The following is a 113,472-nucleotide window of genomic DNA, read 5'->3' on the forward strand; positions in this document are numbered from 1 at the left end:
TCCGCCACCAGCAGCGTCTGCGCCTTCAACAAGCGCAAACGTTTCAGATACTGCACCGGCGACAACAGCGTGCTGCGTTTGAAGTGCTCATGGAACGTCGACACGCTCATGTTCGCGCAACCGGCCAGGGTTTCGACATTCAGCGGCTCGGTGTAATGCGCATGCAGATGACTGATCGACGCCGCCACACGCGCGAACTGCCCCTGCTGTTCGACCAACGCGCGCAACACATCGGCCTGCGGTCCACGTAACGCCACGAACAACAACTCACGCACCCGCGCCGGCCCGAGAATCTGGCATTCCAGCGGATCGTGCAGACAACTGAGCAAGCGTTCGACACAACCGCGCATGTCATCGTCGAGCACCACCGAGGTCATCGACTCCGGTGTCTGCGCCGGAATATGCCGCCCCGGCGCCAGCCCCATGGCCAACACCAGTTCACCGAGCAACACCCGATCAATCGCTACAGTCACCCCGAGCAGCGGCGCATCCGGCAAGGCAAACGTCTCGCACTCGAACGGCACCGGCAGCGCCTGAATCAGGTAATGCCCGGCGCCGTACTCCATCGTCCGAGGCCCGAGAAACGCCAGTTTGCTGCCCTGGGCGATGATCATCAGGCTTGGCTCATAAATGTGCGGGCCACGGGCGACGTCGCAACTGGCGCGCAACACCTGCACACCGGGCAACCCGGTCGGGGAATAACCATCGCGCAGCGCCAGCGGTTCGATCAACGAAACCAGCCGGGCATTGGCATCAAGATGACGGGTTAATTGCATCAAAGCTCTTCACTGAAAATGGAGCGAAAAAAGGGATGCAAACATCATCGCAGATCCCTTTGCCAATGCGACCGATCAAACCCGCATGCCGGAGGATTAGGCATGAGACCCGGAGGAATCGTCATGGCCGACCGGTCAGTCAGCGCCCAGAATGCGCCGCCTCACTTGTTCCTGCTTTTGCGAGGTTTCACATGTACACCGCCATCGGCTATGCCGCCCAATCGGCCACCACTCCCCTCGCCCCGATGAAATTCGAACGTCGCAGCCCGCGTGCCGACGACGTGGCGATCGAGATCCTGTATTGCGGCGTTTGCCACTCCGACATTCATCAGGCGCGCAACGAATGGGGCATCGCCGTTTACCCGTTGATGCCCGGCCACGAGATCGTCGGAAAAGTCACCGCGATCGGTGCGAATGTCACCCAACACAAAGTAGGCGATCTGGTCGGCGTTGGCTGCATGGTCGACTCCTGCCGCACCTGCGAAGCCTGCCAGTCGAACCTTGAGCAATACTGCCTTGAAGGCCCGACCATGACGTACGCCACGCCGGATCGGGTCGATGGCAGCAACACCATGGGCGGCTATTCGGACAGCATCGTCGTCAGCGAGCACTTCGTGGTGCGCATCCCGGAGAAGCTGGCTTTGGCCAGCGCTGCGCCAATCCTTTGCGCCGGCATCACTACCTACTCGCCGCTCAAGCACTACGGCGTCAAGGCCGGCGACAAGGTCGGGATTCTCGGCATGGGCGGTTTGGGCCACATGGGCATCAAGTTTGCCAAAGCCATGGGCGCCGAAGTCACGCTGTTCACCCGCTCGGCGAGCAAGGCTGAAGAAGGTCGTCGTCAGGGTGCCGATCATGTGATCGTTTCCACCGACGCCGAGCAGATGAAAGCTGCTGCCGGTTACTTCGACTTCCTGCTCGACACCATTCCGGTGCAGCACGATCTGAACCCCTACCTCGACACCCTGCGTTTCGACGGCGTGCACATTCTGGTCGGTTTGATCGAGCCGGTTGATCCACCGGTACACGCCGGCAAACTGGTGATGAGCCGCCGTGTGCTGGCCGGTTCATTGATCGGTGGCGTTGCCGAAACCCAGGAAGTGCTGGATTTCTGCGCCGATCACAACATCACTTGCGACATCGAAATGCTCGACATCCGCCAGATCAACGAGGCTTATGCCCGGATGATTGCCGGCGACGTGAAGTACCGTTTCGTGATCGACATGGCGACGCTCAAGGTTTAAACGCGCTTAAACCTTCAAGCCAAGCTCTGCCGAGAGCCGGGCTGTGACCCCTTTGATCAGGGGAATCAGCTCGGCCATTTTTTCCAGCGGCATGTACGGCACGGTGCTGGCGATACTGATCGCCGCGACAATGCCCTTGCTCGCATCGCGAATCGGCGCCGCCACGCAGCGGATCGACGGTTCGTTGTCCTCCAGATCGAAGGCGTAGCCACCGGCGACGTATTCGGTCATGCGTTGCTCAAGCTGTTCCCACGATTGCTGGGGATGCTGCGGCCAAAACTGACTTTTCCCACCGGCCGGCAGACTGATGTCGTACAGGCGCTGCCAATCTTTCGGCGAGTCATCGAGCATCAACGCCTTACCGATACCGGTGCGTGCCAGCGGCATGCGATGGCCGACCCGCGAACGCATCTCCGGGCCATTGCGCCCCGGATTCTTCAGCAGATACAGCACCTCATCGCCTTCACGAATGCCCAAATGCACGGTGTCGCCGGTCAGCGCCGACAATTCATCCAGATACGGCGCGGCCAGGGTCACCAGCGGCAACTCTTCACGCGCCTGAAAACCCAGTTCGATCAGCTTCGGCCCGAGCAGGTAACCGACTTGCGGCACCACGCGCAGGTAACGCTCATCGACCAGGCAACTGGCCAGACGATGGGTGGTGCTGCGCGTGGTGCCGATCAACCGGGCGATCTCCTTGAGATCACGGGCGCCACTGGCCACCGCTTGCACCACACCCAGGCCGCGCAACAGCGTTTGCGTGCCGGTGGGCGCGGCGTCCTTGGTTTTTTCCGGAGCGTCTTCCTGCATATCCAGCCTTTTACCGTTGAGCGAAGGAACGGGCGGCATTATGGTCGCCCGACGCAGACCACTACAACTCGATACGCTCGACCTTGCCGACCAGCAGCACGTAGGACAATGCACCGATCAAGGCGAGAACCGCGATGTAGGTGATCGCTGGCGCGAACGAATCGCCGCTGGCGAGGAAACCGATCACGATCGGCGTGGCAATTGCCGACAGGTTGCCGATGAAGTTGAACACCCCGCCAGTCAGCCCGAGCAAACGTGCCGGCGCCAACGTCGACACCAGCGACCAGGTAATCGAAGCCAGGCCGTTACCGAAAAATGCCAGCGCCAGGAAGGCAATCACCAGCGGCGTCGACTCGACGAAGTTCGCGCCGATGATCGAGGTGGAAATCAGCAGTCCGCCAATGATCGGCAACTTGCGCGCAAACCCGACGGTGCAGCCGCGACGAATCAGGAAATCGGAAAAGAACCCCGAGCACAGCACACCAATGAACGCGGCAAGAAACGGCAGCGACGCCAACAGGCCGGACTTGATGAAGTCCATGCCGCGATATTTCACCAGATAGGTCGGGAACCACGTGAGGAAAAACCACAGCGTCGAGTTCAGGCAGAACTGGCCGAGGTAGATGCCCCACAACTTGCGTTTGGTCAGGACGATACCGAGATCGGTCCAGCTGAATTTGGCTTTGACCTTGGCCGTCTCCTGCTGAATATCGACCAGACCACCGCCCTCGCGGATCAGGTCGATTTCGGCTTCGTTGGCGCCCTTGAAGTCCCGTGGGTCGCGATACACCGCGTACCAGATCGCCGCCCAGATAATGCCCACCGCGCCGGTTGCGACGAACACCATGTGCCAGCCGAATTCGTGTTGCAGCCATGCCAGAACAGGGGTCAGAAAGGCCAGGCCAACAAACTGCCCGGAGGTGTAGAAACCGATGGCCGTGGCGCGTTCACGTTCGGGAAACCAAGTGGTGACTACGCGACTATTGATCGGATACGCCGGGGCTTCCAGCGCACCCACCGCCATGCGCAATACAAACAGCGCGATGAAACTGGCAGCGAAACCAAGCATCACCGTGGCAATCGACCACAGCAGCAACGCGACGCTGTACAGAATGCGCGGCGGCACGCGATCGACCAGCCAGCCGCCGGGGATCTGCATGGCAGCGTAAGTCCAGCCGAACGCGGAAAAGATCAGACCGACGTGAATCGGATCGATGCCCAGCTCACTGGTCAGCGCTGGCGCGGCAATCGACAGGTTGCTGCGGTCGAGGTAGTTGATGACCACGGTGATAAACAGCAACACCATGATGAAAAACCGCTTACGGCTAGGCGTGACTAAAGACGCCTGCCCGGTGAGGGTTTGCGGTTGCATGGAGAGAGCCTCTTTTTATGTTTATTGAGGTCGGCCTGAGGCCTGCACTGCACCCTGTGGGAGCGAGCTTGCTCGCGAAGACGGCGGCACATCCGGCATCAATGTGACTGACCTGCCGCATTCGCGAGCAAGCTCGCTCCCACAGGGTTTTGTGGTGTGTCAGGCAGGACTCACCACTCGGCAAAGCTGCCATCGGCATGGCGCCAGATCGGGTTACGCCAGCGGTGCCCAACTGCCGCACGCTCGATCACATATTCCTCGTTGATCTCAATGCCCAACCCCGGCCCGTTCGGGATCTTCACGAACCCTTTGTCGTAATCGAACACCCGTGGATCCTTCACGTAGTCGAGCAAGTCATTGCTCTCGTTGTAATGAATGCCCAGGCTCTGCTCTTGGATAAACGCGTTGTAACAAGCCGCGTCCAGCTGCAAACACGCCGCCAGCGCAATCGGCCCCAACGGGCAATGCAGCGCCAGCGCGACATCGTAGGCTTCAGCCATGTTGGCGATCTTGCGGGTTTCGGTGATGCCGCCGGCGTGGGAAGCATCCGGCTGGATGATGTCGACGTAGCCTTCGCTCAACACCCGTTTAAAGTCCCAGCGCGAGAACAAGCGCTCGCCGAGGGCAATCGGCGTGCTGGTCAACGGCGCCAGTTCCTTCAAGGCCTCGTAGTTTTCGCTGAGCACCGGCTCTTCGATGAACATGAGTTTGTACGGATCGAGTTCCTTCATCAGCACCTTGGCCATCGGCTTGTGCACGCGACCATGGAAGTCGACACCGATGCCGACGTTCGGCCCGACCGCATCGCGCACGGCGGCCACGTTGGCCAGCGCCAGATCGACTTTTTCGAAGGTATCGAGAAATTGCAGCTCTTCAGTGCCGTTCATTTTGACCGCAGTGAAACCACGGCTCACCGCCTCTTTCGCCGCACGCGCGGTGTCGGCCGGACGATCGCCGCCGATCCACGAATACACGCGAATCTTGTCACGTACCTGACCGCCAAGCAGATCACTCACCGATACACCGAGCGCCTTGCCCTTGATGTCCCACAGCGCCTGATCGATACCGGCCAGCGCGCTCATGTGGATCGCACCGCCACGGTAAAAGCCGCCGCGATAGAGCACGGTCCAGATATCTTCGATATTGCGTGGGTCTTTGCCGATCAGGTAGTCGGACAGTTCTTCGACGGCAGCAGCAACGGTGTGCGCGCGCCCTTCGACCACAGGCTCGCCCCAACCGGTCACGCCCTCGTCGGTTTCGACCTTGAGGAAGCACCAGCGCGGCGGCACGATGAAGGTGGTGAGTTTGGTGATTTTCATCTTTTGTCTCTCTTATAGATGTAGCGCACGCAGCGCCAAAAAGTCTTAGCGAAGGGCCTTCCACGCAGCCACGTAGGCCTTGGCATTCACCGCCACCTGCTCCGGCGTCATGCCCGGCTTGAACAGGCCAGAACCGAGACCGAAACCTTTCACGCCCGCGTCAATGAACGCCTGCATGTTGTCCGGGGTGATACCGCCGACCGGCGCCAAAACCGTTCCGGACGGCAACACTGCGAGCCAGGCTTTGACGACCGCCGGGCCCATCTGCTCGGCCGGGAACAGCTTGAGAATGTCCGCGCCCTCCGCCAGCGCCGCGAACGCTTCCGTAGGTGTGGCAACGCCGGGCGATAGATAGAGTCCCGCCGCTTTTGCCGCGCGCAACACCTTGGCATCGCTGTGTGGCATGACGATCACCTGGCCACCGGCGTCTTTCACCAAGTCGACCTGTTCCGGGGTCAACACCGTGCCCGCACCGATCAGGCAATCGGCGGGCAGCGTCTTGCGCAGGATGCGGATACTTTCGTACGGCGATGGGGAATTGAGCGGTACTTCGATGACGCGAAATCCGGCCGCATACAGGACTTCTCCGACAGCGGCGGCTTCCTGCGGATGCAGGCCACGCAGAATCGCGATCAGACCGTTTTGCGCCAATGCTTGCTTGAGCATGTCAGGCCTCCAGTCAGGGTTAACAGGATGAGGAATGAATCAGTCCGGCGGCCAGCGCCAGTTGCCACAAGCCACGCTCGGTGGCCTGCTCGGCCAGCGTCACGTTGGCGAAACCACAGGCGTCGAGGGCGCGGCTGTAGCGCGCACAGAGTTGCGCGTTGCCGATGAGGATGATCGATGGGAGATTCGGGTTGTTGCGGCGACGCCGCTGAGCCGTGGCGAGCGCCGCCAGTTCATGGCCGATCATCAGGCCGGACAGATAATCCGCCTGCGCGGTCGGGCTGAGTTCGCCGGTCAGACCCAAGGTACGGGCACTGAACAACGTCGACAGCACGCCCAGCTCGCCGTCCGCCGATTGCGCAACCTGCACGCCACGGTCAAACGCCAAAGCATCGAACGTCGCGCCTTGCTGCTGGGTGCGGCCGAGAATGCTGTGTTCACTGAGCACGGCGAACACTTCGCCGGTCATGAACGTGTCGAAATGCGTGATGCAGCCATCGACCACGTCCACCCATTTCGAGTGACTGCCCGGCAGGCCGATCAACAGATCAGCGCCCGCCTCGACCGGCAGATTCTGCAGCACGCCAAGGACCTGGGTTTCTTCGCCGCGCATCACGTTCGGCAGACGCGAACGCTGAATCACACCCGGCACGATATGCACGCGAGTGCCGCGAAGACTGACAACTGTTTGTAGGGAGTTTCCGAGATTGGCGACATCTGCCGGCGTCTCGCAATAGGCCGCTTCACGCCAGCCCTGCGCACTGCCGACCATGCCGCAAGCGATCACCGGCAGATCCGGCTGCGCCTCGAGCCAGTCGCCGCACGCTTCATCGAAGGCCAATTCAAAACCATCGACGCATTCGCGACCGTTGATGATTCGCGGGGTCTTGGGCAACTGCATGATCCCGGACGACAGCGCGCGCTGCTCCAGCACCACGCCGTCCGCCGCGAGTTTGTAAGCACGTAATGAGGTCGTCCCCCAATCGAGCGCGATCAATTGCGCCAGCATCGCTTCACCTGTTTTGTTTTTGGCAGTGAGTGCGACGGACTATAGACCTCTCAGATGGGAAATCTCAATATGTAATTTTGCATCCCATATTTTGGGATGATCACATCTGCCCACTTTCCTCGAACAGATCCGTGATTCACCGTTATCAATATCACTACTGACGCTCTATCGCCTGAACGAAAACACTGGCAGGAATATTCATCGATTTTGAGTAATACGGACCGTAAGCGTAGGCAGCAGTCCTGAACTTACATGCCACGACCTGACGCGCGCTCAATACCATCAACAGTTGTTTTTTATTGAAGTACGTACTCAGCGTTCCACCGTCCGGTGTATGCACCGCAGAGACCTCAGCCGAATACACATATGGCCCCACAGCAGATTCATTTAATACCGCTACGACCTCCCCTTCAAGATACCGGGTCAGGTCCTGTTTTGTTTCGAAGAAGCCACTCTCATCCAATGAACAGATCAAGGCATTGCCAACCTGATGTTGGCCGGCATTGATTTCGAAAAATCGCAACAGATCAGTCATTGAACTGAAGCGAATATCCAGAAGAGCACTGTCTCCAGGCTTGGCAACAGAAACAAAATCAATTTCTGTCTCTGGTAATGGCACTCTTTTTGCGCACGAAGCACACAAACAAAGAACTAGAATTGTAAGCAACACTCGCATGTCAAGACTCCAGATATTTGATCATTTTTTCAGCGATGAGATCACATGCGGACTGTTCGCCAAGAATCCTCGCCTTGAACATTACGCCTGCATCTTCGTGGTTGGTGTCTACCGCTTTATTGATATCAGGACCCGAACTCATGACCCAGCGTTCTCCCATCTCAGCGACATCATCGGACTGATTGGGTTTCGCCGGTGCAGCCAATATATTGATCCAGTACTCTGCACCAGGCTTCGGGGTGGTGGCGTAAATGTCTGAAATCAGCCAGACACCCAATCCGCCGCCCACTGGATCAAGCGTGACCAAGGACTTCACCGTAAATCCCTGTTCTTTGAGTATGGCTGCCAGATGGGCGCCGTTCCATCCTCCCAGACTGTGACCAACGATACTTATATAAATTGATTTATCACCTTTCAGATAACTCAGCACGTACTTTTCTATGTCCTTCTTGCCGCGCACATCCTTATAACTAAGGTACACCGACTTCACTTTTTCAATTTGCGCGTCGTTGAATTTCTTAGGCAATAGAACCTGCGCACTGGTTACGTTACCGTGAGGTGGTTGATCTTGATAATACTGTTCCTTGTCTCCAGCCCCGCCAATGAAAAACACCACGATTTTTTTGATTTTGATTGCTACAGATTTTACTGTCTGGTCGGTTTTGCAAGTCAACTCATGACTCACCACCTCGTTTTTGCAATCTTTGAGTGCAGGATTTGCAACTTCCATTTCGATCACTCTACAAACAGTTTTATGGTTTCGGCCAAATGAGAGCTGACCATATGAGTAAAGCCCTGCTCATTGGTGATTCCGTGTTCCATGCTCCCATCGCCCCGCTGAATCACATAAGGGTGGTCGGGCACTGGCTCGCCAGTTGCTTCATTCACTACTTGCAACCTGTCCGTAAAATGCACCGGCATCGGCAACAACCCGCTAAACGCCGCGCCGCCGCCACTCTGGCCGATTATCACCGTCCCCGAACCACCGACCACGACATTGCCGTGGCCGCCGGTACTGTCGAGCATTGCGGCATTCAAGCCGTTGATGAAAACGGTACCGGAGACTGCCCCGGTAATCGGGCTGCCGCACGCCGATTTATCGGTCATGCGCGCAGCGGCGAGGCCATCGAAGAAGACGTCGGGCGAGCCGGAGACGATCGGGTTGGTGCCATGGCCTGGCAATGGGCAGGCGGTCGGGTCGGTGACGCGTGCAGCGGGTTTACCACTCAATTCAAAGCTCCTTGCTTCGGGGATTCCGGGTGTGGCTGATGGATATCGATGTCGGTTACGGCGAAGCGCCAGCGGTTGTCGACGGGGTCGAACAGGGCGTGGCAATGCTCACGGTTATCAGGGGATGTAGCCGATTGCAGATGTTGCCAGGCTTCCTCGACATGCCACGCCAGCTCGGCAGGCGAGGCGTCGTCCAGCTCGTTGAGCCAGGCGTTGTAGTTGCGCAGGTGATTGCGCTCGTAAGTCGATTGCAGCAAATCGGCCATTTGTGTGCCGAGGTCCAGATGATGTTCGGCCGTCCAGTGACCGATCTCGGAATAGGCGTACCAGCCCATCGGCATCAACCCGCCGTCCTTGAGCAGCGAATGCCCGGCAGGGGCGACGAAGCCGCAACAGATGTGCAGCACCAGCCAACCTTGATGAGCGCCGATAAACGCCGTCGGATCGAAGGTGCGCAGCGGTATCACGCGGTAATCGGCGAGCCCGGCACTGCGGGTCATCAACTCGGCATCAAGGCGTGACACGAACGCACGAATGGCAGTGCCGCCCGTGCTGTTCGTCGTACAGAGAATATCGACCGGTTGACGCTGGGCGTTGTCGCTTGAGCCTGAGTTTTTCACCAGGCCATACAAACGCATTGACGCCCGAAGTCCGCTCATCGCCAGTCACTCGTTGACGCAGCGAAGGCTCCACGGGCGTGGAGAAATTGTGCCAGAGGCATTGCAGGTGTCATCCATGAGCGCGCAAAAATGGCGCGTAGAATGCCGGACTAGAGCGCTGGCGACAATCGAATTAGCATTGGATTGCCATCATTGTTTTCAGCCCTCGGCGAACTCGCGGAGAACCTTGCCATCCATGCGGTAGCGCACCCATTCTTCCTGGGGTTGCGCACCGAGGGATTTGTAGAAATCGATCGCTGGCGTGTTCCAGTCAAGCACGCTCCATTCGAAGCGGCCGCAGTCGTTGTCGCAGGCGATTTTCGCGAGGTGGCGCAGCAGGGTTTTGCCGGCACCGCCGCCGCGTTGGTCGGGGGTGATGTAGAGGTCTTCGAGGTACAGGCAGTTGCTGCCGAGCCAGGTCGAATAGCTGAAGAAGAACACCGCGAAACCGATCGGCAGTCCATCGCGCAGGCAGATCAGGCCGTGGGCGGTGGCGCCTTCGCCGAACAGGCTGCGTTCGATGTCGGCAACGCTGGCGATGACTTCGTGGCGGGCCTTTTCGAAATCGGCGAGTTCAGTGATGAAGGCGAGGATTTGCGGGGCATCGCTGGGGGTCGCCGGGCGGATGTCGATCGTCATGGACGGGCCTTGTCGGAAAAGGAAAACGCCATACTAAGGCCGTGGGCGGCGCTCGTCACATGGCAAAACAGCGGATACCCTCTCGCGATGCTTCAAACGCCGCCACTCCATGTGGGAGCGAGCTTGCTCGCGAATACATTCTGTCATTCACCAATGCAGGTGACTGTAAGGACGCCTTCGCGAGCAAGCTCGCTCCCACAGGGACTTCGACAATCTGAAAGGATGCTTATGAACCTTGAGTTTTTTACACCTGTGGCGGCACTGGCAGCAGAGTTGCTGCCAAACGCTCTGGAACCGTCCGATGACGGCGCTCACGACCTCGCCCACCTGCAGCGGGTCTGGCACAACGTGCGTACGCTACATGTAGAAGAAGGTGGCGATCTTGAGGTATTGCTCGCCGCCGTGCTCTTGCACGATTGCGTTGCCGTCGAAAAGAATTCGCCACTGCGCGCGCAGGCATCGCGATTAGCGGCGGACAAAGCGTCGGCAGTGCTCGCGGAGATGAACTGGTCCGAAGAAAAAATCACCGCCGTGGCCCACGCCATCGAAGCCCACAGTTTCTCCGCCAACATCACACCACTTACCCTCGAAGCGAAAATCGTCCAGGACGCCGACCGCCTCGACTCACTCGGCATGCTCGGCGTCGCCCGCACGTTCTACATCGCCGGGCGCATGGGTTCGGCGCTGTACGACCCGCAGGATCCCGAAGCGAAACAGCGCGACTACGACGACAAGCGTTTTTGCCTCGATCATTTCCAGACCAAGCTGCTGCACCTCGCCGACGGTTTCCAGACCGCCACCGGCCAGCGCCTGGCGCAGATCCGTCATCAGCGTCTGGAGAGTTTCATGGAGCAATTCAAGGAAGAGATCGGCATCGCCTGAGCGTTACTCCGGCGCACAGCGATCCTGACTTCGCCAGGCTCAGACCTAATCCGCTCACCTGACGTGGTAAACAGATGACGCTTAATTTTTCCGGTCAAGGAACCGCGTCATGTCTCAAGCTACACCCCCGGTATCAGGCAAGTTGTTCGGCCTGTTCTGCCTCGCCAGTTATCTGTTGTCGTTGTCCTACGGTTCGACGTTTTTGCTGTCGCTGCTGATCGGTTCACGCGGTGGCAATGAGCACGATGCGGGAAGTGTGATTTCGGCGGCGATGCTCAGTACGTTTATCGCGGTGCTGCTTTCCGGGCATCTGTCGGACTGGCTCGGCGCGGCGCGCTCGATTGCCCTGTTCGGCCTGTTGCTGGTGGCGGCAAGTCTGGGCTTTGCGCTGACGCCGGGCTTTGGTCATCTGCTGCTGTTTTTCGGCTTGCTGTTGGGATTGGGCTGGGGCGTTTTCTACACCTTGGGGCCGATCATCGTCGCGAGTCTGGTGACCCCGGCGCAGCGGGCCAGATATTTCGCCTTGCTGTCCGGCAGCATGATGACCGGCATCGGCAGCGGGCCATTGCTGGGTCGTGCGGCGAGTGCATTGGGTTTGCCAGTGACCTCGGCATTTTATCTGGCGGCGTTGGCGAGCCTCATTGGGGTACTACTGTTCTGGCAGCTGGGTGCTCGATTGAAAAGCTCACAGGCCCCGACCGCGGCAAAAATCAGCTGGCAAGCGACCACTCAAGTGCTCGGCTCGCGCGCCCTGTTTCCGATCATCATGGTTGGTCTCGGCGGTTGTGTATTCGGTGGACTGTCGAGCTTTCAGACCAGCTATGCCGCCACCCGCTCGCTGGACTATTCGTTGTTCTTTCTCGGCTTCATGAGTGCCGCGATCAGCAGTCGGATGCTGATCGCAGGATATGTCGTTCAGCGTGATCCATTACGCGCATCGTGCCTGCTGTCGGGGCTGATGCTGAGTTCAATTGTGCTGTTCGCGTTCGGCGTACACAGCGGATTCAGCTACCTGTTGGCGGCGCTGATGCTCGGTGTCGGTTATGGCCTGACCTATTCGGTGATCAATGGCCTCGCCGCCAACGAAGCACCAGCCGGTACTACATCGCAGGCCTTGTTGCTGTTCAGTCTCGCCTACTTCATCGGCGTGTTTGGTTTCCCGTTACTCGCCGGGAAAATCATCGTCGAGCACGGCATGAGCACACTGCTTTTGACGGTATTGATCGTCGCGTTGGCCAACTGGCTGATCACCCTTGGCCGCTTGCTCTGGCGACGGATCAGTCTGAAACCGGCGCAGGCAATCCAGACCGTTCGTCGTTCATCAGGCACCAATCCGATCAGCGGGCAGACCAACGACAGGTAAGGATTCCAATCACTGGAGAAGCCCTATGATCCCGTCAAGGTTGACCGCTTTCGTATTCAGCGCCCTGCTCTGCCCTGCGGTTTTCGCCGCATCCGCCACCGCTGCGGGCACCGGCCCTACCGATCCGACCCCGCCACGCGCCCCCGCCATCAACAGTGCTCCCGGCATGAACACCGATGGCTCCGGCGTGCCCCTGATCAATCAGCCGCCCGCCACCGGTACTGATCCGCGCACCCAGGGCAGTGACCCGGGCCGGCAGGGCGGCATGAATACCCCCGACGCCCCCGCCACCCCAGACAACGCGGGCCCCGGCGTCGGCTCGAAAACCACCACCGGTGGCTCCGGTTCCGAAGGCTCCGGTCAGTAGTTCGCCGACGCGAGCGTCCTGTTCAACCCAATGAAGAGGTAACCATGAACGTCGATAAAAACCTGGAAAAAGAAGTCCTCACCCGCCTGCTGCACGCTCATCCGAGTGGACTGGGCAAGGAGGTGCTGGACAATTACCGGGGCGAGAAGGTCGTGGCCAGCGCCCTCGCCGCTTTGCAGGATCGTGGACTGATTCACCACGGGCATGTGACCTGCAACGAGGCTGGCGAACATTCGTTGAACCTGCCGATCAAGCTCAGTGCCGCTGGCGTTGAGGCGGCGCGCAAGCTGGATCTGCAGTAGTCCTGCGACCGCTCGCCGCCTGGGCGGCGAGCGGCTTGATCTGCACACAAGAGGAGAAATCCCATGCCTCGTGGAAGCAAAGACAAATACACCGCCGAGCAAGAACGCAAAGCCGAGCACATCGAGGACAGCTACGAAAAGAAAGGTCTGTCGAAAGATGACGCCGAGGCGCGGGCCTGGGCGACGGTGAACAAGCAATCGGGCGGCGGCGAGAAGAGCGGCGGCTCAGGACGCAAGAAACCGGCGAGTGCCAAGTCCGAAGATCGCAAGGAATCGTCACGGCGAGCAGTGGCCAGTCGCGAGGGGCATTCGCGTAACAGCAAGGCTTCGAAGGATACGCAGACAGTCGATAGCTTGATGAAGGAGGCCCGGGCGAAGAAGATTCCGGGGCGGTCTTCGATGCGCAAGCAGGAGTTGATCGAAGCCTTGCGTAAGGCCGGTTGAGTTATGTGTGAGGCTGATGGCCCCTTCGCGAGCAAGCTCGCTCCCACACTGGATTGATGTCGTTCACACATTTCCTGTGGGAGCGAGCTTGCTCGCGAAAGCGGAAGATCAGACGCCGCCGGACTCGCGGATAAACGCATCCACTTCAGTCGCACCCGGCGAAGTCGCCGGCCCCCAGCGCGTCACCGCGATAGCCGCTGCCGCATTCGCCCGGCGAGCGGCTTCATGCGCGGGCAAACCCTGCGCCAATCCGGCAATAAACACCCCGGCATGCGCATCACCGGCGCCATTGCTGTCCACCGCATTCACCGCAAACCCGGGCACATGCCGACGCTCATCGCGCTGATGAATCCAGCAGCCCTGCGGCCCGTCACGGACCACCATCAGCACTTCATTGGGCAGATGCTCAGCGAGACGATCCAGCGCCGCGCCAATATCATCAGCGCCGGTAAACCGCAGTGCTTCAACACTGTTGCTGGTCCACACATCGATGCGCGGCAGCAACGCCTGCATCATCAGGGAGTCCGGCGATTCCACCAACGGGCCCGGATCGAACACCACGTCGATCGAATCCGGCAGTGCCAGCGTCCAATCGAGCAACGCCTGGGCCTTGCCTGCGTGGAGCAGGCTGTAGCCGCTCAGATAAACGTAGTCGCCCGCCTCGGCCGGCACGCTGTTCAGATCCGCCTGCGTCACTTCACCTTCTGCGCCGATATAGGAAATGAAACTGCGCTCCGCCGACGCATCGGTCAGCGCCACACATAAACCGGTGTCTTTCTGTGCGGGTTCGGTGATGCCGATGTGAATCCCCTCGGCGTTCATCGCCTGACGCGCGAGATCGCCGAAACGCCCGCTGCCATGGCGACCGAGATACACCACCGGCAGGCCATTACGCACCGCTGCCGCCATCACATTGAACCCACCACCGGCTTCGAAACCGGCCGACTGTGCCAGTACGTCACCGCCAATCTGCGGCAGTTTATCCACGGCCATGACCAGGTCGATGATGACCTGGCCGGTGTGCAACATCTTAGGCATGAGCATTCTCGGTTTGCGCGGCGCGGCGATCTTTCGCCCCGCCGAGGACGAAGTAAATGCCACCGGCCACCACGAACGTCACGATCCAGCCGAGGCCGTTGTGGCCCAGCCACGAGTCGGACAGGAAGCCTTTGAACCAGACGTTCTCTGCAGTGGTGCCGATGGTGGTGAAGCTGAAGCCGAGGACGATGGCAATCGCCCACGCGCCAAATGCACGCCACTCGATACCGCCGTGATACCAGTAAGCGCTGCTCGGGCTGACGTCGAGCAAATCTGTCGGGCTGTAGTAGTGACGGTGAATCAGGTCTATCACGAAGATCCCGACCCACGCGGTGATCGGCACCGCCAGCAGGGAAATGAACGTGATAAACGGGCCGTAGAAGCTGTCGGCGATCAGCATGAAGTAGATCGAACCGGCGAAGATCGCGACGATGTCGACCACCACCGCGTAAACGCGTTTGACCTTCAGACCCAGCGTCAGCGTGGTCAGACCGGCGGAGTACACCGACAGGTTGTTCGACAGCAACAGACCACCGAACGCGGTGATCAGGTACGGCACGGCCATCCACGTTGGCAGCATGTCGCGGATCGCCACGATCGGGTCAGTCGCCGAGGCGAGGTCGTTATTGCCCACCGACAGCAAGCCGCCGAGGGTGATCAGCAACACCAGTGGAATACCCGCACCGAATGCGGCGGACGCGACCAGTCGCACAGCCTTGACGCTGCGATGCTGATAGCGCGACATGTCGGCGCCAGCGTTGGCCCAACCGATGCCGGTGCCGGCGGCCATGGTGCCGATACCGATGATCATTGCGCTCATCGGCGCTGGCGTGGCGTTGAACACCGCGTTCCAGTCGATAGTCGCGCAGAGGAAACCGCCGACCAGAATGTTCAGCGCGCCGAACACGTAGGTCGCCCATTTTTGGATCACCAGCAAGGTCGCGTGGCCGAGGCCGGAAACCGACAAGGTCAGCAGGACGAAAATCGCGATGAAGACCAGCGTCAGTACCGGTGCGCTTTTCGCTTCAACCGGTGAGCCGAACAGAATCGAGCAGAGCGACAGCAGCACGAATGCAGCGGTAGTGGTGTTGACGGTTTCCCAGCCCAGACGCGACATCAGCGAGACCAGCGTCGGGCCGATGTTGCCGCGTACACCGAAGATCGCACGCGACAAGGTCAGGCTTGGCGCGCGGCCACGTCGACCGGCAATCGAGATGATCCCGACCACGGCAAACGAACCGGCGGCGCCGATGATCGCGACGATGATCGCCTGCCAGATCGCCAGCCCGCGAAACGCCACCAGTGTGGCGCCCAGCGGCAGACCGAGGATGGAGATGTTGGCGGCGAACCAGACCCAGAACAGTTGCAGCGGATGCCCGTTGCACTCGGCTTCCGGCACCGGTTCGATGCCGCGGGTTTCCAGTTGCCCGGCGCTTTGCCCGGCGGATGATGAACTCATGAAGGTGCTCCTGTTTGCCTTTTTTGTGGTTGTGGCAATGATGCAAAACGACAAGACATCGCGGCCGTCCTCGGCCTGTCTGTGCGATCCATTGCGGGTGAATGATTCAACAATTTTGGTGCGCCTATCGCTGGCAAGCCAGCTCCCACAGGGATCGGGGTGTACACAAATTTGTGTTCACAGCAAAAACCTGTGGGAGCTGGCTTGCCAGCGATGGCGTCAGTTCAATCAGCGCAAGGCCAACAGTCCCTGCACCAACGGCTCAAGCTCCAGATGATTAACGGCCTTCACCGTATCAATCATCTCGACAGGCCAACTCTCAAGGCCCAGGCAGGCCCCGAGCATGGCGCCGAGGATCGCCGCGATGGTGTCGGTGTCGCCGCCCAGGCTGGCGGCCATGCACAGCGCATCGAACGCACTCATCTCACCGATAGCCACTTGTTGCGCCAGCGCGAACGAGACCACCACCGACTCCTGCGACGCCACCGAAGTACCGATCACGTCGTAGAGCAGATCCGCCAGCAGTGCCTTGTCGCTATCGACGCTGATGCTGCGTGCCCAACTGATGCGCGAACCGATGCGGCCACCAGCGACCCAGTGACCGTGCGCTTCCGCTTGCTGAGCGATCTGCTGACCGAGGTTCAACGCCTCGCCCAGGTCCATGCCATTGATGCCGGCAGACACCACCGCCGCCACTGCCGCCGCGCTGGAAATCCCCAGCGTGGTGTTATGGGTGACCTGACAGGCCTGCACCACCGCCGCAATAAAGCGCTCGGGGTCGACGACATCCGCCGCAATCCCCACCGGCGTAATACGCATTGCCGCACCGTTGGTGGTGCCGTAGCGCCCGGCTTCTTCCGGCGAGTGGCCAGCGAGGATCATTTCGATCGCGCGTTTGGTCGACGGCCCGAGTAAATCCTGCGAGCCCTTGGCCTGCATCTCGGCTTCCCACTCGATCAAACGTTGCGCGAGGATTGCCGGCTCGATGCGGCCCTTGCCTTCGACCAGCAATTCGCCGACCAGAATCGCCTGTTCGGTGTCGTCGGTGATCGAGCCTTTGGGCATGTTCGCGGCAATCGGTTGCAGCGGCCCGGCGTCCTGCAGATCGGTGATTGTGCCGAAGCGGGTCTTGATCGTTTCACGGTTCAGCGATTGCGTCGGCATGCCCAGCGCGTCGCCGAGGGCCAGGCCATAAAAAGCGCCGAGGGCACGGTTGAGCGCGGTCATTTCGATTCTCCAAATTGCAGGTGCAGACGGAAATGCACCGGGTCGAGCAGGCTTTCGACCTGCTCCATGAAACGGTTCTGGCGGTCGTAGGTTGTGCGCAACGCCTTGAGGAAAACCGTGCCGGCCGGACGACCGAGCAGTTCGGCGTCTTCGGCATTCAGCGGTTCGGCGCCGATCCATTGATCGCCGCGCTCGCCGATGTAGCCGTAGGCGGCCAGGGTGATGGTCAGGGAATTATCGATCAGGCCGACGCGCGGCAAGCTTTCCAGGCCGCCGGTCGCGGGCATCAAAGAGCGTTCGAGGGACACCAGCGTGCCGTCGTTGGAGCGACGACGACGGTCGAGGGTGATGAAGTTTTCCGTACCGAAACGCGAGAGCAGATCCGGCCGGGTCACCGCTTCCAGACGCAGCACTTCGGTGTTGATCAGTGCGCCGCTGTCAGCCAGTGCCTGCGCCCAGCCGCTACGCTGATCAAGCGCCACACCATCGAAGGTGACGATGGAGCCGACGCCGCTTTGTGTGGCGATGTAATTGCGCCGTTTCAGTTCGGCCAGCGCTTCGCGCAACGTGCCACGGCTGACGTTGAATTCTTGAGCCAACTGATGCTCGCCGGGCAATAGAAAGCCGTCCTCCATGAGGCCGCTTTCGATGCGCCGGACGAGCTCGTCGACCACCCGTTGTTTCTTGTCAAATCGTACCTGTCTAATCATGTACAAATTGATACCCGAAACCGGTGTGGGCGGGCAAGGGATATTTGGGGATAGTGACGAAAGGCGGAAGAATCAAAAGCCCCTCACCCTAGCCCTCTCCCGGTGGGAGAGGGGACTGATGGAGGTGTTTATTCGAATGACATCGACCTGAAATATCCAGTCGAACTCAGGTTTGAAAAACCAGAAGATCTGCTCCCTTTCCCCCTCTCTCTCTGGGAGAGGGCTGGGCGGGCGGCGTTCCGATGAGGGTAGCCTTTGACTCAGCGCTGCTTCAGGCGGTCGATGACCACGGCCAGCAGCAAAATCGAACCGCGAATAACGTATTGGTAGAACGTATCAATATTCTTCAGGTTCATCGCATTCTCGATGATCGCCAAAATCAACACCCCGGCAATCACATGCCGGATCATGCCAATCCCGCCGCTCAACGACACCCCGCCCAGCACGCAAGCCGAGATCACCGTCAGCTCAAAACCCTGACCAATCATCGGCTGCCCCGAGGTCATCCGCGACGCCAGAATCACCCCGGCCAACGCGCCAATCACACCGTGCACGGCAAAGATAATGATCTTGGTGCGATCAACGTTCACGCCCGCCAGCAACGCTGCTTCCTGGTTGCCACCGATGGCCATGGTATTGCGCCCGTAGGTGGTGTAATTCAGCAGCCAGCCAAAAAACAGAAAGCAAACGATGGTGATCAGAATCGGCACCGGCACGCCAAACAACTGGCCGTTGCCGAAGACGAAGAACGATTCCTGCGACACACCCACCGCTTTGCCGTTGGCAAAAATGTACGCCAGACCACGAACGATCTGCATGGTCGCCAACGTAGTGATCAACGCATTGACGCGCAACTTGGCAATCACGATCCCGTTGATCAGCCCGACAATCAGGCCCATCACCAACGCTGCACTGACACCGAGAAACACGCTGTTGGTGTCACGCATCACCACCGCCGCGACCACGCCGGCGCAGGCAATCACCGAGCCCACCGACAAGTCGAAATGACCCGACGCCAGGCAGTACAACATCGTGCACGCGGCGATCCCGGTGGTGGAAATCGCCAGGCCTAGGCCGCGCATGTTCAGCGGCGAAAGGAAGTTGTCGATCAGCAGCGTGCAGGCAACGAAAATGCCTACAGCCGCCAGTAGCATGACCCAGTCATCAAGGAAGCGGCGCATGTCCAGAGGTTTGCGCTCTTTGGGCAGGGTTTCGTTTTGGGTTGTCATCATAGTCACCTCTCAGTTCGCCACGCCGTCAGCGCGGTGGCGCGGCAAAGCCAGTTGCAGCAGGTTGGATTCATTGGCCTGGTCACGGCTGATTTCGCCGCGCAGGGCGCCTTCGCAGAGCACCAGAATGCGGTCGGAAATGCCCATCACTTCCATCAGATCGCTGGACACCACGATCACCGAAATGCCCTCGGCGGCGAGGTTATGGATGATCTGGTAGATCTCCGCCTTGGCGCCGATGTCGATGCCACGCGTCGGTTCGTCGAGCAGCAGCACTTTCATCGGCATCGACAGCCAGCGACCGAGAATGGCCTTCTGCTGATTGCCGCCGGAAAGGAATTTGATCTGCTGACCGGCGTGCGGGGTTTTCACTTTCAGCGCTTTGATCTGTTTGTCGGCGTTGCCCTTTTCCCACAGACCGCGAATCAGGCAGCCAAGACCCGAATGGGCGCCACGTGCACTGATGTTGATGTTCTCGGCGACGCTGGCCAGCGGGATGATGCCTTCCTTCTTGCGATCCTCCGGACACAGCAAAATGCCCGCCGCAATCGCGTCGCGCGGTGAGCGCAGTTTCAATTCATGACCGCGCAATTCGAGGCGCCCGGCCGTGTTGCGTTCCAGCCCGCTGAGCAAACGAAACAGTTCGGTGCGCCCTGCCCCGACCAGTCCGAACAGGCCAAGAATTTCGCCTTTGTGCGCCTCGAAACTGATCGGCTCACGCAGGCCAGGACCGAGCAAGCCGGCGACCTTCAGCGCCACCGCGCCGCGTGGACGATGGCGATAATCGTAGATGTCCTGAATGTCGCGACCGACCATGCAGGTCACCAGTTGATCGTGGGTCAACTGGCTCATGTCATCGAAGGTGCGCACGTAGCGGCCGTCCTTGAACACTGTCACCGCGTCGCAGATGCGGAACACTTCTTCCATGCGATGGGAGACGTAGAGCACGACTTTGCCCTCGTCGCGCAGGCGGCCGATGATCGCCATCAAGCGGTCGATTTCACGGGCCGAAAGACTGCTGGTCGGTTCGTCGAAGGCGATCACATGGGCGCCGCGCGATAACGCTTTAGCAATTTCCACCAATTGTCGCTGGCCGAGGGACAAACGTCCGACCTTGGTCTGCGGATCGATTTCATCAGCCAGGCCTTTGAGGCAATTCAACGCTTGCTGACGCAGGGCACCGCGATTTATCAAACCGAAACTGGCCGGTAGATGGCCGAGAAACAGGTTTTCGGCGACGGTCATTTCCGGCACCAGATGCAGCTCTTGGTGAATCACCGCGACGCCGCTGCCGATGCTGTCGGCGGTCGACTTGAACGCCATGGTCTGCTCGCCGATCTGCAACTCGCCGCTGCTCGGGATGTAGGCGCCGCCGAGGATTTTCAGCAGGGTCGATTTGCCGGCGCCGTTCTCGCCCATCAAGGCATGAACCTGGCCGGGATGCGCGACGAAGCTGATCGCGTCCAGCGCTTTCACGCCGGGAAAGGTTTTGCCGATGCCGTTGAAACGCAGGCTGCCAACGGCGCTATGTTCGTGTGTCTGTACTTGCGCGTGCATAAAGCCACCTCTTCACACCGAAAAACGGCCCGGCTGCCCGGGCCGTCGCTGCATCAGTTCCACAAGCCGATTTTTTCCAGCTCTTGCTTGAAGTTTTCGCGGGTGATCAGGGTGACGTCGTCCATCGCGGTGTACTTCGGCGGTTCTTTGCCTGTGGTCACCCACTCGAACATCATCTCGGCGGTTTTGTAGCCTTCGATATGCGGGCTTGGCAGCATTGAGCCGAAGAAGCCGCTGTTAGGCTTTTTCAGTTCGCCGATGGCGTCGGTACCGTTGATACCAATGCCGATCACGTTGGCGGCGGCGAAACCGGCCGCTTCAGTGGCGCGCACGCCGCCGAGCACGGTGTTGTCGTTCATGCCGCCGATGATCAGGTTTTTCGCAGCGCTCGGTAGTTTCACCAGCGCCGAGTTGGTCGCGTCCATGCTGCCCGGTACGTCGAGGGTTTTCAGTGCGGCGAACAGAATGTGGTCTTTCGGCATACCGGCATCTTCGAGGGACTTCACCGAGCCGTCGGTGCGCTTCTTGCCGGTGTCGAGTTCGTTGTAGGTGTTGACCACCGCGTAGGTGTCTTTCCAGTCCCAGTTACGCTTTTTCGCTTCGGCGACCATGGCGTTGCCCTGCTTCTGGCCGACTTCGAACGCGGCCATGCCGAGGTACGGCACGTCTTCCATGAACTTGCCGTTGGCGTCGACGAAACGGTCGTCGACGGCAATCACTTTCAGGTCATTGAGTTTGGCTTTGGCCATGATCGCCGGGCCGAGCGAGACGTCCGGCGGGCAAATGACGAAGCCCTTGGCACCGTTGGCGGCAAGACTGTCGATCGCCGACAGGGTTTTCTCACCGTCCGGCACAGCGATCTTGATCAGTTCGAAGCCCTTGTCCTTGGCGGCTTTCTCGGCGAAAGCCCACTCGGTCTGGAACCACGGCTCTTCAGCCTGCTTGACCAGAAAACCGATTTTCACGGTGTCGGCAGCGAGCAGCGCACTGCTCAGGCTGAACGCGGTGACCGCCAGGGCGGTACTGCACAGGGTACGAATCCCGAAACGACGTTTCATAAGCTGACTCCTTGTTATTTTTTTTGAGCAATGTTTGAAAAGCGTTAAAGCGTGTTCCTGCAAAATCTTCTGAAAATAGTCATATCGTATGATGATTGGATTGCAAACGGTTTTATCCGTGTGAAAGCCACTGCGCTCAGTCGTGGTACATCACCGAGCGACCACCATCGATGGTGATGCATGACGCGTTGATGAACGGCGCCTCATCGCTGGCCAGAAATACAGCGGTCATTGCTACTTCAAGCGGCTGACCGATGCGTTTCGGCGGGTGCAGATCGAAGGCGCGCTGACGCTCGGCGTGCGGGTCGGCGAAACCGTTCCAGTAATCGACGTTCAGTTGCGTTTCGATGTAGCCGGGTGCGATGGCGTTCACGCGAATGCCCTTCGCGGCGTATTCGATGCCGAGCGCGCGGGTCAGGCCGAGCAAACCGTGCTTGGCCACCGGATACGGGAAGCAGCCGGGAATAATGTGGCTGGAGTGGGTCGAGGCAATGTTGATGATGCTGCCAACGCCCTGCTCGATCATCTGCGGCAACACCGCTTTGCAGCCGAACCAGGCGCCGTCCAGATCGATGGCGAAGCAGCGATGCCAGTCTTCTTCGGTCATTTCCAATGGATCGCGGAACACGTTGACCCCGGCGCAGTTGACCAGCACGTCGATGCGCCCGTGCAGTTCAACAGCGCGTTTGGCCATGGCATGCAGATCCTGCTGACGCGAAACGTCAGCCTTCAGCGCCTGCACATCAAAGCCCTGCCCACGCCAATGGGCGGCGACTTGCTCGACTTTCTCGGCCTGGATATCGCTGATCAACAGTTTTGCTTGCTGCGAGGCGAAAGCGGCGACGATGGCTTCGCCGATGCCTTGCGCGGCGCCGGTCAGCAGCACGACCTTGTTGTTCAGGCGCTCACCCTTCGGCGGCGCGGGCACCGGCGGCAGGGAAAGAGGCTCAGCCATGGATCAGGACTCCTGTTTCGCGAGCACAAAAAAACCGGGCATCTGCCGATGTCCGGTCTGGAAGGCGGTTGGAACGAAACAGGCAGGCACGGCCGACAGCTTGGGGCCGTTGCGAGACGCGGACTCCGCATGGGAGTGCGATGGAAATTCGCTGCATCACTTCACCTGTTTTGTTCTTTTTAAGTGTGAGTGCGTGTTACTGCTGCAGCCGACTATAAACCCGACCACCAAATAATCTCAATATATAATTTTGCATCCCATATTTTGGGATTCAACCTGCAAACCGCGTACAGAGTTTTCCTGCAACATCAACGCGCATCGACAGCACCGCGCCATCCAATGGATGGTTGTGCGGGCTTTTGGCGCTGGTGATGAACAGGGTTTTCAGGTCTTCACCGCCGAATACACAACTGGTCGGGCGGCTGACGGGCAGGTCGATTTTGCGCTCGACCTTGCCATCAGGCGTCAGCCGCAGCAGACAACTGCCGTCCCAACGGGCATTCCACACGAATCCTTCGGCATCCATCGCCGAGCCGTCCGGGCCGCCCTGCTGATCGGGGCCGTACCAGACTTGTGCAGCATCAAGGTTGCCGTCGGTGTGAATGAAATAGCGATGGAGCGTGCTGTCCATGCTGTCGCCGAACAGCAGCGTGGTGCCGTCGTCACTCCACAGCAAGGTATTGGGAATTCCCAGATTGCGCAGTAAGGGTGTGACGCGTTTATCCGGATCGATCCGGAACAGGCCGCCGGAGCGACGGGTGATCGGCAGGTCTTCGCCGTTCTCGCCGATGTTGTTTTGCATGGTGCCGAGCCACAGTCGACCTTGGCCATCGCAGCGCGCTTCGTTAGGGCGATTGCCCGGTTGCGGATCGGCGACGCAGAACAGCGTCAGACTCGGCTCGAGCCCCGGGGAATCGAGATCAAGGCGGTAGACGCCGCTGCTCAGGGTCACCAAGGCGTCGCCGCTGGCGCAGGGGATGAACGCGGAGACGTGCTCGGGCATTTGCCAGATCTGCACGTTCTGGCCGATCAGGCGTAGGGCCTGTTTGCCAGCGATGTCTACCCAGTACAGCGCCTGGGTCGGCGCGTCCCAGAATGGGCCTTCACCCAGTTGGGCGCGGTGTTGGGTCAGGGCGGTCCACGGCATATCAACTCCTCGGATCTTGTTGTTATTTAATGTGGGAGCGAGCCTGCTCGCGAAAGCGTCGTGTCAGTCGATGCATGAGGCGCCTGATGCAACGCCTTCGCGAGCAGGCTCGCTCCCACAGGGGATATCGGTGTATTCAGCTGGCCTTTTTGTCGGCCATGACTTTCGGGTAAAAGCGTTTGATCGCCAGATCGGCGTTATCAATCAGCGTCATGCACGCCCACACGCCCCGCGCGGAATCGCGCGCGGCGATGGCGTCGGCCATGTCTTTGTGGATCGGCAAGGTACGGCGCAGTTCATCCGGATCGGCCGCCGAAACCTCAAATGACACCGCGAGCAACGCGCCGAGCGCCGGAACCATTTGTTCGATGAATTGATTGTGGCTGGCGGCGAGGATGCATTCGTGGAAGACCTGATCGGCGCGGTTGTAATCGATGCCGCTGTCGACCGCACGCTCAAGGGCGTTGTAGGCCAGTTGCACCGCTTCGATCTGTTCCAGGGTCGCCCGCTCGCAGGCCCAGCGTACGGCCATGGGTTCTATGGTGCGGCGCAGGTCGAGCAAGTCATCGACGAAGTTTTCCGGCAGGCCATTACGTGACAGCCAACCGACGACCTGCGGATCGAACAGGTTCCAGCGCCGCACCGGCAATACGCGGGTGCCGACTTTCGGTCCGACTTCGAGCATGCCTTTGGCAACGAGGGTTTTGATCGCTTCGCGGATGACCGTGCGGCTGACGCCGAGCTGTTCGCCGAGATCGGCCTCGACTTTGATCGTCTGCCCGGGTTTGACCTGGCCAGCGGCGATCCAGCTGCCCAGCCAGTCAACGGTCGACGCATGAAAGCTGCTGGACATGAACACCTCAAAGCGGATCGCGATGGGTGATCAAGCTAATCATCATACGATTAACAGTCAATCAGGATTTTTCAGGCAATTCACAAAACCACTGTGGGAGCGAGCTTGCTCGCGAAAGCGGTGTATCAGTCCCCTTTAACATTGACTGACAGTCCGCCTTCGCGAGCAAGCTCGCTCCCACAGTGGTTGGTATTCAGGGTTCGAGGCCGATGCGGAAGAACTCACCGCCGCTCCACACACCGAGCCAGCGCTGCCCGTCGATTTCGCGGCTGACCGCCAGTTCCACCAGTTGATAGAACACATTGCGATGAATCAGCGCTTCAAGATTGGTGCGGATATGCACGTAGGGCGCGGGTTCTTGCGTCGTCGGATCAATCTCGACGCGGATCGGATGCTCAGGCCCGGCCTCGGCGGTTTCATCAACGTTGGTGGTGAAGCGCAACAGCTGCGCCTCCCCCTCGCCTTCAACCTCGACCGCAATCGCCACGAACGGCGCATCATCCACCTTGATCCCGACCTTCTCGACCGGGGTGATCAGGAAGTAGTCATCGCCATCGCGGCGCATGATCGTCGAGAACAGCTTGACCATCGGCTTGCGCCCGATCGGCGTGCCCAGGTAATACCAGGTGCCGTCGCGGGCGATGCGCATGTCGATATCGCCGCAGAAGTCCGGGTTCCACAAGTGCACCGGCGGCAGGCCTTTGGTTTTGGGGATCTGTCCCAACAGGTCATTGGCTTTTTGCGGGCCACTCATGGCGTTCTCCTTGAATTATTGGTCGCCGACTCCCAACAGGCTGCGCGCGTACTGTGCCAGCGGCGGGCCGATCAGGTCTTCGGGCTTGCTGTCGTGGAACGTCAGTAAACCGCCACGACTCTTGATCCGTGCAGTATCAATCAAATACTGGGTGCTGGTCTCGATCAACATGATCTGAATCACGCCACCGTCGATGCCGAGGCGATCTACCGCTTCTTCATCGAGCCACTCGTCTGAGTTGCCGATGCGGTCGTCAGCCTTGGCGAAACGCGTGTACAGCAGATAGTGCGCGCCGGCATCGCGAGCTTCGCCCATGGCCTGATCGAGACCTTCCGGAGCACGGGCGCGGCGGACCATCGGGAAGTATTCGACGAAGCCTTTGAAGGCTTCTTCGGCCACGACGTTGGGGCGCGGGTAGGAACCACCCGGCGGTGCGAACGCGCCCTGAGCGATGTAGATGAACGAGTCCGGCTGAATGCGGAAATTGTTCACGCGACGGCTGTCGCTGTGATCCAGCAAGCCCGCGTCGCTCATCTGATAGCGAGTGCCTTCGGCCATATCGCTGACAGTCATACAGCCGCCAAGCGCCAAAACGGCCAGCAGCAAAACCAGGCTACGCATCCTATTCCTCCAGAGGCCGGTGACGGAAAACCGGCGAATGGCCGTTGGATGCAGCTTTTGCGCCAGCTCGGGAAATTCGTTGATTGCCGGATCGTATTCGCGAGCAGGCTCGCTCCCACAGATTGCGAAAACCCTGTGGGAGCGAGCCTGCTCGCGAAAAAGAGAATCAGCCGCCGATAATCTTCATGACGGTAGCACCGCCAGAGAACGCCACTTCCTGCTTGTCGCCCAACGCTTTGACCAGCAAACGCTGCAGAGCCGGCAGTGCCTGATGGCGCGGCTTGTCGAGCAGATCGCCGACATAGTGGCGGTTGCTCGACGACAGGCAGCCATGCAGCCAACCGGTCGACGACAAGCGCAAGCGCGAGCAGGTCCGGCAAAACGGCACGCTTTCGTTGGCGATCACGCCAAAGTTGCCCACGCCGGGAATCGCGTAACGCACAGCGGTGGCGTCTACGGGCGCATCGGTTTGTGCGTACTCATAACGCTCGCCGATCAGCTCCAACAGTTGTTGCAGACTCACAAACTGTTGCAGGAAAGCATTATTGTCCTTAGCCAGGTGGCCCATACGCATCAACTCGATGAAGCGCAGTTCGTATCCGCGCTCCAGACAGTAATCCAACAGTGGCATGACTTGATCAAGGTTCTGCCCGCGCAATGGCACCATATTGACCTTGATCTTCATCCCCGCCGCTGCGGCCTGGTCCATGCCATCGAGCACAGTGGCCAGATCGCCGCCACGGGCGATGCTGCGGAACGCGCTGGCATCGAGGGTATCGAGGGACACGTTGATGCGACGCAGACCAGCATCCAACAGCAGCGGGAGTTTTTTCGCGAGGAGTTGGCCGTTGGTCGTCAGACTGATGTCTTCCAGGCCCATCTTGCCGACAGCGGTCATGAACGATTCGAGCTTGGGGCTGACCAGCGGCTCGCCGCCAGTGATGCGCAGACGCTCGATGCCGGCGGCTTCGATCAGATACGCCACGCCGCGGGCCATGGCTTCAGCCGACAGTTCATCCTGCGCAGCCACCAGCCGCTTGCCGTTAGGCACGCAGTAGGTACACGCGTAATTGCAGGCTGAGGTCAGGCTGATCCGCAAATTGCGAAAACGCCTGCCTTGTCGGTCAACGATCATGATCACTCCGGCGAAAGAATTTCGAGCCGCTAAAACTTGACTCACAAATCAAGTTTTAGCAAGCCCTATGCCTGAGTATATTCCTGCGGTACTGCGTCATGTAGCTAAATCATGGCGCAATAAGGCAGCTGAATGGCTCAGCTGCTCGGCGTTTCCGGATCGCGCTTGCGCTTGTTGCCCATGCGCACGCCGATGTCCATCAAGAACTGGAAGAAACCTTCCTGATCTTCCAGCACATTGCTCCAGAACGGCGAGTGATACAGCGCGACGGCGCCGTGCACCAGCGCCCAGGATGCGCAGTAATGGAAGTACGGCGGTACGTCTTCAAGCTTGCCTTCGCTGATGCGGCCCTTGATCAGCAGGGTCAGGCGTTCGAAGTTCGAGGCACGGATCTTATGCAGCTCCTCGACCATTTCCGGCACCTGATTGCCTTTAACGACCTTCTCTTCGAGACGGTCGAACAGGCGATAGCGCTGCGGGTCGCGCATGCGGAATTCGAAGTAGGCGCGGGACAGCGCTTCCTTGTCCTTGTCGACATCGGCCGAATGCAGCAGCTCGTTCAAATCGCGCTCGTAATCGAGCATCAGGCGCAGATAGATCTCGGCCTTGGATTTGAAGTGCTTGTAGATCGTGCCTTTGCCGATACCCACGGCATCAGCAATCATCTCGACGGTGACACTGTCTTCACCTTGTTCGAGGAACAGCTTGAGCGCGGTATCGAGAATTTCTTGCTCGCGGCGACGAAACTCACGGACCTTACGAGGTTCTTTGTGCATAAGAAAAGGTCTGAAGGGTCAAAATTCGAAGCCGCGTATTATGCCTAACTTGCGCAAAAATGCACGGATCATCCGACCATATCTGTGTTTCTTGTTCATTTTGAGAACGTTTTGGGCGCAATGAGAACTCAACTGAAGCGAACGTATTCCAAATTTGTTTAAAAACCCCGACCGGCTAACTGGACTGCACGCCAGACTGATCAATACTTGAACTGTCGGGCGACATCTCCCCCAAGTGTCGCGCCGGTAAAGGTACCAAGGGACCGCGTGCCTTTGTTTTACTCCTAATGGTCTTAACCCGGATTCACCCCCCAGAACCCGGGTTTTTTTTGCCTGCGATTTGGCTACCGCTTACAGGGCAGATTTAACACTGGCCAGCGGGAACAGACGCTTGAAATTCTCGGTGGTCTGCTCGGCAAAACGCTCGTAGCTTTCCCCGCGCAGCATCGCCAGGAACTCCGCTACTTCGCGCACGTACTGCGGCAGGTTCGGCTTGCCGCGATAAGGGATCGGCGCCAGATACGGTGAATCGGTTTCCACCAGCAAGCGATCCGCCGGAACCTTGCTCGCGACATCGCGCAACGCATCGGCATTGCGGAACGTGACGATGCCCGACAGGGAGATGTAATAACCCATGTCCAGCGCGGCTTTGGCCATGTCCCAGTCTTCGGTGAAGCAATGCAGTACACCGGCCTGCGGCAGTGCCGCTTCGCGCAGCAACTCAAGGGTATCGGCACGGGCGCCACGGGTGTGGATGATCACCGGTTTGCCGGTCTGCTGCGCCGCTTGCAGGTGCAGACGGAATGATTCCTGCTGCAGTTCGGCGGCTTCCGGCTCGTAGTGATAATCCAGACCGGTTTCACCGATCGCCACCACTTTCGGGTGATTGAGCTCGTGCAACAGCCAGTCTAGCGCAGGCGCCGCGCCGGGTTGCACATCGAGCGGATGCACGCCGACCGAGCAATCAACGTCTTCGTAACGCTCAGCCAGCGCTTTGACGTCGGCGGCGTTGTCGGCACTCACGCCGATGCACAGAAAGTGCCCTACCCCGCGCTGTCGGGCTGCATCAAGTGCGGCATCCAGCGACCCGTCATGGGCAGCGAGGTCGAGACGATCAAGGTGACAATGGGAATCTACGAGCATAAAAAGACGGCTACTTACATCGTATGAGTGGGACGGTCGGATTTAAGCGCTCCGGCCAGGTGGGTTTCGATGCGACTGCGCGCGGTGTTGTCGCCGTCATTGAACTGCACGCCGACACCGGCAGCGCGATTGCCTTGCGCCCCTTTGGGGGTGATCCAGGCGACCTTGCCGGCCACCGGAATCTTCTCGGCCTCGTCCATCAGGTTGAGCAGCATGAACACCTCATCGCCCAACCTGTAACTCTTGTTGGTCGGGATGAACAAGCCACCGTTCTTGATGAACGGCATGTAAGCGGCGTAGAGCACCGACTTGTCCTTGATGGTCAGGGACAAAATGCCGTTGCGCGGCCCAGGGCTGACGGGTTCATTCATGTTGACCTCCACTGCTGATGTTCAGAGTCTAGGTACACATTCTTATCTTTGACCAGGCAATCCCGCCCATTGCACCAACAACGCTTCCAGCAGCAAGGCCGGGTTGAGGTTGGCCTTGCTCAGGACTTTCTGGCGCTGGGCGAGAATCCAGTCCTGAATCTCGAGGACTTTGCCTTGCGCACTTTTCTGCGCCAGGTACTGCACGACTTTACGCATGTCGGTCAGACCGAGACCCGCTTCATCCTGAGTCAGTTGATAACGCAGGATCAGACACGACCAATCACAGAACCAGTCGAACAGACGCAGCATCGGAATACTTTTCCACTCCTCGGCCAATTGCGTCGGCGATTGCTGCTGTTTGAGCAACTTTTTCACGCCTTCCACCACCTGCGCTCGTTGCTCGCGCACGCCCTGCGATTGAAGACTGACCGCCATCAGCGGCGATCCGGCGGCCAGCGTCAGCAATTCGACACGTTCTTCTTCGGAGCAATCCGGCAGCGCCTGGGCCAGCCATTGCAGGCTCATTGCCTCGCCCGGCAGCGGACAGGCCTGCTGCACGCAACGGCTCTTGATCGTTGGCAGCAAGCGGCTGGTCTGGTGGCTGACCAACAGCAAAACCGTGTCGCCGGACGGCTCTTCAAGGCTTTTCAGCAAGGCGTTGGCGGCGTTGATGTTCATCGACTCGACCGGCTCGATCAGCACCACCTTGCGCCCGCCGAGCTGCGCGGTCTGCACCACGAAACTGACCAGATCACGCACCTGATCGATCTTGATTGCCTTGTCGGCTTCTTCCGGTTCGAGGATGTAATTATCAGGATGGCTGCCAGCCTTGAGCAGCAGGCAGGATTTGCACTCGCCGCAGGCTTCCGGCGTCGGCCGCTGGCACAACAGGCTCGCCATCAGGCGTTCGGCCAACGCGCGTTTGCCGATACCGGCGGGCCCATGCAGCAGATAGGCGTGCGCGTGCTGCTTACGCCCGGCCAGTTGCTGCCAGAGGCTGTCCTGCCACGGGTAGGCCTCAGCCACGGGCCAGCTCCAGCAAGTTCGGAATCAGGGTATCCAGCGATTGTTGAACCTTGACCAGTGGCTGACCGGCATCGATGCGCACGTAACGCGCAGGATCGGCTTCGGCGCGTTTGAGGAACGCGCTGCGCACGGCTTCGAAAAACGCCCGGCCTTCCAGTTCAAAACGATCCAGACGACCACGGGCACTGGCGCGGGCCAGACCGATCTCCACCGGCAGATCAAAAATCAGTGTCAGATCCGGGCGCAGATCGCCTTGCACAAAGGTTTCCAGCGCGGCGATGCGCTCCAGCGACAGACCGCGACCGCCGCCCTGATAGGCGTAAGTGGAATCAGTAAAGCGATCACACAGCACCACCGCACCTCGGGCCATGGCCGGACGAATCACCTCTGCCAGATGCTGGGCACGCGCAGCAAAGACCAGCAACAGCTCGGCGTCCGGATTCATGACTTCGTCGGCCGGCGCCAGCAGCACCTCGCGGATCCGCTCGGCCAGCGGCGTACCACCGGGCTCGCGGGTCAGCACCACTTCGATACCGGCGGCGCGCAGGCGCTCGGCGAGGTATTCGCGGTTAGTGCTTTTACCAGCGCCTTCAGGGCCTTCAAGGGTAATAAACAAGCCAGTCACAGGCAGTCCTTAATCAACGTCATTGCGTATTTTGTGGCGCGGCGGCCTCTGGAGTCGGCGCTGGCTCCTGTGGTGCAACTTGTGGCATCGACTCCGGCGCTGTATCCGGAGAGGCCGCAGGAATCGCATCCTCGGCAGCGGGAGCCACTTCAGGCGTTGTCGCCGGCGCAGGGCTGGAGCGGTAATCCGCACGGCGCTTGAGCTGATACTCACGCACCGCATTGTTGTGCGCATCGAGATCGTCAGAGAACACATGACTGCCGTCACCACGCGCAACAAAGTACAGGCTGGTGCCGTCCACCGGGTTCAATGCCGCGTGAATTGCTTCGCGGCCAACCATCGCGATCGGCGTCGGCGGCAAGCCGGGGATCACGTAAGTGTTATACGCCGTCGGCTCTTTCAGATGTGCACGGGTCAACTTGCCGGTGTAGCGATCGCCCAGACCATAGATGACGGTCGGATCGGTTTGCAGCTGCATGCCCAGGGCCATGCGACGCACGAAGACACCGGCAATCTGCCCACGCTCCTGCGGCACGCCGGTTTCCTTCTCGACCAGCGAAGCCATGATCAGTGCCTGATACGGTTCGGTATACGGCACATCGGCAGAACGACTCTCCCACTCCTTGGCCAATACTTCGTCGAGACGATCAAAAGCCTTTTTCAGCAGTTCGGCATCGGACATGCCGCGCACGAAGCGGTAGGTATCCGGGAAGAACCGCCCTTCCGGGAACAGCCCTTTATGACCAATCTTCGCCATGACATCGCTGTCGCTCAAACCGCCCAGGGTCTGTTCGATCTTTTCATCTTTGGCCAACGCGGCGCGCACTTGATGGAAATTCCAGCCCTCGACCAGCGTCAGGCTGTACTGCACCACATCACCACGCTTCCACAAGTCGATCAGACCGTTGACGGTCATGCCCGGCTGCATGCGGTATTCACCGCTGTGGATCGGTGTACCGGCAAGGTTGAAGCGCCAATAAACCCGCAACCAAAACGCATCCTTGATGACGCCATCGGTTTCGAGTCCAAGGAAAGTGCGGGTCGGTGTAGAGCCTTTCGGCACATCCAGCAGTTCTTCCTGCGTGATGTTCAGAGGCTGTTCCAGTGCAGAGTGAATCTTCCAGGCGCTGGCGCCCATCAACAGCCCTGCCAGAACCAGTCCGGTTTCCAGCAGCAGCAAAAGTTTACGTCTCACAAATCAGGCATCCAGTAGGGCGCGGGCAATGGTTTGCAGTTTACGGGTGAGCGGGCCAACCGGCCAGCTCAGTGCAGCACAGGCACGTACCGGCCAGACGCCATACACGCTGTTGCAGACAAACACTTCATCAGCCCATTGCAGCTGTTCGAGGCTGATGTCGGCGATTTGCGTGGGGATGGCCAAAGTCTCGGCCTGAAACAATATTTCGGCACGCATCACACCGGCGACGCCGCAGCGCTTCAGATCCGGTGTTATCAGCACACCGTCGCGCACGATGAACAGGTTGCTGAACACCCCTTCAATGACGCGACCGACCTGATCGAGCATCAAGCCCTCGGCGTGCACGCTGTCCTGCCATTCGGCGCGGGCGAGAACTTGCTCCAGTCGATTGAGATGTTTGAGTCCAGCGAGAAGCGGCTGTTTGGACAGTCGCGTATTGCACGGAAACAGGCGAACGCCCTGTTCCGCATGAACAGCGGGATAAGCCGCCGCAGGATTGCCCTGCAGAATGCGCCGGCCCGGCGCTGCGGGATCTGGCGCATAACCGCGCAAGCCGTCGCCACGGGTGAGAATGAGCTTGAGCACGCCCTCGACCATCGCTGCCGAGTAACTCAGCAGCTCGCGGCGAATCAGCTCGATATCCGACGCGATGGCCAGACGCGAGCAGCCATCGGCCAATCGCGTCAGGTGCCGATCCAGCAGGATCGGCTGGCCTCGGTGCACAGCGATGGTCTCGAACAGACCATCGCCGTAAGCCAGGCCGCGATCTTTCAGCGACAGACTGTCAGCCGGTTGACCGTCGACCCAGCAGTCCATCAGCCTGCAAACCGGCGGAATGCCAGAGTGCCGTTGGTGCCGCCAAACCCGAAGGAGTTGGACAGCACGACATCGATGTCCATGTTGCGCGCGGTGTGCGCCACGAAATCGAGGTCGCAGCCTTCGTCCGGTTCTTCGAGGTTGATGGTCGGCGGGGCAACCTGGCTGTTGATCGCCAGCACGCTGAAGATCGCCTCGACCGCACCCGCCGCACCTAACAGGTGACCGGTCATCGACTTGGTCGAGCTGACCGCCAGTTTGTAAGCGTGATCACCGAACACGGTTTTGATCGCATTGGCTTCAGCGAGGTCGCCGGCCGGCGTCGAGGTACCGTGGGCATTGATGTACTGCACTTGATCGATGTTGATCTTCGCATCGCGCAGCGCGTTGGTGATGCAGCGTGCAGCACCAGCGCCGTCGGCAGGTGGCGAGGTCATGTGGAACGCATCGCCACTGGTGCCAAAACCGATCAACTCGGCGTAGATGGTCGCGCCGCGTGCCTTGGCGTGTTCCAGCTCTTCAAGAACCAGTGCACCGGCACCGTCGGACAATACAAAGCCATCACGGCCCTTGTCCCATGGACGGCTGGCGCGAGTCGGCTCGTCGTTGCGCGTCGACAGCGCACGGGACGCACCGAAGCCGCCCATGCCCAGACCACACGCGGCCATTTCGGCACCGCCGGCAATCATCACGTCGGCTTCGTCGTACATGATGTTGCGCGCCGCCATGCCGATGCAGTGCGTACCGGTGGTGCACGCGGTGGCGATGGCGTAGTTAGGTCCCTGTGCACCCAGGTGGATGGACAGGAAACCGGAAATCATATTGATGATCGAGCCTGGCACGAAGAATGGCGAGATTCGACGCGGACCCGTCTCATGCAGAGTACGGCTGGTTTCTTCGATGTTGGTCAGACCGCCGATCCCCGAACCCATGGCCACGCCAATGCGTTCACGGTTGGCATCGGTGACTTCCAGACCGGCGTTGCGTACGGCTTGAAAGCCTGCGGCGAGGCCGTACTGAATGAACAGGTCGAGCTTGCGCGCTTCCTTGACCGACAGGTATTCCTCGACATTGAAGCCCTTTACCGAGCCGCCAAAGCGGGTGGAATAGGCAGAAAGGTCGGTGTGTTCGATCAGACCAATGCCACTGCGGCCAGCCAGAATGCCCTGCCAACTGCTCGGCACATCCGTGCCCAGTGGCGACAACATACCCATACCGGTGACTACGACGCGTCTACGCGACACAGCACTCTCCTTTTTTCAAATGACGACGACTTTGCATCAGGCCTAAAGAAAAAACCGCACGCCATGATGGCAGTGCGGTTTTTCCATGACAGCAAACAACGATTACAAGCTATTACGCCTGATGGTTGGTAACGTAATCGATTGCAGCTTGTACAGTAGTGATCTTCTCAGCTTCTTCGTCAGGGATTTCGGTCTCGAATTCCTCTTCCAGAGCCATCACCAGCTCAACGGTGTCAAGGGAGTCGGCACCCAGGTCTTCTACGAAGGAAGCGGTGTTGACCACTTCTTCTTCTTTAACACCCAGTTGCTCGGCAACGATTTTCTTGACGCGCTCTTCGATGGTGCTCATACCTTGTTTTCACTCCTAATGGACAAATTCAGGCAGCTGGCCAGTGGGTAAGTGTATAGAAAGACTTTTCAGTTTTTCAACTGAAAGCTTCACTCCTCAAACCCTGCAGCCCTCTGCCTATAAATAGATTGCAGCTTTATAACGGATTTTAGACAGCTCGTATGACATTTTTTTGAAGCAATCCGTCACATTTTACTTACATGTACATCCCACCGTTCACCGGGATTGTAGCCCCAGTGACGTATGCCGCACCGTCGGATGCAAGAAAAGCGACCACAGACGCGATCTCTTGAGCTTGTCCCAGACGACCCAGCGGAATCTGCGTCTGCAAGGCTTCACGCTGTGCTTCAGGCAGCTCGCGCGTCATATCGGTGTCGATAAACCCTGGGGTTACCGAGTTGACCGTAATCGAACGCGAACCGACTTCACGCGCCATCGCACGGCTGAAACCTTCCAGACCGGCCTTGGCGGCTGCATAGTTTACTTGGCCTGCGTTGCCCATGGCACCCACCACCGAGCCAATACTGATAATTCGACCCCAGCGAGCCTTGGTCATGCCGCGCAGAACGCCCTTGGACAGGCGGAATAGACTGTTCAAGTTGGTATCGATCACGTCGTACCACTCATCGTCTTTCATGCGCATCATCAGGTTATCGCGGGTGATGCCGGCATTATTGACCAGGATCGCCACTGGCGCACCGAACTGCTCCTGAATGCTTGCCAGCACAGCGCTGACCGACTCATCGCTGGTTACGTTCAGCTCAAGGCCAGTGCCCTGAATACCGTTTTCCTTCAGGGTCGCAGCAATGCGCTCGGCGCCCGAGGCGGAGGTCGCGGTGCCAACAACGATGGCGCCCTGACGACCCAGTTCCAGCGCGATGGCCTGGCCAATGCCGCGGCTTGCACCGGTGACCAGTGCAACTTTACCTTGCAGACTCATGCAAGTTTCTCCTGATTCAGGCTTGCGCTGCGCGAGCGGCAGCGAAAGCGTCTGGGGTATTGAGGTTGGATGTCGTCACGCCTTCGGCGCAACGCTTGTTCAGACCAGCCAGGACTTTGCCCGGGCCGCATTCGACCAGATTGGTCGCGCCCTTGGCGGCCAGAGTCTGTACCGACTCGACCCAGCGCACTGGCTTGTACAATTGTTCGAGCAGATCACGCTTGAGGGTTTCCAGATCGACCGGCACTTGCGCGCTGACGTTCTGTACGACCGGGATCTGCGGCGCCTGCCAGTCGATGGCGGCAATGGATTCGGCGAAGCGCTCGGCGGCCGGGCGCATCAGTTCGCAGTGCGATGGCACACTCACTGGCAGCGGCATGGCGCGCTTGGCACCACGGGCCTTGCAACCTTCAATGGCGCGCTCAACGGCAGCCTTGGCACCGGCAATGACCACCTGGCCCGGCGAGTTGAAGTTGACGGCGCTGACCACTTCGCCTTGCGCAGCTTCGGCGCAGGCAGCCAGTACATCAGCGTCTTCCAGACCGAGAATGGCAGCCATGCCGCCCTGCCCGGCCGGCACCGCTTCCTGCATCAGTTGACCGCGACGCTCAACGAGCTTCACCGCATCAGCCAGTGTCAGGCTGCCGGCAGCGACCAGCGCGCTGTACTCACCCAGGCTGTGACCGGCAACGAATGCCGGATGCGCACCACCTTCCGCCAGCCACAGACGCCACAGGGCGATCGAAGCGGTCAGAATGGCCGGTTGGGTTTTATCGGTTTGATTGAGCAGTTCTTCCGGGCCCTGCTGGGTCAGTGCCCACAGGTCATACCCCAGAGCCTCAGAGGCTTCTTTGAATGTTTCGAGGATCAACGGATATTCCGCGCCCAGCTCGGCCAGCATGCCGAGGGACTGCGAACCTTGTCCTGGAAAGACGAATGCGAGGGAAGCAGACATGTAACAAGCCCCTAATGATCTTGTCGTCGGAAAATGACGCCCCGCTTGGGGACGCAAGAAACTGACAGTTGGATGGCCCTTTGAACCGGGCGGTCACATTTAAGCATTGTCCGACGAAAACGCCTAAGACAACAGATCCTCCAGACGACCGTGAAGGCGCTCGGGAAGATTCTCCTGAATCTCGATCAGCGCGCGGGAAATTGCACTCTGAAAGCCTTGAACCCCGGCCGAACCGTGACTTTTCACCACGATGCCCTGCAAGCCGAGAAAGCTTGCGCCGTTATGTCGCGCCGGTGCCAGATCGGCCTGTAAACGCTTCATCAGCGGTAACGCCATAGCCCCCACTGCACGGGAGACCAGATTCTTTTTGAACAGCGCTTCGATGCGCGCAGCAATCATCGTCGCCAGGCCTTCGCTGGACTTGAGCAGGATATTGCCGACGAAACCATCACACACCACGACATCCGCCTCACCGCGATACAAGCCGTCACCTTCGATAAAGCCGATGTAATTGATGCCATGGGCAGCCTGCAACAGCGTCGCAGCGAGTTTGACCTGCTGATTGCCCTTGATGTCTTCGGTGCCGATGTTCAGCAGCGCAACGCGCGGGCGATGGATGCCCAGCGTCTGCGCCGCCACCGAACCCATCACCGCAAACTGCAGCAAATGCTCGGCACTGCAATCGACGTTGGCGCCCAGATCGAGCAACTGGCAATAGCCCTTCTGCGTCGGAATCGCGGCAACCATCGCCGGGCGATCAATACCCGGCAACGTCTTCAGCACGAATCGCGAGAGCGCCATCAACGCCCCGGTATTGCCAGCACTGACACAGGCCTGAGCCTTGCCATCACGTACCAGTTCAAGGGCGACACGCATCGACGAGTCCGGCTTGCTACGCAAAGCCTGAGTCGGTTTTTCGTCCATGGTGATGACTTCGCTGGCCGCAACAATCGTCAGGCGCGCGCGATCGGCAGCCGATTGGCCGTGGATCAATTCTTCAAGAAGGGAGGGTTGACCGACGAGGATCAGGTGCAGCGAGGGCGTAGCAGAAAGGCAAGCAAGGCTGGCCTGAACAATGCTGCGGGGACCGAAGTCCCCGCCCATTGCGTCAATCGCGATGACTTGAGCGGACAAGTGATTACTCGTCAGCGCCCTTGTCGATCACTTTACGGCCACGGTATACGCCTTCTGGCGATACGTGGTGACGCAGGTGAACTTCACCAGTGGTTTTTTCTACAGACAGAGTGCTAGCCTCGAGAGCGTCGTGCGAACGGCGCATGTCACGGGCAGAGCGGGATTTTTTGTTCTGCTGAACAGCCATAATTGATTAACTCCTAAACGTTTGGGTCACGCTTTAACTGCGCCAATACACTGAACGGGTTGGACCGCGTTGACTCGTCCTCGCTCGGTTCGGGCTCATCGAGACCCGCCGGCTGCTGGCATTCTTCCGGATGATGAGCAGGCACAATGGGCAAGGCGAGCAAAAGCTCCTCCTCGATCAGTGACTGCAGATCCAATGGATCTTCGCCCAGTTCCAGCACGTCATAACCTTTCGGCAACGACTGGGTATTCGCACCCTCTTTCACCACAGCATAACTGCATTCGCTGTGGATCGGCAGGGTGACCAGCTCAAGACAACGCTGGCAAACCATTTTGACCTCGGTGTCGATAAAGCTGTGAATTACCACAGATTTACGTTCATCTCGTTCAAAAACGAATTTCGCCTGCACCGTACCGACATTGTCGGAAAGCGGGTCGCAGAGTCTCTCCAAATCGGCCAGCAGCATTTCACCTTGAAGGGTGGTGCCACGGTCAGCCAATTTGCGCGGGTCAACGTGAGGTGGAATCGGGTCATTCAACATAGGCGCAGCATTATAGGGATGCACCCACCCATGTCAAAGGAAATTGTGCCCTGTCCGTCACTTGCGTGCCTCAGCTAGAATTCGCACCTGCCTCAGGAGACGCGAATGCTGCCTTTATTACTCGCTTCAAGCTCGACCTATCGTCGCGAATTGCTTGCCCGCCTGCACCTGCCGTTCGTCTGCAGCTCGCCGAATATCGATGAAAGCCACCGTCCGGGCGAGTCGGCGATCGAACTGGTCAAACGCCTCGCCGAACAAAAAGCCCGGGCATTGGCCGACAGCCACCCCACTCATCTGATTATCGGTTCGGACCAGGTCGCTGTGCTCGGCGAGCAGATTATCGGCAAGCCTCACACCTTCGAGAACGCCCGCGAGCAATTGATGGCTGCCAGCGGCGCCAGCGTGACCTTTCTGACCGGCCTGGCGCTGCTCAACAGCCAGACTGGCCAGTGCCAGATCGACTGCGTGCCGTTCACCGTACACATGCGCCAACTCGATCAGGCGCGCGTCGAGCGCTACCTGCGCATCGAGCAGCCGTATGACTGCGCAGGCAGCTTCAAGGCTGAAGGGCTGGGTGTGAGCCTGTTTCAATCCACCGAAGGCCCTGATGCCACCAGCCTGATCGGCCTGCCGCTGATTCGCCTGATCGACATGCTACTGGTTGAAGGCGTGCAGATTCCCTGACCCACAAAAAAACCGGCCATCAAGGCCGGTTTTTTCATGCGGCGAGCGCTTAACGCAACGAAGGACCGTGAAAACCCATCCACATCGCCAACTGCTCAGCCACGCTGGCACCGAGCTTCTTCGAGAAGCGATCGAACGGCGACTCCTGAACAGTGAAGTCGACCAGCTCTTTCTCGCCAATCACATCCCGCGCCACCGAACTGGCATTACCCAGACCATCAATCAAGCCCAGCGGCAGCGCCTGCTCGCCCGACCAGACCAGCCCGGAGAACAACTCCGGATGCTCTTTGTCCTTCAAGCGATCGCCACGCCCCTGCTTGACGCTGTTGATGAACTGCTTGTGCGTCGTATCCAGCACACTCTGCCAGAAGGCCGTCTCTTCAGGCTTCTGCGGCTGGAACGGATCGAGGAACGACTTGTGCTCACCCGAGGTGTAGGTGCGACGCTCGACACCCAGCTTCTCCATGGTGCCGACAAAACCGTAACCGGCCGCCGTCACTCCAATGGAGCCAACCAGACTCGCCTTGTCGGCGTAGATCTGATCCGCCGCGCTGGCGATGTAATAAGCACCGGACGCGCCCAGATCGGAAATCACGGCATACACCTTGATCTCCGGATGCAGGCCGCGCAGACGCTTGATCTCGTCATACACATAACCCGACTGCACCGGACTGCCGCCAGGACTGTTGATCCGCAGGATCACACCCTTGACCTTCTTGTCCTCGAACGCCGCCCGCAGGCTGCCGACGATGTTATCGGCACTGGCCGGTTCCTTGTCGGCGATCATGCCGGTGACATCGATCAACGCGGTGTAATTAGGCCCGCGCGTGGCGCTCTTTTCCATGTCCATCAACGGCGTGAACAAAATCAGCGCCACAAACAGATAAACAAAGGTCAGCAGCTTGAAGAAAATCCCCCAGCGGCGCGAACGACGCTGTTCCTGCACGCCGGCGAGCAGCGTTTTCTCCAACAGCTTCCAGCTTTTCTGATCACCGTCGTCGGCACTTGCCTTGGCCGGTGCTTTCCATTCGTCGGTCATGCCATCCACCCCAGCAAAAACGTATTAAGCCTGCTGCGCCAGCCAGGCATGCAATTCACAAAAACGGTCGATCGACAGACGTGGCTCGAACTGTTGCAGCGATTCAATCGATTGCGCGCCATAACTGACGGCCACCGAATCCATCCCCGCATTACGCGCCATCAGCAGATCGAAGGACGAATCGCCGACCATCAGCGCTTGCTCCGGGCGCACACCACAATGCGCAAGGATCTGCTCCAGCATCAGAGGGTGTGGCTTGCTGGCAGTTTCATCGGCAGCGCGGGTGATATCGAAATACGCTTCCCAGCCATTGGCCTTGAGCACCCGATCCAGCCCGCGACGATTCTTGCCGGTGGCGACAGCCAGGTGATAACCCTGCTCACGAAATGACGCCATCGACTCGACAACACCTTCGAACAACGGCGAAGGTACGGCCTCTGCAGCGATGTAGTGATCGGCGTAATACTCGCGAAACAGGGTCATTTCGGCATCGCTGATCTCGGGATACAGCGTGCGAATCGCCTCGGGCAAGCCCAGACCGATAATGCCTTTGACGGCAAAGTCATCGCGCAACTCGAAACCGGAGCGCCCGGACGCCGAGTGCATCGCCTCGACAATCCGATGAATGGAGTCGGCCAGCGTGCCGTCCCAGTCGAAAATCAGCAGCTTGTAATCAGATGGGCGCACTCAATCGCTCCACGGTCTTGGCCCACATTTCATCGACCGGCGCCTGCAGGGTCAGCTTGCCGCCATCGGGCAGCGGCACGGTCAGCATGTAGGCGTGCAGGAACAGACGCTTACCGCCCAGATCGCGGATTTCCTTAGTGAAATCCTCATCGCCGTACTTGCTGTCGCCAGCAATGCAGTGGCCAGCATGCAAGGTGTGCACGCGAATCTGGTGGGTGCGACCGGTCACCGGTTTGGCCTCGACCATGGTGGCGAAATCACCAAAGCGGCGCAGCACTTTGAACAGGGTCAGGGCTTCTTTGCCTTCGTCGTTGACTTCAACCATACGCTCGCCGGAACGCAAATTGCTCTTGAGCAATGGCGCACTGACTTTCTTGATCGAGGTCGCCCAGTTGCCGCGAACCAGCGCCATGTAGCGCTTGTCGACGCCATCGCCGCGCAATTGCTCATGCAAGTGACGCAACATGCTGCGCTTTTTCGCGATCATCAGCAGGCCGGAGGTGTCACGGTCGAGACGGTGAACCAATTCCAGTTCTTTGGCATCAGGACGCAACTGACGAAAGGCTTCGATCACGCCGAAGTTCAAGCCACTGCCGCCGTGAACCGCAATGCCGGCGGGCTTGTTGATCACAATCAGGGCTTTGTCTTCGAAGACAATCGAGGCTTCCAGGCGCTGCAACAGGCCTTGGGCCAGTGGCACCGGCTCGTCACGCTCAGGCACGCGAACTGGCGGCACGCGTACGATATCGCCAGCCTGCAGCTTGTATTCGGGCTTGATCCGACCTTTGTTCACACGCACTTCGCCTTTGCGCAAAATGCGGTAAATCAAGGTCTTGGGCACGCCTTTGAGCCGGGCGAGGAGGAAATTGTCGATTCGTTGGCCGGCATACTCCGGCGAGACTTCAAGCAATTGAACGCCTGGAGTCGAAGGGGCAGTAGTTGTCATGCCGCGGATGATAACAATTTTTATGGAATTGAAGCACTTAATCATTGCTGCTATAGTCGCGAACGCCGCCAAAAGCGGCCTGGACAGAGGAACCACGGTCAAAAACCGGCCCTGACCAACGCAATTCACCAGGACGCGAGGCCGTCCTACGGGGCTTTCGCTACGTAACGGTGGAGTTTTCAGTTGTAACGAGCGCAGGTGACATGAGGCCTGAATTACACCGCCGAGCAGAGTTTTTACTCGCCTGGCAGGCACACATTCAAGGCCAGTTCACAAAGTGCAGTCAGCTGCAGATGACCCCGAGCGAATGCTTCGGAAACAACGCCTGAATTAGCCATGATGCGTGACCTCCCCTTTCGGAGTTCACGGTAAATGCCAACCCGCTGCGGATTCTGCGCGCGGCAGCACCCGAATTATCAGGGATACGTGTAGGGTGGAGATGCACAACCGCTGGACTGTGTAGCAATAGGCTTTATCAAGACGCTTCATCTCGTCCACAGCCGCTGGTTGATTCCTCCTCCTGACTGAGTGCTTAAGTAGCCACAGCAAGCAGGACGCGTACGTCGCTATATCGGCCCAATTGGCCGCATATCGCTGGACACGGGAATGGCCAACCACTCCCGACGCACCTGACACCGACCGTGAGAAGTCGTGTGTGCCGAACGCCGTTTCCGGCAGCCCGGAAACCGACGGTACTACATGAAAAGAATGCTGATTAACGCAACTCAACCCGAAGAGTTGCGTGTTGCACTGGTAGATGGCCAACGCCTCTACGACCTGGACATCGAATCCGGTGCACGCGAGCAGAAGAAGGCCAACATTTATAAAGGCCGTATCACTCGCATCGAACCAAGCCTTGAGGCTGCCTTTGTCGATTTTGGCTCTGAGCGCCATGGCTTCCTGCCCCTCAAAGAAATCTCCCGCGAATACTTCAAGAAAGCCCCCGAAGGCCGCGTCAACATCAAGGACGTCCTGAGCGAAGGCCAGGAAGTCATCGTTCAGGTCGAAAAAGAAGAACGTGGCAACAAGGGCGCAGCCCTGACCACCTTCATCAGCCTGGCCGGTCGTTACCTCGTGCTGATGCCGAACAACCCGCGTGCCGGCGGCATTTCCCGTCGCATCGAAGGCGAAGAGCGCAACGAACTGCGTGAAGCGCTGAACGGCCTGGTTGCACCGGCCGACATGGGTCTGATCGTGCGCACTGCCGGCCTGGGCCGCAGCAGCGAAGAAATGCAGTGGGACCTCGATTACCTGCTGCAACTGTGGACCGCCATCAAAGAAGCCTCGCTGGATCGCTCCGCGCCATTCCTGATCTACCAGGAAAGCAACGTGATCATCCGCGCCATCCGCGATTACCTGCGCCAGGACATCGGCGAAGTGCTGATCGACAGCGTTGAAGCCCAGGACGAAGCCCTGACCTTCATCCGTCAGGTGATGCCGCAGTACGCCAGCAAGATCAAGCTGTACGAAGACAGCGTGCCGCTGTTCAACCGTTTCCAGATCGAAAGCCAGATCGAGACCGCTTTCCAGCGCGTTGTTGAACTGCCTTCCGGCGGCTCCATCGTCATCGATCCGACCGAAGCTCTGGTGTCCATCGACATCAACTCGGCGCGCGCCACTAAAGGCAGCGACATCGAAGAAACCGCTCTGCAGACCAACCTTGAAGCTGCCGAAGAAATCGCCCGTCAGTTGCGCCTGCGCGACATCGGCGGCCTGATCGTCATCGACTTCATCGACATGACCCCTGCCAAGAACCAGCGCGCCGTGGAAGAGAAAGTCCGCGAATGCCTGGAAGCCGACCGCGCTCGCGTGCAGATCGGTCGCATCTCGCGCTTCGGCCTGCTGGAAATGTCCCGTCAGCGCCTGCGTCCATCCTTGGGCGAAAGCAGCGGCATCGTCTGCCCGCGCTGCAACGGCACCGGCATCATCCGTGACGTTGAATCGCTGTCGCTGGCGATCCTGCGCCTGATCGAAGAAGAAGCCCTGAAAGACCGCACCGCTGAAGTGCGCGCTCAGGTGCCAATCCCGGTCGCCGCGTTCCTGCTCAACGAAAAACGCAACTCGATCACCAAGATCGAACTGCGCACCCGTGCCCGCATCATCATTCTGCCGAACGATCACCTCGAAACGCCGCACTTCGAAGTACAGCGTCTGCGTGACGACAGCCCGGAAGCCGCGACCAACCAGTCCAGCTACGAAATCGCTGCTGCCGCTGCCGAAGTCGAAGAAGTCCAGCCAGCCGCTGCGACCCGTACCCTGGTTCGCCAGGAAGCAGCCGTTAAAACTGCACCGGCCCGTGCCAACGCTCCGGTTCCGACCGAAGCCGCCGCGCCTGCTGCTCCAGCACCGGCCCCGGTTGCCGCGCCAGAGCCAAGCCTGTTCAAAGGCCTGGTGAAATCGCTGGTCAGCCTGTTCGCCACCAAAGAAGAGCCAGCCGCTCCGGTTGTGGTTGAAAAACCAGCCAGCGAACGTCCGGCCCGTAACGAAGAACGTCGCAACGGTCGTCAGCAGAGCCGCAACCGTAACGGTCGCCGCGATGAAGAACGCAAGCCACGCGAAGAGCGCGCTCCACGTGAAGAACGTGCGCCGCGCGAAGAGCGCGCTCCACGTGAAGAACGTGCGCCGCGCGAAGAGCGCGCGCCACGTGAAGCCCGTGAAGTCCGCGAGCCACGTGAAGCTCGCACCGAAGCGCCAGTAGCCCGCGAAGAGCGCGCACCACGCGCCCCGCGTGAAGAACGTGCTCCACGTGCGCCGCGCGAAGATCGCAAGCCACGTGGCGAGCGTGAAGAGCGTGTACGTGAACTGCGCGAGCCACTGGACGCCGTTCCAGCCGCTGCAGCAGCCGCCGTTGCCGTGACTGCTGAAGAGCGTCCGGCCCGTCAGCCACGCGAAGAGCGCGCACCGCGTCCGCCGCGTGAAGAGCGTCAACCGCGTGCCGAGCAGGCCGCTGCTGCCGTCGCTGAAGAAGAAGTGAACAGCAACGAAGAGCAACTGCCGGAAGACGGTTCGGAGAGCGCCGAAGGCGATCGTCCACGTCGTCGTTCGCGAGGTCAGCGTCGTCGCAGCAACCGTCGTGAGCGTCAGCGTGATGCCAACGGCAACGTGATCGAAGGTTCGGAAGAATCCGAAGCCGGCGAAAACGCTGAAGAGCCAAGCACTGCCGATCTGGCCGCCGGCCTCGCTGTGACCGCAGCCGTTGCCAGCACCGTGATCAGTGCTCCGGCGGAAGCCCAAGCCCACGAGCAAGCTGAACGCGCCACCGCGGCCGTTCAGGAAACTCCTGAAGTGGAAGCGCCGGTTGTTGAAGCGACTACTCCGGTAGAAGTGGTTGCTGCTCCGGAAGTCGAAGTGGCACCGGTTCAGGAAACCCTGCCTCAGGTAGAACCAGCGCCGTTCGTGGTTGCCGAGCCGGTTGTTGAAACCGTCGCTGAAACCGTGACCGAAACCGTGCGTGAAGTTCGCGAAGAGCAGACCGCTTTCAACTGGGTTGCCGAGCCAGCTGTGACCGAAGCACCAGCCCCTGTTGCTGAAGCCGAAGTCCCGCAAGCCATGGTTTCCGAGCCAGTGGTTGTGGCTGCCGAACCTGCTCCAGCGCCAGTCGTTGAAGCTCAGGTGGTTGAAGCGCCTGCGGTTGAAGCGCCGGTAGTTGCCGAAGCGCCAGCCCCAGTGGTTGAAGCACCGGCTCCGGTCAGCGCCCTGACCCCTAGCGGCCGCGCGCCAAACGACCCGCGTGAAGTGCGTCGTCGCAAGCGTGAAGAAGAGCGTCTGCAGAAGGAAGCCGAACTGGCAGCCGCTGCTGCTCCGGTCGCCGAAGTGGTCGAGGCAGCGCCTGCCCCGGTTGCTGAGGAAGCGGTTGTCGAAGCGGTGATCGCTGAAGCACCACGCTCCGTTCAGGACGCGGTTGAGCAACACCAAGAAGCCGAGGAAAAAGAACACGAGCCTAAACCACTCGTGTAATTCCCGAAGCCGTTAAAAAGCCCCGCCCGGTGAAAACCTGGCGGGGCTTTTTTTATGCCATTTAAAAGATCTTTTGATTTTGATTATTGCGTGAAAACCAGCGCCTCCGGCACATCGATATCCCAAAGCACCCCAGGATCATCGACGGCAATCTCAACCACCCTGCCCTGCTTGAACAACGGCCTCGCCCCACGATCACCGCTCAACGCCTGTAACCCCGAAGCAAACGACCGCCCAAACCCGACCGGATGGCCATACTCGCCCTCCTGCACCGGCACGCTCACCGCATCATCGGCGATGGCCGCGACCACTCGCTCGATACTCGACGGCAAGATAAACGGCATATCCCCCAGCACAATCAACCAGCCATCGGCGTCCGGGCAAGCGGCGACACCGGCGGCAATGCTGTCACCCATGCCGGTCGAGTCAATCGAAACGATATCGCAACCGTACGCCTGCGCCATGCGCATGGCCTGCGGGCGTGCTTCGGTCGTGACCAACACGCGTTTATCAAGACTCGGCGGCAAACTCACCAATACCTGCTCGATCACCGAACGCACCGCGCCATCCCGCCCGGTGCAGTCCGCCAACAATTTATCCTTGTCAGCACCCGCCACCTGGCGAAAGCGACTGCCCTCGCCCGCTGCCAGCACAATCACTGCAATGGACTGACTCATGCGTCCTCCAGTGTTTTTTCTGCTTCAACTCGACCCCGTTCTTGATCGCGACGATTTCTGCCAACAAGGACAAGGCAATTTCTGCCGGCGAATGACTACCGATGTGCAGGCCGATCGGTCCGTGCAAACGATCGATAGCCTCTACCGACAAGCCTAGTTGAGCCAGATTCTCCCGACGTTTCTGGCTGTTGATCCGCGACCCGAGCGCGCCGACATAGAAAGCCGGCGAATCCAGCGCCGTCAGCAGCGCCATGTCATCCAGCCTTGGATCGTGGGTCAGCGCGACAATCGCCGTGCGTTCGTCGGTCTGAATACTCAACACCGCGTCATCCGGCATACCCGGGACGAATCGACCGTGATGCTCTTCCCAGCCATAAACGAATTCGCTGCGCGGATCGCAAATCAGCACTTCAAAATCCAGTAGCCGCGCCATGTCCGCGACGTAGCGCGACAACTGGCCGGCGCCGATCAACAGCAAGCGCCAGCGCGGACCGTATATCGCGCGCAAGGTTTTGCCGTCGAACGCCAGCGAATCGGCTTTGCTCGCTGTCGCCAAAAGTACTTCCCCGGTTTCGATGTTCAGCTCACGGGCAACGATTTCGTGTGCTTCACAACGCGCGAGCAACTTGGCAACCCACGCAGGATCGCCGATCCGTTCTTCAGTCAGGCGCAGCGTACCGCCACAGGGCAAACCGAAGCGCGCCGCCTCTTCCCGCGTGACGCCGTAGGTGATCAGTTGCACCGGCGGCCCATCAGTGACGATCCGGCCGTCATGCAGGCGCGCAATCAAATCATCTTCGACACAGCCGCCCGACACCGAACCAATCACCACACCATCCTCGCGCAAGGCGAGCATCGCACCGGGAGCACGGGGCGCGGTGCCCCAGGTCTGCACCACGCTGAACAGCACCACCCGCTGTCCGGCGCGGCGCCATTCGAGGACGCTGCGCAGGACATTGAGATCGACGCTGTCCATCAGGACTCTGCCTTCTGCCAGCCCTGCAACTGATAGCGTACCGGCAGATTGCGGATACGCTTGCCGGTCGCCGCGAAGATCGCGTTGCACAAGGCCGGGGCAATCGGCGGTACGCCCGGCTCGCCGACACCGCCCAAGGGCACGTCGCCCGGCGGCGTCACCAGATGCACGGCGACTTCCTTCGGCGCCAGCGACATGCGCGCCACTTCATACATGTGGAAGTTGTCCTGCTGAACCTTGCCGCCCTTGAAGCTGATTTCACCCAGCACGGCATTGCCCAGGCCCATCACACAAGCGCCTTCGAACTGCGAGCGAATGCGCTCGGGGTTGATCTGCGGCCCACAATCCACCGCGATGTCAGCCTTATGCACGATCAGCGTACCGTCGTCTTTGACCTCGACTTCGATCACCGCCGCCACGTAGGTGACGAAGCTGTAATGCACCGCCAGGCCAAGACCCCGACCCTTGGGCAGTTTGCGCCCCCAACCGGCAGCCTTGGCGGCGGTTTCCAGCACGGTGCGCATGCGTCCGGTGTCGATCGGATAACGCTCGGGAGATTCGCCGTAGTTCCACTCTTCGCTCAAGGTACGCGGGTCGATCTGCCGATCCGCGCCGAGCAGTTTGATCTGGTATTTGAGCGGATCTTCGCCGGCCTTGTGCGCCAGCTCATCGACGAAACTCTGGATCGCGAAACCATGGGGGATGTTCGACACCGAGCGATACCAGCCGACCCGTGTGTGCACGGTCGCTTCGGGGTTTTCCAGACGCACGTTGGGAATCGCGTAGGCCATGTTGGTGAAGCCCATGCCAAGTTCGAATGCCGCTTCATGGTTCATGCCCGGCGCAAACAACGCGGTGATGCTCGGCGCCACGGTGCGATGCAACCAGCCGGACGGCATGCCGTCCTTGCCCACGCCCGCTTTGAGGTACTCAGCGGACACGGTGTGGAAATACGAGTTGTGGATGTCATCTTCACGCGTCCACTGCACCCGCACTGCTTTACCCGGAAATTCCTTGGCCAGGATCGCCGCCTCAACAACGAAGTCCGGCTTGGATTTACGCCCGAAACCACCGCCGAGCAGCGTGACATTAAAGGTGACGTTGTCGAATGGCAGACCAAGGCGCTCGCCGATTCGCTCACGGGTGACTTGCGGCGCCTGACTCGGTGCCCACGCTTCGCAAACACCGTCCTGGTAGCGAGCAATGGCGACCATGGGCTCCATCGGTGCCTGCGCCAGATGGGGTAAATAGTAGGAAGCTTCGAGGGTGCTGGCAGCGTCGCTCAGGGCTTTATCGATATTTCCGGTATTGCGCACCACTTTGCCGGGCTTGAGCGAAGCGGCTTCCAGTTCCTTGCGGTAGGCGATCGAGTCGTAACTAGCGTTCGGGCCGTCATCCCATTCGATTTTCAACGCCTCGCGGCCCTTGATCGCTGCCCAGGTATTGCTCGCCACCACGGCCACACCGCCCAACGGCTGAAACTCTGAAGGCAATGGACGACTTTCAATCTGCATCACTTTGAGTACGCCAGGGACTTTCAGCGCAGCGCTGTCATCCAGCGATTTGACCTTGCCGCCGTACACCGCCGGACGAGCGATGGTGGCGTACAACATGCCATCGAAATGCACATCGGCGCCGTACACCGCACGACCGTTGACGATGTCGTCACCGTCGATGGCTTTGCTGCCTTCCTTGCCGATGTAGCGGAACTCTGACGGCTGTTTGAGGCGCAGACTGTCGCGCGTCGGCACCGGCAACGCACTGGCGGCAGCGGCGAGCTCGCCATAACCCAGCTCACGGCCAGACGGTTTGTGAATGATTTTATGCAACTGCGCGTGGCATTCGCCGATCGGTACTTTCCACTGCGCGGCCGCCGCTTGCTCCAGCATCGTGCGCGCTGCCGCGCCGCAACGCCGCATCGGTTCATACCAATGGCGCATGCTGCGCGAACCGTCAGTGTCCTGGTTACCGAAACGCACTTCATCACCCGGCGCCTGTTGCACTTTGACGTGGGCCCAGTCGGCTTCGAGCTCATCGGCAACGACCATGGTCAGACTGGTGCGCACACCCTGGCCCATCTCCGAGCGGTTGCACACTACGGTGACGGTGCCGTCGGCGGCGATGCTGACGTAGACCTTCGGATCATCAATCCAGCCATTGGGCATACCATCGGCGCCAAACTGTTTCGGCTTGTCCTCGGCCAACGCATCCTGCCAACCCCAACTCGCCGCAAGCACCAACGCCCCCGTGGCGCCGACGCCCTTGAGGAAACCGCGACGACTCAGATTGCCAAGGGCGAAATCATTCGGGAGACGGCTCATGCTTTCGCCTCCTTCAAATGCGTGGACGCCTGACGGATAGCGGTTTTGATCCGGTTATAGGTGCCGCAGCGGCAAATGTTGCCGACCATGGCCTCTTCGATCTGTTCGTCGCTCGGGTTCGGGTTGGTTTTGAGCAGCGCCGTGGCCGACATGATTTGCCCACCCTGACAGAAACCGCACTGAGCCACAGCACTGTCCAGCCAGGCTTGTTGGACTACCTGACCCACCGGGTCGGCGTGCAAGTTATCGATGGTGGTGATGTTCTGGCCTACCACCGAGCCGATCGGCGTGATGCAACTGCGCGCGGGCAAGCCATCGATATGAATGGTGCAGGCACCACACAGGCCCATGCCGCAGCCGAATTTGGTGCCGTTGTAACCCGCAACATCGCGGATAGCCCAGAGCAGCGGCATGTCTTCCGTGACATCGAGGGAATGGTCTTGACCATTGAGTTTCAGGGTAATCATGGGCACGCCCGCATATTTTTAGTGGTTATGGGGTCGAGCAATCTGCCGCCATTGAATCGGCGGTGGTTCACGCAGATCGACTCAGGCTAATCAGGCTCTCTTGTGCCGACGCGAACGCCTGCACCGGGCCTTTGGTGGAGCAAATGACGGTTATCGTTAGCTCGCTAAGTTAACCCAGCATTAACGAAAAAGCCCTGCTGAGACAGGGCTTTTCAGTTATGAGCTTTTAGCTACAAGCTGCAAGTAAATGCAGTAGCTGGCTCACGATCAAGATTGTAGCTTGCTGCTAGAAGCTTGACGCTCGCAGCTGCTTCAATACCGGTTGGGCTCCATCTCCAACTCGACATTGAAACGTTCGGCAATGTCTTTCTGGATGCGTTGCGCCAGATCGAGCAGTTGCAAACCGGTTGCCGCGCCGTAGTTGACCAGCACCAGCGCCTGCAATTTATGCACGCCGGCATCGGCCTCACGGAAACCTTTCCAGCCAGCGCGCTCGATCAGCCAGCCAGCAGCCAGTTTCATTTGCCCGTCCGGTTGAGCGTAAGCCACTACATCCGGGTGCTGCGTTTTGATTTGCGCGACGACGGCCGCCGACACCAGCGGATTCTTGAAGAAGCTGCCGGCATTGCCGAGCACTGCCGGGTCCGGCAGTTTTTCACTGCGGATGCTGCAGATGGCGCGGCTGACATCGGTCGGCGTCGGCTGCTCAATACCCTGCTCGGTCAGGCGCTGACGCACCGGGCCGTATTCCAGATGCAGATGCGCGACGCGATCCAGTTTGAAGCGCACGCGCAGAATCAACCAACGCCCAGGCTGCTGCTTGAACAGGCTGTCGCGGTAGGCAAAGTTGCACTCTTCGAGGCTGAAGTCGCGCAGCTCGCCGCTCTGGCGATCCAGCGCGGTGAGCCCGGCAAACACATCCTTGATCTCGACACCGTAGGCACCGATGTTCTGCATTGGCGCAGCGCCGACGGTGCCGGGAATCAGGCTGAGGTTTTCCAGTCCGGAAAAACCCAGCGCCAGCGTGTGCTGAACAAACGGATGCCAAGGCTCGCCGGCTTCAGCTTCGATCACCACACGGTCGCCGTCATCACTGGTCACGCGGATGCCACGGGTGGACATGCGCAATACCAGCGCTGGAATGTCCGCCGTCAGCAGCAAATTGCTGCCACCACCGATCACCAGCAACGGCACATCGTGCGCGGTGGCATACGCCAGCGCTTCGCGGACATCAGCATCGCTGTGGGCTTCGGCGAACAGTTGCGCGCGCACATCGACGCCGAAACTGTTGAACGGTTTCAGGGAAACCTGCGGTTGCACCTGCAAACTCATAACCGGCCCTTCACTTCGATCAACAGTTGGTCACACGCAGCTTCGATCAGATCCAGCACCTGCTCGAAACCCTGATCGCAGTCGTAGTACGGATCCGGCACTTCATCGACCAGTCCGGCATAGCGGCGCAGAAACAGATCCAGTTCGGCCTTGCCGGTGGACGGTTGCAGAGCCTTGAGGTTGCGCAAGTTGCTGTTGTCCATCGCCAGAATCAGATCGTAACTGGCGAAATCGGCACGACTGACCTGCTGCGCGCGTTGCGCCGACAGGTCATAGCCGCGCACTTTGGCGGCGGCTTGGCTGCGTTTGTCCGGCGGGTTGCCGACATGCCAGTCACCGGTGCCGGCGGAGGCCACTTCGACCTGATCCGCCAGCCCCGCTTCACGCAGTTTGTGCCTTAAAACGCCTTCAGCCGTGGGCGAACGGCAAATGTTGCCCAGGCACACAAACAGAACGCGCATCAGGCCCCCAGCAGGCGACGAACGCGCTCGAGGTCTTCGACAGTGTCGACGCCGGTGGGCGGCGCGATCAACGCGTCGGCGACGTGAATCCTCACGCCGTGCCACAGGGCACGCAGTTGTTCGAGCGATTCAGTGTTTTCCAGCCAGCACGGACCCCAACTGACGAAGTCCTGAAGGAATCCGGCACGGTAGGCATAAATGCCGATGTGGCGACGGTACGGCACGCCTTCGGGCAATTGCTCGCGGCTCTTGGCGAAGGCATCGCGTGCCCACGGCAAGGTCGCGCGGCTGAAGGTCAGCGCCAGACCGTTGAGGTCGCTGACGACTTTGACCACATTCGGATTGAACAGGGTTTCCACGTCTTCAATCGGTTCGGCCAAAGTGGCCATCCGCGCTTCGGTGTGGGCGGCCAGATTGGCAGCCACCTGATCGATCACGCTCGGCGGGATCAGTGGCTCGTCGCCCTGCACGTTAACCACGATCGCGTCAGGATCAAGGCCCAGTTTCGCCGCGACTTCGGCCAGACGATCGGTGCCGGAGTTGTGGTCTTCACGGGTCAGCACCACTTCGGCGCCAAAGGTCTTGCAGGCCTCGACGATGCGCGCATCGTCAGTCGCTACCACTACGCGGGAGGCGCTGCTTTTGCTCGCTTGTTCCCAGACGTGCTGGATCATCGGCTTGCCGGCGATGTCCAGCAGCGGCTTGCCAGGCAAGCGGGTCGAGGCGAAACGCGACGGGATGACAACGGTGAAGGCGGTGGTCATTTATCCAGACGCTCGTCGGTGGTCAGGGTGCGCGCTTCACTTTCGAGCATCACCGGGATGCCGTCGCGGATCGGGTACGCCAGACCGGCGCCCTTGCTGATCAGCTCGGTCTTGTCGGCGCTGAGCTTGAGCGGGCCTTTGCAGATCGGGCACGCGAGGATATCGAGCAATTTGGTGTCCATGAACATTCCCTGAGTAAAGAGTTAAGGCAAAAGCCGATCGGGCAACAGGCGCATCAGCTGTGTGTCGAACCAGGCCACGAAGGCCGGCGACGGCACGGCATCGACCGCCAGATACCACCAGTCGGCTGCAGCGAAGGCACGGCACTTCACCGCGTCCTTTTCAGTCATCACCAATGGCAATGACGGTGTGAAATTCAAGACCTGCACGCTGTATTCGGCGTGATCGGCAAACGCATGGGGGACTGCCCGCCAGTCTAGCGCTTCGAGGGTATTGAAGAAACGTTGCGGATTGCCGATCCCGGCGACGGCGTGCACGGCCTGGCCGGAGGGGAAATGATCGAGCGGCTTGCGCTCGCCACTGCGCAGATTGACCAGCGCGGTGGGTTGTAGACGAAAAGCGAAACCGTCGTCGCGATCTGCTGTGGCACCATTGAACAGAACGCCGTCGACACTTTGCAGACGTTCGATCGGCTCACGCAACGGCCCTGCCGGCAAGCAGCGTTTATTACCGAGGCCGCGAGCGGCGTCGATCAGCACCAGCTCCAGATCCCGCGCCAGACGATAATGCTGCATGCCGTCATCGGAGAGGATCAGATCCAGCGGTTCGCTGGCGAGCAAGGCTTTGACGGCGGCGCTGCGATCGGGGTCGATCATCAGCGGCACGCCGGTGCGCTGGACGATCAGCAACGGTTCGTCACCGGCAATGTCAGCGCTTTGCTGCGCCTCAACGCGCCATGGCAGTTGCGGCGGTTTGGCACCGTAGCCACGGCTAACCACGCCGACGCGCAAACCACTGCGCCGGCAATGTTCGATCAGCCATAGAATCATCGGCGTCTTGCCGGTGCCACCGACAGTGATATTGCCGACCACGATCAACGGCACCGGCGGCTGATAGATCTCGCCTTCACCGTCGAGAAAGCGCTGGCGCTTGTTGATCACTACGCGGCGATACAACATTTCCAAAGGTCGCAACAGCGTCAAGGCCGGGTGCCCCTGATACCACGCGGCGAGCAAACGATCGGACAGGCTCATCAGGATTTGGGCGCCGCCTCGACCGTGGTCATGCGCAGATGGCTGAAACCGAGCTTGCCGGCCGCGTCCATGGCGGTGATCACGGATTGATGCTGAGTCTTGCCATCGGCACTGATCGACAACGGCATGTTGGTGTCGCCGTTGGATTCTTTCTGCATGGCTTCCATCAGGGTCGCCAGATCACTCTTCGGCAGAATCTTGTTGTTCACCGAAAACACGCCTTCGGCGCTGATGGCCACGTCGATCTGCTTGAGCTGCTGATCTTCAGCCGGCGAGCCGCTGACCGCTTCCGGCAGGTCGACGCGCAACTGGGTTTCACGAGTAAACGTGGTGGTCACGACGAAAAACAACAGCAGAATGAACACCACGTCGATCAGCGACGCGAGGTTGATGTCGATCGTTTCCCGAGGCTTGCGACGGAATTTCACGCGCGGCCCTCGGCCAGATCGACGTCACGGTCGCCCTGCACCACTTCAACCAGTTTGATCGCTTCCTGCTCCATGCCCACCACCAGTTCATCGATGCGGCGTTGCAGAAACCGGTGGAAGAACACCGCCGGAATACCGACCATCAGGCCTGCCGCGGTGGTGATCAACGCTTTGGAAATACCACCGGCCAATACCGAGGCGTTCGTGGTCATGCCTGAGCCAGTGAAGGCGCTGAAAATGTCGATCATGCCTAACACGGTGCCCAGCAGACCGAGCAACGGCGACATGGCGGCAATCGTGCCCAGCGCGTTAACGTAGCGCTCGAGCTCGTGAATGACCCGAGCGGCGGCCTCTTCAATGCACTCTTTCATGATCTCGCGACCATGCTTGGAGTTGGCCAGACCGGCGGCGAGGATTTCCCCCAGCGGCGAATTGGCGCGCAATTCCTTGAGCTTTTCTTTATTGAGCTGCTTGTCCTTGATCCAGACCCAGACCTGGCCCAGCAGATGCTCGGGGGTGACGCGACTGGCGCGCAGGGTCCACAGGCGTTCGGCGACGATCGCCATGGCCGCGATGGAACTCAGAATGATCGGCAACATCATCCAGCCGCCGGATTTGACCAATTCCCACACAGTGACAGTCCCCTCGAAAAAGTGCGCCACTTTACCATACCGATTGACGATTAAGACCCGCCGCCCCGACGACCGTGATGTGGCATCCATGCTGGCACCGATCAACGGGCGAGCACAGGCGTATCGCGCCAGAAACGCCGCTGTTGACGCATCGTCCACGGCGCTTTGAAGCGGCCCAGTTGCAGATGAATGGCACCCTGTTCGGCGCTGTCGTAAATGCGCAGGCCCAGTTTGCGATAACGCGCCAGTACGGTCGGGTGTGGATGGCCAAACGAATTGCCATGACCTCGCGAGATCAGCACGGACTCAGGCTTCAAGACGTTGAGCAGCGCCATTGACGATGAACTGCGGCTGCCATGGTGAGGCGACTGCAGCCATTGCGTCGGCACGGCCAGTGGACTGTCGATCAGCACGCGTTCGGCGTGGGTGTCGATATCGCCGGTCAGCAGCAGGCGCTCGCCATTCGCCTCGATCTGCAACACGCACGAACGCTGATTGCTGTCGTGAGCGTCCGCCCACTGCCAGAGCTCAAAACGCACGCCGTCCCACTGCCATTGCCGGCCGCTTTCGCAGGCTTCGGCGCCCAATTGCGCGGGCAGTGCTGCCGGGTCGCCGCTGATCACTTGCGCAATGGTCAAACCGCGCATGATCGCCAGCGCACCACCCGCGTGATCGGCGTCTGCATGGCTGAGCAGCATCAGATCGAGGTTTCCCACGCTGAGTTTGCGCAACGCGGGCAACACCACACGCTCGCCGAGATCGAAATCGCCAAAGCGTGGCCCCGCGTCATAGAGCAACGCGTGATGGCGGGTACGGATCAGGACTGCCAGGCCTTGGCCAACATCGAGCTGCCAGACATCAGCCAGGCCTTCGGCCAATCGCTCGCGGGGTGGCATGGCCAGCAGCAACAACAGTGGCCAGCCCAGTGGCCGCAGGGGCACTCCGCGCGGCAACAGCAACAACACGGCGCCGAGGCTGCCAATCGCCCAGACCCAAGTGGTTATCGAGGGTGCGATCCACGCCGGCCAATGCCCGGCAATCATTGCCAGCGCGCGAAACAACACCTCGATCAAACCGCCGGCCAGCCACAGCAGGCCTGCGCCAACATAAGGGACAGGCAACAACACCGTCCCTAGTAGCGCCGGCGGTAACACCACAAGACTGACCCAGGGCACAGCGAACAAATTGGCCAGCGGCCCGCTAAGACTGATCGGCAAGTTCAGCGCCAGCAACACCGGGCATAAACCGATCGCGATCAACCATTGCGCCCGTGTCCAGGTCTGCCACCAGCGCCACACCCCCAAACGACCGCCAAAGGTAAAGATCAGCACCGCCACCGCCGCAAACGAGAGCCAAAAACCTGGACGCAAACTGGCGAGCGGATCCAGCAACAGCACACCATTGAACGCCAGCAGCAACGGCCACCATGCCCCCAGATGACGAAAGCGCAGCCGCCACAACAGCACCAGCCCGACCATCACGCAGGCCCGCTGCACCGGCACATCGAACCCGGCAAGCAGGCCATAACCAAACGCTGCCGCGAACGCCAGCCCACAGGCCCATGGCAGCCAAGGCCAACGCAATGGCCACAGGCCAAATCGCGCCAACCCTGCAACCAGCCAATACATCACCGCTGCCAGCAATCCAATGTGCTGCCCGGAAATCACCAGCAAATGCACGGTGCCGGTGTCCTGCAGAATCTGCCAGTCCTCGCGACTGAGCCCCGAGCCATCGCCCAATACCAGGGCAGCCAGTGCGCCATTTCGTCCTTGCGCATCCACACTCAGCAAGCGCTGACGAATGCTGTCGCGCCAGGCCCAGCGTGCTTCGCTCAGGCGCTGGCCGTCCTTGATCGTGCCCGTCGCTCCGATGCGTTGCGCCAGCAGCCACGCCTCATAGTCGAAGGCTTCGGGATTGCGTAATCCACCGGGACGCTTCAACTTCACCGCCAAACGCCAGCGCTCGCCGCTGTTCACCGGAGGCCCGGCGTACCACGCGAGCCGCATCAGCGATGGCAGTTTTTCGTGACGGGAGCGCGCATCAGCCAACTCGAAACGCACCACGCCGTCGCTGTTTTGCGGCAACCCGACCACCCGTCCCTCGAGCCAGCGGGTTTCGCCATCCAGTTCAGTCGGCAAACGATCATTCAACGCCCATTGCGCACCGACGCTGGCCCACGTGAAACCAAACAGCAAAAACGCTAACGGATAGCTGCGAAACGGCAGCAACATCAAAGCCGCCACCGGCAGCAACAGCATCAACCAGACCGGCGGTAATGCCGGCATAAAAACCGGGGCCAGCAGACCGACTGCCAGCGCCATCATCCCTGTGCGCATAAGCCCGTCCTTGAGAGTCCCGTACTTAGGCATAGCGGGTGTCGGGCACGGACGTCGTCAACAATTGTCACAAAGTCTGAATGGGCGCTTCGTAGAATCCAGACATACTTGCCGCCTTAACCGACCGAGAAGCCTTATGCCCCGGCGCTTATTCAAACGTTACATGCCCGACCCGACGAGCATCAGGGAACACAAATCCTTACGCTTTCTCGGCAAGTTGCTGCATGACCCGAACCTCTGGCACCTCAATCGCCACTCGGTCGCGCGGGCGATGGCGGTCGGCCTGTTCGCCGCATTCCTGCCGATTCCGGCGCAGATGCTGGTGGCCGCCGCCCTTGCCGTCATGGTGCGGGGGAACATGCCGATTGCGGTCAGTCTGGTGTGGCTGACCAATCCGATCACCATGCCAGCGGTGTTCTTTTGCACTTATCAGGCCGGGGCGTTTTTGATGGACGTGCCCGCCCGGCATCTGCCGGATGAACTGACCTGGGAGTGGATCAGCGGCGAGTTGTCGACGCTGTGGCAACCATTTTTGCTCGGTTCGGTGGTGGTAGGACTGGTGCTCGGTGCCCTCGCCTATTGCCTGGTGATGATGTACTGGCGCTGGTGGGTCGCGCGGCAATGGGCGCGGCGCAAGAAAAGCCGCATGCGCTGAATGCAAAACGGCCTCCGCAGTGGGAGGCCGTTTCGTTTTGTGGCGTCTGCATTCGCGAGCAGGCTCGCTCCCACACTGGATCTTTGCTGTGCCGGAGATCCCCTGCTCGCGAAGCAGTCGACTCGGTCCTAAGTCAGGTACGCATCCCGCGCCCACTCACCAGCAACCGTGCGCAACCGAGATACAACACCACCGTCGCCACCAGCATAAAGGTGATCGCAATGCCGATCTTGATATCCGAGACACCGAGAATGCCGTAACGGAAGGCGTTGACCATGTGCAACACCGGGTTGGCCAGCGACACGGTCTGCCAGAACGGCGGCAGCAAGGTGATCGAGTAGAACACCCCACCCAGGTACGTCAGCGGCGTCAGCACAAACGTCGGAATGATCGAAATATCATCGAAGTTGCGCGCAAACACCGCGTTGATGAAGCCCAGCAGCGAAAAGATCGTCGCCGTCAGCACCACCACCAGAATGGTCACCCCGAGGTGATGCACCTGCAGATGGGTGAAGAACAGCGACAGGATCGTCACGATCACGCCGACCATCAGGCCACGCAATACGCCACCAATGGTGAAGCCAATCAGAATCGTGTGCGGCGAAACCGGCGACACCATCAGCTCTTCGATGGAACGCTGGAACTTGCTGCCGAAGAAACTCGAGACCACGTTGCCGTAGGAGTTGGTGATCACCGACATCATGATCAGCCCCGGTACGATGTACTCCATGTAAGTGAAGCCACCCATATCACCGATCTGCCGACCGATCAGGTTACCGAAGATCACAAAATACAGAACCATGGTGATTGCCGGCGGCAGCAGCGTTTGCGGCCAAATCCGCGTGAAGCGTTTGACCTCACGGTAAACAATGGTCTGCAGGGCGACGAGGTTGGGACGGAATTCGGAACTCATACCGCCACCTTCGACAGATTTTTCTCCACCAGGGACACGAACAGCTCCTCGAGGCGATTGGTTTTGTTACGCAGACTCAGCACTTCGATGTTCTGCTGTGCCAACTGGGTGAACAACGCCGTGATGCCCATGGATTTGTCGACCTGGACTTCCAGGGTGTGACCGTCGATCAACCGGGCGGGGTAGCCGAGCAATTGCGGCGTGGCGTGCAAGTCGTTTTTCAGGTCCAGCAAGAAGGTTTCCACGTGCAACTGGCCCAGCAATTGTTTCATGCTGGTGTTCTCGACGATGGTGCCGTGGTCGATGATGCCGATGTTGCGGCACAGCTGCTCGGCCTCTTCCAGATAGTGCGTGGTGAGAATGATGGTGATGCCTTTCTGGTTCAGTTCGGTGAGGAACGTCCACATCGACCGGCGCAGTTCGATGTCGACGCCTGCGGTCGGTTCATCGAGGATCAGCAGACGCGGCTCATGCACCAGCGCACGGGCAATCATCAGACGGCGCTTCATGCCGCCGGATAGCGAACGCGACGGCACATCACGCTTGTCCCACAGGCCCAGCTGGGTCAGGTACTGCTCGGCGCGCTCCTTGGCGATCTTCGCCGGAATGCCGTAGTAACCGGCCTGGGTCACGACGATGTCGAAGGTCTTTTCAAACTGGTTGAAGTTGAATTCCTGGGGCACCACGCCGATCGAGCGCTTGAGCTGCGCAGGATTTTTGTCCAGGTCATGGCCGAAGATATTCACCGTGCCGCTGGTCTTGTTCACCAGGGTCGAGAGAATGCCGATGGTCGTGGATTTGCCGGCACCGTTGGGGCCGAGCAAGGCGAAAAAGTCACCTTCGGCGACGTCCAGATCGATACCACTCAAGGCCTGGAACCCGTTGCCGTAGGTTTTGGTTAGCTGCCGGATGGACAGAGCGGAACTCATATCTGATTTACGCACCAAGAAGGGAAGAAAGGGATAAATAAGGGCGGGCGGCGAGGGATACAACCGCAGCACTAGAGCGCAATGGTGCTTGCCGCCGCCGCACAAGTACAGTCAAGTGTGTCGATAGTAGGTATTAAGTCAACGCGGTCATAACGGCTTTTTTGTACGCCGGACGCTGTTTCAGGCGCTCATACCAGGCTTGCAGATGCGCTTGTGGCGCGCGTTCGATGGGCATCTCGAACCAGGCATAAATGAAACTGCCCAGCGGTATATCGCCCATGCCGATGTCTTGTCCGGAGAGATACGGCTGGCTGGCCAAGGCTTGGTCCGCCATGCTCAGCAGCTCATTGCATTCCTTGATCGCGGCATTGATCGCAGCCCAGTCCCGCTTGTCCGCCGGCGTGCGCAGAACGCCCCAGAACACCGTGCGGAACGGACCGGCAAAACTCGACGTGGTCCAGTCCATCCACTTGTCAGCGACGGCGCGGGCTCGCGGATCCGCCGAATACCAGTGGCTGTCGGGCGCATGTCTGGCCAGCAGATAGCGGACGATGGCGTTGGATTCCCACAACACGAAACCGTCGTCTTCGATCACCGGCACCCGGCCGTTCGGGTTCATCGCTCGGTACTCGGGTGTATCGACAACGCCGAATGCGCCGCCAGCATCAATCGCCTCGTAGGCCAGTCCGAGCTCTTCAGCAGCCCACAACGGCTTCCTGACATTCGATGAGTTTTTCCGTCCCCAGATCTTCAGCATGACCGCCTCTTTTCAAATGAGTGGGCAGGCAGCATACGCCGGATCAGGTACGGCTCAAATCACTCTGCATATCGCCCAGCAGTTGCGGCTGCAGATCAGTGAACAGATGCGGATAGCACTTTTGCAGATGTTCGAAGAAGAACGTTTCCGGGACATCGGCGAATTGGCCATGGTCGACCAGATACTCCATCAATTGCGCACCGTCACGGTTGAACGGGTGAAAAACGCTGTCGTTGATGCCGTCGAATTCCAGCGGCGCGACGTTGAACAGCTCGCAAAGCTTCTGATTGAACGCCGGCGTGGCCTTGACCCAGCGTCCATTGAGGAACAGCTCGGTGTAACCGTGCATGGCGAACATGTCGCTTTTCAACAGTTCAAGCAGGCGCGGCGTCGACAAGTGATTTTTCACGTCGGCCAGCCCGATCCGCGCCGCGATTCCGCAATGCCGAGCGCAGCCCGCCAGCAGCGTGGCTTTCGGTACGCAATAACTCTCCCCCGTCGCCAGTGCATAACTGCCACGCAAGGTCTGTGGATCACGACTGAAGGTGTAGGGGTTGTAGCGCACCGCCTCACGCACGGCGTAATAAAGACTGATCGCCTGCTCGAGCGGCTCGCGGCTGGCGCCCCGATGTTGTTCCGCGAACTCCACCACTGCCGGGTGGTCACTATCGATGAAGCGGCCGGGACTCAGATACTCGTGCATGACGACAATCTCCTGGGTGAGCCCCGAGTCTAGCGACAGCTTCAGCACAGAGATAACGACGTTTCGGCCAAACTTGGACGCAAAGACGCGGGATCAGCGAACGATTTCCCACACGTGTTGCCCACCGAACCTACGAAAACCATCCGGGGTTTCCCACGATTTCAATCACCTTGGTCTGACCACCCGGTTTTACAGATGCCGTCTAAGCTCTGGAGGGTCGATTTGCCTTGGTTCACGGAGGACTGAATATGCTGTTGTTGTGGATACTGGTTTTGATCGTTGGCGTGGCGTATCTCGCCCACCGACGTATTTCCCCTCTGCCGGCCTTGGGCATTGTTGCCGTCTACTTGCTGGCGATGGGTATTTTCAGTCACGCACCGGGCTGGCTGCTGCTGGTGTTCTGGGTCGCGCTGGCGGTGGTTGCCGCGCCTTTGTTGCTGCCCGACCTGCGCCGCAAACATTTCACGGCGCCGCTGTTCAACTGGTTCCAGAAAACCCTGCCGCCCATGTCGCAGACCGAACGCGACGCGATCGACGCCGGCACCGTGTGGTGGGATGGCGAACTGTTCAGCGGCCGTCCGGACTGGGACAAACTGCTGGCCTATCCCAAGGCGCAATTGAGCGAAGAAGAACAAGCGTTCATCGACGGCCCGACCGAGGAGCTTTGCGCGATGGTCACGGACTGGCAGATCGGCCAGTCGATGGATCTGCCACCGCAAGCCTGGACGCACATCAAGGAACACGGTTTCTTCGCCCTGATCATTCCGAAAGAATTTGGCGGCAAAGGCTTCTCGGCCTACGCGCACTCGCAAGTGGCAATGAAACTGGCCACCCGTAGCGGTGACCTCGCCTCCACCGTCATGGTGCCCAACTCCCTCGGCCCGGCCGAACTGCTGCTGCATTACGGCACTGACGAGCAACGCAATCACTACCTGCCACGTCTGGCCCGTGGCGATGACATCCCGTGCTTCGCCCTCACCGGTCCGCTCGCGGGTTCCGATGCCGGTGCGATGCCCGACACCGGGATCATCTGCAAAGGTCAGTGGGAGGGTCAGGAAGTTGTCGGCCTGCGCCTGAACTGGGAAAAGCGTTACATCACCCTCGGCCCCGTGGCGACGCTGCTCGGTCTGGCATTCAAAGCGTACGACCCGGAGCATCTGCTGGGTGACAAGGAAGACCTCGGTATCAGCCTGGCGCTGATTCCGACCGATACCGCCGGCGTGGAAATCGGTCGCCGTCATCTGCCACTGGGCGCGGCGTTCATGAACGGCCCGAACTCCGGCAAGGATGTGTTCATTCCGCTCGACTTCCTTATCGGTGGTCAGGAAATGCTTGGCAAGGGCTGGATGATGCTGATGAACTGCCTCTCGGTCGGCCGTTCGATCTCGTTGCCAGCCGTCGGTACCGGCGCGGCCAAATTCACCAGTCTGGTCACCGGCCAATACGCGCAGATTCGTGAGCAATTCAACGTGCCGCTATCGGCGTTCGAAGGTATTCAGGAAGCGATGGCACGCATCGGCGGCAACGCGTGGATGATGGACGCGGCGCGGATGCTCACCGCCAACGCGGTGGATCTGGGCGAGAAACCGTCGGTGCTGTCGGCGATCCTCAAGTACCACCTCACCGAACGCGGCCGCGAGTGCATCAGCCACGCCATGGATGTGCACGGCGGCAAAGCGATCATCATGGGACCAAACAACTACCTCGGACGCAGCTGGAACGGTGCGCCGATCTTCATTACCGTGGAAGGCGCGAACATCCTCTCGCGCAACCTGATGATCTTCGGTCAGGGCGCGATTCGCTGCCATCCGTTCGTACTGAAGGAAATGGCCCTCGCCGGTCGCGAGGACAAGGATCAGGCGCTGAAAGAGTTCGACGGCCTGCTGCTCAAACACATCGGTTTCGCCGTCAGCAATGCCGCCAGCACGCTGGTGTTGAACCTTGGCTTCGGCCACTTCGAACACGCGCCGGGCGACAAGATCAGCCAAGGCTACTTCCGTGCACTCAATCGCCAGGCAGCGGCATTTGCCATGCTCGCCGACTTCAGCATGATGTTGCTGGGCGGCGAACTGAAGCGTCGTGAACGTCTGTCGGCACGCTTGGGTGATGTGCTGAGCAACCTGTATCTGGCCTCGGCCGCGCTCAAGCGCTATCACGATCTGGATTCGCCGGCGTACATGGAGCCGCTGTTCCGCTGGGCGATGGAAGAAAGCCTCGGCCAGTCGGAACGGGCACTGGATGAGTTGCTGCGCAACTTCCCGAACAAAGTGTTTGGCTGTCTGTTGCGCGCTATCGTCTTCCCGTTCGGCCGTCGTCACAAAGGCCCGTCGGACAAACTCGGTGCCGAAGTGGCTGGTGTCATTGGTCGCGCCAAGGGCGATCCGGCGCTGGAAGAACTGCTTGCAGGTTGCTATCGCCCGCAGTCGGCAGACGATGCGGTCGGGGCATTGCAACATGCCAGCGATTTGCTGAACGCCGCGCAGCCGTTGCACAAAAAACTGCACACCTCGCTGAAAAGCGGTCAGGTCAAACCGGTCGCGGGCGAACACGCGATCGATGCGGCGCTGGAGGCCGGGGTGTTGCAACCGGTGGAAGCACAAAGCCTGCGGGATGCCGAAGCGGCGCGACGCAAGGTGATTGACGTCGATGATTTCGACAAAGAGGAGTTGAAACAGGCAGAGGGCAAAGTCCGCTGATCCTGACAACCATGTCCAAGAGGGCGCAGGAGCTTTATACTCCCGCGCCCGTTTTGCTCTTGAGGACTTATCTCGTGTCCAACGTCGTTGCCGATCATCTTGTTTTGCTCGACCACCTGCGCAGTATCCTGGTCGCCGTAGGTGAGGCCGAACAGGTTCCCGAAGAAAGCCATGCCCTGTTCCTGGAGCGCTTCGACGAACTGCTGGCATCGCTGCCGATCGATCCGATCGAAAGCCAGTACCTGGGCCAGGACATCCTGACTCAAGTGATTTCCCGTTACCCGCAAATCGCCCACCTGATCCCGCGCGATCTGCTGTGGTTCTTCGCCGGTGACTGCCTGCACTACCTGTCCGATGAAGAGATCGACCTGTATCAGGCGTTGGAAGAACGCCGTTACGAAGCTGAACAGAACGACGAACCGTTCGACTGGAATCAGGAGAAACAGCTGCTGGCGATGTCCGCTCAGGACAGCAAGCACTGATTTAACTGTTTGGTTGAAGGTCAAAAGATCGCAGCCTTCGGCAGCTCCTGCAGTGGACTCACGCAATCCCCTGTAGGAGCTGCCGAAGGCTGCGATCTTTTGCTTCTGCGTTACAGCAACCCCTCGCTTTCGGGCAATTCATACGCCATCGCAGTGTTACTCACACCACCTGACTTACCCGGCTTGCTCAAGGTCGGCTCTTTCTGCAGACACTCCACCAGATAGTCGATAAACACCCGCAACTTGGGAGGCAGATAGCGCGTCGGCGAATGCAGCAACCACAGTCCGCCATGGTAGGACGCGAGGAAGGTCCAGTCCGGCAGCACCTGCACAATCAACTTCTGCTCAAGTGCGTAACGGGCAGTGAAATACGGCAGGCTGCCAATGCCGATGTGCTGCAACACCGCGCCCAATCGCACGCCCGTGTGATTGGCGGCATAGCGACCACGCACACCCACTGTCACTGCCTTGCTGCCTTTCTTGAATTTCCAGCGCGCATCACTGGGGGTTTCACCCAGATAAATACAGCTGTGATTGAGCAAATCATGGGGGTGGGTCGGTGTGCCGTGCTCAGCCAGGTATTGCGGCGTGGCACAGAGCAAATGATCGATGGTCAGCAATTGCCGACCCACCAACCCGGCCGGTGGTCGATCCGTGATGCGAATCGCCAGATCGACATGATCGTCAATCAAATCGACCTGACGATCCTCCAGCAGCAACTCGACATCGACCTTGGGATAACGCCGCAGAAATTCAGGCATATGCGGATGGATCACGAAGCGACCCACCGCTTTCGGCACGCTGACGCGCACCAGACCCTCCGCTTCGTGAGTGAACTGGCCACTGATTTCCATCACCGATTTGGCCGCGCTGACCATTTCCTGGCAACGCTTGAACACCTCCTCACCGCCGTCACTCAAACGCAGCTTGCGCGTGGTGCGCTGCAGCAGCCGCGTGGCCAAGGCTTTTTCCAGCCGCGAAATACTGCGGCTCACCGCTGACGGCGATGAGCCCAATTGCCGAGCGGCTTCAGAGAAGCTGCCGGTCTCCACGACCTTGACGAAAATGGCCATTTCACCGAGCAGCGGTAGCGGCAGATTGATGCTCACAGCGCACAAGTCCTTTGATGTTTGAACGGATTATCACGTTATTCCACGATTCATATAATAAAAACAGAAACTTTAATAAGGGCATGGAATATGACGCTTCGCCTCTTTTTCCATAGTGATGACCTCAAGGCCAATGTGGAAGTCCTCGACTGCACGCCCCAAGAGAACGAATTCGCCGTGGTCTTGCGCGCCACGCTGTTCCACCCGCAAGGTGGTGGCCAGCCGTGTGATACCGGCTGGATCGGCGAAAGCCAGGTACTGCGTGTGGTACAGGAACCGGACCGGATCATTCACTTTGTCGATCGGCCAGTGGCACTCGGTATGACCTGCATCCGCATCGACGAACAGCGCCGCTGTTTCAATACGCGCATGCATTCAGCCGGCCACCTGATCGGGCATTTTGTTCAGGCGCTGGGCTGGATGCCGATCAAGGCACATCACTGGCCGGATGAAGGTCGTGTGCAATTCAAACCCGGCGATGCCGCCCAGGAAGTCGACGCCGAGACCGTTCAAACCGGTATCGAGCAGTGGATCGAGCACGACCTGCCGCGCCTGACCTCACTGCGCGAAGGCGCGCGGGAAATCGGTTTTGGTGAACTGCCCGCCTACGGCTGCGGCGGCACCCATGTACGTAGCCTGAAGGATCTGGGCACAGTCACGATCGCGTCCCTTTCGCAGAAGAAGGGCACGTTGTCCGTCCACTACAACGTGGATTGAGCATTTCGGACGTTGCCTCACGCAGCGTCCGACGCCGGGGAACCGCATTCGCAGGTTCCGTTGACTATCGATAGATGGACCTAAAAAAATGATGCTAGACGTCGAGCGTCTCGATGAGACGTGCATAAAAAAACTGGCCAACGAAGAAGTCCTCGCCATTCGCGTCAAAGGCTTTTTGCCTGAGCCACTGGCCATTCAGATTGGCGACAAGATTCTCGCTCCAGGCTTTGAGGGTTACATCAACGCGCCCAGTATCGGCCGCATCGGCATGGCTTTTTACGAAGCGGAAAACCAGCCGCTGCTGATCGAGGATTATTTCGAACGCGCCACCAGCAACATCGCCGAACTGCGCAATCGCTGCGCGCCCTACTCCTCACCGATCGACACCTTGCGCTGCATGCTCGACGAGTCCTGGCCGGCTGGCGCACACCTGGAAAACCTCTACGGCCGCAAAATGTATGTCGGCCTATCGCGAGTAGTGAAACCCGGCGTGTGCTTCCTCGCCCATCACGACATCTTCGCCAAAGACGCACCGGACAGTTTCCAGGCCCGCAGCCTGGAAGCGCAGTTCGCCTGCAACGTCTATCTGAACATGCCGACCGAGGGAGGCGCGTTGCAGATGTGGGACGACGACATCAGTCCGGATCAATTCGATGAAATGCGTGGCGACAGTTATGGCATCGAACCGGCGTTGCTCGGCCCTCCTGCCCTCGAAGTGAGGCCGCAACCCGGCGATTTCATCATGTTCAATTCGCGGCGCATGCACTCGGTGACCCCGGGCGTGGCCGATCCGCGCTTGAGTCTTTCCTTTTTTGTCGGCTATCGCGGCAATGCTTCACCCCTGACCTACTGGAGCTGAGATGTATTCGAATTATCTGGGCGAGTTTCTGGCGCTGGCTACCATTCACTTTCTGGCCGTGGTTGCTCCCGGCCCCGACTTCGCGGTCACTATTCGCCAAAGCGTACGCTTCGGCCGGCTGGTGGGGATTTGCACGGCGCTGGGTATTGGCGCGGGGATTTCCGTGCACGTGCTGTACACGTTGCTTGGCGTCGGTGCGCTGATGCACACCACGCCGTGGTTGTTGACCGTGGCCAAAGTGGTGGGCGGTGCTTACATCCTGTATCTGGGTGTCAGTCTGCTGCGCAGCAAGCCAAAGTCAGCCCTTGAAGGTGAGAAAACCAGCGAAGAGCCGCTGGTTGAGCAAACGCTGTTCAAAGCCTTCAGCACCGGTTTTCTGACCAATGCGACCAACCCCAAGGCCACGCTGTTTTTCCTGGCAATCTTCACCACGATCATCAGCGCCGAAACACCTCTGCAAATCCAGGCCTTTTACGGGCTGTGGATGTGCTTTGTGAATGCGCTGTGGTTTGTCGTGGTCGCGCTGTTTTTCTCGAGCAATCGGGTGCGCTTGCTGTTCATGCGGATGGGCCATTGGTTTGAACGCACGATGGGCGTGGTGCTGATTCTGTTTGCCGGTCGCTTGATGCTGTCCTGGTAAGCAGACGCCAAAATGCAAAAAGGCCCGCCGAGTCGTCTCAGCGGACCTTTTTCTTTATGCCTGATGACACGACCACAAATCGCGCATACAAAAACGCCGCTCTGTTGAGCGGCGTTTTTGTGAATATGGAGCGGGAAACGAGACTCGAACTCGCGACCCCGACCTTGGCAAGGTCGTGCTCTACCAACTGAGCTATTCCCGCAATGGCGTCCCCTAGGGGACTCGAACCCCTGTTACCGCCGTGAAAGGGCGGTGTCCTAGGCCACTAGACGAAGGGGACACAGGCTACAACTTTCACTAATAAAAACGCCGCTCACTGAGCGGCGTCTTTAGAATTTGGAGCGGGAAACGAGACTCGAACTCGCGACCCCGACCTTGGCAAGGTCGTGCTCTACCAACTGAGCTATTCCCGCAAATGGCGTCCCCTAGGGGACTCGAACCCCTGTTACCGCCGTGAAAGGGCGGTGTCCTAGGCCACTAGACGAAGGGGACACGCTACCCGGAACACATGGTGTGTGTTTCGGTGTCCAGATCCTTGTCCGAAGACTTGGTTCTGGTTTCACTCAGCACCGCTCGAAAGCACTGCTGTTTAAAATTGGAGCGGGAAACGAGACTCGAACTCGCGACCCCGACCTTGGCAAGGTCGTGCTCTACCAACTGAGCTATTCCCGCATTGGCGTCCCCTAGGGGACTCGAACCCCTGTTACCGCCGTGAAAGGGCGGTGTCCTAGGCCACTAGACGAAGGGGACACACTACAACATTCACTCCCTGCCGCGCTTCGCTGTGTGCTTTACGCTGCAAGTGGCGCGCATTCTATGGATGGATTGAGAGGTCGTCAACCCCTTGATATAAATTTATTTAAATCAATGACTTCGACCTGCTTTACGGCGGCAACCGGGCTTTTCCGTCGCCCGACGATTGACGCCTATATTCTGCCACTCGCCAAGACGTTATAGTCCACCGCACAGTGATGGCAATCTGCACCCGCAGCGCCAGCATTCATATAAGCAGCGTGCGGCCGATACAGATTGAACCTGCCGATCCAACTCGTCGAGCGGCGCTAGGCGGTTAAATGCCCAGCCACTACACTCGCATGCGAACCCTATAAAGAGGTCTTACCGGTGACACCACTCATGATCACCCTGCTAGTCATAGCCGGGATCGCAATTCTGATCGCCATTGGCTACATGAACCATGTGGTGGAAAACAACAAACTGGAGAAGGCCCGCACCAAGGTCGAGCTTAACGACCGCCTGCGCCGTTGCGGCGAACTGACCGAGACCTTCCCGGGCCAGTTCATGACCCCGGCCCTCAAGCTGCTGCTGACCCGCCTGGAATTGAACGTCTGCCAGCGCCTGCTGAACCTGGAAAAAACCAGCGCCACCACCAAAGCGCGCATCACCGAACTGAGCGCCCTGGTCGCCCAAGGCGAATCGATCCCGGTCAACAACCCACCGGCCCCGATCCTGACCGAAGCCAAAGCCAAGGACGTACGCTTCCTGCTCGAAGCCCTCCACGGCCAGATCACCCGCGCCGCCCACGACGGCTTCCTGCCACCGAACGAAGCCAAACACTGGATCCGCGAAGTCCGCCATATTCTCGTTTTGCTGCACATCGAATTCTTCAACAACCTCGGCCAACAGTCCCTGCAACAAAACCAGCCCGGCCAGGCCCGCCTCGCCTTCGAACGCGGCGTGCAATACCTGCGTAAACAGCAGGATCCGCAAATCTACGCAGAACAACTGCAATACCTGGAAAAACTGCTGGCCCGCGCCAACGCCCAAGTCATGGACAAGATTGCACCGGTTGAAGGTGAAGAGAACCAACTGACTGCCGGCCTGAAAGATGTAGAGGCCGATGCCGACTGGAAGAAGAAAGTGATTTACGACTGATTGCAGAGGTTGAAAGAAGAGCCACCGGAGAGGTGGCTTTTTTGTGGGCTCGCGGGAGTGAACACGATAGACGCCCGGTGAATGTGAGAGCGCTTTCGCGAGCAGGCTCACTCCCACAATTGGATTGAGTACATCTGACAGAGATTGATCGGCTGCCAGGCCGCGATCGCGAGCAGGCTCACTCCTACAATTGGATTGAGTACATCTGACAGAAGACTGGTCGGCTGTCAGGCCGCTTTCGCGAGCAAGCTCGCTCCCACAGAACAGCAATAACAGAACGCGAACTGCTTTTGCTCTTCACCACTCAACAGGATGAGCGTTAGCTCGGCTGCAGCTCTTGATCTTGATCTGAAAGCCCGTCGGCAGGCTGAGTGGAGGGATTGATCCGGGGGTGGGAGCGCAGCGACCGTTCGACGAAGTCGAACACATCGAGAGGAGGTGCAGCGAAGCAAACCGGAGACGATGCCCCCGGATCGATCCCGGAACGAAGGAACCCCGAGCCCCAGCGAGCGGGCCGAACGTCAGGGCGCAGACCTTTGGTTCCTTTGGGGCGTTTGCCAAAGGGACTCGCCGTAAGGGCGAAAACGCCAGCGGCAACACCCGCAGCAACGGATATACACCCAAACCCCCAAGAGCATGGCCGGCCCAAAGGCCGCCAAGCCCAAAGCATCAAAGCCGAAAATGCCCAACCATCCCGCGCAACTCACCCCCCAACTGCGCCAGCTCAACACTTGAAGCCGCATTCCCGCGCATCGCGATCGACGACTGATCCGCACTCGCACGAATACTCGTCACACTGCGATTGATCTCCTCCGCCACCGAACTCTGCTCCTCCGCCGCCGCCGCAATCTGCTGATTCATCTGCTGAATCAACGACACCGCTGCCGCAATACTCCCCAGCGCACTCTCGGTCTGCAACGCATCACTCACCGCCAGCTTCACCAACTCCCCGCTGCTCTGAATCTGCTGCACCGAGGAATCCGCCGCCGAGCGCAAAGCACTGACCAGCCGTTCAATTTCCTCAGTCGATTGTTGCGTGCGCCGAGCCAGCGCACGCACCTCATCGGCCACCACCGCAAAGCCCCTGCCCTGCTCCCCGGCCCGCGCCGCCTCGATCGCCGCATTCAACGCCAATAGATTGGTCTGTTCGGCGACACTCTTGATCACCCCCAGCACCGTCCCGATATTCTGGATTTCCGCACTGAGACTTTCGATGCTGGAACTGGCTGACGTCGCCGAATCAGCCAACTGCTCGATGCGCGCCATGCTCTGGCGCACTACCTGCTGCCCACTCTCGACCTTGTCATCCGCCGTCTGCGCGGCCAGCGCCGCCTCTTCGGCATTGCGCGCAACGTCATGCACGGTAGCGGTCATCTGGTTCATCGCCGTGGCGACCTGCTCGGTTTCTTCCTTTTGGCTGCTGACCTCAAGGTTGGTCTGCTCGGTGACCGCCGACAACGATTGCGCCGAACTGGCCAGTTGCTCGATCCCCGCCTGCAAACCACTGACGATGGTGCTCAGACCCGCGCCCATCTGTTGCATCGCCAGCATCAACTGACCGATCTCGTCGCGCCGGGTCACTTGCACCGTTGCACTCAAGTCGCCGGCAGCAATCTGCTGCGCGACCTGAATCACGCTGCGCAATGGCGCGACGATCAGTCGAGTGATCAGCCACGCAGCCAGCAATCCGACCAACAGCGCCAGCGCCGATGAACCCATGATCAGCAGCGAGTTTTTCGTCAGTTCCGCCTGCATCGCACCGTCTTCAGCGACATAAGCCTGATTCACCCGCTCGACCACTTGGTCGGCACGCTGGTGCAATTGTTCGTAGACAGTTTTTTCCTGCGCGAGCAATCCGGTGTACTCGGCCAGCTTGTCGTTAAAACCGGCGATGTGCCCGGAGACTTCAGTGAGCACGGTCAGATAACCCTCGTCCTTGACCGTGGCTTTCAGTTCTTCTGCCTGCGTCTGGGCTTGTGCGGCCTGTTCGATATTGCCCTTGCCGGCACTGTCGGCATCGCCCTTGCGGCTTTGATCGAGGCGAATCCGCGCTTCGTTCATCGCTTGCAGCATCAATCGCGAAACCTGACTGACCTGACTGGCCTGCTCGATGAACTGGGCCCCATCCTTACCCTCGGTGTCCTTCAAGGTATAGGCACCATCATCGGCTAGCCCTGCCTGCAATACATCAAGGTTGTTGGCCACACTGGACACCGACCAACTGGCCATTTCCAGCGCGAGGTCCTTGGCCTGAGTCAACGAGACAAACTCATCAAACGCCTTGCGATAGGCGCCCAGCGACTGCTGCACATCATTCATGACCGGCACATTCGCCGCCGACTGCGCCTTTAGCTGATCAGCCAGAGCAACCAGTTCGTCGACGCCCTTACGCAGGGCATCGGCCGTCTTCGAATTGCCCCGCAAGGCATATTCCTGCTCGAGCAGGCGCACCTTGAGCAGGCCACTGTTGAGCGAGGACATCTGTTTCAGCCCGTCGAAACGCTGACTGATGGTTTGCAGGGACCAGACGCCAATAGCCGCTACCAGCGCGGTGAGGAGCAAAACCAGCACAAACCCGATACCCAGTTTTTTTGCCATACCGAGGTTGGCAAAACGTCCTTGCATGGCCGAAATCATTGCACGTAGTCCCCTGCCATTGTCAGTAGAGCGAAGAGTCGCAACGGCCATCCACCGGCACAAGTCTCTGGCGTCGGAATAATGGCAAAAAGCTACGCCCGCGTCGTTTTCAGAACACTGGAGGTCGATCCGAACCGGTGTGGCGAAAAAACTGCCGGGCCCGTGGATCACACGCGTAGGCGACGTTGATGCGCAGCCAGTCGCTCGACTCGCCACTGGGGCTGAATGCATCAGACGCTGACAGCAACACACCGCAGCGTTGAGCCTGCCAGCGCACCCGAATCTGATCGGCCATGCGCGAGCGCGCCCAGATGAACAAGCCACCCGCAGGCTTGCCGAAAACCTCCCAATCGGCGTCCTCCAGCGCCTGCAGTGCGGCCGCGCGATCGGCATTCAGGCGTTGACGCTGACGCTGCACCAGTTTGCGGTAAGCACCGCTGACCATCAGACTGGCCAGCACTGCCTCGGTGAACCTCGACGCACCCAAGCCGCTGATCATCTTGACCTGCGCCAGGCGCCTGACCATGTCGCTGTCGGCGCAAACGAACCCGACCCGCAAGGAACTGCTCAGCGTTTTGGAAAAACTGCCCACGTAGATAACTCGGCTCTCATCGTCCAGCGCCGTCAGTCGTGTACCGTTACCGGTATGCAAGTCTGCGTAGACATCGTCTTCGATCAAGCGCAAATCGTAGGTCTTGCTCAGTTGCAGGATGCGTTGCGCCACACTCGGCGACAGGCAACTTCCGGTGGGATTGTGATGATGGCTGTTGATGAATAACGCGACAGGCCGAAACTGTTGCAGCAACGCCTCCAGCGCTTCGATATCCGGCCCGTTCGGGGTTCGACTCACCTCTAGCATACGCACGCCATGCAGACGCAGCAGATCAAACAGCGGCGCGTACCCCGGTGTTTCGACCACCACGCAGTCTCCGGCCTTGAACAAGGTGCGCACGATCAGATCCAGCGCATGGCTGGCACCGCCGGTACTCAGCAACTGCGAGCTGCGGGCCTCGATACTGAACAGCTTCAGACGTTTGACGATCTGCTCGCGCAACGCTGGAAGCCCCAGGGGTGTGCTGTAGTTGAACAGGCTGGCCATGTCGGTGCGCGCCACCTCGCGCAGCGCATAGCTGAGGTCGTCAGGCTCGCGCCAGCTTTGCGGCAGACCACCGGCCCCCAGTTTCAAGCCGCCTGCGGCCTCGCAGACTGCATCGCACCAGGCAAACCGGCCCTCGAATGGCGCCAGTTCATCCTCTGCACCCAGCCTCGCTGGCGCGGCAGCGACAATGAACCCGGTGCCCTGGCATGAACTCAAAACACCCTGCGATACCAGCCGTTCACACGCCTCGACCACACACGACTGACTGAGCAGATTGCCTCGAGCAATTTGCCGAACCGAAGGCAAACGGGTAGCTGGCGGCACACCACTTTGCAGGATCCACTCCGTCAGTCCGTCAACAATCTGCTGCACGACCGGCACCATTGCCTGTCGATCAATTCTCAATTCCATGAGCAAGCAAACTCCTGTCCATTTTGCTGGCGGCAGTAAATCACAGCCGCGCCGGACAGGCTGTGCGACAACGCCGCCAAAAGCGACCGTTCTAACGGTTTGATACACATTGTTTAAGGGGCTTCACGGAACTGACCGTGATTCACAAAAAAGCCCGCAAGAATGCGGGCTTTTTTACTTGCGCCATGTTCAGAATGCGGTAACGCCGCCATCCACTGCCAGCGAGTGGCCGGTGGTGAAGGCGGCACCGTCGCTGCACAGGTACAACACGGCGCTGGCAATTTCCTCGACTTTGCCGATACGACCGACCGGGTGCATCGCATTGGCGAACTCGCCTTTCTTCGGATCGGCCTCATAGGCACGGCGGAACATGTCGGTATCGATCACCGCCGGACACACCGCGTTGACACGGATTTTCTTCTTCGCGTATTCGATGGCTGCCGATTTGGTCAAACCGATTACCGCGTGCTTCGACGCTGCATAGATGCTCATCTTCGGCGCCGCGCCCAGTCCCGCTACCGAGGCGGTGTTGACGATCGCCCCACCGCCCTGCGCCAGCAACAGCGGCAGTTGATACTTCATGCACAGCCAGACGCCTTTGACGTTGACGCCCATGATTGCGTCGAACTCATCCATCGAGCCATCGGCGAGTTTGCCTTTTTCGATTTCGATGCCGGCATTGTTGAAGGCGTAGTCGAGACGGCCGTAGGTGTTGATGACCTCGTCCATCAGATTCTTCACTTCGCTTTCGACGATCACGTTGCAGCGCACGAAAGTCGCTTCGCCTCCGGCTGTACGAATCAGCGCCACCGTGCCCTCGCCCCCTGCCGCATCCAGGTCGGCGACTACCACTTTCAGGCCTTCGGCGGCGAACGCCTGCGCGGTCGCGCGGCCGATGCCGTTGGCCGCGCCAGTGACTACGGCAACTTGACCGGAAAACGTCATGCTCATTGTTGTGTCCTCGGAGGGGTAGATGCAGGGGATTTGCAGCATAGCCATTGAGGTATGAGGAGCGTCAGCACTATCCAATGGCTGTTTATGTGCCCATGCGTCGCAGTGATAAAACCGGCCTGGTGATCATCACTGCACTGGATCGGCGTGCATTCGCCGCATCAGCCAACCTTGCGCCGATGCTGTCGAGGGTCTATCAACAAGGCTTCATTCCGTTCGAGTGCCTGTCATGACCAACCAGACCAATCGCCAGTTCCTGCTCGCTAAACGCCCGGTGGGTGCGGCTACCCGCGAGACCTTCACCTATCAGGAATTACCGGTCGGCGAACCGGCGGCGGGCCAGATTCTGGTCAAGAACGAATACCTGTCCCTCGACCCGGCGATGCGTGGCTGGATGAACGAGGGCAAGTCCTACATCCCGCCGGTGGGTATCGGCGAAGTCATGCGCGCGCTGGGCGTAGGCAAAGTCATCGCCTCGAACAATCCTGGGTTTGCCGTCGGCGACTACGTCAACGGCGCCATCGGCGTGCAGGATTATTTCCTCGGCGAGCCAAGAGGTTTCTACAAGGTCGATCCGAAACTCGCACCGCTGCCGGTGTATTTGTCAGCGCTGGGCATGACCGGCATGACCGCCTACTTCGCCCTGCTCGATGTCGGCGCGCCGAAGGCTGGCGACACCGTGGTGTTGTCCGGCGCTGCGGGTGCAGTGGGCAGCATTGCCGGGCAGATCGCCAAGATCAAAGGTTGCCGTGTGGTTGGCATTGCCGGCGGCGCCGACAAGTGCAAATTCCTCATCGACGAATTGGGCTTTGACGGTGCCATCGACTACAAGTCCGAAGATGTCGTAGCGGGGCTTAAACGCGAATGCCCGAAAGGTGTGGACGTTTACTTCGACAACGTAGGTGGCGACATTCTTGATGCGGTGTTGAGCCGTTTGAACATGAAGGCGCGTGTAGTGATCTGCGGCGCGATCAGCCAGTACAACAACAAGGAAGCGGTCAAGGGGCCAGCCAACTACCTGTCGCTGCTGGTCAATCGCGCGCGGATGGAAGGTTTTGTGGTGATGGACCATGCCGCGCAATACGCCAGCGCCGCGCAGGAAATGGCCGGGTGGATGGCCAAGGGGCAGCTAAAGAGCAAGGAAGATATCGTCGAAGGCCTGGAGACCTTTCCGGAAACACTGATGAAATTGTTCAGCGGCGAGAACTTTGGCAAGTTGGTGTTGAAGGTTTAAGGCCACCACAAAACCAATGTGGGAGCGAGCCTGCTCGCGAAAAGGGAGTGTCAGTCAACATCTGCATCGACTGACTCACCGCATTCGCGAGCAGGCTCGCTCCCACATTTGGATCTTCAGTGTGGCTTACGCGATATCAGCTACAACCGACGCCAGCGCCTTGGCCGGATCCGCCGCCTGGCTGATCGGACGGCCAATCACCAGATAATCGGAACCGGCATCCAGCGCCTGACGCGGGGTCAGAATGCGGCGCTGATCGTCCTGCGCGCTGCCCGCCGGACGAATCCCCGGGGTCACCAGTTGCAGTGACGGATGTGCGGTTTTCAATGCCGTGGCTTCCAGCGCCGAGCACACCAGACCGTCCATGCCAGCCTTCTCGGCCAGCGCGGCCAGACGCAGCACTTGTTCCTGCGGCTCGATATCCAGACCGATACCGGCCAGATCTTCACGCTCCATACTGGTCAGCACGGTCACGCCGATCAGCAACGGTTGCGGGCCGCTACGCTTATCCAGCTCCTCACGACAAGCGGCCATCATGCGCATACCACCGGAGCAATGCACGTTGACCATCCACACGCCCATCTCGGCGGCGGCTTTCACGGCCATCGCGGTGGTGTTGGGAATGTCGTGGAATTTCAGGTCGAGGAATACTTCAAAACCCTTGTCACGCAGGGTGCCGACAATTTCTGCAGCGCAACTGGTGAACAGTTCCTTGCCCACTTTGACCCGGCACAGCTTCGGGTCCAACTGGTCGGCCAGCTTCAGTGCGGCGTCACGGGTGGGGAAATCCAGGGCGACGATGATAGGAGTCTGGCAGGCGGACATGAATGGGCTCTCAGGCAGGTCGAAATCGGCGCGCATTGTAGCGGAACCGGCGGCGGCGCGGCACCCGATGATCGGTAAATCGTCGCGTCGACCGTGATCAGCATAGCGCTCGCTGCTATTGTGTCGACTCCGATACACAACCGACATGCCGCCAACACGCACCCGCGCTAGCCTCGCCAGCCGCAATACGTCCTTACATCAGCACTTCCCGCCTCACGGCCGGACGCCTATGCTGAACCCACCACCTCGCAGCCCATCTTTTGTGGTTGGCGGCCTACTGGCAGATGAACAGCCTCATGCACAACACCCAAATGACCGCGACGGATGAGCCTAAAGACGACAAGCGCTGGAGTATTCGCGCGCTGATCGTCGACGATGATGTGCCGATCCGCGAGCTGATGATCGATTACCTTGCGCGCTTCAACATCCACGCCAGCGGCGTCACCGACGGTGCGGCAATGCGTCAGGCGCTGCTGGCCGAGCATTTCGACGTTGTCGTGCTGGATCTGATGCTGCCCGGCGAAGACGGTTTGTCGCTGTGCCGCTGGCTACGCGCCGAATCGGACATACCGATCCTGATGCTCACCGCCCGCTGTGAACCGACCGACCGCATCATCGGCCTGGAACTGGGCGCTGATGACTACATGGCCAAACCGTTCGAACCGCGCGAACTGGTCGCCCGCATTCAAACGATTCTGCGTCGGGTGCGTGATGACCGAACCGAACAACGGGCCAACATCCGTTTCGACAACTGGCGCCTGAACAGCGTGCTGCGACAGTTGATCGCTGACGATGGCTTGGTGGTGCCGCTGTCCAACGCCGAATTCCGCCTGCTGTGGGTGTTTATCGAACGCCCGCGCCGGGTGCTCAGCCGCGAGCAATTGCTCGACGCGGCCCGTGGTCGTTCGATCGAAGCGTTCGACCGCAGCATCGATTTGCTGGTGTCGCGTCTGCGCCAGAAACTCGGCGACGATCCGAAAGCCCCGCAGTTGATCAAAACCGTGCGCGGTGAGGGTTATCTGTTCGACGCACGGGACATCGGCTGATGCGGGCGCGCTTCGACACGCTGTTCGGTCGCCTGTTTGGCGTGCTGTTCGTGGCGATCGTCCTCGCGCACCTGCTGGCTTTCACCTGGTTCCATCTCTACGGCCCGCCCCCGCCCCCGCCACCTCCTGGGTTCTCCCAGGGCGCCGACGGCCAACCGATGGCGCAGGACCCGCGCTACCCGCCACGGCCACCGCGTCCATGGTTCGGTGGGCCGGTGGTGCCGCTGACCTTTCAGTTCATCACTCTGATGATCGCGGCATGGTACGGCGCCAAACTGCTCAGTCGCCCGATTCAGCGCCTGAGTGACGCCGCCGAACGCCTCAGCGAAGACCTCGACAGTCCGCCGCTCGACGAGTCCGGCCCGCGCGAAGCACGGCAAGCGGCGCACACCTTCAACCTGATGCAACGGCGCATTCGCGAACAGGTGCAGCAGCGCGCGCGGATGCTCGGTGCCGTATCCCACGATCTGCGCACACCGTTGTCACGCCTGAAACTGCGCCTGGAAAACATCAGCGATGAAAAGCTGCAAGGCCAGATGCGTCAGGATCTGGACGACATGATCGGCATGCTCGACGCCACTCTCACCTATCTGCACGAACAGCGCACCAGTGAAGCCTTGCAATTGATGGATGTGCAGGCGCTGGTCGAGTCACTGTGCGAAAACGCTCAGGATCAAGGCGCCGACGTACAGGTCAGCGGCCACTGCACACCGTTAGCGGTACAGCCGATGGCACTGCGTTCGTGCATCAATAACCTCATGGACAACGCCCTGCGTTACGCCGGCCAGGCACGCATCGAATTGCACGATCAGCGCGAGCAACTGCTGATACGCGTGATCGACCACGGGCCGGGGATTGCCGAGGACAAGCGTGAAGCGGTGTTTGAGCCCTTCTATCGACTGGAAGGCTCGCGCAATCGCAACTCCGGCGGCGTCGGTCTCGGAATGACCATCGCTCGCGAGGCGGCGCAGCGTCTGGGCGGCCAGCTCAACCTCGAAGAAACCCCCGGCGGCGGCCTCACTGCCGTCATTCGCCTGCCACGCACTTGAGAGCACCACCGACTCACTGTGGGAGCGAGCCGGCTCGCGAAGGCCTCAGCTGATCCAACATCTCTTTTGGGTGTACCGGCCTCTTCGCGAGCAAGCTCGCTCCAACAGGGGTTCGGCGGTGTTCATTGCATCGTGTGTACCAACCGGTACAAATCCCACATACCCCCGACAACTTGCGCCCTGACGCTGCATAAGCCGGTACACCCACCGGCTTTCCATTCCAGGGAGTGAGTCCGATGATCGGTAGCGTCAGCAACTACACGAGCTATACCAGCACCAGCAGCACCTCCACGCAAAACGCCCGCAGCCAGCAATTGCAAAAAGAACTCTTCGCCAAACTCGACAGCAACGGCGACGGCGCGGTGGACCAGGACGAACTGAAAAGCGCCTTGTCGCAGAAGACCGACGACGGCCTGCTGGTCAATCTGAGCAAACAATTCGGCGATCTGGATAGCGATGACAGCGGCAGCCTCAGCGCTGAAGAAATGACCGCCATGGCGCCACCTCCGCCACCGCCACACGATCAGGCACCAGACACCGACCTCGCCGACGCCCTGATCAGCGCCCTCGACACCGATGGCGACGGCGCCATCAGCAGCGACGAACTGAGCAGCGGCCTGAACAGCGCCGGCAGCACCGCCGACAGCAACGAAATTTTCTCCGCCCTGGACAAGAACAAGGACGGCACCGTCAGCCAGGACGAACTCACCGCCAGCCTGACCCCACCGCCACCTCCGCCACCACAAATTGACAGCGACGAACTGTTCAGCCAGCTCGATGCCGATGGCGACGGCAGCGTGACCGCGACAGAACTCAGCAGCGCACTGCAAACCAGCAACAACAGCACCGCAACGACCAGCACCGACACCAGTGCCGCGCTGCTCAAGGTTCTCGATAGCGACAGCAGCGGCGGTGTCAGCAGCGACGAGCTGAAAGCGGCTTTACAGGCGGGTCGAGAACGGCCTGACGAAGAACAGACCGCTTCGACACAGAGCACTACTGAAGCGCTGAACCGCATGATTGCCAATCTGAGTAAACAGTACTCGCTGGAGAAAACGGCGTCGGTGGGCAAGTATTTGAATGTGGCGACTTGAGTCGACGCCCCTCACCCTAACCCTCTCCCGGAGGGAGAGGGTTAGGGTGAGGTGATTGGGAGAGCTACGCCGACGTGCAATACCGCGTTGAACTGAGGCTTTGAAAAGCACACATTTCGGCCCCCTCTCCCTCGGGAGAGTGCTGGGGTGAGAGGCAAATCCACCACAAAACCAAAGCCGAACACCCGCTCTTCACCACTCAATAGGCCGAGTGTCAGCTCGCCTGCTCTTGATCTTGATCTTGATCCACGGGCGACGTCGGAAGGCTTCGTTCCGGGATTGATCCGGGCGTGGGAGCGCAGCGACCGTTTGGCGCAGCCAAACACAGCGAGAGGAGGTACAGCGAAGCAAACCGTAGGCGCTGCGTCCGGATCGATCCCGGAGCGAAGGAACCCCGAGCCCCAGCGAGCGGGCCGCACGCAGGAGCAAGCCTTTTGGGTTACCTTTTCGGCGTCTGGAAAAGGTGACCCGCCGTAAGGGCGGAACCCTAAGCCGCCGTTACCGCAGCAACGGATATTCACCCAAAACCCAAAACCGCTAGCGCCGCTCCTCAACCCGAGACTGACTCTTACTCCAATCCGTCAACAAACTATAAGCCACCGCCAACAACGTAGGCCCGATAAACAACCCGATAAACCCAAACGCAATCAACCCGCCAAACACCCCAAGCAACACAATCACCAACGGCAAATTCCCCCCGCGACTGATCAGATACGGCTTGAGCACGTTGTCCACGCCACTGATGATGAACGTCCCCCAGATCCCGAGAAACACCGCCATCCCATACTCACCCTTCCACGCCAGCCAGGCCGTCGCCGGCACCCACACCAACGGCGGCCCCATCGGAATCAGACTCAACAGGAAGGTAACGATCCCGAGCACCAACGCCCCCGGCACCCCGGCAATCAAAAACCCGATCAACGCCAGAACCGCCTGCGCCGCCGCTGTGCCGATTACCCCGTTGACCACGCGCTGCACCGTACCGGCCACCAACTCGATGTAATACCCGGCACGATCACCAATCAAGCGCTCCAGCAGACTGTGCACAAACGCCGCCAGCCGAGGCCCGTCACGATAGAAAAAGAACACAAAGACAATGCTCAACGTCAGCTCGAGAATCCCGCCACCGATCTGCGCACTGCGCGCCAGCAGCCAGTTACCGACCTGCCCCAGATAAGGTTTGATCGACACCATCAATGCGGCGCCCTGCTGATCGATGCTGTTCCACAATCCGACCAGACGCTCGCCTGCAAACGGTACAGTCCCCAGCCACACCGGCGCTTCCGGCAGACCATCGACCTGCACATCCTTGATAAACGCCGTGGCATCACGCACATGATCCCCCACGTTGAACCCCAGCCACACCAGCGGCGCGGCCACCAGCAACATCCAGCCCAGCGTCAGAATACCCGCAGCCAGCGACTCACGGCCGTTCAGCCAACGGGTCAGCAGGCGCATCAGCGGCCAACTGGCAAACGCCAGTACCGCGCCCCAGAACAGCGCCGACCAGAACGGCGCCATCACCCACAGGCTGGCGCCAAACAACACCAGCAACAGGATCTGCACCAGCAGGCGATCATTATTGAGCATGTGAGGTCTCGAAAAGGTCAGTCAGGCAAAGAGTAGGCGAACACGCCGCGCGTGCTCGCCTGAAACAGCTTAACGCAACAGATCGATGCGCAGGCCAGAGCCTTCGACACTGCCGGTTTCCATGCGTGCCGCACGCACGCCCTGATTGATCAGAGCCTGGCGCCAGGCTTCGGCCTTGGGCCCGGACACCGTCACACGCAACGTCGTGTCGAGGTTAAGACCACGGGAAATCAGGCGTAGCCAGGTGTCATCAGGCTCATTCACCCGATCAGGAAAATCCAGCTCACCGGTGCTTTTCAGTTGACGCAACAGGGTCGCCGAGGTCGGCAGCAGTTCACCCAGCGGTGCAACCGCCTCGAACTGTTCGACATGCAGATAAGCTTTGCGATTGCCGCGAGTGATGCTGTATAGCGCCACCAGCGTGTTGTCACGTGGTGCCGCCAGCCTCAACAGCAGGTAGGCCTGCTGCTCGTCAGCACCATACAGTTTGGAATTACCAAACACCTCGTTGGCCCACAGGCTGCTTTCGCCGCAATCACGGGCCTGACACCAGAACAGCAATTCGGCGTCCTGTTTTTGCAGGGCTTCGCGAGCAGCGGTGAAGGCTTCGGTGGCGGAGTGTTCGGGCGGCAATTCGTAGGTCACCGAAGTGGTCTGGCCACGGGCGGTGACCTGGCCGTCGAAGCGCAGTTGCCCGCTGATCTTGCGGATCGAGCCCAGCGGATAGATCCGTTCCAGTTCAACCGGCGGGCGATAGTCGACGATCTGTGCATCGGCCAGACGCGGCACAATCTGCAGATCCTGACTGCCCGGCACATCGGCGGCGAATGAAACGGTACTGAAACAGCACAGTGCCAACAGACTGAGTGACCGCATAGTCAGGCTCATCGGATCGGCATGACTGAGTAATTCGAGGTCGCAGCGGTGTAAAAATCCATCGTGGTTGTCTCCCATTTCAACCCGACCAGCCTCGACAGTTGCCCGCAGCAAGTCAAGGAATGGCGAAGAACCGATTGAAACAGTCTGCGACAAGGTCCGCCCCGGCCTCGTTGTTCAGGTGCAAATGGTGCCCGCCCGCCAACTGTTCCCGGCTAAAGGGTAGACGTTCCAGCAGCTCGGGATGTTTGGCCAGCATGCCATCAGCCGCGACCACTAGATGCGCCGGGCAACTGACCCGCAGCGCGAACGCCATGGCTTGTTCCTGAGTCAGACGCAGCGGCGATGGCAAGGTCAGGCGATTGTCGGTGCGCCAAGTGTAGCCACCGGGCACCGGCATCAGCCCGCGCTGAGCCAGCAATTCAGCGGCCTCACGGCTGACGGCGACCAGACCTTTCATGCGCGCTTCGATAGCGCGGTCGAGGGTGTTGTAGACCGGTTTGCGTTTCTCGCGCAGATCCAGTTGCGCTTGCAGGGCCATGCCCATACGTTCGGCGGCGTTTTCGCCTTTGTCTGTAGGAGGAATCACGCCGTCAATCAGCGCCAGATGGCTGATGCGTTCCGGCAACGACCCCGCCAGCACCAGCGAAACAATCGCGCCCATCGAATGCCCAAGCAGGCCGAACCGCTTCCAGCCCAGTTGCTCAGCGACTTGCAGCACGTCATGGGCGTAGTCCCACAGTGCATACCCGGCGCCGTTTGGCCGATGCCCCGAATGCCCGTGCCCGGCCATGTCCAAAGCAATGATGCGCAAGCCTTTGAGCTTCGGCGCCAGACGGGCAAAGCTGTTGGCGTTGTCGAGCCAGCCATGCAGCGCAATCACCGGCAAGCCGTCCTCGGGCCCGAACAAGTGCGCGGCCAGTTCGATATGCGGCAGGCTCAGGCGCACTTCTTCAAAGGTCGGGCTCATGCGCAATCCTTGTCCTGACGGTTTTCCCAGCGGGTAAACAGCGTCTTCAACAGCCGTGCGGTGTCCTGGGGCCGTTCGAGTGGAAACATGTGGCCACCGGGCATGCTCAGCGCCTCGCCCTGGGCCAGACGCGAAACAAAACGGGTGTGATGGCGCATGACCACGCGGCTCTTGTGCCCGCGCACTACCGCCAGCGGCACCTGCAATTGTCGGGTGCGACCAGGGCTGGTGTGCGGCACGCCGCGATAGATGCTGATTTCGGTCGCGGGATCGAAGCGCAGGCGCAGCTTGTCGCCGACCTGATGCAAACCGTATTGCAGGTAAGCATCGAAGCATTCCGGGTCGAAACCACGGAACAGTGTTTTGCCGGCGAAATAGCTACGTGCGCTGGCGAGATCGGCGAACTCTTCGCGCCGCCCCAACGTGCGTCCGGCCGGGGTCAGTTTGTCGATGAAGCCAAAACGCTTGGCCGCGCGAATTACCCACTGATCGGTGCGGGTCAAAACGGGCGAATCAAGCATCACCACGCCGCGATACAACTCAGGGCAACGCAACGCCGCGTGCAAATGCAGCACGCCGCCGAAGGAATGGCCAACGCCCCACACGGGCTGATCCTGTTGCTGCAAATGGTGGATCAACTCGTCGACGAGGTTGTACCAGTTGTCGTCCGCCGGGAAACGCGGGTCATGGGCGTGCTGCTCCAGATGCACAACCCGGTACTCGGGCGCCAGCGCCGCGAACAACTTGCCATAGGTGCCCGAGGGAAACCCGTTGGCGTGGGCGAAAAAGATCGGTTGCGACATGCGGGCAAATCCATGAGCGGAAAACGTGGCGTTGATTGTCCGTAAGACCGCGCCTTGGAGCAATGACCGTAACTGCCAGGAATGATGACAGTCGCGCCACGGCTATACCTGATCCACCGCCATGAAAGTGTGGGTTGTCAACTGTCAGTTCTGTCAGTTGACAGTTGTAGCGCGCGGCCCGATAAGAAACTCATCCTCATTGACCCGATTGCTGGCCCCATGACGCACGCTCATACACCTGCCATCCAGGCGTTCGACCCGCGCGGGCTGGTTCTGCGACATGTGAGTTACCACCGTCGCGACAGCATCTCGGCGCCTGAGGGTTACATTACTCAACAGACTCATGATGCAGCCGGTCGTACGGTGCTCCATCGCGACCCCAGACTTTTCCTCGAGGACATGCCTGCCAACCAACGCAATGTATTCAGTCTGTCGAGCGCCGTGCTCCTGAGCGAAAACACTGACGCCGGCTGGCGCTTGCGCCTCAACGCAGAAGACGGCATTCACCTTGAAGGCTGGGACCAGAAGCGCAACCACAGCCGTACCCGCCATGACGCCCTGCGGCGTCCGAGCGCTACGTACGAGCAATCAGAGGGTGAACCTGAGTACTGCACCGAACGTTTCACTTACTTCGAAGGCACAGGGGAAGACGGCCATAACCGTTGCGGCCGATTGATTCGGCATGACGATACGGCTGGCACCCTGCTTTTCTCTGACCTCACAATGAGCGGCCAACCTCTGCAACTGAGCCGTACTTTCAACGCTGAACCCCGCTGGACCGTGGACTGGCCGGAGCTGGAAGCCGATCGCGAGGTATTTCTGGATCCCGGTCCCGCCACTACCCGATTCGGCTACAACGCCATGAGTGAGTTGATTGCCCAGATTGACGCAATGGGCAACCGGCAAACGCTCCTGCAAGATCGGGCAGGCCAATTGAAAGCCACCCTTTTGAGACTGGCCAGCGACACCGACAGCCAGCCACTGGTCAACGACATCCGCTACAACGCTTCCGGCCATCTGGAGCATCAGCGAGCCGGCAATGGTGTGGAGTCCAGCGTGACGTTCAGTATTGAAGACGGGCGCCTGCAGCACCTGCTGACTCGCACTCCCAATGGGCCGATCCTGCAGGATCTGAGCTACGAATATGACGCGGTCGGCAATATCACCTGCATCAGCGATCGTGCGGGTGCGGCCACCCATCACCGCAACCAGCGTACCGAAGCGATCTGCCGCTACCGTTACGACAGCCTCTCGCGCTTGATCGAAGCCAGTGGCCGGCAGATTCGCAATGCACCCGGCGGGCCACAGTTGCCGGAATTCATTTCTCCGGTCGATCCGCAACAACTGGAAAATTACACGCGTGCCTACGCCTATGATCCCGCCGGCAACATGCTGCTGATGGAACACCGTGCGGCCAGTGGCAACCGCACCGAGCGCACGGTTGTCGCCAGTTCGAGCAATCGCAGCCTGCCGGAGAAACCCGACGGCCAGCTCCCCGGCGAAAAAGACATCGCCGCCGCTTATGATGCCAATGGCAACCGTGTGGCTCTCCATGACGGGCAAGCTTTGCAGTGGGATCTACGCAACAGATTGAAGCAAGTCGATCATGTGCTCCGGGAAGATAAGCCGGATGACATCGACTATCACGTGTATGACGCTAATGGTCAGCGTCAGCGAAAAGTCCACGGGGCTTACACAGGGACGTTGCAACGACTCAGTGAAACCCGTTACCTGCCGGGACTGGAAATCCGCACCGACCCGCAACAGACGGTTCACGTCATCACCATCAAGGCCGGCCGTGCGACCGTACAGGTGCTGCATTTCGAAACAGAACCACCGCACGACATGCCCCGGCATCAGCAGCGTTATAACTTCACCGATCACTTGAATTCCAGCACAGTGGAACTGGATGCCCAGGCACAGATCATCTCGCAGGAAAGCTACTACCCCTACGGCGGCACTTGCTGGTGGGCAGGACGCAGTCAGGTCGAGGCGAGCTACAAAACGCTGCGCTATTCGGGAAAGGAACGGGATGCCAGCGGATTGTATTATTACGGTTTCCGTTACTACGCGCCGTGGCTTCAGCGTTGGCTCAATGCAGACCCGCTTGGCGTGCAGGACGGGCTCAATCTGTTCGCCATGGTCCACGGCAACCCGATCGGACACGTGGATTTTCAGGGGCTGATCACCGTCAGAGAGGGAACCGGCGCGGCGTTAGCCACCTTTGCCCGTGATGGGTTGAGTGCCCTGGCGGGAGGCACCGTTCGATACTTTGCCGCGCAGGGCATGCAGCAATGGGCATCAGACAACCCCGACTCGGCGCCCGACCCCGGGGTCAACCTGGGATTGACCATCGCCGGCACCTTGGCCGGCGCGCTCGTCGGCGGCGCCATGGGCGTCGGGGCAGGCAGCCGGATTGCCAACAGTCGCAATCAGAGCCGCACGGTACAGACCCTCATGGCGGGTGTCTTTGGCCTTGCGGGCGCCGCCGCAGGAGCGGCGGCCCCTTTGTATGCGTATCTGGCCGACCGGGAAGCGCTGAACCTCACCGCCATCGGTATTCTTGCGAGCATACCGGGGAACCTGACGAGAGAAGCCGGCCAACGCACGCTCGCCAACATCGGCGCCAGTGTCACACTTGCCCCGTCAGGCACCACAGCGGTGTTACGAGCTGTGCCTTATGCGACGCTGCTTTTCGCAGGCGGCGCCGGCAGAACAGAGATGGCAGCCGGCGCTGGAGTCGCTGCCAGCGCAGTCGTAGAGGGCCTGAACGGTATATCCATCACGGCGATCCATTCATTGCGAGGTGGTGCATACCGTGTCCCGGAACGACATCAGTTGTCGATGCCGAACGGGGTGGAATTGTTATACGGCGCGACGACGCGCACCGCCGGAGCAATGGTAACCGCCTCGCTGACATCACTCGCCGCGCCGTTGACAAATGCTATCGACGATCCAGTACGGACAGGTGTCGTCGCCAGTTTCACTGCGCACACCGAGGCCCGGACTTACTTGGGTCAACACGTGCAGCGCGGCGCCTTCGAACTGTACAGGGCCAATGACGCAGACTTCACCCTCGACCAGTTCACGGCCGAGAACAGCCTTTGGAGGAGTTCAACACCTGACAGCTATCATCCCGAGATGCGCAACGAGATTGATCTGCCCATGAGAGTACTGGGGCGGTGAAATAGCAGCTGATTTATTGCGAAGGTGGCGTCTGCCCCAGCGGCACCACCGCCATGGTCAACCGCGACACGCAACTGGCCTTGCCTTCATCACTGGTCAAACGGATATCCCACACATGCGTGGTGCGACCCATGTGAATCGGCTTGGCCACCGCCGTCACCCGGCCACTGCGCAAGCCGCGCAAATGGTTGGCGTTGATTTCAAGCCCTACGCAGTAGAACTTGCTGGCATCGATGCACAGGTAACTGGCCATCGAACCAACGGTTTCCGCCAGCACCACCGAGGCGCCGCCATGCAGCAAACCGTAGGGCTGGTGGGTGCGATGGTCGATGACCATGCTCGCGGTCAGCGATTCTTCGTCGAAAGCTTCGAAGCGGATGTCGAGTACTTCTCCGATGGTGTTTTTCTGGATTGCGTTCAACTGCTCGATGTTCGGAGTGGTTCGCCACAAGCTCATCGCTGACTTCCTTTGTTGTTTTATTGGTCGCTCAATCCTGCCACAGCACCGCCTCGCTGCGCTCGCTCCATTCTTCAAAACGGGCGCCATAGGTGTCTTCGATGACATTGCGCTTGATCTTCAAGGTCGGCGTGAGAAAGCCGTTTTCCACCGCCCAGCTGTCCTTGACCACCACCAGACGGCGCAGGCGTTCGTGCTTATCGAGTACGGCGTTGACCTCTTCGAGGAGTTTTTCCAGGCTCGAATGCAGGCTCGCTCGCCCCTCCTCCTGATTGACCGTCGACAGCACACACAACCCTAGCGGTGCGCTCAAGCCGTCACCGACCACGCAGACCTGTTCGATGCGCGAATGCACTGCCAAACGGCTCTCGATCGGCGCCGGAGCAACGTATTTGCCCTTGCTGGTCTTGAAGATTTCCTTCAGTCGGCCGGTCAGACGCAAGCGCCCTTCAGCATCCTGTTCGCCTTTGTCGCCAGTGCGCAGAAAGCCATCCTCGGTAATCGTCTCTGCGGTTTTCAGCGGCTCCTTGAAATAGCCGAGCATGTTCGCCTGACTGCGCACCTGCACCTCGCCCAACTCATCGATGCGCACCTCGACGTCCGGGCACGGCTTACCGATCCAGCCTTGTTTGTATTGCCCCGGCAGACAGATATGCGAGTAGCCACAACCCTCGGTCATGCCATAGACCTCAAGCACGTCGAGACCAAGCTTCTGATACCAGGCGAGCAAGGTCTGCGGGACGGGCGCTGCGCCAGAAAGCGCCACGCGCAAGGCATCCAGCCCCAGCCCCGCCAGCACTTTGTGCCCGATCCGCTTGCCAATGAACGGCAGACCGAGGAGAAACTCCAGACGCTGCGCCGGGATCTTGCTGTACACACCCATCTGAAATTTGGTCCAGATGCGCGGCACGCCGAACATCGCGGTCGGCCGCGCTCGCTTCAGATCGGTTATGAAGGTGTCGAGGCTCTCGGCAAAGAAAACCGTCTGCCCGGTATAGATCGAGGCCAACTCGACGAACATTCGCTCGGCAACGTGACACAGCGGCAAGTACGACAGCAGCCTGTCGTTCTCGTTGAGCCCGAACAGTTGTGTGCCGCGCGTCGTGGCGAAGCCGAGACTGGCGAAACTGTGCATGACACCTTTGGGCAGGCCGGTGGTGCCGGAGGTATAAATGATGGTTGCCAGTTGCTCGGCGGCCGGGCGCGGATCGTCCTGAATCGGTGAGCTGCGCTGCAAGTCTGCCCAGCTGAAATCGAAATCCCCGGGCGGGTGCAATGGCAGGCTGATGGTCGGCAGATCCGCCGGCACGCCTTTGGACATGCCCGGCCAGTCGTCGAGCTTGCCGATAAAGGCCAGGACGCTTTCCGAGTGATTGAGCACTTGCGCGACGGAGTCGGCGGTGAGGTTTGGATACAGCGGCACAGAGACGTGCCCGGCCATCCAGATCGCCAGGTCGGCGATGATCCAGTGCGCGCAGTTTTTCGAGATCAGGGCGATGTGGCTGCCTTGCGGCAACTCGCGGGCGCGCAACCAGTGCGCAGCGCAGCGAGCCTGATGGCCGACGTCAGCCCAGCTCAGCGTTTCGATCTGACCGCCGCCGCTGGGCTGCACGAGGAAGCGCTGGCGTGGGTGCCGGGCCTCACGTTCGTAAAACACGTCCAGCGGCAAACGGAAGGCGGCAGACATGCGACTCGCTCCTGTTTTTTGGGTCTGGAGCAAGCGTAGTCAACCAAGCAAGTGCTTGGTTGGAATTTTCAAACAAATAATTTCATGGGTTTGCAGAAATCCATGTGGGAGCGAGCCTGCTCGCGAATGCGGGTTGTCAGACACATAAAGGGTGAATGACACGCCGCTTTCGCGAGCAGGCTCGCTCCCACAAGGGATCAGCGTTACGGATGTTTGAGGCTGTTGAGGGTCATCGAGCCGATCAGCAACTCAGGGCTTTCCAGTTCAGCCAGCCCAGCGGTGCTGACCTTCTCCGGCGGATACCCGGCGCCATGCTGCAGATAGCTGAGCAGATTGCCCACCAGCGGGTTGTGACTGACCAGCAACACATTGCTCACCGACACCAGTTGATCGGTGACCTTGTCCGGATCAACTTCCGGCGTCAGCCACTCGACCGTGCGAATCTCCGGCTCGAAACCCAGCGCTTCGCGAACAATCTGCGCGGTTTGTTGCGCACGCAGATAAGGGCTGGCGTAGATAGCCGTCAGCGGCTGGCCGATCAAATGCGCGGCGCTGTTCAAGGCTTCTTTGCGACCGTGATCGGTCAGTTCCCGTTCGGAGTCGGGGCTCGAGCCATAAGGCACGGCCTCGCCGTGACGCAATACCCAGAGTTTCATAGTTTGGGTTCCACATCTCGAACCGGATGCGGCGCCGGTGCGACGGCGTGCGGCGCTTCACCTTCCGGGGTACGCGGCGTTGGCCAGTCGGCGAACGGCCAGGGTTTCTGGTCGCTGTGAAAACTGCCGAAACGACCGATCTGCGCCAGGAACTGGCTCAGGCTGTCGCCGAAATTCATCAGGCTGGCGCTCGGGGCGCCATAGATCAAACGATAGATCAGTTGCACCAGCACCACCGCGCCGAGGATGAACTGCGCCACTTGCCAGACCAGCACGTAAACGATCATCCACAACACGCGCAGGAGGATGGATTCGTACTTGGCTTCGGTTTTCGGATCATTCATGGCTTGCTACTCCCGGCTCACTCAGTTGAAACCACTGGTGGAAATAAAATCGACGTCGGTTTTCGGTTCGGCCCGCATCAGTAGACCGATCACCTGCTCCAGCGTGCGTCCTTCGAACAGGATCGCGTGCAGCCCGGCGACCAGCGGCATATAGACGCCGACTTCCTGGGATTTGGCCTTGAGCACCTTGAGGGTGTTGACTCCTTCAGCGACTTCACCGAGGCGCGACACCGCTTCTTCGAGACTCAAACCCTGGCCGAGAGCGAAGCCGACCTGATAGTTGCGGCTCTTCGGCGACGAGCACGTCACGATCAGATCGCCAACACCGGCCAGACCGAGGAAGGTCATCGGGTTCGCGCCCTGATTCACTGCAAAGCGGGTCATCTCGGCGAGGGCGCGAGTGATCAGCATGCTTTTGGTGTTCTCGCCCATCTCCAGCGCCACCGCCATGCCGGCGATGATTGCGTAAACGTTCTTCAACGCGCCGCCCAGTTCAACACCGAAACGGTCGGCGCTGGCGTAAACGCGGAAGGTACGACCGTGCAGCGCGGCTTGCACGGCTTTGCACAGCTCTTCGTCTTCGCTGGCGACCACCGTGGCAGTCAGCGCGTGCTCGGCAATTTCCCGCGCCAGGTTCGGCCCGGACAGCACGCCGATGCGCGCTTGCGGGGCGATCTCTTCGAGAATCTGGCTCATCAGCTTGAAAGTCTGCGCTTCGATGCCCTTGGTCAGGCTGACCAGCATCTTGCCGCTCAGGCGCTCGGCGTGGGCAGCGAGCACCGTGCGCAACGCGCTGGACGGCAGCGCGACAAAGCACAAATCACAGGCGTCGAGGGTTTCCTGCAGGTCGGTGACAGCAGTCACCCCCGGCAGAATCTTGATGCCTTTGAGGTAACGCGGGTTTTCGCGATTGACCCGGATGGCTTCGGCCTGCTCGGGGTCACGCATCCACTGCCGGACTTGATGGCCGTTCTCGGCCAAAAGATTGGCCACGGCGGTACCAAAACTTCCGCCTCCCAGGACCGCAATCGGGCGCTGTTCAGTCATATGCAATCCGTTAATCCATACCAGTGGCGATGCCGGCATTATACGGGGCGGCCAACGCGCGGCCAGCCCCAGCAACAATTACCGACACTTGTAGGAAGAAGACCAATAAAACCTAGGAAAATGCCTGCAACGTGACTGGAAAAGTCACTGCCCTCGGTTAACATGCGCGCCAATTCTTCGCTATCAAGGTTGTGTCGTGTCTTTTGGTTCTTCGTCCCCGCGTTCGTCCGTCTTACTGGCGCTGCTGTTCAGCCCGCTCGTGCTGGCGGACGACCTGTTCATGGACAACGAAGCACTGCCGCAGGTGCTGACCGCCACGCGCCTGAAACAAACCCCGGCGGAAGTGCCCGGGAGCATGACCGTACTCGACAGCGAATTGATCAACGCCAGCGGTGCCCGCGACATCAGCGAACTGCTGCGCCTGGTGCCGGGAATGATGGTCGGCAACATCAGCGGCAATCAGGCGGCGGTCAATTATCACGGCACCAACGCCAGCGAAGCACGGCGTATGCAGGTGTTGATCGACGGCCGTTCGGTGTATCGCGCCGGGTTGTCCACGGTGGACTGGAGCGATATCCCGGTGGCCATGGAAGACATCGAGCGCATCGAGGTTTTTCGCGGCCCGAACACCGTCAGCTACGGCGCCAACGCGCTGATGGCAGTGGTCAACATCATCACTCGGCACCCGGCGGACAGCCACGGCACACGGTTGAAGTACACCCGTGGCCAGCGCGGTATCAATGACTTTTATGCCAGCCAGGGCACCGGATGGAATGGCGGTGATTTGCGCCTGTCGCTGTCCGGTCAGGAAGATGACGGCTTCGACAGCGATCGTAGCGGCGCCGACTACCGTGACAGCCGCCGCTTGAACCGTTTCAGTCTTGCGGTCAGCCACACCCTCAGCGATAACCAGAGCCTCGACTGGCAGGTCAACGCGAAGGACGGGACAAACCAGCGGCCGTACACCTACCGCCCGGTGTTCTCCGGGATTACTGCCGCCGGGAACAATTCCGACGTGGTCGCCAAGGACTATGCCGGCTCGGTGCGCTGGAACCTCGACATCAACCCCGAACACAGCCTTTATATACAAGGCTCGGCGCAACACTGGGATCGACAGCAAACCTGGCGCGCCTGCGATGCCGAAGTGTCGTTCAGCCCTGAACTGACGCAGTTGTGGCAACTCAACCCGAATTACACCGAACGCCTGGCGCGCAACATCACCCGGTTCACCGGCCCCGGCGCTGAGCCCGGCACCCCGCAGGAAATGGCCCTGGCCAATCAGGTGCTGGATCAATGGCGCAACGGCGCAAGTCGAACCCTGTGCGGCGACATCGACCAGAGCGCCCGCGAATCGCGCTACGACCTTGAATTGCAGGACACCCTCAGCCTGTCCGACAGCCTGCGTCTGGTCAGCGGCATGAACTATCGTTACGACCGCGCCGACTCCGAAACCTACTTCAATGGCACGCTGGACGACACCACGTGGCGCGCGTTCGGCCAACTGGAATGGCGTGCCACGGAACACTGGCTGTTGCAGGGCGGTGCGATGTTCGAAGACACGCAACTGATCGGCAGTTCGCTGACGCCGCGATTTGCCGTCAATTACCTGATCAACCCGCGACATGGCCTGCGCGCGGTGTACTCAGAGGCGATCCGCTCGCCGGACATGTTCGAGAACAACGTCAACTGGAGCTATCAGGTCAGCAACCTGCGACCCTCCGCCTACGGCCAGTCTTCGGCGCGCTACTTCGTCAAGACGCGAGGGCCCGGCGATCTCGATCAGGAGCACATGCGCTCGCGGGAACTGGGCTACAACGGCTATTTCGCCGAACTGGGCCTGGCCCTGGATGTGAAGCTGTTCTACGACGAGATCACCGGGATGATCAGTGAGCCGCTACGTAACAACCAATACATCGCGAGCAACGCCAACAGCTCACGGTTTCGCGGCATGGAAACCCAGCTCGACTGGCGCGTAAGCCTGGCCGACCGTTTGCGCTTCACTTACGCTTTCGTCGACGCCGAGGCGAGCAATCCGCTGGATCAGCAATTCACCTCGCGTAACAGCGGTTCGGCCGGTTGGCTGCGCGATTGGGGCCACGGCTGGAACAGCGCCCTCTTCTATTACGGCGACAACGCGCTCAACGGTTACCGCTTCGAGCGGGTCGACACGCGAATCGCCAAACGCATCGCGCTGGGCAAAGCACAACTGCAACTGGCTGGCGTACTGCAACAGCGTCTAGACCATGAGCCGACCACCTTCGTCGACAACAATTACGACGAGCGTCGTGTGATGTACTTCAGCGCCGAGCTGGAGTTCTAGGATGCGCTACGGGCCGTCACGGAAGATGCCAACTCTGGGCCACTGGCTGGCCGGGTTATGCCTGTTTGTGACCGCATGGCTGCACGGCGTGGCGGTGCAGGCTGCCGATATTCTGTTGACGGGTGCCGAGGAAAGCCCCGGCGTGCAAGCGTTCGTGCAGGCACTCAGCGAATTGCGCCCGACCGACAACGTGCGTTTCCAGCCGCTGGCCAGTTTGCCCGCACCGGGCAAACTGCCCACCAGTCTGCGCCTGATTCTGCTCGATCTGCCGAGTCTCGACTGGCGCCTGCAAGAGTCCCAAGGCCCGGCGACGCTGGTACTGCGCATCAGTCGTCTGCAGGCTCGCCAGCGTCTCGGCGACACGCAACCGGCACATCTGAGTTTGCTGTGGAGTGATCCGCCGCTGGGCCGCCAGTTGCAGTTGATCCGGCGCATCCTGCCCCAGGCCCGGCGGATCGGCGTGTTGTTCGATGAGCACAGCGAATTCCTCCTCAAGGAGCTGAATCTCGCCGCCGCGCCACTGAACCTGCAAATCGTCAGCCAGCGCTGGGACAACACCCACGACAGCCGCCCCCTGCAAACCGTCCTGAAGAACAGCGACGTGCTGCTCGGTCTCGACGACCCCGATCTGTACAACCCGAAAACCGCGAAAAACCTGCTGCTCAGCAGCTACTCACGGCAAGTCGCGCTGGTCGGTCCCAACATTGCTTTCGTCCGCGCCGGCAGCCTGGCCAGCACGTACAGCGATCAGAACGACTGGCTGGCGATGCTCGATCAATTACTCGATCAACCCTCGGCCAGTTGGCCGCGAACGCTCTATCCCGCGCGTTTCAAAGTCTCAAGTAATGTGCAGGTCGCTCGTTCACTCGGTATCGAACCGTTGAATGAAGCGTCTGTCGCCAGCGCGCTGGCTGAAGGAGAACACCGCCCATGAGTTTCCGTCGCCGTTGGGACATCAATACCCGCACCCAGCTGATCAGCCTGGGCCCGGCGTTGTTGCTGACCCTTCTGTTGATCAGCTTCTTCACCTTCGTGCGCATTCAGGATTTGCGTCAGGAGCTGAATCACACCGGCCAACTGATCGCCAACCAACTGGCACCCGCCACCGAATACGGGGTGATTTCCGGTAACAACGAAGTGCTGGAAAGCCTGCTCAAAGCCACACTGGCCACGCCCAACGTGCGTTTTCTCGAAGTACAGGACAGCGCCAACCGGATTCTGGTGTACGTAGAACAACCGGCGGCAGCTCACAGTCGGCCGCATCAGGTCGAAGTGTTTCAGGCACCGGTACGCTTGCAACGCATCGCCCTGCACAACGATTTCTTCCAGGACGGCAAAGTCAGCAATGGCGCGACCAACGAGGACTACCTGGGGCGGGTGATCGTCGGCCTGTCCAACGATGCCTTCAGCCAGCGCCAGCAGGAAATCCTGCTCAAGGCCGGGATTCTCGCGCTGTTCGCCCTGCTGTTTACCTTTGTCCTGGCGCGGCGCCTGGCCGGTAGCCTGTCGCAGCCGATCCGCGATATCGGTGATGCGGTCAAGGCCATTCAGGACGGCGACTATAAAACGCCACTGCCGATCGTCGATGACACCGAACTGGGCGCACTGTCGCAGCACATCAACAACCTCGCCCAGGCGCTGGAACAAGCCAGCCGTGAGCAGCATCAAGCCATGGCGCAACTGATCCAGACCCGCGAGGAAGCGGAAAAGGCCAACAACGCCAAGTCCGACTTTCTGGCAATGATGAGCCATGAACTGCGCACGCCCATGAACGGCGTGCTGGGCATGCTGCAATTGCTGGAAACCACCGAGATGACCGAGGAGCAGGTCGAATACGCCGCCCTCGCCTCGGAATCCACCGAACACCTGCTGAAAGTCATCAACGATATTCTCGACTTCTCGCGCATCGAACGTTCCGAGCTGGAACTGGAGCACATCCCGTTCAACCTCGCCGAGCTGATCGGCGCCTGCGCGCAATCGTTCCAGCACAGCGCGGCACAGCGAGGGCTGGCGCTGAACCTGCGGATCCCGGACGACATGCGCGGTTTGCAGGTGCAGGGCGATCCAACGCGGATCCGGCAGATTCTGGTCAACCTGGTCGGCAACGCGCTGAAGTTCACTGAACAGGGCCGGGTCAGCATTGAGGCGCAGTGGCAATCGCTGGATCACGAACTGCTGTGGTTCACCTGCTCGGTGCGCGACAGTGGCATCGGTATTTCGTCACAGAGCCTGGAGCTGATGTTCAACGCCTTCCAGCAGGCCGACAGTTCGATCTCCCGACGTTACGGCGGCACCGGCCTCGGTTTGCCGATCGCCCGGACATTGGCCGAACGCATGGGCGGCACCTTGCGCGCACAGAGCGAGGAAGGTCGTGGCTCGGTGTTCACCCTGGAAATCCCGCTGGCGCTCTATAAGCAGGCGCTGCCGCCACTGGCTGCGCCGCGTGCACTGAATGGCAACCAGCATGGTGAAGGGCGCAACGTCTTGCTGGTGGAAGACAATCCGGTAAACCAGACCGTAATCGAAGCGATGCTGCGCAGTCTAGGCTTTACTGTCAGTGTCGCCACCGATGGCGCGCAGGCCGTGCGCAGTGCCGAGAGCAACGACTTCGAAGTGATTCTGATGGATTGCCGGTTGCCGATCATCGATGGCTACGAGGCTACCCGGCAGATCCGGCTTCTGCCCGGACGCGGTGAGGTGCCGATCATCGCGCTGACGGCCAACGCCTTGCAGGGCGACCGCGAGACCTGTCTGTCGGCGGGTATGAACGATTATCTGGCGAAGCCGTTCAAACGTAATGATCTGCAGCAGATTCTGCAGCGCTGGGTGTCGTAGTGTGGGCCTTTCGACCATCTGCGACTGGCGTGAAAAGCGAAAGTGCGGCAGTCTTAGGCACCCGAACGGGCCTCAAAAGGGGCTTGAATAAAAATTTCAGTGCACAAGTGTACATTCATGTCCTTGGTGCTGTGACTTTCACCACAACGCAATAGTCTATGAGTAGGCTGCCGGTTCGAGGCATGAACGCTTCGAACGGTCGGGAAGATTTGCCCCACCTGCCGCATGGGATTATTGAGGAGCTCGCATGACCAAACAAAACGCCTTTACTCGGGAAGATCTGCTGCGCTGCAGTCGCGGTGAGCTGTTCGGCCCAGGTAACGCGCAACTGCCCGCCCCGAACATGCTGATGGTCGATCGCATCACCCATATCAGTGAAGAGGGTGGCAAGTACGGCAAAGGTGAATTGGTCGCCGAACTGGATATCAACCCTGACCTGTGGTTCTTCGCGTGCCACTTCGAAGGTGATCCGGTGATGCCGGGCTGCCTGGGTCTGGATGCCATGTGGCAACTGGTCGGTTTCTTCCTGGGCTGGCAAGGCCTGCCGGGCCGTGGCCGTGCGCTGGGTTCGGGCGAAGTGAAGTTCTTCGGTCAGGTCCTGCCGACCGCCAAGAAAGTCACCTACAACATTCATATCAAACGCGTCCTCAAGGGCAAGCTGAACCTGGCCATTGCCGATGGTTCGGTGACTGTCGACGGTCGCGAAATCTACACCGCCGAAGGCCTTCGCGTCGGCGTGTTCACCTCCACTGACAACTTCTAAGGGTTATTCGCATGCGCCGCGTCGTTATCACTGGTCTGGGCATCGTTTCGTGCCTGGGCAATGACAAAGAGACCGTCTCCGCTAACCTGCGTGCAAGCCGCCCTGGCATCCGGTTCAACCCGGAATATGCCGAAATGGGTCTGCGTAGCCAGGTTTCCGGCTCCATCGACCTCAACCTTGAAGAGCTGATCGATCGCAAGATCTATCGCTTCGTCGGCCACGCAGCGGCTTACGCCTACCTGGCCATGAAAGACGCTATCGCTGACTCCGGCCTGACCGAAGAGCAAGTGTCCAACCCGCGTACCGGCCTGGTGGCTGGCTCGGGCGGTGCTTCCACGCTGAACCAGATGGAAGCGCTGGACATCCTGCGCGAGAAAGGCGTGAAACGTGTTGGCCCATACCGCGTAACGCGGACCATGAGCAGCACCGTTTCCGCTTGCCTGGCCACGCCATTCAAGATCAAGGGCCTGAACTACTCCATCGCTTCTGCCTGCGCCACCAGTGCTCACTGCATCGGTACCGCCATGGAACAGATCCAGATGGGCAAGCAGGACATCGTTTTCGCCGGTGGCGGTGAAGAAGAGCACTGGAGCCAATCGTTCCTGTTCGACGCCATGGGCGCGCTGTCCAGCAAGCGTAACGACACCCCGGAACAGGCTTCCCGTGCCTACGACAAAGACCGTGACGGTTTCGTCATCGCTGGCGGTGGCGGCATGGTCGTGGTTGAAGAGCTGGAACACGCTCTGGCTCGTGGTGCGAAAATCTACGCGGAAATCGTTGGCTACGGCGCGACCTCCGACGGCTACGACATGGTTGCCCCGAGTGGCGAAGGCGCAATCCGCTGCATGCAGATGGCGATGTCCACCGTTGATACCCCGATCGACTACCTCAACACCCACGGCACTTCGACTCCGGTCGGCGACGTCGCGGAAATGAAAGGTGTGCGTGAAGTGTTCGGCGACAAGGCTCCAGCGATCAGCTCGACCAAGAGCCTGTCCGGTCACTCCCTGGGCGCCGCTGGCGTTCACGAAGCGATCTACTGCATGCTGATGATGGAAGGCAACTTCATTGCCGGTTCCGCCAACATCGACGAGCTGGACCCGGAAGTGGCCGATCTGCCGGTGCTGACCAAGACCCGCGAGAACGCCACGATCAACACCGTGATGAGCAACAGCTTCGGCTTCGGCGGCACCAACGCCACGCTGGTACTGAAGCGCTGGGAAGGCAAGTAATTCCCCGCTGCTGAGCTACACATGAAAACGCCCCGACTGGTTCGGGGCGTTTTTTTTCGCCTGCAAAAAGTAGCGGGATCCCCACCGATCCCTGTGGGAGCTGGCTTGCCAGCGATGACGTCAGCACAGCAAATATCTATGTCGCCTGACACCCCGCTATCGCTGGCAAGCCAGCTCCCACAGGGTTCTCGGTGTGTTCTGGAGATGAAACTTCTGTCATGAAACTTTGCGCCCTGCGACCGAATGTCGCGGATTTAGCGGGCTGTAGCACTGTTGCAAAAAACGCAACAACACCTTGCACAAATCAGCCGTTTACTTAGCAAGCTAACAAATCATATAAAAGAGTCCTGCACACGCCTTGCTGCAGATAACTTGAGATTTGGAGCTAGCAGATGACTGTAAAAGTAACTGAACGCGACGATTCACACATGTCCCACGAAGGCGTAGCCGCCGGTATCCGCATCTGGGATGTGCATCAACAAGACTTGCTGGTCGGCATGTTCCACAACGAGATCGATGCCCACAATTACAAGGCCGAACTCGAAGTGCAAGAGCAACAACGCGAAGCCCGTTCCTCCTGATTCACCCACAGCATTGAAAACGACAAACCCCGCCATGAGCGGGGTTTGTCGTTGTTACAGCTTTATCGATTTACCACATCAGGTCATCTGGGATCTGATACGCCGCGTACGGATCGTCCTCGGTACTGACCTCTTCGGTCTGCACGTTTAGCTGGACGATGCGCTGTGGGTCGCGCTCCTGGATCTTCAGGGCCGCTTCACGCGGGATCACTTCGTAGCCGCCGGCATGGTGCACGATCGCCAGCGAGCCGCTGCTGAGCTTGTTGCGCATCAGCGTGTTGACCGAGATGCGCTTGACCTTCTTGTCGTCGACGAAGTTGTAGTAGTCCTCGGTGGTCAGCTTCGGCAGACGCGAGACTTCGATCAACTGCTTGACCTGCGCCGCACGCGCCTTGGCTTCGGCTTTCTCTTTCTGCTGACGGTTCAGCTCCTGGTCGCGCTTGACCTTCTCGGCCATGGCTTCCTGAGCCGCACGTTGCTGCGAGTCATCCAGCTCGATCTGGCCTTTATGGGCCAGACGCTGCTGCTTCTGCTTGTCCTTGCTGACCTGCTTGGCCTGCTTTTGGTTGACCAGGCCTGCTTTGAGCAACTGGTCGCGAAGGGAAATACTCATGGGACTTACTCACTTGGGCAGTTGCTCAGCCGCAGCCGGGCACATTCTTTTCCTGACGTTTGGCTTCACCCCACAGGGCGTCCAACTCTTCGAGGGTGCAATCTTCTATGGGACGGTGGGTGTCGCGCAATGCCTGTTCGATAAATCGGAAACGTCTTTCAAACTTGCCGTTGGCACCACGCAGCGCGGTTTCCGGGTCGACCTTCAGATGCCGAGCCAGATTGACCACGGAAAACAGCAGGTCACCGATCTCGTCAGCCACGGCAACGGGATCGTTTTCCGACATGGCTTCTAGGACTTCGTCGAGTTCTTCGCGCACCTTGTCGAACACGGGCAAGGCGTCTGGCCAGTCAAAACCGACCTGCCCTGCGCGCTTCTGCAACTTGGCCGAACGCGACAGTGCCGGCAACGTGGCCGGCACATCGTCGAGCAGCGACAGTTGCTCGGGTGCGGCGGACTTCTCGGCGCGTTCTTCGGCCTTGATCTCTTCCCAGCGTTGCTTGACCTGTTCTTCACTCAGGCGCGGCACGTCTAGCGGTGCATACAGATCGCCCGTTGGAAAGACATGAGGATGACGACGAATCAGTTTGCGGGTGATGCTGTCGATCACCCCGGCAAATTCGAAGCGCCCTTCTTCCTTGGCCAACTGGCTGTAATAGACGACTTGAAACAGCAGATCGCCGAGCTCTCCCTGCAGATGATCGAAGTCGCCGCGCTCGATGGCATCGGCCACTTCGTAGGCTTCTTCGAGGGTGTGCGGGACGATGGTCGCGTAGGTTTGCTTGATGTCCCACGGACAACCGAACTGCGGATCGCGCAAACGATTCATCAAGTGCAGCAGGTCTTCAAGGCTGTACATCATTTCACTCACTACATAGATCCCTGTGGGAGCGAGCTTGCTCGCGAAGGCGGACTTTCAATCACATCAATGCTGGATGCGATACCGTCTTCGCGAGCAAGCTCGCTCCCACATTGGATCGGCGTTCACATTCGAAATCGTCGATCTTCACGGAGTACGGTTACGCCGCGTTTCGATGATGTTCGGCAACTGCGATATGCGTCCCAGCAACCGCCCCAGTGCGTCCAGACCCGGAATCTCGATGGTCAGGGACATCAACGCGGTGTTGTCTTCCTTGTTCGAGCGGGTGTTGACCGCCAGCACGTTGATCCGCTCGTTGAGCAGCACCTGCGAGACGTCACGCAGCAGACCCGAGCGGTCGTAGGCGCGGATGATGATGTCCACCGGGTAAGTGAGCACCGGCACCGGGCCCCAGCTGACCTGGATGATCCGCTCCGGCTCGCGCCCGCCCAGTTGCAGCACAGAAGCGCAGTCCTGACGGTGAATGCTCACGCCACGCCCCTGAGTGATGTAACCGACAATCGCGTCGCCCGGCAGTGGCTGGCAGCAGCCGGCCATCTGCGTCATCAGGTTGCCGACGCCCTGAATCTGAATGTCGCCGCGTTTGCCCGGTTTGTAGCCGGTGGCTTTGCGCGGAATCAGCTCCAGTTGTTCGTTGCCACGTTCCGGCTCGACCAGTTGCTGCGCCAGGTTGACCAGTTGTGCCAGACGCAGGTCGCCGGCACCGAGGGCGGCGAACATGTCTTCGGCGGTTTTCATGTTGGCCTTGTCGGCCAGCTTGTCGAAATCCACTGCCGGCAGACCGAGACGCGTCAGTTCGCGTTCAATCAGGGTTTTACCGGCGGCCACGTTCTGGTCGCGCGCCTGCAATTTGAACCAGTGAACGATTTTCGCCCGCGCCCGCGAGGTGGTGACGTAACCGAGGTTGGAGTTCAGCCAGTCGCGGCTCGGCGTACCGTGCTTGCTGGTGATGATCTCGACCTGCTCTCCGGTCTGCAGGCTGTAGTTGAGCGGCACAATGCGCCCGTTGATCTTGGCGCCACGGCAGTTGTGACCGATTTCGGTGTGCACGCGGTAAGCGAAGTCCAGCGGTGTCGCGCCTTTCGGCAAGTCGATGGCGTGACCGTCAGGAGTGAAGATGTACACCCGGTCCGGCTCGATATCGACACGCAGCTGTTCCGCCAGACCACCGATATCGCCCAGCTCTTCGTGCCACTCGAGGACCTGACGCAGCCAGGAGATTTTCTCTTCGTAGTGGTTCGAACCGGATTTGACGTCGGTGCCCTTGTACCGCCAGTGCGCGCAGACGCCGAGTTCGGCTTCTTCGTGCATCGAGTGCGTACGGATCTGCACCTCAAGCACTTTACCCTCAGGGCCGATCACCGCCGTGTGCAGCGAGCGGTAGCCGTTCTCTTTCGGGTTGGCGATGTAGTCGTCGAACTCTTTCGGGATGTGCCGCCACAAGGTGTGAACGATGCCCAGCGCGGTGTAGCAGTCGCGCATTTCCGGCACCAGCACACGCACCGCGCGCACGTCGTAGATCTGGCTGAATTCCAGACCCTTGCGCTGCATTTTGCGCCAGATCGAATAGATGTGTTTGGCCCGGCCGCTGATGTCGGCATCGACACCGGTGGCCTGCAATTCATCCTTGAGCTGGGTCATCACATCGGCGATGAAACGCTCACGGTCCAGCCGCCGCTCGTGAAGCAACTTGGCGATCTGTTTGTATTGATCCGGCTCGAGATAACGGAAGGACAAGTCCTCCAGTTCCCATTTGATATGACCGATGCCGAGGCGGTGCGCGAGCGGCGCATAGATATCGAAAACTTCCCGGGCGACGCGGTTACGCTTTTCGTCATCGGCGGTTTTCACTGCGCGAATGGCGCAGGTGCGTTCGGCCAGTTTGATCAAGGCGACGCGGACGTCGTCGACCATCGCCACAAGCATCTTGCGCAGGTTTTCCACCTGCCCTTGTGTGCCCATGACCATCGACTGACGCGGACTGAGACTGGCGCTGATAGCGGCCATGCGCTGCACGCCGTCGATCAGTTTGGCCACCACCGGGCCAAAGCGCTGGCCGATGGCCGCGAGTTCGATCTGGCCTTCGCGCACGCCGCGATACAAAACCGCCGCGACCAGCGAATCCTGATCGAGCTTGAGGTCGGCGAGAATCTCGGCGATCTCCAAACCGGTACTGAAACTGCCGGAGCCTTCGGCCCACAGATTCTTCTTGGCATTGGACTGTTGTTCGGCCTCGCGAGCGAACTCGCAGGCTTCTTTCAAGGCTTCGCGATCCAGTGCCAGATCGACACTGACCGCGTGATCGAGCCAAGCCTCGAGATTGATACTGCCGTCAGTGTTGATCGGCTGGTGTGCTCTCACCTGTACCATCTTGCTTTACCTTCCCTACGACGCAGATTCAATGCGTCAAATCGCTGACCTCTGCTGCCCGTTTGCGCTCGCGGGGCTAATGCGAGCGCTGCGCGGACAGGTCAGGCGGATTCAGACGAGCCATCCTGGCTCGCTTCAAATAACGCCATGGCCTCGACATGTGCCGTCTGAGGAAACATATCGAGAATCCCGGCACGTTTTAACCGGTAGCCCTGCTTGATCAATTCGACCGTGTCGCGCGCCAGAGTTGCAGGGTTGCACGACACATACACCAACCGTTTGGCACCCAGGCTCGCCAGCTTGCGAACCACCTCGAAAGCACCGTCACGCGGTGGGTCCAAGAGTACCGCAGAAAAGCCGTTTCCGATCCACTGGGCATCGGTCAAAGGCTGGGATAAATCGGCTTGAAAAAACTTTGTGTTATGCAAATTGTTACTAGCGGCGTTGGCTTCGGCGCGATCGACCATCGTCTGCACGCCTTCAACAGCCACCACTTCGCGCACGGCTTTGGCCAGCGGCAAAGCGAAGTTGCCCAGGCCGCAAAACAGATCCAGCACGCGTTCATCGCGACCCGGTTTCAGCCAGTCCAGTGCCTGCGCCACCATTGCCTCGTTGACGCCGGCGTTGACCTGGATAAAGTCACCCGGCCGGTACGCCAGATCCAGATCCCACTGCTCCAGACGATAGCCCAGCGCTTGCGAGGCATCGACCGGATGCGGTTCACCTTCGCCATGCAGCCACAGTTGCGCTTCATGGAACTGGCAGAAGTCCTTCAGGATGTTCAGATCCGCTTCGGATAGCGGCGCCATGTGTCGTAGCAACACCGCCAGTGACGAGCCACTGAACAACTCGACGTGACCCAACGCTTGCGGCTTGCTCAAACGACGAAGCATCTCCGGCAAACGGGTCATGATCGGTTGCAAGGGCTGTACCAGCACCGGGCATTCGCTGATCGCGACAATGTCCTGACTGCCGGCGGCACGGAAACCGACTTCAAGCTTCTTCGCTTTCATGTCCCAGCGCACCGCGATCCGGGCGCGACGGCGATAGCCGAATTCGGGACCGGTCAGCGGCGCTGCCCACTCTTGAGGTTCGACACCGGCGACGCGCGACAATTGCTCGGCGAGCATGCGCTGTTTCAGGGCAAGCTGTTCGCTGTGGGGCAAATGCTGAACGCTGCAACCGCCGCAGCGGCCAGCGTGCTGACACGGTGCCGGGCGACGCAGTTCGCTGGCAGTGAACACGCGCTCGGTGCGCGCCTCGACCACTTTGCCGTGGGCGCCGAGCACCCGCGCTTCGACCTCTTCACCGGCAAGGGCGCCGAGGACGAACCAGGTTTTGCCTTCGAAAAACGCGATACCGCGACCGTCATTGGCCAGGCGCTCGATGCTCAAGCGCTGTTTTTTCCCGGTCGGAATTTGCGCAGCCTTGCTGCCACCCGTGGGCTGGAAGCGCAGGCCTCTCTCGTGCTTGGCCATCAGTTGGGCGCGTCGAAAATGCCGGTCGACAAGTAACGGTCGCCACGGTCGCAGATGATCGCGACGATCACCGCGTTTTCCACTTCTTTGGACAGGCGCAGCATCGCTGCCACCGCACCGCCCGAGGACACGCCGCAGAAGATACCTTCTTCGCGGGCCAGACGCCGGGTGACGTCCTCTGCTTCGCTTTGCGCCATGTCGACGATGCGATCAACACGATCAGCCTGATAAATCTTCGGCAGGTATTCCTGCGGCCAGCGACGGATACCCGGAATGGCCGAGCCTTCCATCGGCTGCAGACCGACGATCTGCACGCTGTCGCTCTGCTCTTTCAAGTAGCGCGATACGCCCATGATGGTACCGGTGGTGCCCATCGAACTGACGAAATGGGTGATGGTGCCCTGGGTCTGACGCCAGATTTCCGGGCCGGTAGTGGTGTAGTGCGCTTCAGGATTATCGCCATTGGCGAACTGATCGAGCACCTTGCCACGGCCTTCGGCCTCCATACGCTGCGCAAGATCGCGGGCGCCTTCCATGCCTTCTTCCTGGCTGACCAGAATCAGCTCGGCACCGTAAGCGGTCATCGCCGCTTTACGCTCAGCGCTGGAGTTGTCCGGCATGATCAGGATCATCTTGTAACCCTTGATCGCAGCGGCCATGGCCAGCGCGATCCCGGTGTTGCCCGAGGTCGCTTCGATCAGCGTATCGCCGGCATGAATCTGCCCGCGCAACTCGGCACGGGTGATCATCGACAGCGCCGGCCGGTCCTTGACCGAACCCGCCGGGTTATTCCCTTCGAGCTTGAGCAATAGGGTGTTGCTGGTAACGCCGGGCAGGCGCTGCAAACGCACCAGCGGCGTGTTGCCGACGCAATCGGCGATGGTTGGGTACTGCAAGGTCATGGCGTATTCGCAATCCAGACGTGCGGGGGCGCCTATCATACCGGCAAACCCGCGCAGGCCATATCACGCAAAGTGCGGTGCTTATGGTTTATGGGAATAAGCGATTAAAAGTCGCGCCAGTGGTGCGACTTTTGTGCTGAGCCATTTTCATTGATGGTGATGCTCAGAGACTCTTCGCGAGCAGGCTCGCTCCCACAGGGAGTAGTGTCATTCGCAGAATAGTGTCAGCAGTGATGACACTATTAACGGTTGATCACACAATCTGCGGCGAACCGAGTTCCAACGTGGGAGCGAGCCTGCTCGCGAAGGCGTCAGTCGGCGCAACACTATCATCCGCCAGCAACCGCAAATTCAACCGCAACCCCGCCCCGCCATTCTCCGCCCAAATACTTCCGCCCTGACGTTGCACGGCATTGCGCGCGATGCTCAGCCCCAAGCCAAACCCACCGTCGCCGGGCCGCGAGCCGTCGAGGCGGGTGAACGGTGAGAAGATCCGTTCCAGATCCCCTTCCGCTACGCCACCGCCCTGATCCTCCAGCCACAGGTGCCAGTAATCGCCATCCTTGCGTCCATCCAGTCGTACGATCCCACCCGCAGGCGAATGCCGAATGGCGTTGCGCAAAATGTTCTCCAGCGCTTGCGCCAGCGTATTCAGGTTGCCACGCACCCAACACGACGCCTCGACCGAACACTGCAATTGCAGACTCGGCCAGCCGCTTTCATAACAGGCGTTATCCGTGAGCATTTCCCACAGGGCCTGAATTTGAATGGCTTCATCCGGCAGCGGCGTGCGGTCGGTATCGAGCCATGCCAGTTGCAGGGTGTCTTCGACCAAGCGTTGCATACCGTCGACTTCACGACCTATGCGCTCGCGCAGTTGCACCAGATCCTGTTCGCTTTCACTGGCGACACGCAAACGGCTCAGCGGTGTGCGCAATTCGTGGGACAGATCACGCAGCAGTTGCTGTTGCAGGGCGACGGTCGATTGCAGACGTTCGGACATCGAGTCGAATGCCCGCGCCAGCTCGCCTAGTTCGTCCGGCCGTTGGGTGATGCCGCTCGACAGCCGTACATTCAACTGGTCGGCGCGCCAGGCGTTGGCCTGTTCGCGCAAGTTGTTCAGGGGCACCACCAACAGCCGATAAAGGCCGATGCACAACAGCAAGGTGAACAGACCAGGAATCACGCCATTGGTGATGACGCGCCAGAACAGCCGGTACTTGCCCGGAACAAATCGTTCGGGCAATTCGATCACCAGGCTGCCGGCATACGGTTCTTTGGGAAAAGGCACACGCAGCCACGGTCGGCCCTGTTTGTGAATCGGCCAGTCGAGGCCGCGCAAGAACGTCAGGTGCTGGATTTCCTGCTCATTCAGCGGATCGCTGCTCAGCGACTGCAAATTGCCGCCGATCACGCCGACCCAACTGGCTTCACGCAACTCCATGCTCTGCAACCAGTCATCGACACCGCTGCGTCCGCCGTGCTGCCACGCCTGTTCCGCTTGCGCGGCATAACGGCTGAGCGTGCCGCGTGCCTCGTCGGAGAGGAACTGATTGCGCTCCTCCATATAACGTCCCCACGACCAGCTCAGCCAGATCATCAGCAGACAAAATGCGACCAGCAGAAACGCCAGTTTCCAGAACAGCGAATGCCGCCCCGGCAGTTCAGAGCGTTTCATCTGCTGCACTCAAGACATAACCCTTGCCCCAAACGGTGCGCACTTCACGTTCGGTGTAAGCGATGGCTTTCAGTTTGCGGCGGATCTGGCTGATGTGCATGTCGAGGCTGCGGTCGTGGGCCGCGTAGCCGCGCTGCAGAACGTGCTGATAAAGGAAGGCTTTGCTCAGCACCTCCTCGTCATTGCGGTTGAGGGTTTCCAGCAAGCGGAATTCGCTGCGGGTCAGCCCGGCGGCTTGCTCGCGGAAAAACACATCGCACTGTTCATCATCGTACCTCAGCGTACCGGCGGCTACGGGCATCGCAGGAGCGGCCGGGCGACGATCCAGCGCAACCCGGCGCAGGATCGCTTCAATACGCACATGCAACTCGGCCATGCTGAAGGGTTTGGGCAAATAGTCATCGGCGCCCAGACGGAAACCGCTGATGCGATCCGCCTCGGCACCGAGGGCCGACATCAACAGCACCGGCGTCGAATGGCTCTGGCGCAATTGCGTCAACACATTCAAACCGTCCATTCCCGGCAACAGAATATCCATCAGCACCACGTCGAACGGCTGGCGCGTGGCGATACTCAGGCCTTCCCGGCCGTTCTGGCACCAGGTCACCTGAAAGCCGCTGCGGCCCAGATGTTCGTGAACATAGGCGCCGAGTACCGGATCGTCTTCGATGGAAAGAATGCGTGGCTGGCCGGAAACAGGAGTCATGAGTATCTGCAAGTAATTCTCAGTTGAGAGTGATTATTCAAGATTGCCAAGGATCGGGCAACTCAAGGTTGGCCCAGCCGACAAACGAACACCGAGCCCCTGCCCCACCACAAGTGCATTTTTCCGGAGATTGCCTGCGAGCAAATCGCTACACTGCGCCCATGTCGCGTGCCGGATGCACGCATGAGTCAACAGATCAGCGGGATGCAGGAGATAGGCGTGCTCAAGAAACTGGGAATCAAAGGTCGCGTGTTGTTGCTGACCTTGTTGCCGACCAGCCTGATGGCGCTGGTGCTGGGTGGTTATTTCACCTGGACGCAGCAGTCCGACTTGCAGAGCCAATTGATGCAGCGCGGCGAAATGATCGCCGAGCAGCTGGCGCCGCTGGTGGCCCCCGCCTTGGGTCACGGCAACAGCGACCTGCTGGAGCGCATCGCCACTCAGTCCCTTGAACAACCGGACGTGCGCGCGGTGACCTTCCTCGCCCCGGACCGCTCGCCGCTGGCCCATGCCGGCCCGACCATGCTCAATCAGGCGCCGAGCGGCGACAGCGCCCATTTACAACGGCGCAGCGGCAATGACGCGACCCGTTACCTGATGCCGGTATTCGGCAAGCACCGCAACCTCGCTGGCGAACTGATTCCGGAAGAGTCCGACCGCTTGCTCGGCTGGGTCGAACTGGAGCTGTCACACAACGGCATGCTGCTGCGCGGTTATCGCAGCCTGTTCGCCAGCCTGTTGCTGATTGCCGCCGGTCTGGCCGGCGCGGCCCTGCTGGCGTTGCGCATGGGCCGCACCATCAACCGCCCGCTGAGTCAGATCAAACAAGCCGTCGCGCAACTCAAGGACGGCCATCTGGAAACACGTTTGCCGCCGCTCGGCAGTCAGGAGCTGGACGAGCTGGCCTCGGGTATCAACCGCATGGCCGGCACCCTGCAAAATGCCCGCGAAGAGTTGCAGCACAGTGTCGATCAGGCCACTGAAGACGTGCGCCAGAACCTGGAAACCATCGAGATCCAGAACATCGAACTGGATCTGGCGCGCAAAGAAGCGCTGGAAGCCAGCCGGATCAAATCCGAATTCCTTGCCAACATGAGTCATGAGATCCGCACGCCGCTCAACGGCATCCTCGGCTTCACGCATCTGTTGCAGAAAAGCGAACTGACCCCGCGCCAGCTCGACTATCTGGGCACCATCGAAAAGTCCGCCGACAGCCTGTTGGGGATCATCAACGAGATCCTCGACTTCTCGAAAATCGAGGCCGGCAAACTGGTGCTCGACCATATCCCGTTCAACCTGCGCGACCTGTTGCAGGACACCCTGACCATCCTCGCCCCCGCCGCGCACGCCAAACAGCTGGAACTGGTCAGTCTGGTCTATCGCGACACGCCGCTGTCGCTGGTCGGCGACCCGCTGCGGCTCAAACAGATCCTCACTAACCTGGTGAGCAACGCGATCAAGTTCACCCGCGAAGGCACCATCGTCGCCCGCGCCATGCTTGAAGAGGAACACGAAGACAGCGTGCAACTGCGCATCAGCATTCAGGACACCGGCATCGGCCTTTCAAACCAGGACGTGCGCGCGTTGTTCCAGGCCTTCAGTCAGGCCGACAACTCGCTGTCACGACAACCGGGAGGCACCGGTCTGGGGCTGGTGATTTCCAAGCGCCTGATCGAGCAGATGGGCGGCGAAATCGGCGTCGACAGCACGCCGGGCGAAGGCTCGGAATTCTGGATCAGCCTGAGCCTGCCGAAAACCCGTGACGACGCCGAAGACTTGCCGGCCGCGCCGCTGCTCGGGCGCCGCGTGGCGGTACTGGAAAATCACGAACTGGCGCGGCAGGCCTTGCAGCATCAACTGGAAGACTGTGGCCTCGATGTCACCCCGTTCAACACCCTCGAAACCTTGACCAATGGCGTCACCGGCGCCCACCAGACCGATCAGGCGATTGATCTGGCAGTCATCGGCATCACCAGCAACGACATGCTGCCCGAGCGTTTGAATCAACACATCTGGGACCTTGAACACCTCGGCTGCAAAGTGCTGGTGCTGTGCCCGACCACCGAACAGACGCTGTTCCATTTATCGGTACCGAACCCGCACAGCCAACTGCAAGCGAAACCGGCCTGCACGCGCAAATTGCGCCGTGCCCTGGCCGATCTGGTCAACCCGCGCCAGCCCCGCAATGAGCCGGGCGAACCGCTGTCGAGCCGTGCGCCGAAAGTGCTGTGTGTCGACGACAACCCGGCCAACCTGCTACTGGTGCAAACCCTGCTCGAAGACATGGGCGCCAAGGTGCTCGCCGTGGAAAGTGGCTACGCGGCGGTCAAAGCGGTGCAGAGCGAATCCTTCGATCTGGTGCTGATGGACGTGCAGATGCCGGGGATGGACGGCCGCCAGAGCACCGAAACCATTCGCCAGTGGGAAAGCGAGCGGCACTGCACGCCGCTGCCGATCGTCGCCCTCACCGCTCACGCCATGGCCAACGAAAAACGCGCACTGCTGCAAAGCGGCATGGACGACTACCTGACCAAACCGATCAGCGAGCGGCAACTGGCGCAAGTGGTGCTGAAATGGACCGGCCTGGCCTTGCGCAATCAGGGCCCGGAGCGGATCAGCGACAGTGCGGCGGGTAACCATGAGCTGCCGGTGCTCGATCACGAGGAAGGTTTGCGTCTGGCCGCTGGCAAGGCCGATCTGGCGGCGGACATGCTGGCCATGCTGCTCGCCTCACTAGAGGCCGACCGCGAAGCCATTCGCTCGGCCCGTGACAGCCACGACCAGAATGCGCTGATCGAACGCGTGCATCGCCTGCATGGCGCGACGCGTTACTGCGGTGTGCCGCAGTTGCGTGCAACCTGCCAGCGCAGTGAAACCCTGCTCAAACAGGACGATCCGAAAGCCGCGCAGGCGCTGGATGAACTGGAACGGGCAATCAACCGCTTGGCCGCGCAAGCGAAGATCAGCGCCTGATCCACGGCAATGCCGGCCAACGCCGGCAACGCTACAGTGGTTCCGGGTGGTTCAATCCGTGTCGATGCTCCAGGAGGATTTCATGCGCACGCTCGTTTTCAGTAGCCAGACCTACGACCGCGAGAGCTTCCTCGCCGCCGATTGCCCGGCGGATATCGAGTTGCACTTTCAACCGGCGCGGCTCAGCCTCGATACGGCGGCGCTGGCCGACGCACATCAAGTAGTCTGCGCCTTCATCAATGATGACCTCAGCGCTCCAGTCCTCGAACGGCTGGCCGCTGGCGGTACCCGCCTGATCGCCCTGCGCTCGGCGGGTTACAACCACGTCGACCTGCCCGCTGCGAAGCGTCTGGGACTGGCCGTGGTACGCGTCCCCGCCTACTCGCCACATGCGGTGGCCGAACATGCCGTGGCGCTGATCCTCGCCCTCAACCGGCGCCTGCACCGCGCCTATAACCGCACCCGTGAAGGCGATTTCAGCCTGCACGGCCTGACCGGTTTCGATCTGGTCGGCAAAACGGTGGGGATTGTCGGCACCGGGCAGATCGGCGCGACCTTCGCCAAGATCATGCACGGCTTCGGTTGTCAGTTGCTCGCCTACGATCCCTTCCCCAACCCGGATGTTCTGGCGCTGGGTGCGCGCTATTTGAGCCTGCCGGAACTGCTCGCGCAGTCGCGGATCATCAGCCTGCACTGCCCGCTCAACGAGCAGAGCAAACACCTGATCAACCGCGATTCACTGGCGCACATGCAGGCCGGCGCCATGCTGATCAATACCGGTCGCGGCGGTCTGGTCGACACTCCGGCATTGATCGACGCCTTGAAGGACGGCCAGCTCGGCTATCTGGGCCTGGATGTCTATGAAGAAGAGGCGCAACTGTTTTTCGAGGATCGCTCCGACCTGCCCTTGCAGGACGATGTGCTGGCGCGATTGCTGACCTTCCCCAACGTGATCATTACTGCGCATCAGGCCTTTTTGACGCGTGAAGCACTGGGTGCGATTGCCGCAACCACCCTGCACAACATCGCGACCTGGGCGGCGGGAACGCCACAGAACCAGGTCGAGGGCTGAAATTTATTCAGCTTATTTCGGTGAAAGCGAAGACGCCAGAATCAGCAACGCCAGCCAGCCGAAGCCCAAAAAGCGCTGTTTCATCGAGTGGCCGTAGCGCAGCAGGAACCAGACGAAAAACATCGGCAGCAGGAAGATCATGATCTTCAGCCAGCCTTCCACCGGACGACTGCCGTCGGCATTGGCCTGCTCGGTAACCGGTTGCTCGGCTGGCTGCTGGCGCCGACGCCGCGCGGCGGCCGGCATGACTTTCGGCAAAGGTTGCGGTTCAGGCGCTGGAGCTATGGCCTCGGGTACGGACTTGTTACGCGGAAGACTGCCGAACGAGATTGTCGCAGCCTGAACAGGCACGGCTACGGTCTGCGCGTGTACTGCTTGCTGCGCCATTGGAGCCCCGCAATGAATGCACGCGTTGGCTTCGGAGCTGATGCTCTTCTTGCATTCATAACATTCGATCAGCGCCATGTTCCGTTCCTTCAGAGTCAAGGCCGGCAGTTTGCCATGAGCGCCCGTCGATTTGAACCGGATCGAAGGTCGCACGCGCGCATCATTCTGCAATCAAGCCCGTGCTAGCATGTCGCGCATATTTGGAGGACCCATGGTCGAACACGATTTCCGCTATACCCTGATGAACCCGCAACACACCCTCACCGAATGCCGCGCCCTCGTTCCGGGCCGCTATCAGGTCACCGGCAATGGTGGCTCGATTCGTATCGGTGACGCGCTGTTGGTCACCCTCAAAGGCAGCAAGGACCTGTCCATGCGCCTGACCGTTGAAACCGTCCGCCACCTGATCAATCCGCCGGGCCAATGGACCGCGATGACCACGGGCCCGGTGTTCGGTGAACTGGCGATCCACACCTGGCAGGTCAATTGCGACAGCTGCGCCAAAGAGCTGAGCTTCGAATTCGCGGTAGACGCCAAACTTGGCAAAGCCGCCGAAAAACCGGCAGCCACCGCGCGCATCGCCGAGCTGGGCTGGAAAGCCGTTGGCGACAAGCACCTGTGCCCGAAATGCCAGGAGCCT

General features: G+C 59.9%; 109 protein-coding genes, 6 tRNA genes and 1 pseudogene (2 of these 116 only partly in view). 30 read left to right on the forward strand and 86 right to left on the reverse strand.

Features of this window, described 5'->3' with window-relative positions; translation table 11 throughout:
* Nucleotides 1-776, reverse strand: the 5' portion of a protein-coding gene (locus tag ACZ0A4_RS15610) for an AraC family transcriptional regulator (RefSeq protein ID WP_141127035.1). The gene continues 115 nt to the left of window position 1, outside the view; 776 of the gene's 891 nt are visible here — the first part of the coding sequence; its start codon is at nt 774-776; its stop codon lies beyond the left edge, outside the window.
* 191 nt (nt 777-967) lie between these two features.
* On the opposite strand from ACZ0A4_RS15610, the gene ACZ0A4_RS15615 reads away from it, so the two are divergent.
* Entirely contained in the window at nt 968-2,020 is a 1,053-nt protein-coding gene (locus ACZ0A4_RS15615; RefSeq protein WP_463575474.1) for an NAD(P)-dependent alcohol dehydrogenase, read from the forward strand.
* A gap of 6 nt (nt 2,021-2,026) precedes the next feature.
* On the opposite strand, the gene ACZ0A4_RS15620 is transcribed toward ACZ0A4_RS15615, so the two are convergent.
* From ACZ0A4_RS15620 to ACZ0A4_RS15665, 10 genes are all read right to left on the reverse strand, one after another.
* Entirely contained in the window at nt 2,027-2,830 is an 804-nt protein-coding gene (locus ACZ0A4_RS15620) for an IclR family transcriptional regulator (RefSeq protein ID WP_008085521.1), read from the reverse strand.
* A gap of 61 nt (nt 2,831-2,891) precedes the next feature.
* The gene (locus ACZ0A4_RS15625) at nt 2,892-4,202 is read right to left on the reverse strand and encodes an MFS transporter (protein ID WP_463575475.1); all 1,311 of its coding nucleotides are present in this window, start codon (nt 4,200-4,202) and stop codon (nt 2,892-2,894) included.
* Between the two features lie 170 nt (nt 4,203-4,372).
* Nucleotides 4,373-5,521: a galactonate dehydratase gene (gene dgoD / locus ACZ0A4_RS15630; RefSeq protein WP_007908327.1), complete on the reverse strand. Its 1,149-nt coding sequence runs from the start codon at nt 5,519-5,521 to the stop codon at nt 4,373-4,375.
* Between the two features lie 45 nt (nt 5,522-5,566).
* Nucleotides 5,567-6,187, reverse strand: coding sequence for a 2-dehydro-3-deoxy-6-phosphogalactonate aldolase (locus ACZ0A4_RS15635; RefSeq protein WP_463575476.1), 621 nt, complete (start codon nt 6,185-6,187; stop codon nt 5,567-5,569).
* A gap of 19 nt (nt 6,188-6,206) precedes the next feature.
* Nucleotides 6,207-7,196 (reverse strand): 2-dehydro-3-deoxygalactonokinase, encoded by a 990-nt coding sequence (locus ACZ0A4_RS15640; RefSeq protein ID WP_463575477.1) that lies wholly within the window; start codon nt 7,194-7,196, stop codon nt 6,207-6,209.
* Between the two features lie 154 nt (nt 7,197-7,350).
* Nucleotides 7,351-7,872 carry a hypothetical protein gene (locus ACZ0A4_RS15645; RefSeq protein WP_463575478.1) on the reverse strand — a complete coding sequence of 174 codons (522 nt, stop codon included), beginning with the start codon at nt 7,870-7,872 and terminating at the stop codon, nt 7,351-7,353.
* A 1-nt stretch (nt 7,873) separates the two neighbouring features.
* Complete coding sequence (locus tag ACZ0A4_RS15650) at nt 7,874-8,602, reverse strand: alpha/beta hydrolase family protein (protein ID WP_463575479.1); 729 nt, start codon at nt 8,600-8,602, stop codon at nt 7,874-7,876.
* A gap of 5 nt (nt 8,603-8,607) precedes the next feature.
* Nucleotides 8,608-9,102, reverse strand: a complete 495-nt coding sequence (locus ACZ0A4_RS15655; protein ID WP_463575480.1) for a PAAR domain-containing protein — start codon at nt 9,100-9,102, stop codon at nt 8,608-8,610.
* Nucleotides 9,099-9,761 carry a hypothetical protein gene (locus ACZ0A4_RS15660; RefSeq protein ID WP_463575481.1) on the reverse strand — a complete coding sequence of 221 codons (663 nt, stop codon included), beginning with the start codon at nt 9,759-9,761 and terminating at the stop codon, nt 9,099-9,101. Before ACZ0A4_RS15660 ends, ACZ0A4_RS15655 begins: the two co-directional genes overlap by 4 nt.
* A gap of 159 nt (nt 9,762-9,920) precedes the next feature.
* A complete protein-coding gene (locus ACZ0A4_RS15665) occupies nt 9,921-10,400 on the reverse strand; it encodes a GNAT family N-acetyltransferase (protein WP_463575482.1) in 480 nt (159 codons plus the stop codon).
* A gap of 228 nt (nt 10,401-10,628) precedes the next feature.
* On the opposite strand from ACZ0A4_RS15665, the gene ACZ0A4_RS15670 reads away from it, so the two are divergent.
* The 5 genes from ACZ0A4_RS15670 to ACZ0A4_RS15690 all read left to right on the forward strand — a co-directional run bounded on the left by ACZ0A4_RS15670 (nt 10,629) and on the right by ACZ0A4_RS15690 (nt 13,758).
* Nucleotides 10,629-11,282, forward strand: coding sequence for an HD domain-containing protein (locus tag ACZ0A4_RS15670; RefSeq protein WP_463575483.1), 654 nt, complete (start codon nt 10,629-10,631; stop codon nt 11,280-11,282).
* A 109-nt stretch (nt 11,283-11,391) separates the two neighbouring features.
* Nucleotides 11,392-12,645: an MFS transporter gene (locus ACZ0A4_RS15675; protein ID WP_463575484.1), complete on the forward strand. Its 1,254-nt coding sequence runs from the start codon at nt 11,392-11,394 to the stop codon at nt 12,643-12,645.
* Between the two features lie 25 nt (nt 12,646-12,670).
* The gene (locus ACZ0A4_RS15680; RefSeq protein ID WP_007908306.1) at nt 12,671-13,012 is read left to right on the forward strand and encodes a hypothetical protein; all 342 of its coding nucleotides are present in this window, start codon (nt 12,671-12,673) and stop codon (nt 13,010-13,012) included.
* Nucleotides 13,013-13,056: 44 nt separating this feature from the next.
* The gene (locus ACZ0A4_RS15685) at nt 13,057-13,314 is read left to right on the forward strand and encodes a hypothetical protein (protein WP_016986009.1); all 258 of its coding nucleotides are present in this window, start codon (nt 13,057-13,059) and stop codon (nt 13,312-13,314) included.
* A 63-nt stretch (nt 13,315-13,377) separates the two neighbouring features.
* Complete coding sequence (locus ACZ0A4_RS15690; RefSeq protein WP_463575485.1) at nt 13,378-13,758, forward strand: Rho termination factor N-terminal domain-containing protein; 381 nt, start codon at nt 13,378-13,380, stop codon at nt 13,756-13,758.
* 108 nt (nt 13,759-13,866) lie between these two features.
* On the opposite strand, the gene ACZ0A4_RS15695 is transcribed toward ACZ0A4_RS15690, so the two are convergent.
* From ACZ0A4_RS15695 to ACZ0A4_RS15825, 27 genes are all read right to left on the reverse strand, one after another.
* On the reverse strand, nt 13,867-14,796 hold the full coding sequence (locus ACZ0A4_RS15695; RefSeq protein ID WP_463575486.1) for a PfkB family carbohydrate kinase: 930 nt from the start codon (nt 14,794-14,796) through the stop codon (nt 13,867-13,869).
* A complete protein-coding gene (locus ACZ0A4_RS15700; RefSeq protein WP_463575487.1) occupies nt 14,789-16,255 on the reverse strand; it encodes a purine-cytosine permease family protein in 1,467 nt (488 codons plus the stop codon). The genes ACZ0A4_RS15695 and ACZ0A4_RS15700 overlap by 8 nt, the downstream gene beginning before the upstream one ends.
* A gap of 228 nt (nt 16,256-16,483) precedes the next feature.
* Nucleotides 16,484-17,482 (reverse strand): ADP-ribosylglycohydrolase family protein, encoded by a 999-nt coding sequence (locus tag ACZ0A4_RS15705; RefSeq protein WP_463575488.1) that lies wholly within the window; start codon nt 17,480-17,482, stop codon nt 16,484-16,486.
* Nucleotides 17,479-18,192 carry a GntR family transcriptional regulator gene (locus ACZ0A4_RS15710; protein ID WP_463575490.1) on the reverse strand — a complete coding sequence of 238 codons (714 nt, stop codon included), beginning with the start codon at nt 18,190-18,192 and terminating at the stop codon, nt 17,479-17,481. The genes ACZ0A4_RS15705 and ACZ0A4_RS15710 overlap by 4 nt, the downstream gene beginning before the upstream one ends.
* A gap of 260 nt (nt 18,193-18,452) precedes the next feature.
* On the reverse strand, nt 18,453-19,421 hold the full coding sequence (gene araH, locus ACZ0A4_RS15715) for an L-arabinose ABC transporter permease AraH (RefSeq protein ID WP_026000669.1): 969 nt from the start codon (nt 19,419-19,421) through the stop codon (nt 18,453-18,455).
* Nucleotides 19,422-19,433: 12 nt separating this feature from the next.
* Nucleotides 19,434-20,978: an L-arabinose ABC transporter ATP-binding protein AraG gene (gene araG, locus ACZ0A4_RS15720; protein ID WP_463555328.1), complete on the reverse strand. Its 1,545-nt coding sequence runs from the start codon at nt 20,976-20,978 to the stop codon at nt 19,434-19,436.
* A gap of 53 nt (nt 20,979-21,031) precedes the next feature.
* Nucleotides 21,032-22,036 carry a substrate-binding domain-containing protein gene (locus tag ACZ0A4_RS15725; protein ID WP_122842546.1) on the reverse strand — a complete coding sequence of 335 codons (1,005 nt, stop codon included), beginning with the start codon at nt 22,034-22,036 and terminating at the stop codon, nt 21,032-21,034.
* A gap of 136 nt (nt 22,037-22,172) precedes the next feature.
* Nucleotides 22,173-22,991, reverse strand: a complete 819-nt coding sequence (locus tag ACZ0A4_RS15730) for an SDR family oxidoreductase (RefSeq protein ID WP_463555329.1) — start codon at nt 22,989-22,991, stop codon at nt 22,173-22,175.
* A 271-nt stretch (nt 22,992-23,262) separates the two neighbouring features.
* Entirely contained in the window at nt 23,263-24,138 is an 876-nt protein-coding gene (locus ACZ0A4_RS15735; RefSeq protein WP_463575491.1) for an SMP-30/gluconolactonase/LRE family protein, read from the reverse strand.
* A gap of 136 nt (nt 24,139-24,274) precedes the next feature.
* Entirely contained in the window at nt 24,275-24,991 is a 717-nt protein-coding gene (locus tag ACZ0A4_RS15740; RefSeq protein WP_127929329.1) for a FadR/GntR family transcriptional regulator, read from the reverse strand.
* 193 nt (nt 24,992-25,184) lie between these two features.
* Nucleotides 25,185-25,745 (reverse strand): DUF1285 domain-containing protein, encoded by a 561-nt coding sequence (locus tag ACZ0A4_RS15745; RefSeq protein ID WP_463575492.1) that lies wholly within the window; start codon nt 25,743-25,745, stop codon nt 25,185-25,187.
* Nucleotides 25,746-25,760: 15 nt separating this feature from the next.
* A complete protein-coding gene (locus tag ACZ0A4_RS15750) occupies nt 25,761-26,366 on the reverse strand; it encodes a DUF4823 domain-containing protein (RefSeq protein ID WP_007908280.1) in 606 nt (201 codons plus the stop codon).
* 166 nt (nt 26,367-26,532) lie between these two features.
* Nucleotides 26,533-27,501 carry a GTP 3',8-cyclase MoaA gene (locus tag ACZ0A4_RS15755; protein WP_463575494.1) on the reverse strand — a complete coding sequence of 323 codons (969 nt, stop codon included), beginning with the start codon at nt 27,499-27,501 and terminating at the stop codon, nt 26,533-26,535.
* A 137-nt stretch (nt 27,502-27,638) separates the two neighbouring features.
* Nucleotides 27,639-28,277 (reverse strand): TetR/AcrR family transcriptional regulator, encoded by a 639-nt coding sequence (locus tag ACZ0A4_RS15760; RefSeq protein ID WP_007950805.1) that lies wholly within the window; start codon nt 28,275-28,277, stop codon nt 27,639-27,641.
* A 351-nt stretch (nt 28,278-28,628) separates the two neighbouring features.
* Nucleotides 28,629-29,420 (reverse strand): TatD family hydrolase, encoded by a 792-nt coding sequence (locus tag ACZ0A4_RS15765; RefSeq protein WP_463575496.1) that lies wholly within the window; start codon nt 29,418-29,420, stop codon nt 28,629-28,631.
* Nucleotides 29,421-29,434: 14 nt separating this feature from the next.
* On the reverse strand, nt 29,435-29,791 hold the full coding sequence (locus ACZ0A4_RS15770) for a PilZ domain-containing protein (protein WP_007908272.1): 357 nt from the start codon (nt 29,789-29,791) through the stop codon (nt 29,435-29,437).
* A gap of 42 nt (nt 29,792-29,833) precedes the next feature.
* Complete coding sequence (locus tag ACZ0A4_RS15775; RefSeq protein ID WP_463575498.1) at nt 29,834-30,817, reverse strand: DNA polymerase III subunit delta'; 984 nt, start codon at nt 30,815-30,817, stop codon at nt 29,834-29,836.
* Nucleotides 30,810-31,442, reverse strand: a complete 633-nt coding sequence (gene tmk, locus ACZ0A4_RS15780) for a dTMP kinase (RefSeq protein WP_116030449.1) — start codon at nt 31,440-31,442, stop codon at nt 30,810-30,812. Before tmk ends, ACZ0A4_RS15775 begins: the two co-directional genes overlap by 8 nt.
* Before the next feature lie 19 nt (nt 31,443-31,461).
* Entirely contained in the window at nt 31,462-32,637 is a 1,176-nt protein-coding gene (gene mltG / locus ACZ0A4_RS15785; protein WP_463575499.1) for an endolytic transglycosylase MltG, read from the reverse strand.
* A gap of 3 nt (nt 32,638-32,640) precedes the next feature.
* Nucleotides 32,641-33,456, reverse strand: a complete 816-nt coding sequence (gene pabC, locus ACZ0A4_RS15790) for an aminodeoxychorismate lyase (RefSeq protein ID WP_463575500.1) — start codon at nt 33,454-33,456, stop codon at nt 32,641-32,643.
* Nucleotides 33,456-34,700 (reverse strand): beta-ketoacyl-ACP synthase II, encoded by a 1,245-nt coding sequence (fabF, locus tag ACZ0A4_RS15795; RefSeq protein ID WP_141127011.1) that lies wholly within the window; start codon nt 34,698-34,700, stop codon nt 33,456-33,458. Before fabF ends, pabC begins: the two co-directional genes overlap by 1 nt.
* A 112-nt stretch (nt 34,701-34,812) precedes the next feature.
* The gene (acpP, locus tag ACZ0A4_RS15800) at nt 34,813-35,049 is read right to left on the reverse strand and encodes an acyl carrier protein (RefSeq protein WP_003442511.1); all 237 of its coding nucleotides are present in this window, start codon (nt 35,047-35,049) and stop codon (nt 34,813-34,815) included.
* Nucleotides 35,050-35,245: 196 nt separating this feature from the next.
* Complete coding sequence (gene fabG, locus ACZ0A4_RS15805; RefSeq protein ID WP_008086267.1) at nt 35,246-35,989, reverse strand: 3-oxoacyl-ACP reductase FabG; 744 nt, start codon at nt 35,987-35,989, stop codon at nt 35,246-35,248.
* Nucleotides 35,990-36,005: 16 nt separating this feature from the next.
* Complete coding sequence (fabD, locus tag ACZ0A4_RS15810; protein ID WP_463575501.1) at nt 36,006-36,944, reverse strand: ACP S-malonyltransferase; 939 nt, start codon at nt 36,942-36,944, stop codon at nt 36,006-36,008.
* Between the two features lie 123 nt (nt 36,945-37,067).
* Nucleotides 37,068-38,078 carry a phosphate acyltransferase PlsX gene (gene plsX / locus ACZ0A4_RS15815; protein WP_463575503.1) on the reverse strand — a complete coding sequence of 337 codons (1,011 nt, stop codon included), beginning with the start codon at nt 38,076-38,078 and terminating at the stop codon, nt 37,068-37,070.
* 4 nt (nt 38,079-38,082) lie between these two features.
* The gene (rpmF, locus tag ACZ0A4_RS15820) at nt 38,083-38,265 is read right to left on the reverse strand and encodes a 50S ribosomal protein L32 (RefSeq protein WP_003179396.1); all 183 of its coding nucleotides are present in this window, start codon (nt 38,263-38,265) and stop codon (nt 38,083-38,085) included.
* 13 nt (nt 38,266-38,278) lie between these two features.
* A complete protein-coding gene (locus tag ACZ0A4_RS15825) occupies nt 38,279-38,806 on the reverse strand; it encodes a YceD family protein (protein ID WP_007908248.1) in 528 nt (175 codons plus the stop codon).
* A gap of 105 nt (nt 38,807-38,911) precedes the next feature.
* Here ACZ0A4_RS15825 and ACZ0A4_RS15830 point away from each other — a divergent pair, with 105 nt between their 5' ends.
* Nucleotides 38,912-39,490 (forward strand): Maf family protein, encoded by a 579-nt coding sequence (locus ACZ0A4_RS15830; RefSeq protein ID WP_463575505.1) that lies wholly within the window; start codon nt 38,912-38,914, stop codon nt 39,488-39,490.
* A 49-nt stretch (nt 39,491-39,539) separates the two neighbouring features.
* Here the strand turns inward: ACZ0A4_RS15830 and sppA are convergent, their stop codons facing one another.
* The 3 genes from sppA to rluC are packed head-to-tail and all read right to left on the reverse strand — an operon-like array spanning nt 39,540 to nt 42,162.
* Complete coding sequence (gene sppA, locus ACZ0A4_RS15835; RefSeq protein ID WP_463575506.1) at nt 39,540-40,529, reverse strand: signal peptide peptidase SppA; 990 nt, start codon at nt 40,527-40,529, stop codon at nt 39,540-39,542.
* Between the two features lie 24 nt (nt 40,530-40,553).
* Nucleotides 40,554-41,216, reverse strand: coding sequence for an HAD-IA family hydrolase (locus ACZ0A4_RS15840; protein ID WP_463575507.1), 663 nt, complete (start codon nt 41,214-41,216; stop codon nt 40,554-40,556).
* Complete coding sequence (gene rluC / locus ACZ0A4_RS15845) at nt 41,203-42,162, reverse strand: 23S rRNA pseudouridine(955/2504/2580) synthase RluC (protein WP_102900029.1); 960 nt, start codon at nt 42,160-42,162, stop codon at nt 41,203-41,205. Before rluC ends, ACZ0A4_RS15840 begins: the two co-directional genes overlap by 14 nt.
* Before the next feature lie 699 nt (nt 42,163-42,861).
* Between rluC and rne the strand changes: the two genes are divergently transcribed.
* Nucleotides 42,862-46,119: a ribonuclease E gene (rne, locus tag ACZ0A4_RS15850; protein ID WP_463575508.1), complete on the forward strand. Its 3,258-nt coding sequence runs from the start codon at nt 42,862-42,864 to the stop codon at nt 46,117-46,119.
* Nucleotides 46,120-46,202: 83 nt separating this feature from the next.
* Here the strand turns inward: rne and ACZ0A4_RS15855 are convergent, their stop codons facing one another.
* The 12 genes from ACZ0A4_RS15855 to ACZ0A4_RS15910 form a co-directional block, all read right to left on the reverse strand.
* Nucleotides 46,203-46,796, reverse strand: a complete 594-nt coding sequence (locus ACZ0A4_RS15855; protein WP_463575509.1) for a nucleotidyltransferase family protein — start codon at nt 46,794-46,796, stop codon at nt 46,203-46,205.
* Nucleotides 46,723-47,772 (reverse strand): XdhC family protein, encoded by a 1,050-nt coding sequence (locus ACZ0A4_RS15860; protein ID WP_463575510.1) that lies wholly within the window; start codon nt 47,770-47,772, stop codon nt 46,723-46,725. Before ACZ0A4_RS15860 ends, ACZ0A4_RS15855 begins: the two co-directional genes overlap by 74 nt.
* Nucleotides 47,772-50,093: a xanthine dehydrogenase family protein molybdopterin-binding subunit gene (locus tag ACZ0A4_RS15865; protein WP_463575511.1), complete on the reverse strand. Its 2,322-nt coding sequence runs from the start codon at nt 50,091-50,093 to the stop codon at nt 47,772-47,774. Before ACZ0A4_RS15865 ends, ACZ0A4_RS15860 begins: the two co-directional genes overlap by 1 nt.
* Nucleotides 50,090-50,560, reverse strand: coding sequence for a (2Fe-2S)-binding protein (locus ACZ0A4_RS15870; RefSeq protein WP_463575513.1), 471 nt, complete (start codon nt 50,558-50,560; stop codon nt 50,090-50,092). Before ACZ0A4_RS15870 ends, ACZ0A4_RS15865 begins: the two co-directional genes overlap by 4 nt.
* Nucleotides 50,561-50,872: 312 nt before the next feature.
* Entirely contained in the window at nt 50,873-51,892 is a 1,020-nt protein-coding gene (murB, locus tag ACZ0A4_RS15875) for a UDP-N-acetylmuramate dehydrogenase (RefSeq protein WP_463575515.1), read from the reverse strand.
* Entirely contained in the window at nt 51,889-52,353 is a 465-nt protein-coding gene (locus tag ACZ0A4_RS15880; protein ID WP_463575516.1) for a low molecular weight protein-tyrosine-phosphatase, read from the reverse strand. The genes murB and ACZ0A4_RS15880 overlap by 4 nt, the downstream gene beginning before the upstream one ends.
* Entirely contained in the window at nt 52,353-53,117 is a 765-nt protein-coding gene (kdsB, locus tag ACZ0A4_RS15885; RefSeq protein WP_463575517.1) for a 3-deoxy-manno-octulosonate cytidylyltransferase, read from the reverse strand. Before kdsB ends, ACZ0A4_RS15880 begins: the two co-directional genes overlap by 1 nt.
* Nucleotides 53,114-53,299 carry a Trm112 family protein gene (locus ACZ0A4_RS15890; protein WP_003174668.1) on the reverse strand — a complete coding sequence of 62 codons (186 nt, stop codon included), beginning with the start codon at nt 53,297-53,299 and terminating at the stop codon, nt 53,114-53,116. The genes kdsB and ACZ0A4_RS15890 overlap by 4 nt, the downstream gene beginning before the upstream one ends.
* A 21-nt stretch (nt 53,300-53,320) precedes the next feature.
* On the reverse strand, nt 53,321-54,331 hold the full coding sequence (gene lpxK, locus ACZ0A4_RS15895) for a tetraacyldisaccharide 4'-kinase (RefSeq protein WP_463575518.1): 1,011 nt from the start codon (nt 54,329-54,331) through the stop codon (nt 53,321-53,323).
* A complete protein-coding gene (locus ACZ0A4_RS15900; protein WP_463575519.1) occupies nt 54,331-54,759 on the reverse strand; it encodes an ExbD/TolR family protein in 429 nt (142 codons plus the stop codon). The genes lpxK and ACZ0A4_RS15900 overlap by 1 nt, the downstream gene beginning before the upstream one ends.
* Nucleotides 54,756-55,391, reverse strand: coding sequence for a MotA/TolQ/ExbB proton channel family protein (locus ACZ0A4_RS15905; protein ID WP_007908216.1), 636 nt, complete (start codon nt 55,389-55,391; stop codon nt 54,756-54,758). Before ACZ0A4_RS15905 ends, ACZ0A4_RS15900 begins: the two co-directional genes overlap by 4 nt.
* A 101-nt stretch (nt 55,392-55,492) precedes the next feature.
* Nucleotides 55,493-57,727 carry a DNA internalization-related competence protein ComEC/Rec2 gene (locus ACZ0A4_RS15910; RefSeq protein WP_463575521.1) on the reverse strand — a complete coding sequence of 745 codons (2,235 nt, stop codon included), beginning with the start codon at nt 57,725-57,727 and terminating at the stop codon, nt 55,493-55,495.
* A 136-nt stretch (nt 57,728-57,863) separates the two neighbouring features.
* Between ACZ0A4_RS15910 and ACZ0A4_RS15915 the strand changes: the two genes are divergently transcribed.
* Nucleotides 57,864-58,382, forward strand: coding sequence for a DUF2062 domain-containing protein (locus tag ACZ0A4_RS15915; protein ID WP_007908202.1), 519 nt, complete (start codon nt 57,864-57,866; stop codon nt 58,380-58,382).
* Between the two features lie 133 nt (nt 58,383-58,515).
* On the opposite strand, the gene ACZ0A4_RS15920 is transcribed toward ACZ0A4_RS15915, so the two are convergent.
* The 4 genes from ACZ0A4_RS15920 to ACZ0A4_RS15935 all read right to left on the reverse strand — a co-directional run bounded on the left by ACZ0A4_RS15920 (nt 58,516) and on the right by ACZ0A4_RS15935 (nt 61,684).
* Entirely contained in the window at nt 58,516-59,295 is a 780-nt protein-coding gene (locus tag ACZ0A4_RS15920) for an ABC transporter permease (RefSeq protein ID WP_008087860.1), read from the reverse strand.
* Nucleotides 59,292-60,224, reverse strand: a complete 933-nt coding sequence (locus ACZ0A4_RS15925) for an ABC transporter ATP-binding protein (protein ID WP_463575523.1) — start codon at nt 60,222-60,224, stop codon at nt 59,292-59,294. The genes ACZ0A4_RS15920 and ACZ0A4_RS15925 overlap by 4 nt, the downstream gene beginning before the upstream one ends.
* A gap of 133 nt (nt 60,225-60,357) precedes the next feature.
* Entirely contained in the window at nt 60,358-60,981 is a 624-nt protein-coding gene (locus tag ACZ0A4_RS15930) for a glutathione S-transferase family protein (RefSeq protein ID WP_463575525.1), read from the reverse strand.
* A gap of 43 nt (nt 60,982-61,024) precedes the next feature.
* A complete protein-coding gene (locus tag ACZ0A4_RS15935; protein ID WP_463575528.1) occupies nt 61,025-61,684 on the reverse strand; it encodes a transglutaminase-like domain-containing protein in 660 nt (219 codons plus the stop codon).
* A 248-nt stretch (nt 61,685-61,932) separates the two neighbouring features.
* On the opposite strand from ACZ0A4_RS15935, the gene ACZ0A4_RS15940 reads away from it, so the two are divergent.
* Together ACZ0A4_RS15940 and ACZ0A4_RS15945 are read left to right on the forward strand one after the other, a co-directional pair.
* Nucleotides 61,933-64,380: an acyl-CoA dehydrogenase gene (locus ACZ0A4_RS15940; protein ID WP_463575530.1), complete on the forward strand. Its 2,448-nt coding sequence runs from the start codon at nt 61,933-61,935 to the stop codon at nt 64,378-64,380.
* A gap of 74 nt (nt 64,381-64,454) precedes the next feature.
* Entirely contained in the window at nt 64,455-64,862 is a 408-nt protein-coding gene (locus tag ACZ0A4_RS15945; RefSeq protein ID WP_039760212.1) for a PA2817 family protein, read from the forward strand.
* Nucleotides 64,863-64,972: 110 nt separating this feature from the next.
* Here the strand turns inward: ACZ0A4_RS15945 and ACZ0A4_RS15950 are convergent, their stop codons facing one another.
* A complete protein-coding gene (locus ACZ0A4_RS15950) occupies nt 64,973-65,971 on the reverse strand; it encodes a LysR family transcriptional regulator (RefSeq protein WP_463575531.1) in 999 nt (332 codons plus the stop codon).
* Nucleotides 65,972-66,061: 90 nt separating this feature from the next.
* Between ACZ0A4_RS15950 and ACZ0A4_RS15955 the strand changes: the two genes are divergently transcribed.
* The 3 genes from ACZ0A4_RS15955 (at nt 66,062) to ACZ0A4_RS15965 (ending at nt 68,187) form a co-directional block, all read left to right on the forward strand.
* A complete protein-coding gene (locus ACZ0A4_RS15955; protein WP_463575532.1) occupies nt 66,062-66,688 on the forward strand; it encodes an alanyl-tRNA editing protein in 627 nt (208 codons plus the stop codon).
* 88 nt (nt 66,689-66,776) lie between these two features.
* Nucleotides 66,777-67,547 carry a 2OG-Fe(II) oxygenase gene (locus ACZ0A4_RS15960; protein ID WP_007908184.1) on the forward strand — a complete coding sequence of 257 codons (771 nt, stop codon included), beginning with the start codon at nt 66,777-66,779 and terminating at the stop codon, nt 67,545-67,547.
* Nucleotide 67,548: 1 nt separating this feature from the next.
* Nucleotides 67,549-68,187 carry a LysE family translocator gene (locus ACZ0A4_RS15965; RefSeq protein WP_141126990.1) on the forward strand — a complete coding sequence of 213 codons (639 nt, stop codon included), beginning with the start codon at nt 67,549-67,551 and terminating at the stop codon, nt 68,185-68,187.
* A gap of 126 nt (nt 68,188-68,313) precedes the next feature.
* On the opposite strand, the gene ACZ0A4_RS15970 is transcribed toward ACZ0A4_RS15965, so the two are convergent.
* The 6 genes from ACZ0A4_RS15970 to ACZ0A4_RS15995 all read right to left on the reverse strand — a co-directional run bounded on the left by ACZ0A4_RS15970 (nt 68,314) and on the right by ACZ0A4_RS15995 (nt 68,937).
* A tRNA-Gly gene (locus ACZ0A4_RS15970) sits at nt 68,314-68,389 on the reverse strand.
* Between the two features lie 2 nt (nt 68,390-68,391).
* Nucleotides 68,392-68,467, reverse strand: a tRNA-Glu gene (locus ACZ0A4_RS15975).
* 57 nt (nt 68,468-68,524) lie between these two features.
* Nucleotides 68,525-68,600, reverse strand: a tRNA-Gly gene (locus ACZ0A4_RS15980).
* 3 nt (nt 68,601-68,603) lie between these two features.
* Nucleotides 68,604-68,679, reverse strand: a tRNA-Glu gene (locus ACZ0A4_RS15985).
* A 104-nt stretch (nt 68,680-68,783) separates the two neighbouring features.
* Nucleotides 68,784-68,859 (reverse strand) — tRNA-Gly (locus tag ACZ0A4_RS15990).
* A 2-nt stretch (nt 68,860-68,861) separates the two neighbouring features.
* A tRNA-Glu gene (locus tag ACZ0A4_RS15995) sits at nt 68,862-68,937 on the reverse strand.
* 384 nt (nt 68,938-69,321) lie between these two features.
* On the opposite strand from ACZ0A4_RS15995, the gene ACZ0A4_RS16000 reads away from it, so the two are divergent.
* Nucleotides 69,322-70,080 carry a hypothetical protein gene (locus ACZ0A4_RS16000; protein ID WP_171057407.1) on the forward strand — a complete coding sequence of 253 codons (759 nt, stop codon included), beginning with the start codon at nt 69,322-69,324 and terminating at the stop codon, nt 70,078-70,080.
* Nucleotides 70,081-70,749: 669 nt separating this feature from the next.
* Here the strand turns inward: ACZ0A4_RS16000 and ACZ0A4_RS16005 are convergent.
* The 4 genes and pseudogenes from ACZ0A4_RS16005 to ACZ0A4_RS16020 all read right to left on the reverse strand — a co-directional run bounded on the left by ACZ0A4_RS16005 (nt 70,750) and on the right by ACZ0A4_RS16020 (nt 75,178).
* Complete coding sequence (locus tag ACZ0A4_RS16005) at nt 70,750-71,631, reverse strand: methyl-accepting chemotaxis protein (protein WP_432767192.1); 882 nt, start codon at nt 71,629-71,631, stop codon at nt 70,750-70,752.
* Nucleotides 71,611-72,768 (reverse strand): annotated as a pseudogene (locus tag ACZ0A4_RS16010) (HAMP domain-containing protein); the annotation flags it as partial. The gene ACZ0A4_RS16005 and the pseudogene ACZ0A4_RS16010, both read right to left, overlap by 21 nt.
* Nucleotides 72,769-72,826: 58 nt before the next feature.
* Nucleotides 72,827-74,227 carry an aminotransferase-like domain-containing protein gene (locus tag ACZ0A4_RS16015; RefSeq protein ID WP_463575533.1) on the reverse strand — a complete coding sequence of 467 codons (1,401 nt, stop codon included), beginning with the start codon at nt 74,225-74,227 and terminating at the stop codon, nt 72,827-72,829.
* Between the two features lie 189 nt (nt 74,228-74,416).
* On the reverse strand, nt 74,417-75,178 hold the full coding sequence (locus ACZ0A4_RS16020) for an SDR family oxidoreductase (RefSeq protein WP_463575534.1): 762 nt from the start codon (nt 75,176-75,178) through the stop codon (nt 74,417-74,419).
* A gap of 95 nt (nt 75,179-75,273) precedes the next feature.
* Here ACZ0A4_RS16020 and ACZ0A4_RS16025 point away from each other — a divergent pair, with 95 nt between their 5' ends.
* Together ACZ0A4_RS16025 and ACZ0A4_RS16030 are read left to right on the forward strand one after the other, a co-directional pair.
* Nucleotides 75,274-75,411: a hypothetical protein gene (locus ACZ0A4_RS16025; RefSeq protein WP_463575535.1), complete on the forward strand. Its 138-nt coding sequence runs from the start codon at nt 75,274-75,276 to the stop codon at nt 75,409-75,411.
* The gene (locus tag ACZ0A4_RS16030) at nt 75,408-76,412 is read left to right on the forward strand and encodes an NADP-dependent oxidoreductase (protein ID WP_463575536.1); all 1,005 of its coding nucleotides are present in this window, start codon (nt 75,408-75,410) and stop codon (nt 76,410-76,412) included. Before ACZ0A4_RS16025 ends, ACZ0A4_RS16030 begins: the two co-directional genes overlap by 4 nt.
* A gap of 126 nt (nt 76,413-76,538) precedes the next feature.
* Here the strand turns inward: ACZ0A4_RS16030 and pyrF are convergent, their stop codons facing one another.
* Complete coding sequence (gene pyrF, locus ACZ0A4_RS16035; RefSeq protein ID WP_463575538.1) at nt 76,539-77,237, reverse strand: orotidine-5'-phosphate decarboxylase; 699 nt, start codon at nt 77,235-77,237, stop codon at nt 76,539-76,541.
* A 296-nt stretch (nt 77,238-77,533) separates the two neighbouring features.
* Between pyrF and ACZ0A4_RS16040 the strand changes: the two genes are divergently transcribed.
* From ACZ0A4_RS16040 to xopAW, 3 genes are all read left to right on the forward strand, one after another.
* Nucleotides 77,534-78,283, forward strand: coding sequence for a response regulator (locus ACZ0A4_RS16040; RefSeq protein WP_016983639.1), 750 nt, complete (start codon nt 77,534-77,536; stop codon nt 78,281-78,283).
* A complete protein-coding gene (locus ACZ0A4_RS16045; RefSeq protein WP_463575539.1) occupies nt 78,283-79,332 on the forward strand; it encodes a sensor histidine kinase in 1,050 nt (349 codons plus the stop codon). The genes ACZ0A4_RS16040 and ACZ0A4_RS16045 overlap by 1 nt, the downstream gene beginning before the upstream one ends.
* Nucleotides 79,333-79,568: 236 nt before the next feature.
* The gene (gene xopAW, locus ACZ0A4_RS16050; RefSeq protein WP_463575540.1) at nt 79,569-80,426 is read left to right on the forward strand and encodes a XopAW family type III secretion system calcium-binding effector; all 858 of its coding nucleotides are present in this window, start codon (nt 79,569-79,571) and stop codon (nt 80,424-80,426) included.
* A gap of 537 nt (nt 80,427-80,963) precedes the next feature.
* Here the strand turns inward: xopAW and ACZ0A4_RS16055 are convergent.
* The 4 genes from ACZ0A4_RS16055 to ACZ0A4_RS16070 form a co-directional block, all read right to left on the reverse strand.
* Nucleotides 80,964-82,016 (reverse strand): AI-2E family transporter, encoded by a 1,053-nt coding sequence (locus tag ACZ0A4_RS16055; protein ID WP_463575541.1) that lies wholly within the window; start codon nt 82,014-82,016, stop codon nt 80,964-80,966.
* Nucleotides 82,017-82,085: 69 nt separating this feature from the next.
* Nucleotides 82,086-82,892 (reverse strand): DUF4892 domain-containing protein, encoded by an 807-nt coding sequence (locus ACZ0A4_RS16060; RefSeq protein WP_141129564.1) that lies wholly within the window; start codon nt 82,890-82,892, stop codon nt 82,086-82,088.
* A 115-nt stretch (nt 82,893-83,007) separates the two neighbouring features.
* Entirely contained in the window at nt 83,008-83,862 is an 855-nt protein-coding gene (locus tag ACZ0A4_RS16065; protein WP_463575542.1) for an alpha/beta hydrolase, read from the reverse strand.
* The gene (locus ACZ0A4_RS16070; protein ID WP_463575543.1) at nt 83,859-84,665 is read right to left on the reverse strand and encodes an alpha/beta fold hydrolase; all 807 of its coding nucleotides are present in this window, start codon (nt 84,663-84,665) and stop codon (nt 83,859-83,861) included. The genes ACZ0A4_RS16065 and ACZ0A4_RS16070 overlap by 4 nt, the downstream gene beginning before the upstream one ends.
* Before the next feature lie 219 nt (nt 84,666-84,884).
* Here ACZ0A4_RS16070 and ACZ0A4_RS16075 point away from each other — a divergent pair, with 219 nt between their 5' ends.
* The gene (locus ACZ0A4_RS16075) at nt 84,885-87,851 is read left to right on the forward strand and encodes an RHS repeat-associated core domain-containing protein (protein ID WP_463575545.1); all 2,967 of its coding nucleotides are present in this window, start codon (nt 84,885-84,887) and stop codon (nt 87,849-87,851) included.
* Nucleotides 87,852-87,864: 13 nt separating this feature from the next.
* Here the strand turns inward: ACZ0A4_RS16075 and ACZ0A4_RS16080 are convergent, their stop codons facing one another.
* The 5 genes from ACZ0A4_RS16080 to ACZ0A4_RS16100 form a co-directional block, all read right to left on the reverse strand.
* Nucleotides 87,865-88,308, reverse strand: coding sequence for a hotdog fold thioesterase (locus ACZ0A4_RS16080; RefSeq protein ID WP_463575546.1), 444 nt, complete (start codon nt 88,306-88,308; stop codon nt 87,865-87,867).
* Between the two features lie 31 nt (nt 88,309-88,339).
* Nucleotides 88,340-89,995: an AMP-binding protein gene (locus tag ACZ0A4_RS16085; RefSeq protein ID WP_463575547.1), complete on the reverse strand. Its 1,656-nt coding sequence runs from the start codon at nt 89,993-89,995 to the stop codon at nt 88,340-88,342.
* Between the two features lie 203 nt (nt 89,996-90,198).
* A complete protein-coding gene (sixA, locus tag ACZ0A4_RS16090) occupies nt 90,199-90,651 on the reverse strand; it encodes a phosphohistidine phosphatase SixA (RefSeq protein ID WP_463575549.1) in 453 nt (150 codons plus the stop codon).
* A complete protein-coding gene (locus tag ACZ0A4_RS16095) occupies nt 90,648-90,995 on the reverse strand; it encodes a DUF4389 domain-containing protein (protein WP_463575550.1) in 348 nt (115 codons plus the stop codon). The genes sixA and ACZ0A4_RS16095 overlap by 4 nt, the downstream gene beginning before the upstream one ends.
* Nucleotides 90,996-91,016: 21 nt before the next feature.
* Complete coding sequence (locus tag ACZ0A4_RS16100; protein ID WP_038367513.1) at nt 91,017-92,042, reverse strand: NAD(P)H-dependent glycerol-3-phosphate dehydrogenase; 1,026 nt, start codon at nt 92,040-92,042, stop codon at nt 91,017-91,019.
* A 196-nt stretch (nt 92,043-92,238) separates the two neighbouring features.
* On the opposite strand from ACZ0A4_RS16100, the gene ACZ0A4_RS16105 reads away from it, so the two are divergent.
* The 6 genes from ACZ0A4_RS16105 to ACZ0A4_RS16130 all read left to right on the forward strand — a co-directional run bounded on the left by ACZ0A4_RS16105 (nt 92,239) and on the right by ACZ0A4_RS16130 (nt 99,773).
* Entirely contained in the window at nt 92,239-94,362 is a 2,124-nt protein-coding gene (locus ACZ0A4_RS16105) for a TonB-dependent receptor plug domain-containing protein (RefSeq protein ID WP_463575552.1), read from the forward strand.
* A 1-nt stretch (nt 94,363) separates the two neighbouring features.
* Entirely contained in the window at nt 94,364-95,296 is a 933-nt protein-coding gene (locus tag ACZ0A4_RS16110) for an ABC transporter substrate-binding protein (protein ID WP_463575554.1), read from the forward strand.
* On the forward strand, nt 95,293-97,197 hold the full coding sequence (locus ACZ0A4_RS16115; RefSeq protein ID WP_463575555.1) for an ATP-binding protein: 1,905 nt from the start codon (nt 95,293-95,295) through the stop codon (nt 97,195-97,197). Before ACZ0A4_RS16110 ends, ACZ0A4_RS16115 begins: the two co-directional genes overlap by 4 nt.
* Nucleotides 97,198-97,444: 247 nt before the next feature.
* The gene (gene fabA, locus ACZ0A4_RS16120) at nt 97,445-97,960 is read left to right on the forward strand and encodes a 3-hydroxyacyl-[acyl-carrier-protein] dehydratase FabA (RefSeq protein ID WP_040065317.1); all 516 of its coding nucleotides are present in this window, start codon (nt 97,445-97,447) and stop codon (nt 97,958-97,960) included.
* A gap of 11 nt (nt 97,961-97,971) precedes the next feature.
* Nucleotides 97,972-99,192: a beta-ketoacyl-ACP synthase I gene (fabB, locus tag ACZ0A4_RS16125; RefSeq protein ID WP_008087472.1), complete on the forward strand. Its 1,221-nt coding sequence runs from the start codon at nt 97,972-97,974 to the stop codon at nt 99,190-99,192.
* A 392-nt stretch (nt 99,193-99,584) separates the two neighbouring features.
* On the forward strand, nt 99,585-99,773 hold the full coding sequence (locus ACZ0A4_RS16130; protein WP_034155814.1) for a hypothetical protein: 189 nt from the start codon (nt 99,585-99,587) through the stop codon (nt 99,771-99,773).
* A gap of 70 nt (nt 99,774-99,843) precedes the next feature.
* Here ACZ0A4_RS16130 and ACZ0A4_RS16135 read toward each other — a convergent pair whose 3' ends face one another.
* From ACZ0A4_RS16135 to ACZ0A4_RS16165, 7 genes are all read right to left on the reverse strand, one after another.
* The gene (locus ACZ0A4_RS16135; RefSeq protein WP_016987455.1) at nt 99,844-100,386 is read right to left on the reverse strand and encodes a DUF2058 domain-containing protein; all 543 of its coding nucleotides are present in this window, start codon (nt 100,384-100,386) and stop codon (nt 99,844-99,846) included.
* 25 nt (nt 100,387-100,411) lie between these two features.
* Nucleotides 100,412-101,245 carry a nucleoside triphosphate pyrophosphohydrolase gene (mazG, locus tag ACZ0A4_RS16140; protein ID WP_463577566.1) on the reverse strand — a complete coding sequence of 278 codons (834 nt, stop codon included), beginning with the start codon at nt 101,243-101,245 and terminating at the stop codon, nt 100,412-100,414.
* Between the two features lie 147 nt (nt 101,246-101,392).
* A complete protein-coding gene (gene relA, locus ACZ0A4_RS16145; protein ID WP_064391594.1) occupies nt 101,393-103,636 on the reverse strand; it encodes a GTP diphosphokinase in 2,244 nt (747 codons plus the stop codon).
* A gap of 101 nt (nt 103,637-103,737) precedes the next feature.
* A complete protein-coding gene (rlmD, locus tag ACZ0A4_RS16150; RefSeq protein WP_463575556.1) occupies nt 103,738-105,114 on the reverse strand; it encodes a 23S rRNA (uracil(1939)-C(5))-methyltransferase RlmD in 1,377 nt (458 codons plus the stop codon).
* Nucleotides 105,114-106,016, reverse strand: coding sequence for a cysteine synthase CysM (gene cysM, locus ACZ0A4_RS16155; RefSeq protein WP_463577568.1), 903 nt, complete (start codon nt 106,014-106,016; stop codon nt 105,114-105,116). The genes rlmD and cysM overlap by 1 nt, the downstream gene beginning before the upstream one ends.
* 253 nt (nt 106,017-106,269) lie before the next feature.
* A complete protein-coding gene (locus ACZ0A4_RS16160; protein ID WP_463575557.1) occupies nt 106,270-107,694 on the reverse strand; it encodes a histidine kinase sensor domain-containing protein in 1,425 nt (474 codons plus the stop codon).
* Nucleotides 107,681-108,400 (reverse strand): response regulator transcription factor, encoded by a 720-nt coding sequence (locus tag ACZ0A4_RS16165; protein WP_463575558.1) that lies wholly within the window; start codon nt 108,398-108,400, stop codon nt 107,681-107,683. Before ACZ0A4_RS16165 ends, ACZ0A4_RS16160 begins: the two co-directional genes overlap by 14 nt.
* A 219-nt stretch (nt 108,401-108,619) precedes the next feature.
* Between ACZ0A4_RS16165 and ACZ0A4_RS16170 the strand changes: the two genes are divergently transcribed.
* The gene (locus ACZ0A4_RS16170; protein WP_463577570.1) at nt 108,620-111,373 is read left to right on the forward strand and encodes a response regulator; all 2,754 of its coding nucleotides are present in this window, start codon (nt 108,620-108,622) and stop codon (nt 111,371-111,373) included.
* An 82-nt stretch (nt 111,374-111,455) separates the two neighbouring features.
* Nucleotides 111,456-112,445 carry a 2-hydroxyacid dehydrogenase gene (locus ACZ0A4_RS16175; RefSeq protein ID WP_463575560.1) on the forward strand — a complete coding sequence of 330 codons (990 nt, stop codon included), beginning with the start codon at nt 111,456-111,458 and terminating at the stop codon, nt 112,443-112,445.
* A gap of 12 nt (nt 112,446-112,457) precedes the next feature.
* Here ACZ0A4_RS16175 and ACZ0A4_RS16180 read toward each other — a convergent pair whose 3' ends face one another.
* A complete protein-coding gene (locus ACZ0A4_RS16180) occupies nt 112,458-112,910 on the reverse strand; it encodes a hypothetical protein (RefSeq protein WP_463575561.1) in 453 nt (150 codons plus the stop codon).
* Between the two features lie 133 nt (nt 112,911-113,043).
* Between ACZ0A4_RS16180 and ACZ0A4_RS16185 the strand changes: the two genes are divergently transcribed.
* Nucleotides 113,044-113,472, forward strand: the 5' portion of a protein-coding gene (locus ACZ0A4_RS16185; protein WP_093442198.1) for a hypothetical protein. It continues 6 nt past the right edge of the window; the window shows 429 of its 435 coding nt (coding positions 1-429); the start codon lies at nt 113,044-113,046; the stop codon falls past the right edge of the window.

The sequence above is a fragment of the Pseudomonas sp. AC172 genome, from assembly GCF_979258595.1.

Coding starts and splice junctions, on each gene's coding strand:
- ACZ0A4_RS15615 (WP_463575474.1), top strand. CDS start 968: ATGTACACCGCCATCGGCTATGCCGCCCAATCGGCCACCACTCCCCTC.
- ACZ0A4_RS15620 (WP_008085521.1), bottom strand. CDS start 2,830: ATGCAGGAAGACGCTCCGGAAAAAACCAAGGACGCCGCGCCCACCGGC.
- ACZ0A4_RS15625 (WP_463575475.1), bottom strand. CDS start 4,202: ATGCAACCGCAAACCCTCACCGGGCAGGCGTCTTTAGTCACGCCTAGC.
- dgoD (WP_007908327.1), bottom strand. CDS start 5,521: ATGAAAATCACCAAACTCACCACCTTCATCGTGCCGCCGCGCTGGTGC.
- ACZ0A4_RS15635 (WP_463575476.1), bottom strand. CDS start 6,187: ATGCTCAAGCAAGCATTGGCGCAAAACGGTCTGATCGCGATTCTGCGT.
- ACZ0A4_RS15640 (WP_463575477.1), bottom strand. CDS start 7,196: ATGCTGGCGCAATTGATCGCGCTCGATTGGGGGACGACCTCATTACGT.
- ACZ0A4_RS15645 (WP_463575478.1), bottom strand. CDS start 7,872: ATGCGAGTGTTGCTTACAATTCTAGTTCTTTGTTTGTGTGCTTCGTGC.
- ACZ0A4_RS15650 (WP_463575479.1), bottom strand. CDS start 8,602: ATGGAAGTTGCAAATCCTGCACTCAAAGATTGCAAAAACGAGGTGGTG.
- ACZ0A4_RS15660 (WP_463575481.1), bottom strand. CDS start 9,761: ATGAGCGGACTTCGGGCGTCAATGCGTTTGTATGGCCTGGTGAAAAAC.
- ACZ0A4_RS15665 (WP_463575482.1), bottom strand. CDS start 10,400: ATGACGATCGACATCCGCCCGGCGACCCCCAGCGATGCCCCGCAAATC.
- ACZ0A4_RS15670 (WP_463575483.1), top strand. CDS start 10,629: ATGAACCTTGAGTTTTTTACACCTGTGGCGGCACTGGCAGCAGAGTTG.
- ACZ0A4_RS15675 (WP_463575484.1), top strand. CDS start 11,392: ATGTCTCAAGCTACACCCCCGGTATCAGGCAAGTTGTTCGGCCTGTTC.
- ACZ0A4_RS15680 (WP_007908306.1), top strand. CDS start 12,671: ATGATCCCGTCAAGGTTGACCGCTTTCGTATTCAGCGCCCTGCTCTGC.
- ACZ0A4_RS15685 (WP_016986009.1), top strand. CDS start 13,057: ATGAACGTCGATAAAAACCTGGAAAAAGAAGTCCTCACCCGCCTGCTG.
- ACZ0A4_RS15690 (WP_463575485.1), top strand. CDS start 13,378: ATGCCTCGTGGAAGCAAAGACAAATACACCGCCGAGCAAGAACGCAAA.
- ACZ0A4_RS15695 (WP_463575486.1), bottom strand. CDS start 14,796: ATGCCTAAGATGTTGCACACCGGCCAGGTCATCATCGACCTGGTCATG.
- ACZ0A4_RS15700 (WP_463575487.1), bottom strand. CDS start 16,255: ATGAGTTCATCATCCGCCGGGCAAAGCGCCGGGCAACTGGAAACCCGC.
- ACZ0A4_RS15705 (WP_463575488.1), bottom strand. CDS start 17,482: ATGACCGCGCTCAACCGTGCCCTCGGCGCTTTTTATGGCCTGGCCCTC.
- ACZ0A4_RS15710 (WP_463575490.1), bottom strand. CDS start 18,192: ATGATTAGACAGGTACGATTTGACAAGAAACAACGGGTGGTCGACGAG.
- araH (WP_026000669.1), bottom strand. CDS start 19,421: ATGACAACCCAAAACGAAACCCTGCCCAAAGAGCGCAAACCTCTGGAC.
- araG (WP_463555328.1), bottom strand. CDS start 20,978: ATGCACGCGCAAGTACAGACACACGAACATAGCGCCGTTGGCAGCCTG.
- ACZ0A4_RS15725 (WP_122842546.1), bottom strand. CDS start 22,036: ATGAAACGTCGTTTCGGGATTCGTACCCTGTGCAGTACCGCCCTGGCG.
- ACZ0A4_RS15730 (WP_463555329.1), bottom strand. CDS start 22,991: ATGGCTGAGCCTCTTTCCCTGCCGCCGGTGCCCGCGCCGCCGAAGGGT.
- ACZ0A4_RS15735 (WP_463575491.1), bottom strand. CDS start 24,138: ATGCCGTGGACCGCCCTGACCCAACACCGCGCCCAACTGGGTGAAGGC.
- ACZ0A4_RS15740 (WP_127929329.1), bottom strand. CDS start 24,991: ATGTCCAGCAGCTTTCATGCGTCGACCGTTGACTGGCTGGGCAGCTGG.
- ACZ0A4_RS15745 (WP_463575492.1), bottom strand. CDS start 25,745: ATGAGTGGCCCGCAAAAAGCCAATGACCTGTTGGGACAGATCCCCAAA.
- ACZ0A4_RS15750 (WP_007908280.1), bottom strand. CDS start 26,366: ATGCGTAGCCTGGTTTTGCTGCTGGCCGTTTTGGCGCTTGGCGGCTGT.
- ACZ0A4_RS15755 (WP_463575494.1), bottom strand. CDS start 27,501: ATGATCGTTGACCGACAAGGCAGGCGTTTTCGCAATTTGCGGATCAGC.
- ACZ0A4_RS15760 (WP_007950805.1), bottom strand. CDS start 28,277: ATGCACAAAGAACCTCGTAAGGTCCGTGAGTTTCGTCGCCGCGAGCAA.
- ACZ0A4_RS15765 (WP_463575496.1), bottom strand. CDS start 29,420: ATGCTCGTAGATTCCCATTGTCACCTTGATCGTCTCGACCTCGCTGCC.
- ACZ0A4_RS15770 (WP_007908272.1), bottom strand. CDS start 29,791: ATGAATGAACCCGTCAGCCCTGGGCCGCGCAACGGCATTTTGTCCCTG.
- pabC (WP_463575500.1), bottom strand. CDS start 33,456: ATGGACTGCTGGGTCGACGGTCAACCGGCTGACAGTCTGTCGCTGAAA.
- acpP (WP_003442511.1), bottom strand. CDS start 35,049: ATGAGCACCATCGAAGAGCGCGTCAAGAAAATCGTTGCCGAGCAACTG.
- fabG (WP_008086267.1), bottom strand. CDS start 35,989: ATGAGTCTGCAAGGTAAAGTTGCACTGGTCACCGGTGCAAGCCGCGGC.
- fabD (WP_463575501.1), bottom strand. CDS start 36,944: ATGTCTGCTTCCCTCGCATTCGTCTTTCCAGGACAAGGTTCGCAGTCC.
- rpmF (WP_003179396.1), bottom strand. CDS start 38,265: ATGGCTGTTCAGCAGAACAAAAAATCCCGCTCTGCCCGTGACATGCGC.
- ACZ0A4_RS15825 (WP_007908248.1), bottom strand. CDS start 38,806: ATGTTGAATGACCCGATTCCACCTCACGTTGACCCGCGCAAATTGGCT.
- ACZ0A4_RS15830 (WP_463575505.1), top strand. CDS start 38,912: ATGCTGCCTTTATTACTCGCTTCAAGCTCGACCTATCGTCGCGAATTG.
- sppA (WP_463575506.1), bottom strand. CDS start 40,529: ATGACCGACGAATGGAAAGCACCGGCCAAGGCAAGTGCCGACGACGGT.
- rluC (WP_102900029.1), bottom strand. CDS start 42,162: ATGACAACTACTGCCCCTTCGACTCCAGGCGTTCAATTGCTTGAAGTC.
- rne (WP_463575508.1), top strand. CDS start 42,862: ATGAAAAGAATGCTGATTAACGCAACTCAACCCGAAGAGTTGCGTGTT.
- ACZ0A4_RS15855 (WP_463575509.1), bottom strand. CDS start 46,796: ATGAGTCAGTCCATTGCAGTGATTGTGCTGGCAGCGGGCGAGGGCAGT.
- ACZ0A4_RS15860 (WP_463575510.1), bottom strand. CDS start 47,772: ATGGACAGCGTCGATCTCAATGTCCTGCGCAGCGTCCTCGAATGGCGC.
- ACZ0A4_RS15865 (WP_463575511.1), bottom strand. CDS start 50,093: ATGAGCCGTCTCCCGAATGATTTCGCCCTTGGCAATCTGAGTCGTCGC.
- ACZ0A4_RS15870 (WP_463575513.1), bottom strand. CDS start 50,560: ATGATTACCCTGAAACTCAATGGTCAAGACCATTCCCTCGATGTCACG.
- murB (WP_463575515.1), bottom strand. CDS start 51,892: ATGAGTTTGCAGGTGCAACCGCAGGTTTCCCTGAAACCGTTCAACAGT.
- ACZ0A4_RS15880 (WP_463575516.1), bottom strand. CDS start 52,353: ATGCGCGTTCTGTTTGTGTGCCTGGGCAACATTTGCCGTTCGCCCACG.
- kdsB (WP_463575517.1), bottom strand. CDS start 53,117: ATGACCACCGCCTTCACCGTTGTCATCCCGTCGCGTTTCGCCTCGACC.
- ACZ0A4_RS15890 (WP_003174668.1), bottom strand. CDS start 53,299: ATGGACACCAAATTGCTCGATATCCTCGCGTGCCCGATCTGCAAAGGC.
- lpxK (WP_463575518.1), bottom strand. CDS start 54,331: ATGAGCCTGTCCGATCGTTTGCTCGCCGCGTGGTATCAGGGGCACCCG.
- ACZ0A4_RS15910 (WP_463575521.1), bottom strand. CDS start 57,727: ATGCGCACAGGGATGATGGCGCTGGCAGTCGGTCTGCTGGCCCCGGTT.
- ACZ0A4_RS15915 (WP_007908202.1), top strand. CDS start 57,864: ATGCCCCGGCGCTTATTCAAACGTTACATGCCCGACCCGACGAGCATC.
- ACZ0A4_RS15920 (WP_008087860.1), bottom strand. CDS start 59,295: ATGAGTTCCGAATTCCGTCCCAACCTCGTCGCCCTGCAGACCATTGTT.
- ACZ0A4_RS15925 (WP_463575523.1), bottom strand. CDS start 60,224: ATGAGTTCCGCTCTGTCCATCCGGCAGCTAACCAAAACCTACGGCAAC.
- ACZ0A4_RS15930 (WP_463575525.1), bottom strand. CDS start 60,981: ATGCTGAAGATCTGGGGACGGAAAAACTCATCGAATGTCAGGAAGCCG.
- ACZ0A4_RS15935 (WP_463575528.1), bottom strand. CDS start 61,684: ATGCACGAGTATCTGAGTCCCGGCCGCTTCATCGATAGTGACCACCCG.
- ACZ0A4_RS15940 (WP_463575530.1), top strand. CDS start 61,933: ATGCTGTTGTTGTGGATACTGGTTTTGATCGTTGGCGTGGCGTATCTC.
- ACZ0A4_RS15955 (WP_463575532.1), top strand. CDS start 66,062: ATGACGCTTCGCCTCTTTTTCCATAGTGATGACCTCAAGGCCAATGTG.
- ACZ0A4_RS15960 (WP_007908184.1), top strand. CDS start 66,777: ATGATGCTAGACGTCGAGCGTCTCGATGAGACGTGCATAAAAAAACTG.
- ACZ0A4_RS15965 (WP_141126990.1), top strand. CDS start 67,549: ATGTATTCGAATTATCTGGGCGAGTTTCTGGCGCTGGCTACCATTCAC.
- ACZ0A4_RS16000 (WP_171057407.1), top strand. CDS start 69,322: ATGATCACCCTGCTAGTCATAGCCGGGATCGCAATTCTGATCGCCATT.
- ACZ0A4_RS16005 (WP_432767192.1), bottom strand. CDS start 71,631: ATGCTGGCGATGCAACAGATGGGCGCGGGTCTGAGCACCATCGTCAGT.
- ACZ0A4_RS16015 (WP_463575533.1), bottom strand. CDS start 74,227: ATGGAATTGAGAATTGATCGACAGGCAATGGTGCCGGTCGTGCAGCAG.
- ACZ0A4_RS16020 (WP_463575534.1), bottom strand. CDS start 75,178: ATGAGCATGACGTTTTCCGGTCAAGTTGCCGTAGTCACTGGCGCGGCC.
- ACZ0A4_RS16025 (WP_463575535.1), top strand. CDS start 75,274: ATGCGTCGCAGTGATAAAACCGGCCTGGTGATCATCACTGCACTGGAT.
- ACZ0A4_RS16030 (WP_463575536.1), top strand. CDS start 75,408: ATGACCAACCAGACCAATCGCCAGTTCCTGCTCGCTAAACGCCCGGTG.
- pyrF (WP_463575538.1), bottom strand. CDS start 77,237: ATGTCCGCCTGCCAGACTCCTATCATCGTCGCCCTGGATTTCCCCACC.
- ACZ0A4_RS16040 (WP_016983639.1), top strand. CDS start 77,534: ATGCACAACACCCAAATGACCGCGACGGATGAGCCTAAAGACGACAAG.
- ACZ0A4_RS16045 (WP_463575539.1), top strand. CDS start 78,283: ATGCGGGCGCGCTTCGACACGCTGTTCGGTCGCCTGTTTGGCGTGCTG.
- xopAW (WP_463575540.1), top strand. CDS start 79,569: ATGATCGGTAGCGTCAGCAACTACACGAGCTATACCAGCACCAGCAGC.
- ACZ0A4_RS16055 (WP_463575541.1), bottom strand. CDS start 82,016: ATGCTCAATAATGATCGCCTGCTGGTGCAGATCCTGTTGCTGGTGTTG.
- ACZ0A4_RS16060 (WP_141129564.1), bottom strand. CDS start 82,892: ATGCGGTCACTCAGTCTGTTGGCACTGTGCTGTTTCAGTACCGTTTCA.
- ACZ0A4_RS16065 (WP_463575542.1), bottom strand. CDS start 83,862: ATGAGCCCGACCTTTGAAGAAGTGCGCCTGAGCCTGCCGCATATCGAA.
- ACZ0A4_RS16070 (WP_463575543.1), bottom strand. CDS start 84,665: ATGTCGCAACCGATCTTTTTCGCCCACGCCAACGGGTTTCCCTCGGGC.
- ACZ0A4_RS16075 (WP_463575545.1), top strand. CDS start 84,885: ATGACGCACGCTCATACACCTGCCATCCAGGCGTTCGACCCGCGCGGG.
- ACZ0A4_RS16080 (WP_463575546.1), bottom strand. CDS start 88,308: ATGAGCTTGTGGCGAACCACTCCGAACATCGAGCAGTTGAACGCAATC.
- ACZ0A4_RS16085 (WP_463575547.1), bottom strand. CDS start 89,995: ATGTCTGCCGCCTTCCGTTTGCCGCTGGACGTGTTTTACGAACGTGAG.
- sixA (WP_463575549.1), bottom strand. CDS start 90,651: ATGAAACTCTGGGTATTGCGTCACGGCGAGGCCGTGCCTTATGGCTCG.
- ACZ0A4_RS16095 (WP_463575550.1), bottom strand. CDS start 90,995: ATGAATGATCCGAAAACCGAAGCCAAGTACGAATCCATCCTCCTGCGC.
- ACZ0A4_RS16100 (WP_038367513.1), bottom strand. CDS start 92,042: ATGACTGAACAGCGCCCGATTGCGGTCCTGGGAGGCGGAAGTTTTGGT.
- ACZ0A4_RS16110 (WP_463575554.1), top strand. CDS start 94,364: ATGCGCTACGGGCCGTCACGGAAGATGCCAACTCTGGGCCACTGGCTG.
- ACZ0A4_RS16115 (WP_463575555.1), top strand. CDS start 95,293: ATGAGTTTCCGTCGCCGTTGGGACATCAATACCCGCACCCAGCTGATC.
- fabA (WP_040065317.1), top strand. CDS start 97,445: ATGACCAAACAAAACGCCTTTACTCGGGAAGATCTGCTGCGCTGCAGT.
- fabB (WP_008087472.1), top strand. CDS start 97,972: ATGCGCCGCGTCGTTATCACTGGTCTGGGCATCGTTTCGTGCCTGGGC.
- ACZ0A4_RS16130 (WP_034155814.1), top strand. CDS start 99,585: ATGACTGTAAAAGTAACTGAACGCGACGATTCACACATGTCCCACGAA.
- ACZ0A4_RS16135 (WP_016987455.1), bottom strand. CDS start 100,386: ATGAGTATTTCCCTTCGCGACCAGTTGCTCAAAGCAGGCCTGGTCAAC.
- mazG (WP_463577566.1), bottom strand. CDS start 101,245: ATGTACAGCCTTGAAGACCTGCTGCACTTGATGAATCGTTTGCGCGAT.
- relA (WP_064391594.1), bottom strand. CDS start 103,636: ATGGTACAGGTGAGAGCACACCAGCCGATCAACACTGACGGCAGTATC.
- rlmD (WP_463575556.1), bottom strand. CDS start 105,114: ATGGCCAAGCACGAGAGAGGCCTGCGCTTCCAGCCCACGGGTGGCAGC.
- cysM (WP_463577568.1), bottom strand. CDS start 106,016: ATGACCTTGCAGTACCCAACCATCGCCGATTGCGTCGGCAACACGCCG.
- ACZ0A4_RS16160 (WP_463575557.1), bottom strand. CDS start 107,694: ATGAAACGCTCTGAACTGCCGGGGCGGCATTCGCTGTTCTGGAAACTG.
- ACZ0A4_RS16165 (WP_463575558.1), bottom strand. CDS start 108,400: ATGACTCCTGTTTCCGGCCAGCCACGCATTCTTTCCATCGAAGACGAT.
- ACZ0A4_RS16175 (WP_463575560.1), top strand. CDS start 111,456: ATGCGCACGCTCGTTTTCAGTAGCCAGACCTACGACCGCGAGAGCTTC.
- ACZ0A4_RS16180 (WP_463575561.1), bottom strand. CDS start 112,910: ATGGCGCTGATCGAATGTTATGAATGCAAGAAGAGCATCAGCTCCGAA.